Source organism: Symmachiella dynata (genome assembly GCF_007747995.1).
GTDB classification, from domain to species: domain Bacteria; phylum Planctomycetota; class Planctomycetia; order Planctomycetales; family Planctomycetaceae; genus Symmachiella; species Symmachiella dynata.
The window spans coordinates 613,015-728,357 of record NZ_CP036276.1; the positions used below are offsets into that span (position 1 = coordinate 613,015).

Genomic DNA, 115,343 nt, shown 5'->3' on the forward strand with positions numbered 1-115,343 from the left:
CAAACAGGCATATCCATGTTCCGCCAAGATGCGCGGCAGCGTGGGAACGTTTTGGATTAGATAGTCCGTCGTCGCCCGCGCTTGGTGGTACTCATCCGCCGTCATGGTGTTCTGCATCGTCCTCAATCCCGGTGGTGGGTGATTGAAATGGATGCCGTTTTGATGCGGATAGAGCCCGGTTAAAATTGTCGCCAACGACGGTCGGCAAACGCTCATGGGGACATAGCCATTGGGATATCGCGCCGAAGCGGCTGCCAATTGATCGATCTGCGGCGTATGCACCAACGGATTGCCGGTGAAACCAAAATCGCGATACGATTGGTCGTCGGCCAGAATCACAACAATATTCGGACGTTCCGCTGCGAGACTAGGGGACGGCGTTTTCGCGAATACCGTGAACGCAATCACCGCCACCCAGAGGAAAAACGGCGAGAGCGTCAGTCGTCTGTTCATCATTTATCCTCCGGCCCAGCTTCGACTAATTTTGGGTGGGCGATTCCGCAATGCCGAACAGCGAACCGTCGGTGCGGATAAAAATGCGGCCGTCGGCGATGGCGGGTGTCGCATTGGTGGAATCGTCCAATTCGTTGACGGCGACCTCAATATACTTCTCTTCACTCGGCTTGAAGACCAACGTCGTTCCTTTTTTGTTCGTCAGATACAGCAAGCCGCCCGCGCCGGCGATCGATCCCCAACTGGGGCCTTTGCCGCGATGACTCCAAAGGATCTTGCCCGTTTTGGGGTCGAGACATTGAATGGCAGCGCCATCGGCGTTGGGGCGATAGAGATAGCCGTCGATGGCAACACCGGTGCCAATGCTCTGCGGGCTGTTTTCCTTGCGATATAGTCGGTGGGTTTGCGTCACGTCCCCCGTGCCGCCCAAGCGGATGGCCATTGTTGGTCCGCGATATCCTCCCGTGATGAAACACAGAGGCCCCACGATGACCGGTGATGAATACGCCAAACTCCCGCGATCATGGGCCATGCCGTCACAGGTCCAGATGATTTCGCCCGACTGCGGATCGTAAGCGTTCACCCGTGTGGGCATCGCGCAGATGATTTGCGATTTGCCACCGACCTCGGCGATCACCGGCGTGCACCACGATCCCATCGGATTGCCATCATCGCGACGGTTGCCGTCCGCCTCGACCGGTTCGGGTGTCTTCCAGATCTCTTTGCCGTTCGTTGGATCGATAGCGGTGAGAAAGACATTCTTTCCCGGTCCGGCATTGAGCAAGATTTTTCCGTCGTGGAATATCGGCGAAGCGCCATAGCCCCACATGTGGCGAAATTTCCCCAGATTGCGGGACCACAATTCATTCCCGTCCAAGTCATAGCAATACAAACCGGCCGAGCCGTGAAAGACCACTACCCGTTCACCGTCGGAGGCAGGGGTCGAACCGCAGTAAGGATTGGTTTTGTGGGTTGGCATTTTCTCGTCGATGGTGACGGTCCGCACCCACTGTTGTTTGCCGGTTTTTTGGTCGAAGCAATACAGGCTCCGCTGCTTCCCCTCTTCGTCCTCGGCGCTCGTCACAAACACACGGCCATCCACTGCAATGGGACTGCCATTTCCCGGTTGGGGAAGTTTGACTTTCCAAGCGATATTGTCCGTAGCGCTCCATTGGGTTGGACCTTGTTCCCCGCCCGATAATCCATCGCCTGCTGGACCGCGAAATGTCGGCCAATCAGCGGCCCAGATCGGATGCGTCGCACCAAACACCACTAAGAATAATGCCGAAACTAAGCAGCGGGACATCGATAAAACTCCTTGACTCGATGAAAGCAGGGATCGCGGATTCAGGCACGTGCTGCCGCACAACCTCGGGGCGGAGCACGGCAACGATCATATCATACCGGTGGGCATCCCGCATGTGTTGTTCAGGCAGCGTGGGGCAATAACGCCGGCGGAGCCGTTTCATCGTTGGTGGCGAGCGGGTCGGCGGCTGCCATCGATTTGCGGCGTTCCTGATATAAAAACCAGCCGAGCAGCGAAAGCATCAGCATGTATCCAAAGAATGGCGTCCCGATGGCGCGCACGGGGCGGTACCAAACCCACGGCGGCACGAAGTTCAACAATCCCAAGCACGCGAAGAGTCCGCCCAAAGTGAAGCGCATTTGGTTGCGGGAATGGGTGCCGTCCCGCAGAGACCACATCATGACGGTCAGCGGATACATCAACCACACGCCGTAGTAAAACCAAGAGATGGGTGAAAACACAATCATCATCACCAGGAGCATGGCATACTCAATCGCATCAGTCCGCTGCGTGCGGAATTTGGCCCCCGGCATCACAGCCACGAACCCCAGGCAGATCGCCAGTGCCGCGCCGAGAATCACGAAGTTCACAACACGAAAGTCCAGATTGGCCACGTTGACATAAATCAAACGGTACCCGGCGTTCGGGTGGCCGGGAATGTAGGGGCGTGGATGGACGGTTAATTTGCGGTCAGCAGGAATCGGCCGCAACAAACGATTCGCAGTGGCAATCAGCGACGCATTTTTCCAGCGATAACTTTGCCCGGGACGTTGCGCAATCGTGCCGCGGTCATAACTGAGCACCATCGCGTTGGTCCATGTTCCCAGTTCAGCCACATTGCGCTGGAACCCGCGAAACGGGGCCGGCAGACAGATCAGCAAAAAGGCCATCACCACTAAAAACCCGGTCAGGGCTCGGTATTGCCGTCGCCATAATAAATAGACAGCCAGCATCACCGGAAAAGCTTTTACGGCTGTCGCTAAGGCAATCAATGTCCCTGCCCCGAACTGACGACCGGCGCGTAGACAAATAAATGCCGCAAGCAGCAGCGCCAACAACATCAAGTTGGGTTGGCCCAGTTGAAACGTGTCATACACGTAGGCAGTCGTCGCCAGCGTCGGTACGAGATAGATGATCACCGGCCGTCCCCAGGCTTTGCCCGTGGCTAAGTAGACGCCCGCGTAGACACAAAAAATCCAACACACCGCATTGGCCGCTTCCAAGATCAAAATAAAAGGCAGCTTGCCGGCAATGGTGAGCGGCGCAATCAGACAGGCCGAGACAGGCGGGTACATAAAATTGAACCGCGGTGATTCGGCCAGCGGATAGATTTCTTCGCCCGCCAACACCTGTTGTCCGACCGTGTACCAGGTGTCGTAGTCCTTATTGCGATCCGAGGCGCCACCATAGCGAAGGTGTACGCTCACCGGGACCACAGCAAAGCCGATGATGACGCCAATCCAAATGGCCCACAACCAACGGTCAGTGCGCCCTTTGTGTGTTAAGGACTGATGTTGTTCACTCACGCCGCGTTGGCCTTCCGGGGAAGCAAATGCTATTGAAGGTCGAGTTTTTCATGTGGGGCGCGATTGAAATCATCCGACTGCATCAACGTTCTTCGAAACGAGTTCTACCGACAGTCACTCAAGGGTGTTTCACTGTCGAGCAGGAGTATATCGCTCGCGATGGATTCCGCAAATGCCAATTGGGGAAAGCGGTTACGGCAATTATCCAATCAAGAAATACCGATGGAACGACCTGCTCGGTTGCACGGAAACCCCCATTCCGCCAGCGGCACGCGTGCCGATTCGCAGCGGTACCGCTTGGCGTTTCATTCCAGTGCACGGCGGGGATAATCGGTATACAGTCGTTCAACGCCCAACTCCCGCAGCTGTGCCATTCGCTGGGGGTCGTTCACCGTCCACGCACCCGCTTCGAGACTGGCCGCTTTGATTTTTTGGACCTTCTCCGCAGTTACACCCGCCTGGTTGATCACCAAAGCGGCAAAGCCATGCGTCTTGGCGGTACGAATATCGGCCTCGATATCCGTGTTTGCTCCGCGGTCCCAAAAAATCGTCACCGCCGGAGCCAGGCGTTTGGCCTGGGTCATGTATTGCAGGTTGCCATCGTTGAATCCGACCCACGCTTCCATCTGCAGTCGTTTTACCAGCGCAACTGCCTCGGCGACGCAATCCATCTTAGGTTGAATGGAAACCCGCGTCCGCCGCTGCTTTTTGACCAGTTTCAGCACATCTTCCAGCAGCGGAATCCGTTGCGGCGGACAGTCGGCGAGACTCTTGCCGGTGCGGCGTCGAAAATCGGTGGCGACGTCGACTGTGGCGAGTTCTTTGTAGGTTGATTCCGCCACAACAAGTTTTCGGTCGCCCACGCGCGCCGTCGTTTTGTCATGGATCACCACCAACTGGCCGTCCTGGGTGCGGAGAATATCCAATTCAAGCCAGTCCGCACCCGCAGCGATGCCGCCTTGAAATGCCGCCAGCGTGTTCTCAGGGAAATTCCCTGAATCCCCACGGTGAGCGGTGACGCCATTGTTGAGGAACGCAGGTGCTTCACTTTCAACAGCCAGGATCGACTCGCGTTTTTCCTGAAACAATCTGAGCCAATCCAGCGTCAGTCCCTCGGGAATTGTCGCTGGGGGTTGATACTCCTCGGGGGTTTTGCCCCAATAAAATCCAATCCAACCCGCTGCATACGGTTTGGATGCGTCGATGAAGCGCCCCAATTGTTGCGCGTCGCACTTCAGCGGAAAAATCTCCTCGATAACGACCGGTTTGCCGACTTCCGCAAATCCTTGGAGCGTCTTGAGGGCTTGGGGATTCTTGCCGGTTTCAGGGTAGAGGTGCACCGCCAGGAAATCGAGATCGTCGGTCACTTGGTCCGGTATGAACCCCGACGTCAGCCCTGGACGATCCAAGCTATTGGGGACCAATCCTACGGTAATCAAATGCCGCCGGTCCTGTTTGCGTATGGCGGCGACCATTTTGCCAATCCAATCTCGAGCAATCGCTTGCCGTGGTCGGCCGGTTGTTTCCAACGTGATGAATTGCACAAAATGCTTGCCGGCAAAGGCGGGGCCCAGCCAGTCGTCCCGTTTCTTTTTGCCCCCGGGAACATAAGGCTCGTTCATCAGGTCGTAGCAAAACAGGGCGGGGCTCTTCGCGCAGCGTGCGGCAACGGCTTCCCAAAACCGGGCTTGTGCCTGCCAGCGTTGTTGTTCGTCTAATGCGTCGTACCAAGCGGGAACGTTTTGTTTGTGGTAGCAGCCCAGTCCAGTCACATCGAGATACAACCCGGTGCGTTCCGCCAACCGCAACAGTTTTTCCAATTGCCGCAGTGCGTCCTGGTTCGGTGCATCGGCAGCCGTCATGAACTTACCGAACTGCAGATGCACACGGACGACATTCGCGCCCAGTTGTTTCATTTCCTGAAAGTCGTCAGCAACGGATTCCCATTCGTCTTCCCAGTAATCCTCAATCAGCCGCCCTTCACGGTCGTGATCGTAGTTGAATCCCCAGGGAACGAACGTGCGGCCTGATTCCGCCAACACAAAGCCGCGTTGGTCGTTGGCCGTGCGGACCCATTCCAGTTCGGTGGCAAGAGCGTGGTTGGTCAAAACCAGCCCTGCGATCAACGGCAGAAAGACGAGTTTGCGATGCATGGAATCACCAACTTATTCTCGACAAGTCGTTTCAAAACCCTCTGACGCAACTCGCTGACACTAAAATGTAAGTTTCCGGAACAAGCGCAACCGGGTTTTGAAACAGGTTCTAGCAGGAACTCGGCGCCGCGCGAAAACGCGACGATTGCAATGTAAAGGGAATATCAACCGGATTCAATTACCGGGCGGGCCTGAAAATCGGCGGCTCCCGCGGTATGATTGAAATTCTCAGCAGGTGTTCAACTTGTTGGCCAGCTTTTAAATTCTTCTGAGATATCCGTATTCCAGATTCAATCGTTGAGGACAAGAGATGAGATCGCTACGTCCGTGCGTCCTGTTTTTGATGGTCATGCTGTCCGTCGGATTGCTGACGGCCGCTGAGAAAGTGAACACCTCGGGATTGACCTTCACCGAGTATGACATCGAAGAGGATCTCGTCTATGGACATAAAGACGGCTTAGCGCTGACCATGGATGTGCTGACGCCCAAGCAGAATGCCAAGGGGATCGGCGTGATCTTGGTTTCCAGCGGCTCCTGGAAATCAAAAAAGTCCGACATCGAGGCAGAGAACGTTCGCAAACGCAACGAGGACCATTGGGCGCAGGGATTGCTTGCCGGCGGCTATACGCTGTTTGTCGTGCGACACGGTAGCTCGCCGCGATACTATGTGCCGGAGATGGTGGAAGATATGAATCGCAGCGTACGGTACGTGCGGTCGATCGCTAAAGATCACGGCGTTGATCCCAATCAGTTGGGAATCACCAGCGGATCGTCCGGCGGGCATTTGGCACTGATGGCAGCAATGACCGGTGATGAGGGAAATGCCGATGCCAAAGATCCCATCGAGCGCGTGAGCAGTCGTGTGCAGTGCGTCGTCGCTTGGTTCCCCCCGACCGACATGGTGAATTGGGGCGCCGAGAAGGGATACAACGTGATCAAGCTGGTTCGCCCGCAAATGTTTCAGCGGATGTTTGGAGAGATCACCGATCTAGAAAAACAACTCCGCGAAATCTCGCCGATTTACTTTGCCACCAAACAATCTCCGCCCTTATTATTGATTCACGGCGATAGCGACCGAACCGTTCCGCTACAGCAATCCCAAGTGATGCAGGCGAAATATCAGGAACTCGGCTTACCGGTCGAATTGATCGTCGAACCGGGCGGCGGGCATTCGTATTGGCCGGGAATTGCGGCGGAATACCAAGAAGTCTGGAAGTGGTTCGACACCTATTTGAAAAAGTAAGCACAATGTCCACAGCCATGCCTCTCACCAGCTTGGGCGAAACGTTGGATCTATCCGCCGAACAATTCGGCTGGTTTGAATCCAGTGCGCCGTTGATTGACGATCCTGCTGCATTACGAACGCGGTTGGAGGAAGAAGGTTACTTGTATCTACCCGGTTATCTCGATACCGACCTCGTGACCGCTGCGCGGGAACGGCTGCTTGGCCAATTGGATGAACTGGGAATGGTCGATCGCACGCATCCGGTTTCTGCAGGAATTGCCCAACAACCCTGGCAGGGACGCAGTTGCCACGATCTGGTTCAGCAGAACGCGCCGCTGCGGGAATTGCTGTACGCCGGGCGGATGATGGAATTTTATCGACGGCTGTTTGACACACCGGTACGGCATTTCGATTTCACCTGGCTGCGAGCGATCGGTCCGGGGCACGGTACGGCGCCGCACGTCGATTCGGTTTATATGAATCGTGGGTCGCAACGGCTATTAACCAGCTGGACGCCATTGATGGAGATCACACCCGAAATCGGCGGACTGACGATCATGCCCGGTTCGCATCGCTTGGACCGCTTGAAAAAACATTACACAGGCGATGTTGACACGTTTTGCACGAATCAACCCGATCGCCCGCCCCAGGATGTCCATGAATGGATCGGCCCGTTGGGGGATGGGAAACTGAGCGGGCATCCGGCGCGGTTACAATCCAAACTGGGCCTCCCTTGGCGGACCGCCGAACGGTATCGTCCGGGAGATGTCGTGATATTCAAAATTTTTACCGTCCACGGCAGTCTCGACAACCACAGTGACCGCATCCGACTCTCGACCGACTCGCGTTACCAGCCGGCCGATGAACCGGCGGACGAACGTTGGATTGGCGAAAACCCGATCGGCCATAATCGTTCCGTCCGCAAGGGGTTGATTTGCTAGCAAGCGACCAACGACGAAAACACCATAGAAAGTTCCCACTCATGAATCACATACAACGAATTGGCCTCCTTGCATTTCTGGGGCTTCTGATATTTTCCGGAAGTGGCGCGCCCTTGGCGGCGGCGGAATGGATTGACCTTACGGATGCGGTTGTTGTCGTCCGCGATGGCGATCTTCCCCAAGCGGAACAAACCGCAGCGACGGTGTTGATTGAAGAGATCGAAAAACGGACTGGTATCAAGTTGCCCCAAACCGACCAATGGCTGGCGGATAAAACGGTGATTGCACTCACGTCGCAAAATAAAGTTCCGGGATGGAACACAGCCATCCCCATGCGGAAGGGCGAGAACCTTCCCGAAGCTCAACCCGAGGGATACCGCCTTTCCGTTCAACAAAACGATGATGCGGCACCGATTGTTTGGATCCAAGGGGCCGATCCCCGTGGCGTGTTGTATGGAGCGGGGGCTTTGTTGCGGAATCTGCAGTGGGGCCAAGAGACTGCCAAGCTGCCGGCGGATTTAGATATGGCCACCGCACCGGTCTCGCCGATTCGGGGTCACCAGTTGGGTTATCGTGCGACGGCCAACTCTTGGGATGCTTGGACGGAAGAGCAATTCGATCAATACATCCGCGAATTGGCACTGTTCGGCACAAACGCCATCGAGAATATTCCGTTTCAGGATGGGCGGAAAAACTCGATGATGAAATATTCCCGACAGGACATGAATCGCAAATTGAGCGAAATCTGTAACCGTTACGGACTCGACTATTGGGTCTGGACGCCGGCCGACTTTGATCTCAACAACAAAAAACTGCGCAGTGAAATGCTCGACAAACACGAAACGTTGTACCGCGATTGCCAACGACTTGACGGGGTCTTCTTCCCCGCCGGCGATCCAGGAGACAATCCGCCGGAATTGGTGCTGCCTTTTTTAGAAGAATTGTCCGAGCGACTCATCGCAATTCACCCGAAGACGCGGATCTGGTTGTCGCTACAACGCCTGAGTCGCCGCGACGTCGAGTATATCTTCGATTATATCAAAACAAAGAATCCAAAATGGTTGGGTGGGTTGGTCGCTGGGCCTTCCAGTCCGCCGGCACCGCTGATTCGTAATTCACTTCCGGCGCAATTCCAGTTTCGCCTATACCCCGACATCACGCACAACAAACTCTGCCAATACGTCGTCCCTTGGTGGGACCCCGCCTATGCGCTGACGTTGGGCCGCGAAGCGATCAATCCTCGACCGCGCGAATATGCGGAGATCCACAATCGGCTCGCCCCGTATACCGATGGGTTCATCAGCTATTCCGACGGCGTGCACGATGATGTCAACAAGATTGTCTGGAGCATGTTGGGCTGGGATCCTAATCGCGATGTGCGGGAGATTCTGATCGAGTATTGCCGCGTTTTCTTCGATCCAGCGATTGCACCCGCAGCGGCTGATGGGATTTTGGCTCTCGAAAAAAACTGGCAAGGCGCGTTGGCCGACAACGGTGCGGTCGAAGGGACGTTGTTGTATTGGAATGAACTGGAAAAACAGGCTCCGCACTTGAGCGGCAATTGGCGCTGGCAAATGAATTTACTGCGGGCAAATTACGACGCCTACACCCGCCGCCGTTTGATATATGAAACCAAACTGGAAAACCAAGCAAACGAGATTCTCGCCCAAGCACCCCAAATCGGCAGCAAAGCGGCAATGAAACAGGCCTTGGACGTTCTCAATCGCGCGCAGACAGATCCGATTAGCCCAAAATTGCATTCGCGAATCGAGGAACTGTGTCAGGACCTTTTTGAATCGATCTCGCTGCAAACCAGCGTCGAAAAATATAATGCCAGTGGGGCCGAACGTGGGGCGTTCTTGGATTTCGTTGATCATCCGCTGAACAACCGGTGGTGGCTCGAAGACCGTTTCACCGAGATCGCCAAACTGCCCGGTGAAGCGGAGCGGCTCAAGGAATTGGAGATCATTCGCACCTGGGAGAACCCCGGCGCCGGCAGCTTTTATGACGATTTAGGAAACATCGCCAAGTCACCACGGTTGATCCGCTGGAATCCGGCCGGCACCAATCCCGCGCACGTCATCCGCTCACCCAGCACGACCTATTGGTGGTTGGACAACGGCAAGACTCGAGCGCGGCCATCGTGGTTGACGACCATGGAAGCCGGAACCAAGGTCGTCTACGAGGGCCTGGATCCCAACGCGAATTACGTGATTCGCGTCGCGGGCTATGGGCAGTCGCTGCTCCGCGCCGACGACCAGCGGTTGCAGACATCCCTTGATGAACGTGGTCTGGGAGAATTCAAGGAATTCCCCGTCCCCAAAGACTTGCTCAAGGATCGCAAGTTGACGATTACCTGGGATGCCCCCACCGGCGAAGAGCATCTCAACTGGCGGCAGCAGTCGCGAAACGCCGAAATCTGGTTGTTGAAACAACCGTAAAGCGGGAACCGCCCCCGCCCAGCGAAGGTTGTTTGCTCACTCCCTCTCAAGTGTGAGCAGCGATGCAGTCTCGTCTCGTCAGCTCTACGAATGATTGTCGACGTCCAGCGTCTCGACGATGATCGCTGCTTCGGTTGATTCGTGTTCATGCAGCAGATCTAAGAATTGCTCGATGTCCACAAGCACGTCCCGCCAACATTGATAAGATTCTCCGCAAGCCTGCAATCGAGAACTGTAGTCGTCCAGGGTGTCGAGAATCTGTAGGTGTTGCTGTTTCAATTGTTCCGCTTGCTCAGCCAACTGCGGCGCGCGTTCGATTGCACCGGCTAGATAGCCTCCCTGTTCTTCGAGTTCGAAATGTTCTGCGAGATGATCGCGCAATTCTCGAATGCGGGCTCCCATCTCTTCGTACTTCGGTCCATCGCCCAGTTCGTTGACTTCACTCCAGAATTGCCTCAAGTCAGTGACCCGTTTCGAAATTTCGACATGTTCGGTCGACAACATCCGCAGGAAATCATCGGTTTGCGAAGCAGCCATCGTACCCATCCTTCCAGTGCTCTGAATCGTGCACCTGTAAGCGGCCGAGTTTGTATTGATCACAAACTCCTAGTACAGCTGGTCAACAGAAACTCGCGAGGAAACCCCTCACAGACTTTGGTCCAGGCATAAAAAAAACCTCCATCGTGCGAACCTTGCACGTAGAGGCTGTCATGACCGGAATCGGACCACCAAGTCATCAGCGGTCCCGTTCTGGCCGTCATTATTCGTGGCGAACGCAAAAATGTCAAGACGTGTAATCCCTCCCCGTGGGGGGCATTGGGCGTCAATCGATGACCAGGACTTTAGCCCCCTGAATCGGGCCATGTTTCAGTTCCAGCAAAGCACGATTTGCGTCTTCGAAGCGGTAAGGTTCGACCGTGGGGCGAATCGGAATCTCGGCGGCGATTTTCAGGAATTCGGCAATATCAAAATGGGTGACGTTGGCGACAGTTTTGATTTCGCGCTCCATCCACAAATGGTCGTGGTAACTCAGGTCCAACAGCGACTGCTTGTCGGTGTCCTCTTTACGAATCGCATTAATCACCAACCGTCCTGCTGGAGCGAGGTTTCTTAAGGCCTCGACCACCGGTTTCCAGACCGGCGTGGTGTCGATAATCGCGTCCAGGTTTTCCGGCGACCGATCCGTGGTGTCTCCCACCCAGGTGGCTCCCAATTCCAAGGCGAATCGTCGCGCGCTTTCATCACGTGCGAAGACCGACACTCGACTATCAGGATACAGGTGCCGCGCCAGTTGAATCACGATGTGAGCTGAGCCGCCAAAACCGGTTAAGCCCAGCGATTGGCCATTCTGGAGTTGGGTCAGTTTTAATGAGCGATAACCGACCGCCCCGGCACAGAGCAGGGGGGCAGCTTCAGCGTCGGTGAAAACATCAGGAATGCGATAGGCGTACTGCTCCCCGACCGTTAGGTACTCCGCATAGCCGCCGTTCACGTCTCGGCCCGTGGCCCGGAAATCGACGCTGAGGTTCTCATCATCCGCGCCCGTCGATGAATGGATCCAACCCACGCCGACGCGGTCGCCGACTTGCAGTTGGCTCACTTCGGCCCCCAGGCGTTCCACACGACCAATCACTTCATGACCAGGGACCACTGGGAACTGCGGCGGCGCGGTGCGACCTTCGATCTCGTCCAATTCCGTATGACAGACTCCGCAAGCAGCGACCCGTATTAAAACCTCACCGGGCCCTGGAGTGGGGATGGGAACATCGGCCAGGACGAGCGGTTCATTCGTGTCGTGTAGCGAGACGATTTTGTGAAGCAGCATGGCTTTCATCGCGACGGCTCCTTGAGGTCTCAGCGGACTATGGGCGACAGGCGATTGCGCAATTCCATTCTTACGGCAATCTTCAGCGAATCAAGAGGTGCATCTCGGTAGCATGGAATGTCGCTGGAATCGAACGACCGCAAAACGGCTACGTCCAATCAATGGCTCATCCAAAACACAACCGAAAGGGCGGCCACCACCAGGACGACCAACAGTGCCGCATCCGGTTCGACAATCCAGAGTCGTTTTTCGGCGCGATACAACATTCCTTGAATGGCGACAGCCGTGACGAAAATCACCATCGCAGCCGTGACGGCATGTGTCGGAGCTGCTGCGGCGAACAAAGAGCCGTCGTAGAAAAAATCGACTCCGACGAAGATCAGCATGTTGAAGGCATTGCTACCGAAAATGTTGCCGATCGCCAAATCGGTGGCCCCCATGCGTAGGGCGGTCAGTGTCGTGACGGCTTCGGGCAACGAGGTAATAAAGGCCACAAACAATGTGCCGACGATCGTTCGCCCCAATCCGCTGATGTCCGCCAATTCGCTCGCCACACTTGCCAGTTTCGGGGCAGCGACAAAAATCACTGCGGCGGAGAGCAGGTATCCTGTCAAACTTTTGGCACGCGACATGGTCGGTGTTTCGGCCGCCTGCGGGGCTTGGCTCAACGCATATTGCTGATCGAAAAAAATCAAACGCAGGCAAAACAGATACGTGATTAACAAAAACCACGACCCCGGCCCGAGGCGGAGGAACGTTCCGGGAAACTTGACCAGCAGAAAAAACAACACGACCGCTGTGAGGAGAATTCCAGAAACTGCCGAAAGCGCATGGGCCGACGCCGCTTTTGAAAGGGCTGCGCCATGCGTTTTTGTGCACAAATCAAGCACGGCCAGGATTAACAAATTAAACAGCGAGCTTCCCAGCAGGTCTCCCAGGGTTAAATCCACAGCGGGAATCATGGCAGCCTTGCAGCCGACAAGCAGTTCCGGCAAACTCGTCGCTAACGCGAGCAACACAACGCCAGCCATGGAACGCCCCATGCCCGTAATCAGGCCGACTTGGTCAGCGAAACGGGCGAGCAGTGTTCCCGCGACAACGACGACCAAAGCAATCAAAATGAATTGTGCGATCAGTCCGGCCATACGCTTCTTTCCGGCAATGTCTGGAAATGGTAGCGAATCTTCCAGGCATACATCCTAACAGCGATTGTTTCTAGAACAATCTCACCGGTCTCCACTCTCGATCATGCAAAAACAAATTCAAGCCGACACAGCTCCGAAGACCCCCTGGCACGCCCTGCCAAGTGCGGAGGTGATTTCGCAGCTTGGCAGCGATTTGAAATCCGGTCTGTCGGCAGCCGAATCGCAAGCACGTTTGAAATCCTACGGCCCGAATGAGCTGCTCTCCACGGAAGAAACGCGTTGGTATACGGTCTTGCTACGTCAGTTTTGGGACGTCATCATCGGCATTTTGATGATCGCGGCTTTGATGTCGGCGGTGACCGGTGAATTGATCGACGCGGCTGCGATTTTAATTATCGTCGTGCTCAATGGAGTGTTAGGATTCATCCAGGAGTGGAAGGCGGAACAAGCGCTGAAAGCTTTGCAGCAAATGCTTGCGCCGCAGTGTACCGTCGTTCGGGATGGACGCGAACTTCAAATCGAGGCCGCACAGATCGTGCCGGGCGATTTGGTACATCTGCGCGTCGGAAATCGCGTACCTGCCGATTTGCGGCTGACAGCGGCCGTTAACTTGAAGGTCGATGAATCGGCACTCACCGGTGAATCCGACTCGGTCTCTAAAGGGATGGAACCGGTTGACGAATCGACACCCTTGGCCGAGAAATCCTCAATGGTCTGGATGGGGACGGCGGTCACCAACGGCCATGCGTCCGGCATCGTCGTAGGGACTGGAGAAGCGACCGAGTTCGGACGCGTCGCTCAACTGACACAAGCCATCGGACCGGAAACGACGCCCCTGCAACGCCGCACAGCTGTTTTGGGTAAGCAGTTGGGACTGATTGCGATTGTGGTTTCGGCACTGATCGCCGTTGGTGGTTGGTTCGCCGGCAAACCGACGCTGGATATGTTTCTGACCGGCGTCTCGTTGGCCGTTGCAGTCGTTCCCGAAGGACTCCCAGCGGTCATCACCATTACATTAGCGCTCGGCGTGCGGGCGATGGCAAAGAAACAGGCGCTGCTGCGTCGATTGACCGCCGCCGAGGCCTTGGGAGCGGCATCGGTCGTCTGCACGGACAAAACCGGCACCTTGACTAAAAACGAAATGACCGTTCAGCAAATCTGGTTGCCGGCCGGCCATATCGATGTGACCGGCACCGGCTACGATCCCGCTGGTCATTTTGAAGTGGATGGGGAACGGCTCGATTATCAATCGCGGCCCGATTTGTTGGCATTTTTAGAAACTGGTTTGCGGTGTAATCACTCCACGCTGCAACAGACCGACGAGGGTTGGCAGCAGTCGGGCGAACCCACCGAAGCCGCACTGGTTGTGGCTGCCTATAAAGCCTGGATGCCGTCGGTCGAAACCGGCGAAGACTCCACGGAATTCTCGTTCAATTCGACGCGCAAACGGATGACCGTCGTTGAGCGGAAATCCGAAGGTTCGCTGGCGCATGTCAAAGGCGCCCCGGAGGTGATTCTCGGCCGCTGTCAACGCATCTTAAAGGACAACGACGAACAACCACTGACTGAGGAGGACCGTCAGCGCATCCAGCAGGCCTATGCAGAAATGGCCAATCAAGGCTTGCGCGTCTTGGCAATCGCTCGCCGCAAACTGCCGCTCGATTTTAAGTTGGATGAGGACGCCGTCGAACAGGACCTGACATTGTTGGGATTGGCCGGCATCATCGATCCACCCCGTCCGGAAGTTTCAGCGGCCATTCAGACCGCCGCTCTGGCGGGTATCCATGTCATCATGATTACCGGCGACGCTGCGCCCACGGCATTGGCCATCGCCAAGCGAATAGGTCTGAGCGCCGAACAGGCACTCACCGGTAACGAGCTAGAGCAGCTGGATGATGCGGCATTGCTTGAACGCTTAATGCAAAAAATCGTAATCGCTCGTGCGACCCCCGAACAGAAACTGCGGATCGTGACCTTGCTGCAAGGCGACGGGCATGTCGTGGCCATGACGGGCGATGGCGTGAACGATGCGCCTGCGTTGAAGAAAGCCGAGATCGGCATCGCCATGGGGTTGCGGGGCACGGATGTCGCCAAGGGGGCCGCCGACATGGTGCTGACGGACGACAACTTCAGTTCCATCATCAATGCCGTCGAAGAGGGTCGCCGCCAATATGACAACATCCAGAAATTCGTCCTGTATTTGCTCTCCTCGAATACGGGCGAAGTCTTAGCGATCTTTTGTAATATCCTATTGGGCGGACCGTTGATTCTGTTACCCGTGCAGATTTTGTGGATGAATCTAGTCACCGATGGCGTGACCGCTGTCGCGCTGGGGTTAGAACCGATCGAAGCTGGAAACATGCACCGCCCTCCGCGCGATTCCAACCAGCCGCTGCTTGACCGTCGTGGGATGGTCATGATCGGCCTGCTTGGTTCCTACCTGGCGGCTGTGGCGCTGTGGTTAATGTACGACTCTTGGGGCAGCGATGATCCGCATGATAAGGCGATTGCGCAGACGATGGCCTTTTGTGGACTCATCATTGCGGAGAAAATCAACGTCTTCAATTTCCGTACACTGCGGACGTCGCTGTTTCGGCTCAATTTCTTTTCCAATCCTTGGATCCTAATCGCCTGTCTCGGCATGATCGGGCTGCAAGTCGCCGCGGTTTACGTCCCGTTTTTACAAACGGCGCTGCATACTGTTCCGCTGGGCCTACAGGATTGGGGCCTGATCGTCGCCTTGACGCTGCCGGTGCTGGTCTTAGGCGAGGCGTATAAGTGGTTCTTGCGGCGCGGTGACTCTGAGGTTGCCCACGATTGATGCCCAGAATTCGCCGGCAGCTTCAACCTGATTTTCCGCGGCAGTAAATCACCCAATACACCATCCCCACCATTCCGGCGCCGCCCACGAGATTCCCCAAGGTGACGGGCAGTAGGTTGTGGATGGCAAAGGCGCTCCAGCTTAGCTCCGCAGGTCCATTTCCTTCGGCCAGGATCAAGCCGAGTGGGACGAAGTACATGTTGGCGACGCAGTGCTCAAATCCGGCGGCGACAAATGCGGTGATGGGGAAGATCACCGCTACAATTCGATCAGTGACACTCTTGCCGGCCATCGCCAACCACACTGCCAAGCAGACCAGCACGTTGCATAAGACGCCTCTGAAGAAAGCTTCGCCGAATCCCAATGAGCACTTACCGGTTGCAATGGCAATGGCTGTCGCCCCGACCGCGCCGCCATTCATCGTAGCTTGACCCGACAAAGCCACCAAGAGGGCGAGGCCGGCTGCGCCGAAGAAATTGGTGATGTACACCAGCCCCAGGTTTCGCACGATCAGTTTGGTGGAAATTTGCCGATCGACCCAGGCCATGACCATCAGGTTATTGCCCGTGAATAACTCAGCACCGGCCACAACGACGAGAATCAAACCGAGCGAAAATACCGTGCCGCCCAACACGCGTTGAACGGCGAAGCTCAGAGAACTGTCGCTGACCACGAGCGTGTAGAACAGTGCGCCCAGTCCGATGAAACCGCCCGCAAGCACTCCCAATGCCGCCAGAGGAATCAACGGCAGATTGGCTTTCGTGACACCGACCGTCTCAATGCGAGCGGCGACTTCCTTGGGGGTGTAGGCTTCCGCACCAAATATTTCGGACATATTCTTTCCGGGAAACGGTGGCAGGAATAAAGTGGCATCGTACCGATTGGACTATGGCAACACAATTCCGCAGCAATGAGACTAGGACCGACGCTCAATCCAAATTGGTCGTTCGCAGTCGCAATGCGTTGGCGATCACCGACACGGAACTGAAACTCATGGCAGCGGCGGCGATCATCGGATTGAGTAACAGCCCCATGACCGGATAGAGGACACCGGCGGCAATCGGCACGCCGAGCGCGTTGTAGATGAATGCGAAAAACAGGTTCTGCCGAATGTTGCGCATCGTGTGGCGACTGAGATTAACCGCTTTGATGATTCCTCGCAGATCTCCTTTGACGAGAGTAACCCCCGCCGATTCGATCGCCACATCGGTTCCCGTTCCCATAGCGATGCCGACATCGGCCAGCGCCAGCGCCGGTGCATCATTGATGCCGTCGCCCGCCATCGCCACCTTGCGGCCTTCGCTTTTGAGTGCTTGGATCCGCGCCTGTTTATCCTCAGGCCGCACGCCCGCTTCGAACTCATCGATTCCCAATTGCTCGGCGACCGTCTGCGCTGTTTTCTCGTTGTCGCCGGTTAACATAATGATCCGCAGCCCCAATTGGTGCAGTGCAGTAACGGCTTCGGCGGTGGAGGCTTTGATCGGATCGGAGACAGCGATGATTCCGGCGAAACGTTGGTCCACAGCAACATACATCACCGTCCGTCCCTGCCGTTGCAGTTCATCGACCTTCTCGTCCAAGACCGCGAACTCCTGCACCTGCCGTTCTTCCAACAACGACCGTTTGCCAATCAGCACAGCCTTGCCGTCAACGGTTCCATGCACCCCTCCGCCTGTGACCGAGTCGAAATCAGCGGTGCTCGATAAACTAAGCTCCCGATCTTTGGCTCCTTGAACGATGGCATGCGCCAACGGATGCTCGCTGTTTTGTTCGACGCTCGCCGCCAAGCGTAACAGGTCCTCTTCGGGATAGTCCTGAGCCGCAATGCACTCCGTCAGTTTGGGGCGGCCTTCGGTCAACGTGCCGGTTTTGTCGACGACGAGTGTGTCAATTTTTTCCAAGGTCTCCAAAACTTCGGCATCCTTAATCAGCACGCCAGCCTTCGCTCCGCGCCCAACCCCCACCATGATTGACATCGGCGTGGCCAGTCCCAATGCACAGGGGCAGGCGATGATCAAGACGGCGACCGCATTGACGAGCGCCCAAGCCAAGGCGGGTTGCTTTGGCTGGAGGACTGCCCAAGCAATAAACGTCAGCACCGCGCACAGCACCACCGCTGGCACGAAATAACCGGCGACGACGTCGGCAACTTTTTGAATCGGCGCGCGACTCCGCTGGGCGTCCGAGACCATATTGACAATCTGCGCCAACACCGTGTCTCCGCCCACTTTTTCTGCTTCCATCAAAAACGCACCGGTCTGGTTGACCGTTCCACCGATCACTTCGTCGCCGGTTTGTTTTTGCACCGCCGCCGGTTCGCCGGTGATCATCGACTCGTCGACGGAACTTTTCCCCTCCGTCAATTTGCCGTCGACAGGGATTTTCTCACCCGGACGAACACGCAGCACATCCCCTTGCTGGACGTCATCCAACGGCACCTCTTGCTCTTGGCCGTCACGAACGATACGAGCGGTCGGGGGCGCCAACGACATCAATTCCCGAATCGCATGCCCGGTCCGCCGTCGCGCACGAAGTTCCAGCACCTGTCCAAGCAGCACCAACGTAATGATCACCGCCGCTGCTTCGAAATAGACCTCCACATGCCCGTCGGTTTTCAGGTCGTCGGGAACCAGTCCCGGAAACAGCACGACCAACAGACTGAACAAATACGCCGTCCCGGTGCCGATGGCGATCAGGGTGAACATGTTGAGGTTCCAAGTCAGAATCGACCGCCACCCCCGCACAAAAAAGGGCCAGCCCGCCCACAACACGACCGGCGTGCTCAACACGACTTGCAACCACGTATGCAGCGTATGCCCCAACCACTGGTCGACCGGCACCCCCACCATCGGCAGCATGGCTAAGAGGAACACAGGAATGCTCAGCGACAAAGCCACCCAAAATCGCAGCAGCATACTCCGCAGTTCCGTATCATCTTCCGGTGCGTCCGCCTCGACGTATTTCGGCTCCAAATCCATTCCGCACTTGGGACAGCTCCCCGGATGGTCCTGTTCGATCTCCGGATGCATGGGGCAGGTGTAGATCGTTTTTTTGCTTGAGGTGACCTGTGCTGACTCCAGCGCCATTCCACATTTCGGACAGTCCCCCGGTTGATCCGATTCGACACCCTCGCACATCGGGCAGAAATAGTTCTTGGTTGTCTTGCGCGGAGTTGTGTCGGTCGGTTGTTCTTGATGACAACACCCGCCTAATTGCACCATGTCCGGCGGCGATTCTGCGTCTGGCTTTAAGAACTTTTGCCGGCAATGTTCGCTGCAAAAGTAAAACGTCTCGCCATCGCGGGTCGTCTTGAGATCCGTAGATTCATCCACTTGCATGTGACAGATCGGGTCGATGGCCATGTTTGTCCTCTGGTGAATGCCGACAGTATCGAACGTCGCAACCGTCAGGTTATCCCACAGCACTGGGATTGCCAACTATGAGCACTCGAAGTTGACCAAAGCGAATGTCTGCTCGTTGGGCTTGAGTCATGAACCTATTCGGGCGGCGACATTCACGATAAACTCAAAGTTCGCCGACCAGACCCACCACAACTAGAATCAGTTTCAAAACCCGGTTGCGGTTGTTCCCGTAACGTTCAAATCAGTGTCAGTGGGACGCGTCAGAGGGTTTTGAAATTATTTGTAGGAGAGACATCGATGACACCGCGCGGGACGTTTTTTTTGACTTGGATTGTATTGTGCTCAATGGGCAACTTCGGATTCTGTGACGAACCTGTCGCCGGCCAACGCGCGGGCCGGTTGGATATGCAAGTCCAGGTGCAAATGAACTACCTGTTGTATTTGCCGCAGGATTACGATTCGCAACCCAGTTGGCCGCTGATGCTGTTCCTGCATGGTGCTGGGGAGCGTGGAGAGGATCTGGAACTGGTGAAGATGCACGGTCCCCCCAAGCTGATCGCCGCCGGCCAGCAGTTTCCTTTCATCGTGGTTTCGCCGCAATGCCCCAAAGACAAGGAATGGGAACCGATTGAACTGCTGGCGCTGCTCGACGATGTGAGTCGTCAATACAACGTGGATCCCGATCGCATTTATGTGACCGGACTGAGCATGGGAGGCTTTGGAAGTTGGCGATTGGCCGCTTATGCGCCGGATCGATTAGCGGCCATTGCCCCGATTTGCGGCGGCGGGGAAAAACATTGGGCCAAGCGATATCCGCATCTGCCTGTTTGGGCCTTCCATGGCGGAAAAGATCCCGGCGTGCCGGTGGAACGTACGCAGACGATGGTCGATGCTCTGATCGAGAAGGGCGGCAATCCGCAGCTGACGATTTACCCCGAAGCAGGACACAATTCGTGGACCGCTACGTACGCCAACCCCGAGTTTTACAAATGGTTGTTGCGGCAAAAAAGAACTGACAAGGAATAAAACGTTGAAACGCAAATTCTTGCGCGGCGTACTCTACTTCGTGCTTGCCATCGTGGTTTTAGGGATCGGATTGCTCATGACGCTCAGTTTCTTCGGCAAGCGACCCCATGACTTGGGGGTCACCGACGGGCAGCTTAAACCTTGTCCGGACACGCCGAATTGTGTGAATTCCCAATCCACTGATTCAGAACATGCAATCCCGCCGATTCCCTTCCAGGGACGGGCGGCTGAAGCAGGTGAGAAAATTCGCAGCGCACTGTTGCAGCAACCCCGGACACAGATCGTGAGTGATGACGGCGATTACATTCACGCGGAATCACGATCCGCACTGTTTCGCTTTGTGGATGACGTCGAAATCTACATCGATGCCGAGCAGCACCTCATCCACATCCGTTCCGCCTCACGCGTGGGCCGCTCGGACTTGGGCGTGAATCGCCAACGCGTAGAGTCAATCCGCCAAGCCTTCACCAACGCGCCGCCTGAACCGTAGGGTGCGTCACGACGCACCTTTCTATGTAGTACGGCTGATTTTCCTCGCGAAACAAGACGTTCCACACGTTTCGGAATAAGAATTGACCGCAGAGCAGCGAGAAAAAAACGGCCGTGGCGAATCCAGGCATCACTTACCTACCGTGACGCCTTCAATCAACGTTGCGGCGGTTGCATCGCCAAACGCATGTTGAAGTTCGTTCAATAATTCGTCACGAGTCTGCGGATCGGCGACGTGGCCGGTTAAAGTAATTTGGCCTGCGGATATTGGTTCAATCGCCACGTCTGGAAATCTCTCGTCCTGCAAGATCGGTGACAGTACTTGCCCCCGCTCATAGCCAGCTTGGAGGTTATGGATGTGTTCGTTGATGTTCGAACCTAGGATAAATGCGGCAACAAGCGATGCCACAAACGTTACAGCTAGAATCAATCCGAACATCGACCGAAACACCCGTCGGATTTTACCACGGGGAACGGGTTTCTCGTCGGTGTCTGTTTCAATCAGCGAGTTATCGTTCCACAACATGAATGCGACGACAAGGACCCCCACGAGGAGGCCCGCAAACAGACCCTGCGTCAGACCCAACCCAATGCCCGTTTGTAGAGGAGCGAAATCGGAGGAACTGTCGATGGAGAACATGGTGCGGTAATAACCCGGCGCCCATTGCCCCAAAGCCGCACCAATTCCCATGCCCAGCAGTGCACATGTGAAAGCGGTCAGCATGACGATGCCGAATGCCTTTTTGAGCGCCATAACAAACCTCGGATCAAACGGAATTCACAACTCAGCCCGTAGGGTGCGTCGCGACGCACCTTTCGATGGAGTACAGCTGAATATCCTAATGAATTTAAACGTCCCACACGATTCGGCAAAAAGAATTGACCGCGGATGAAAACGGCCGATCAACCAAACACCGGTCCCTAAACCAAGCGGACGCCCGCAAAAAACTCTCTGCGCCTCGGCGTCTCTGCGCGAGATTTTTCGTCACATGACAATTACGCAAACAACTCGCCAATCAATTCCCCGCCTTCGACCAACTTAATCGGCCGTTCGTTGGTCGCCATGTATTCGTCGTGCGGATCGAGGCCCAGGATGTGGCAGAAGGTGACGAACAAATCTTGCACTGCCACGGGACGCTCGGTGACATCCTTGCCGTCTTTGTCGGTGGCGCCGATGACCTGGCCGCCTTGCACTCCGCCGCCCGAGAAGGCCGTCAACCAGCCTTTGGAGTAATGGTCACGACCGCCGTCAGGTTTGATCTTGGGTGTCCGTCCGAACTCTCCCATCCAGACCACGAGCGTATTATCCAACATACCTCGGCGTTCCAGGTCGTGGAGCAGGGCGGGGTAGGCTTGGTCGGTTTCGCGGCACAACAGTGGGTTGTCGCGGAAGCCGTTGTTGTGCGTGTCCCAGCCGGCATCGTTGCGGCCGCCGGTGCTGATGACTTCGATAAAGCTAACCCCCTGTTCCACCAACCGACGAGCGAGCAGGCAGCCTTGACCGAATTCGGTATGCCCATATTCGTCGCGGATTTTCGTCGGCTCGTTTTCTAAATCGAACACGCCGAGTCGCGGGCTGAGCACGAATTTTTCGGTGCGGGCATAGATGTCGCGTTTTTCCTGGATCAGCATGTCGGTTGCCGAGGAATGGTACTCGGTATCGAATTGCGCTGCCAAACTCAGTCGCCGCCTGAGCGTCGCTTCATCGACCACCGGTTCGACATTGGCCGGCAATGCGCCGGGCGAGGGGACATTGAACGAGGCATATTTCGCGCCCAGTACGCCGGCGTCAACGTCACGCGTGGCGATCCGTGGTTTGCCGATCCGCACAAAACTGGGCAAATCCAAATCCGGATCGAAACGATCCCGCGCCACCACCGAACCGAATGTCGGATAGCGGACCGATACCGACGGGGGATAGCCGGTCCGGACCAGTGCAATTGCGCGGTCATGCACGGCGATGTTGCTGTGCATCGAGCGAATCAGTGCGATTTTATCTAATGACTGAGCTGTGCGAGGCCAGAATTCGGCGAATTCGATGCCGGGCAGGGTGGTCGAGATCGCCGTTGCCGGTCCTTGGAACTTTGAGCCGACTTTGGGATTGAATGATTCAAATTGGCTCGGCCCGCCATCCATCCACAACAGAATCATCGACTTGCCGCGTTTACGCAGTTCGTCAGCCTGGAGCGAAACAAGATCCCGCCAACCCAGCGTTAAAGCCCCCGCCGCCCCGGCGCCAACGGCAAGCTGCTTCATAAACCCACGGCGACTCACCACACCGTCCCGCGACATCCCGACGTCGATCATTGGTGCGTGCATGGCGATGGTGGCTCCGAGTGGTTTGGGGTGCAGGATTGTTTTTCGGCAGAGGGGAAAAAGGCTTTAGGCTATAGTCCGTAGGCTTTAGAAAAAGGCAACAATGCTCACTGGCATTCAACAACCAACCCTAAAGCCTCAAGTCTACAGCCTCAAGCCTCACTTTCTATCGTGTCGTAAACTCCACCGTATTCACCAATCCCCACAGCAAGTCTTCGAAAGCGGCGTTGCGGTTGCCGACTTTCTGGATGTGCTTTGTGGCGATGGTGGTTTCTCGTTCTGTGGGTTGGCGAGCTAAGACTTGCAGAAACAGTTGTTCAATGGCGGCCTGGTTCTTGGGATAGGTGATCAAAAGCCGGCTCAATTGTGTGCCGCTCTCCGGGGCGGCGTTGATTTGTGCCTGCAGTTGTGTGTTGTTCATCAAAAACATCGCTTGCCCCATGGTGCGGGGTTGTTCTTCTTCGGGCAGCGAGGGGTCGGCGGCAAAGGCTTCGACGACTAATTCCCGTGTGCTTTTCGGCGGTGGCGGAAAACGAAAGGCCTTGGTCGCGGGGGCCTGTTCGCCTTTTACGTTGGGCAGTCCCGTCGCCATGAACAACGCATCATAAATCACATCGCCTCGCAATCGTTCCGCTGTGGTGCCGGCAGCCAGCAGATTGTCATCGCTTTGCGCATTCGGCAAACGGCGCTGATAGGCATCGGTTACCAGGATAATGCGGAACAGATCCTTGATGTCGTAACCGGTTGCCAAGAAATGCGAGGTGAGCGCCTCATGCACTTCGGGCAGCAAATGATCCTTATACGGCCCCATGTCGTCGACCGGTTCGTAGAATCCGCGACCCATCAGTTTGGCCCAGATACGATTCACATACGCCCGCGCAAACCACGGGTTATCGGGCAGCGTGATCAAATTCGCTAAGCGTTGCCGGCGGGCCATGTCTGGTTTTCCCAGCGGCAAACCTTCGCCCGTCATCAGCGTCGGCCGCATCGCCGATCCTGGTTTTTTGACATCAAGGGCATTGGGCATACGATATTCCCCTTTGCCGCGATCCGAAACGATCGTCCCGGTCCCATCCTGCACCTTGCCGAGCTTGCCTGCAGCCCGCGCGAAGAAAGCGGCCATTTGGTGAAACTCTTCGCGCTGCCAATCGTCGAAGGGATGATCGTGGCATTCGGCGCACTGCAGTTGCAGTCCCAAAAAGACGCGAGCGGTCTCCGCCCCTAATTTGACGGCGTTGCCTTGATGGTATCCGACAAACGTGGCGGCGGGGTTTTGTTTGATCGGTCCGGTGCCGGTCAAAATCGCACGTGTAATTTCCGCCCAGGAATGATTGGCGTTCAGTTCCGCTGCGAGCCATTGCTGAAACAAATCGTAATTCAAAAACGTCAATTCGGGAGGCGGCACGCGGGCACTGATCGTGTCGCGCCAGTAATGCGCCCAGTGCGTTCCGAATTCTTCGCTGTCCAGCAATTGGTCAATGGCCGCCGCGCGTCGGTCGGGGTTCTCATCGGCCGCGAAACGGGTCGACTCCGCTGGGGTCGGTTGGCGGCCGATCAGGTCTAGGCTCAGGCGCCGCAAGAACTGCTCATCGCCGACAACCGCTTGTGCGTCCGTGTCGGATAACGAATTGACAATCAGTTGGTCGACTTGTCCGGGCGAAATCCGCGCGGCTGGTTCGGCGGCATTGGCAGTCGCAGCCAACAGCACGATGGTATTGACAACTAGGAGGTGTGCAATAACCCGCATGGAGTCGCCCTGACTGTTGTCTCGGTTCAAGAATTTGTCGTCTCGCTGCAACCGGCGGTCGCGACCAAGGCCTCTTTGTCGCCGTTGAGATTGTGACGAATCTTCCCGCACAATTCCTTGAAGAGTGCCAGCTCTTCTTCAGTCAGTCCCACAGCTGCCTGTTCGCGGGTTTCGCGGGCACATTGCACGCCCCGTTCCCAAAGCTGTTCTGCCTTGTCGGTCGCGCGGATCCGTTTGCAGCGACGATCCTCGGAACACGGGACTCGTTCCAGAATGCCATCGCGCTCCATGCGATCCAAGATTCCGGCCAAGGTTGGCGCTTCGATTCCCATGCGGTCGCCCAACTGTCGTTGTGTTTGTTCCCCATGCATGGAAATCATGGCCAGGACTTCCCATTGCCGAAATGTAATTCCGTCCTGCACGAGCTTGGCATCGAGCGATTTGCGGATCGCATGCGATGTCGAACAAACCCAATATCCCAAACTCTGCTCAAAATCATAGGTCAACATAGAGATGGCTTTCGAAGCAAGTTCGGCGAAAATTGACGCAAATCTATTTTAGTCTTCGTCAATTGTGGGTCGAAGAATCCGAGAAAATATGCAGAGCGCATCGGAAACAAGGCAGGAAGGGACGATCGTCACCAGCCTCGTCTTCTTAATAATACGGTGTCCAGGTGACTCGAATCAAGCGGCTAACGTCTCCACCGGCTGGTATTTAGGTAATGTACTAAGTCACAAACCGGGAATGACCGGTTTTACGGTCCTTTTTCGCCGTTTCAAATGACACGCCTAAACTTCGGGGTGACCGCCGGGAAGGGAGGGCGAAGCTCCTGCTGAGCCGAAATTGCCGGTTAACGCGATCCGATAAACTCGACATTCTGCGAGCCACACCTTCCGGAGTGCGGTGAAACCGGAGTCGTATCAGTCCAGGCAGCAGGGGATATTGGGGCTGAAGTAGAACTGGCGTTGAGCGAGCGGAATCCGCGGCTGATCGGCGCGGCGATAGACCAGACGACCGTCGACGATGACGTGCGTCACCTGCGTCTTGTGTTCAAACGGGTCGCCGTCGTACAGCACGATGTCGGCCACCTTGCCCGGTTCTAAGCTGCCGTAGCGGTCGTCGATATTGAGGATTTTTGCCGCATCGAGTGTGACAGCCGCCAGCGCCCGCGCGCGACCCAGACCGTACACCATGGCCATGGCCGCTTCGTGGCGAATCACTCGTGTCTTGGGAACATACGTCTCCACGCCACTGCCGATTGCAATCGGAATTTTATGATCGGCCAGTGCCGCTGCATTCCCCAAGAACGAACGATAGGTTTCCATGCCCCCCACACGCTGCATTGTCGGGTGCACGATGACCGGTACGTTGGCGGTCTTAATTTGGTCTGCCACCAAATAGCCGTCGGCGGCCAATGCAATCATTGCCTCGAGTTTGAATTCCTTGGTCAAACGGAGTGCGGTCATAATATCGTCGCCCCGCTGGGCGCAGAACAGGGCGGGTACTTTTTTCTCCAGGACGCTGGTGAGTGCTTCCTGTTTCAGGTCACGATTGGGAACGTCGTCGGCATCTTGGTCCGGTTTCTTTTTGCGTGAGAAATTCGACGCACCCGTCAACGCCTCACGAATCAACGAAGCCGTTCCCATCCGCGTGCGCGGTTTGCGACCATCGTAGGTTTCTTTGGGCCATTCCCCCAGGTTGAACAACATCGCTTGTGGGAATCGAATCGTCATGCTCTCCGGCGTCCGTCCATATGTGTGAAACACCCCCGACAGACCGGCAATCACGTTTGCCCGTCCCGGACAGGCATGCACTGTGGTGATCCCTTGTTGCAGCAAAAATTGCAACAACGGTTCAGACGGATTGAAACCATCCAACACGCGGACGTCAGCCTGATTGGGGTCGCTCTCCTCGTTCGAGTCCTGATCCGCGCGGATGTTGTACTCCCCTTCCAGCGGCACCACACTGTGCGCGTCGATCAGTCCGGGAGAAACTTCCGTTGCGGCGACGACCGGAATGCCGGCGGCTATCTCCAATTCTGCTCGCGGCCCGGCGAATACAATTTTCCCGTCGCGCACATGCACGGCACCATCGTCGATGCTTTCACCGGCAACCGTGTGCAAACGGCCGGCGAGGATCACGAATTCTGTGCTCTGCAAATCAGCCTCCGTTGCGCCGGTAGGTGGAGTGGGGGCCTCCACGACTTGCAGCGGCGCGACAAGCGGTTTTGCGGGTGGGATTTGCGATTTATCACGCACGGCAAATCCGCCGGTTTGAAACAGCCGCTCCGACTCGTCCGCCAGATCAAACACGCGTTGGCCGTCAATGTAGGTTTCGAGCACCCGCGCATAAATGCTAAACGGCGGTCCGCTCAAGACCACGAAATCAGCATCCTTACCCGCTTCGAGAGAACCGAGACGATCGTCGAGATGCATCACCTCGGCTCCGTGTAGCGTGACTGCCTTGAGGGCGATGTCCTCGGGTAATCCGCCGCGCACGGCAATCGCCGCCGTCCGCAACATAAAACGGCTTTCGGTCACCGGGTCGTCCGTATTGACCAAAACTTTGACTCCCGCAGCCGCCAATTCCGCACCGCACTCTTCGAGAAACTGTACGACTTCAGCTTTGCCGCCCGGGCTGTCGAGGATGGTCATCGATACCGGTACGCCATGTCGGGCGATCTCGTCGATAATTTTGTACGACTCGGTGCCGTGTTGAATCACGAGGTCAAAGTCGAATTCATCTTTCAAACGCATCGTTGTCAACAAGTCGTCGGCGCGGTGCGAATGAAAGTGCACGGTCCGTTTTTTTTGCAGCACTTCGACGAGTGCTTCTAGGCCAAGGTCCACATCCGGCGGCGAGACCTCTTCACCGGCGGCAAGTTTCTTGCGGTACCCATCCCATTCACGGCGGTAGTCAATCGCTTTGAGAAATTCAGCCCGCTGCAGTGCGGCAATTTTCATGCGCGTGCCGGGCGCTTTTCCCTTGCTGCCGTAACTCCGCTTGGGGTTTTCGCCGTTGGCCATTTTTAAGCCCCCCAACATGTCAGGCGAAGCGATCCACATTTGTTCCGGCGTATGTCCCCGCAGTTTGACGTAGATAGTCTGCCCGCCGATCACATTGCCGCTACCCGGCATGATATTGGCCGTTGTCACGCCCCCGGCATTGGCCATGCGGATGCCCGGGTCAAACGGATTGAGCGAATCGAGCGCGCGGACCACGCTTTGCACCGGACCGGTCATTTCGTTGCCGTCGCTATTCGACGAAATGGCCGGCCGGGAATAGACACCCAGATGCGAATGCGTATCGACCAACCCTGGGATGATCACCTTCCCTGCAGCATCATGTACCTCGGCGCCGTCGGGAATCGCGACATCGTCCATCATACCCACAGCGACGATCTTGCCGCCCTCGACGAGCAGCGTTCCTGGATCAAACACTTTGCCGGCAGCCGTCAAAATCCGCGCGCCGCGATAGGCGATTGGCTTGGGTTCCGCTGCAGAGCAAAAACCGCTCATCGCGATGAACAAACAAGGGACAATCAGCAGACAGCGCAAAATAATTGGCATCAGAGGTGGTCCGTTTCATGGCCCCCCGGCAAAGCCGGGGGCTGGAAGGGCGTCGCCGGATTAAAAGCCGAATGATCCATCAGCCCCCGGCTTTGCCGGGGGTAATCGAGCACACAGTATCCCCCGGCCATTGAATTACGGTATAAAATCTATTGGTTCCATCCTAGCTTCCCTAGGCACCCTTGCCCAGCATATTCAGGAGACACCGAAATGAACCGCTGGTTCAGCCTATCTATCGCCACTCTGCTCGTCATTGCATTGGGCCACGACACCGCACAAGCAGCCGAGCAACCAAATATATTGTGGATCAGTTGTGAGGATATCAGTCCCGATTTGCGGTGTTACGGCGATGACTATGCGATTAGTCCCCACATCGACCAGTTGGCGGCCGAGGGAGTGCTGTACTCGCGGGCCTTTTCTCACTCTGGTGTGTGTGCGCCGACCCGGTCGGGGATTATTACCGGCATGTACCCCACTAGTATCGGTACCCCTCACATGCGCTGCCGTGGCGTACCGCCGGCCGAAGTGCGGTGTTTCAGCCAGTACCTGCGCGCTGCTGGATATTACTGCACCAACAACAAAAAAACCGACTACCAATTCGAATCACCGCTCACCGCTTGGGATGAGAGTAGCAACCAGGCGCATTGGCGAAATCGCAGCGAAGGACAACCTTTCTTCGCGATCATTAATCTGACGATTTCCCACGAAAGTCAAATTCGCAATCCTCGTCCCGAGACCAAAAAACTGGTTTCCCAACTCAGCTCCGCCGAGCGGCACGATCCGGCGCAAGCGCCGCTGCCGAGTTACTATCCCGACACGCCCTTGGTCCGCCGCGACTGGGCGAATTATCATGACAACATCACAGCGATGGACAAACAGGTGGCCGAGATCCTGCAGCAACTCGACGAGGATGGACTCGCTGAAGACACGATCGTTTGGTTCTGGGGCGATCACGGCCGCGGCTTGCCGCGGGGGAAACGCTGGATTTATGACTCCGGCCTGCAATTCCCGCTGATCATTCGCGTTCCCGAGAAATGGAAGCAGCGCGCGCTGCCCGAACATCCCGAGCAATTAGCCGCCGGAACTGTGAACGACGAATTGGTCGCCTTCATCGACTTTGCGCCCACGATGCTCTCGCTGGCCGGAATCGATATCCCGGAGCACATTCAAGGCCAAGCTTTTCTCGGCCCACAAAAAGCTACGCCGCGCAAATATATCTTCGCCGCCCGCGACCGCATGGATGAACGTTACGACCTGATCCGCGCTGCGCGCGACAAGCAGTTCAAATATATCCGCAACGACATGCCGTTCATCCCCTACTCGCAAAACATCTCCTATATGAACGAGATGCCGACGATGCAAGAGATGCGGCGTCTTGATGCCGCTGGCGAATTGGTTGGGCCGCAAAAATTGTACTTCCGCCAAGTCAAACCGGCGGAGGAACTTTACGACACCGAGGCCGATCCCGAAGAACTAAACAATCTGGCCGACGATCCAAAGTACGCCGACAAGTTGGCCGAACTTCGCTCGCAATCTCGGCAATGGCGCAAAGGCATCGGCGACATGGGGCTGATTCCCGAACCGATCTTCGACGAGATGAAACGCCCCGGCGGCAAATATGCCGTGACCGCCGACCCCATTTTTACGATCACCGATGTCAACGACGCGCAACGGTCGTACCAAGTGGCAATCGCTTCGCCAACCGCCGGGAGTTCAATTGCCTACCGCTTCGGCAAGGGACCTTATCAACTCTACACCGAGCCGGTTACGGTCAAACCGGGGCAAAAGCTCTCGGCCGTTGCCTGCCGCATTGGTTTTCGTGACAGCCAAGCCATCACGTTCCGACCCGGCGCTGCCGCTGCTCCACCGGCCCAAAGCAAGACGCAGGATTATGTGCATTGGCGTGATGCCCTCGACAAGTCCGATCTGCTGGAGCAATTGGCCGAATTGAAAACGATAGATAGCTCGCAACCGGAGTCTGTCGCCAAGTACTGTGCAGCACTCGCCAGCGAACAGGCTGCCATGCGTTATTGGGCGATTACGGAACTCTATTATGCCGACGCGATCGACGAAGACATCGCGAACAAAATTCGGCCCTATTTGGATGACCCGTCGCCAGTGGTTTGTATTGCCGCAGCACAGGCCATCGCCGATACAGATCCCGATGCCGCATTAGCGGTCTTGACCAAAATGCTTGAGCATCCCCAAGACACGACACGTTTGAGTGCCGCGCTCGCCCTGGATGAACTCGGCGAAACCGCACGACCGGCGATTCCCGCTATGCAGAATGCGCGGCAAGACAAGTTTAAATATGTCGTCCGCGTCTGCGACGGCGCGCTCGCCCGGTTGGGTGTCCCGGTAGATTGATGCTGGATCGTACCGGAGCGCAACATTAAGTTTTATGTCGTCCCGATTTGAGGTGCCACTGGCGGCTCGTCCGCCAGAACGAACGTGGAGCGACGTCCCTAGACAAGGAAAACTCGGCCTGACACAGCACTGGCGGGCTAGCCGCCGGTGGCACCCGCGCGTTGTTGGTTTTTAATGCGACTGACGGTTCAATTTGCTACCGCTGCATCCTGGTCCATCAGTTCGGCGGTAATGCGTGCCGCGTGGATCTTTGCATAGCGATTGATCTGTTGCGGCAACAGCGCCAACACGATTTCCGCGACGGCCACCTCCCGATCCAACAACGGAAAAGGAGCCAACTCATCGTCGATGGCGATGACCATTTCCAACGACAGCGGGTGAAATGTTTTCATGCGTGGGGCCTTTCAACGGCAACGCGACCGGATGGTGGTGATTTCATTCGCTCGACAAAGCGGTCCTGCAGCTGATCACGCGACAAGTCGGCGCAAAATCGGTAATCGGCTTTCATTTATTTTAGGGCAGCAGCAATTGATAGGGCCGCCACGCGAGAAAGCGGCCCGTTTGCAGCGGTCCCTGATCGCGTCGACGTTCACAAGGCCGTGAAAACGTTGTAAAGTGAATGCATCGCCAAGTTGTGGGCGGTGGTTGGCAGAGGACCGAAGCGGAGAGAGGGAAACCAGGATGATGCAGAGACTTGCTGGGCTGATCAGTTGGGTCGTGTTGTGCTGCGGCAGTGCAACGCAGGCTGCGGAAATCGATTTTGGCCGTGACGTGCAACCGATTCTGTCGGATAAATGTTACGCCTGCCACGGTCCCGATGCGGAAGAACGCCAAGGGGGCGATCCCGAAGCGGGGGGACTCCGTTTTGATACAAAAAAGGGAGCTTTTGTCGATTTGGGAGGCTATGTTGCCATCGATCCCGGTCAACCGGAATCGAGCGAGTTGGTCACCCGGATCACCACCAAGGATGAAGGTCTGGTGATGCCGCCGGTCGATCATCCCAAGCAACTCACCGACGGGGAAAAGAAAACCTTAACCGAGTGGATTCGCCAAGGTGCCCACTGGAAAAATCATTGGGCCTATACCCCGCCCGTTTCGCATCCAGTCCCCGAAGTGACCGACGCTGCCCCACAAAATTTCATCGACAACTTCATTCTCGCCCGATTGCAAACCGCATCGGTCAAACCCGCGCCGGCGGCCGACAAACGGACGCTGCTGCGGCGGCTCAGTTTTGATCTGACCGGATTGCCCCCCACGGTTGAAGAGATGCAGGCGTTTTTGGCGGACGACTCTGCTGAGGCTTACGAAAAATGTGTCGATCGCCTCTTAGCCTCGCCGCATTACGGCGAACGAATGGCGATGTACTGGTTGGATCTGGTTCGCTATGCCGATTCCGTTGGCTACCACGGTGATCAACCGGTGAGCGTCTCCCCCTATCGCGACTATGTGATCGAGGCCTTCAATGCCAACATGCCCTTCGACCGCTTCACGCGCGAACAATTGGCCGGTGACCTGTTGCCCCATCCCACGCAGGAGCAATTGATCGCCTCGGGATACAACCGGCTCGGCATGATGTCGGCCGAAGGGGGCGTGCAGCCCAAGGAATACCTGGCTAAATATGCCGCCGATCGCGTGCGAACCGCCGCATCGGTCTGGTTGGGCTCGACGCTGGGTTGCGCCGAATGCCACGACCACAAATACGACCCGTTCACCTCCAAAGACTTCTACCGCTTCGCTTCGTTTTTCGCCGACATCAAAGAAAAAGGTCTGTACTCCGGCGGGGCCAAAACGGAGCGCTGGGGACCGCAGGTCGACGTGCCCAATGACCGCTTGCCGGGTTTGCTGAAACCGATTGATCGGCAACTCGCAGAGCTGCAACGCATCATCGAGACACCCACTGAAGAACTGGCAGCAGCGCAAATCGCCTGGGAACAACAACACGCCACTGCTCCGGCTTGGCAGATCGTCATCCCCGCATCCGCTGCAGCGCTGCACGAAACCAAACTCGCCGTGCTTGAGGATCACTCGCTACTGGCCTCGGGGCCGGATTCGGCTCACAACAGCTATACGATTACCGCCAAGGTCCCGCTGAAAAACATCACCGGATTTCGCGTGGAGGTTCTGCCTGACAAATCGCTCCCCAAAAATGGTCCGGGACGCGCGGGGAATGGCAACTTTGTCCTGACCGAATTTCGCGTCTCCCGCGCCATTGAGAACGAGGCAGCGGCGTTACCGATCGAATTGAAAAATGCCTCCGCCACGTTCGAACAGACGATCGGGGCGGGCAAACTGCTGGATAAGAAATGGTCGGCCGCCCATGCCGTCGATGCCGACGCACAAGGCCCCGGTTGGGGGTGGGCGATCTTGCCGGAAGTCGGCCAGGAAAACCACATGGTCGCCGAAACGGCCGAGGTGATTGCCAATGAGGGCGATGCGACCTTCACCTTCGTTCTGGATCAAAACTATGCCTCCGGGGGACATACGCTGGGCCGATTCCGCATCGCCGCCACCACCGCTCCGCAACCGCTCAAAGCGGGCGAACTCGATCCGCTCACCCAAGAGATCCGCGCCATCTTAGCGGTCGCTGCTGAACAGCGCACCGAGGAACAAGCCCGACAACTCGCCGCCTACTACCGCTCGATCGCGCCCGCCTTGGCGGAGACCCGCGAGAAAATTGCCGCCCTCCAAAAACAACGCGAGGAAACCGTTGCCGCCAACACGCGTACCACTTTGGTGACAGTCTCGGTCACGCCGCGAGAAATGCGCGTGCTGTCCCGCGGAAATTGGATGGATGATTCCGGAGAAGTCGTCCAACCGGGCGTCCCGAATTTCCTTCCGCAAATCGATTCTAAGCAGCGCGCGACACGCATCGATTTAGCGAATTGGCTCACTGCTCGTGAAAACCCACTCACAGCGCGGGTCTTCGTCAATCGCTTATGGCAGCGCTATTTTGGCACGGGGATTTCCAAAATCTCGGACGATCTCGGCGCACAGGGCGAACCCCCGGTGCATCCCGAATTGCTGGACAATCTGGCCCTTGAGTTTGTTGAAAGTGGCTGGGATATCAAACACATCATCAAGTTGATCGTGATGTCTCACACTTACCGTCAATCATCGTTGATGCACGACGATTTAGCGGAGGTCGATCCCTACAACCGTTTGTTGGCGCGGCAATCCCGTTTTCGGCTCGATGCAGAAATCATCCGCGACAACGCCTTGGCCGTCAGTGGTCTGTTGGTCGACAAACTGGGCGGCCGCAGCGTGATGCCGTATCAGCCCGAAGGATTGTACCGGCACCTGAATTTCCCCGCGCGGACCTATAAAGTGGACAGCGGCGAAAACCAATATCGACGCGGCGTCTATACGCATTGGCAGCGGCAATTTTTGCATCCGGCGATGAAGGCCTTTGATGCTCCGGCGCGCGAAGAGTGCACCGCACAGCGACCCCGCTCCAACACCCCGCTGGGCGCACTGGTGCTGCTCAACGATCCCTCCTACGTCGAAGCCGCCCGCGCATTCGCCGCTCAAGTGATCAGGCAGGGCGGAACGAAAACAACCGACCGGCTCCACTGGATGATGCAACACGCCCTGTCACGCAACGCCGACGAACAAGAGATCACCGTGCTAACCGATTTGTTACAGGCACAGCGCGCCGCATACACCGCAAACCCGGCCGCCGCTGAAAAACTAATCCACACCGGCCAGTCCCAACCCCCCAAAGACATCCCCGCCCCAGACCTCGCCGCCTGGACCGCCGTCACACGCACGGTGTTCAACCTACACGAGTTTATTACGCGGAATTGATAACGTGGATGGTAACATCACCGGAGCGCCGCGAATTATGCCTAAGGTGGAGTAGACAAATGAGCTTTGCGAAATGAATTTTTTTTTCACCTTTGCGTTTGTAGCATACGGTGGTTGGTTGTTGTACATGTCTGTCAGATTACTTCTGGCTCAGATGCCAACAAGCGGCCTTTTGTTCCTGGCGAGTTCGCTGCTTGCATTTACTGCGAGCTTTTGCCTCATAAAACGGAAGTGGCGAATTTTTTTTGTGGTTTTTTTACTATTTTACACCGTCTTAGATTTGTCGGCGGTTTTATTTCATCGCGAAGCAATGAGGGGCGGATTCCAGTTTTAAGCACAACACCGCTCGTAAATGTTCACACGAAACGTGGCAGCGATAGCTCTGCTGTCGGGGCGGACAAAGCCCGCAAGAAGCCGCAGTCTCCGCGCTGGTTGGTAAGAGAGGCTACCGTGGTACGGACTGCCGAAATTGTGGCGTCTTGTGCCATCGGCACACGGATGGTACTGGTGGATGAATCATGGCACGAGAGATAAATCTCTCCGGTAAGAGTTAGGATTTGTGATTACCCAGTCGAGGACCCCAACTATCCAGCGGAAATATGGTGTGCAACATGCAAAAAATGTTGAAAATGATAATAGGAAGCAGCAGTTTTGCTTTCTGCATTGCAGTGATCCACGGTGCTAATGTTGGAAAACCAAATCAAGTGGAGAAGCCCAAGCCGATCGTCACAAATGTTTTATTTTCAGACGTGAAGAGTGGGAAGACAAAAATTGTCGGTAGGCTCGGCATACCCATCGGAGATGTTGCAGTCATCTCAGGAAAGTGGAAGATCGACTCAACTGTAAGAGCTAAAATATCTACAGGAGCGGACTTCGTAGTTGATACTGTTAATGGTCAAAAACTGTCGGCCGATATAATTTTTCGGCATGTTGATATTTCCAAATTTACAATTGCTAAAGAGGTGCATGAGAAAAATGGGCTAATCCAAACACTACTTGTGTACGAATCTATTACGTTTGAAGGAATTCCAGATGCTGTGTTTGATCGGCATGGAGTGCCAAAAATGCAGGCAGATCGAGCGACTGGGTACTATTGCACATTAAACATCGTTCGCGTCGAGAAGAATTGATGTTCATGCGAATCAGGTCGCTATAGGGACGAGGAAAGAGGGCATTCTTGATTTCGGGTAGCAATCGGGGCGGGCAAGGCCCGCAAGAATCCACAGTTGACGCGCTGGTTAGTTAGTGAAGCCAAACTGGCATGGACTGCCGAAATGGTGGCTTCTTGTGCCTGCGGCACACGGATTGCCGACGGCAATCCGTGCCACCCATTTGGATGAGGCTAACCGTTCCGCCGCTTGCAACTCCCGCAGCAATCGTAGGGTGCGTCGCGACGCACCTTTCTCGCACAGGGCGTTTGAGGTCCCAGCTCAACAAAAACTCACGTGAGTCGCATGTGTCAGCGTGCTGGATTGATCGCTACAGGAGAAAACGTTTGCATTGCGAATTGCGTTGGGCGAATCGCTGGTCCTACGTGGAAAGGTGCGTCATGACGCACCCTACGGTCTAAGGGTCGCCCTACATCGCTCAACGCTCCGCCGCTTGCAACACCCGCAGTTCCTTCGGCAATTGGAACTGCACGTTTTCTTCACGGATCGTCATCACTTCGACCGTTGCATCATAATCCGCCACCAAGCGGTCGATGCATTGTTCGACGACGACTTCCGGAGCACTGGCGCCGGCGGTGATTAGTACTGTCTCGCTGCCGGTGAACCAGGAGGGGGCGATTTCGTCGGCGCCGTCGATCAAATGCGACGGCTTGCCCATTCCGGCGGCGATCTCTGCCAGTCGTTTGCTGTTGGAACTGTTTTGACTTCCCAGCACCAACACGACATCGGTTTGCGGAGCCAGTGTGGCGACCGCCTCCTGCCGGTTGGTTGTCGCGTAACAGATGTCCTCTTTGGGGGGCGACTCGATGTGCGGAAAGCGTTCCCGCAGGCGCTCGATCACCGTATTCGCCTCCGACACACTGAGGGTCGTTTGTGTGAGGTAGGCGATTTTGCTTCCGGGTGGGAATTCCAGTTGGTCGACATCTTCAGCGGTTTCTACCAGTGTAATCGATTCGGGAGCTTCTCCCATTGTGCCGATCACTTCGTCGTGCCCTTCGTGGCCGATCAGCACAATGTTGTAATGTTGCTTGGCAAAACGGACCGCTTCGAGGTGTACTTTGGTCACCAGCGGGCAGGTGGCGTCGATTGTCCGCAGATTGCGACTGGATGCGTGTTCCCGCAACTCCGGCGAGACGCCGTGCGCGCTATACAACAAAAACGCCCCGTGCGGGACTTCGTCCAGGTCGTTGACGAAGGTCACGCCCTGTGCGGTGAAATTTTCGACGACGTATTTGTTGTGCACAATTTCGTGATAGACATAAATTTCGGGCCCGCAGATGCGGATCGCCTCGTCCAGACACTCAATCGCCATATTGACGCCCGCACAAAATCCGCGCGGGTTGGCCAGCAAGATTTTCATCGATTCTCCGCCCACAATCTCTACGTATTTATAATGTCCATGCCTCAGCCCCAGTACTGCGGGATGGTGAGAACCGCAGCACATCGCATGTCATAACATGCCAATGCCTATGATAACTCAGCGATGCGCGATTGGGGAAGTGGCGAAATGGATTGGGGCAAGAAACCCGTATTACTCCACCGTCACGCTCTTGGCCAGATTCCGTGGGCGGTCAACATTGCAGCCTCGCAGGATTGCGATGTGATAGGCCAGTAATTGGAGCGGAATCGAGGTGACAATCGGTTGCAGATACTCTTCGACATCCGGCACGAAGATCACGTCGTCCGCTGCTGCGGAGATTTCCTTGTCCCCTTCGCACGCAATGGCAATCACCGGTCCCTTGCGGGCTTTGACCTCTTCGAGGTTGCTCATCACCTTGGGGTACATCGTCCCGTGTGGAACCACAAACACGCTCGGAGTGACTTCGTCAACCAATGCGATCGGCCCATGCTTCATTTCGGCCGCTGGATAGCCTTCGGCATGGATGTAGCTGATTTCCTTCAGTTTCAGTGCGCCTTCCAAGGCCACCGGGAAATTGTATAGCCGGCCCAGGTACAAGAAATTGTTACGGTCGAAATACTTCGTGGCGATTTTCGCGACAGCCTCGTTGCAGGCGAGTGTTTTTTCGACCAGTTGCGGCAATTGTCGCATCTGTTTGATCAAACGTTGCCCGGCGGGAAACGACAGATGCCGCATGCGTCCCAGATAGAGGGCCAACAACATCATTGATGTGACTTGTGAAGTGAACGCCTTGGTCGAGGCGACACCGATTTCCGGACCCGCATGCAGATAGATTCCACCGTCCGCTTCGCGGGCGATCGTTGAGCCGACGACGTTGCAAATCGCCATCGTCGCATGCCCTTTGCGGCGGCTTTCTCGCAGCGCCGCCAACGTATCGGCCGTCTCGCCGCTTTGTGTGATGGCGAACGTCATCGTGCGGTCGGTCATGGGAGGGTTGCGATAACGAAACTCGCTGGCATATTCGACCTCCACCGGGATCCGGGCGAATTCTTCAATCAGGTATTCTCCGACCAACGCCGCATGCCAACTCGTTCCACAGGCGGTTAAGACAATCCGATCGACGTGCCGCAAATCCTGTACGTCGACGTTCAGTCCCCCGAACTTCGCGCTGGCAGCATCATCGTCGATCCGTCCCCGCAAGCAGTTCTCCAGTGATTGCGGTTGCTCAAAGATCTCCTTGAGCATGTAGGTATCGAAATCCCCCAAATCGATATTCCCGGCGACATGATCCAAGGTTTGAATCGAGGGTGCCCGTTGCCCGGAGTCACGATGAATAATTTCCATGCCCTCGGGGCTGAGGAACGCCCATTCGTGATCGTCGAGATAGACGACTTCGTCGGTATGTCCGACCAGCGGACTGGAATCGCTGGCCAGGAAGTATTCGTTGTGTCCAATGCCGATCACCAGCGGACTACCGGCTCGGATCGCCACCAGCAATTCCGGATGATCGCGAAAAATGATCGCCAGTCCGTAGGTCCCTTTGAGTTGTTTCAATGACATTTCGAGCGTGCGTTGAATCGTCGCGCGATCCTGGGGATCGTCCCCCATGCGAATGCATTCATCCAGATGATGCGCGATGAGATGGGCGACCACTTCGCTGTCGGTCGTGGTTTTGAACACATATCCGCGAACTTGCAACGATTCCCGTAGCGACGCATAGTTCTCGATCACGCCGTTGTGCACCAACACCACCTCGCCATTGCCGCCGACATGCGGATGCGAATTGGTGTCGGTTGTTTCGCCGTGTGTTGCCCAGCGGGTATGGCCGATCCCCAGGCTGCCCTGAATCGGTTCCTCGTCGAGCAATTTGACCAGTTCGCCCACGCGTCCGGCGCGTTTGCGGATGTTGATACCTTCGCCATTGCGAACGGCGATTCCCGCGCTGTCATAACCGCGGTATTCGAGCCGATGCAGCCCTTCGACCAGTAACGCGGAAGCCGGTTTTCCACCCACATACCCCACGATTCCACACATACTTCGCGCTCCGTTCGTAGCCGGACGGTACGATGCCTTGTCTGCGTTGAGCATCGGCCGTCTTGGGATTGGTCGCCCGTCTGAAAAAAACTCCGCCGCACAAGCTGCGGCGCGGCGGAAACTACCAGAAAACCGCACTTTTGGTCAATTGCGGTCCGCCGCGATTGCCGAACTTGCCGGCGCCGTCTATTTTAACGCTGTTGGTCCAGCTCTTTGCCATTGGTATTTTCCCATGAACCCGGTTTTTGCCCCGCCACAAGCGATTTATATCCACGTGCCGTTTTGCGCGCATCGCTGTGGATATTGCGACTTCACGCTCGTCGCCGGCAAGGATCACCTGATCGACAACTATCTCCGCGCGCTGGAAATGGAGTTGTCCCGGGTTGAAGATTCTCCCGAGATCAGCACGCTGTTTTTCGGCGGCGGCACCCCGACGCACCTGCCCCCGGCAGATCTCAAGCGGCTAATGGAGATCGTGCTGAGCAAATATCGCTTGGCCGCTGGCTGCGAATTCAGCGTCGAAGCCAATCCGGCCGGTCTGAGCGAGGAAAAAATCGCCATCTTGGCCGACGCGGGTGTGAATCGCGTCAGTCTGGGAATTCAATCGTTTGATGCGGAGATCCTTTCGCTGCTGGAACGGGATCATCGACAGGAGGAAATCGACCAAGCGCTGCAGTGGCTTCGCCGTCGGATCGATAACATTGCCCTGGATTTGATCTTCGCAGTCCCCGGGCAATCGCTCGCACTTTGGGAGTCGACCCTCGAAACGGCTGTCGCCCATCACCCGCAGCATCTTTCGACGTATGGACTGACGTTTGAAAAAGGGACCGCCTTTTGGACCCGCCGTGAAAAATCGCAACTCACGCCGGCCAGCTCGGAACTGGAACGGGAGATGTACGCCCTGGCCCTCGATAAACTCCCCGCCGCTGGTTACGAGCACTATGAAATCTCCAATTTCGCTCAGCCCGGTTTTCGCTGCCGGCACAACGAAGTCTATTGGACTGGACAGTCCTACGACGCCTTCGGACCGGGAGCAGCCCGCTATCTCGACGGCCGTCGCTCGATCAATCACCGCAGCGTCACCACCTGGTTAAAGCGGACGTTGGCCGGCGAATCCCCGATCGGAGAGACGGAAATGCTCACTCCCGAAGACCGGGCCCGGGAGTCCATCGCCCTCGGCCTACGCCGCCGCGCGGGGATCGATTTGGCTGAATTCCACGTGCAGACCGGCTACAACCTACTCGATTTGGCCGGTGACGCCGTTGACAGTCTCACGGCCCAAGGTTGGCTGGAGCGTGATGAGCGGACGATTCGGCTGACGCACGAAGGCTTGTTTTTCGCCGATCAGGTGGCGGGGGAGTTTTTGTGAAGCGTTGGACCTGAGAATTCAGCATCCTGAACCAACAACTTGCCACATCGGCAGCCCAGCCTTAGAATGCAACGCGGAATTCCCCTATCAGACGATCACTTCAGTCGTAATCCGAGGCCCGCATGCTGCAGCGACGCGAATATTTTCCCAATGTCATCGAAATGAACTACCAGGCCCGCCAGCGGTTGGGGTGCTGTGTTTATTTGATTTTTGATCAGTCTGAGTGGATGTTGATCGATATCGGTTACGAAGACACCGTCCCCGAAATTGTCGAATTGATTCGCCAGATGGATTTTCCGTTGGCCAATTGCAAATATCTGGTGCTGACCCACCCCGATGTCGACCATGCTCAGGGCGCCCGCAAATTCTGCGAACTGGTCGGCGACACTCAAATTGTCGCGCATCCAGGGGCTGTGAAACCGTTGGCCGATGCGGACCGGATTCGCACGTTTGCCGAAATCTCCGCTCAGGGGATCTCACTCGATATCCAGCCGATCCAAGTTGATCGACAAGTCGATGAGGGGGATATCCTGGAAGTGGGAGACATCAAAATTGAGGTCTGGCACACGCCGGGACATACCGACAGCCAGTTGGCGTTCCGTTGGAACGACCTGCTGTTTTCCGGCGACAACATCTTTCGCGATGGGGGTGTCGGTGCCATCGACGCTCATCACGGTTCCGATATTCCGGCGTTTATCAAATCGCTACAGCGCATCAAGGACTCGGACGCGAAGTGGTTGCTCCCCAGTCACGGGCCGGCGTTTCGCAAGGATGACGCTACATTGCAACAGGCGATCGACCGCTTGGATGCCTATCAACACCTGTCCGATTTCGGCACGTGCGCCATCGATTGGCCGCTGCTGGACGAATGGGAAGAAGAGTTGATCGCCGGGGACAAACCACAGCGGTAGCCGACTGTTGAATTCGACCGGGTGAATTCGACTAGGCGAACGGGCGCCGACCGGTCTATTGCGGCGTTGATTTGTCCGCCTCGAACAATGCTTCCATCACATGATAACCCGGCATTCTCATGCCCAGTTTGTGATAGGTCTGTTGCGCCCGGTCATTCTCTCGCTCAACATAGAGCCGCAGGCCCACGACATCTTTGTTCGCGGCCGCTAAGTTGTAAACATGCTCATACAGCGCGCGGAATACACCGCAGCCTCGGTGCGCAGGGACAACATAAACGCTTTGTAGCCACCAGATTTCTCCGTTGCGCCAATCACTCCACTCCCGTGTGTGCATCACTTGCCCTACGACGCGGTCATCAATCACGGCGACAAAGTATTGCGCTTTGTGCTCATCCAACAACGCCGCCCGAACGCCCGGTTCCAGCGCTTCTGGCGATAACTGTTTCCCCTCTGTCTCGGCTGCTAGGGCGGAATTGGCGGCGGCAATGACGGGCCAATCCTCGAGTACCCCTTTTCGGATATGTATCGAAGTCATCGTGCGTGTCCGGTTTGATTCGCGTTTGGCTGTCTCGATCATGAGGCATCAGTAGAACGCAATCCGGGGCCCAAATCGAGGCTGAGGGAGGATTTCGGCTCCACAATCACCAGCAGTGGGCTGCCACGCATCGAAGATCGTCTATGCGACTTGAGCAGGAAGGGGATTTTACCGGTATTGCGGCACACTCCGCCTTGTGGGGTGGTGGCGGATTCAATTTTGAGAAATCAGGGGGACTTGGCGGGATTCCATGTCAGAACATATCTCACAAATGGCGATACTAGGGCATATGGGAATTACAAGAAGAATTTACCGCTCACCTAGTTCTTTCCGTTTGACAAGCTCGAATTCATGATTTCCCTCGTCGTAGGAGGGGAATCGCCTAATGACGGCCGGATGGCTGCTGCGAAATCGCTGGATCGGTGTTATCTCCAGATCCAGTCATGGGGACCGGCAACAGACTCCCAAACCGAGCTCAACGACTTTTGTTGAGCCAGGCGACTGTGGAGCGGACCGGTTGCGATAGCCAACGGTGGCTAAGGCGAGCACAAATTCAACTTGAATCCACAATCCAGACATAAATCCGTATCTGAGGGAGCGAACCTTGGACAACTCTGATATCAGGAATCTTGACGTGAAAAATCATTCCGAATCTTCAATGTTTGAACTTAGCAAGCCGTATTGGGTTATGATGTTTGCCGGGCTCGCCGTGGCAATGATCGGATTGCATTATCTGGTTTCGAAGCCGCTCGAGCGCCAACTCGCGATGATGCAAGGAGAAATCGACCAAGTGCATCGCCAGATGGAAGACTTGGTCGATATGCGTAGCAGTGTCAAAAATACCAACACGTTGCTCAGCGGACTGCAGGCGCAACGGCAGCAACTTGCCGATGCACAAAGCGCGTTGGTGAAAGTTCGCCAATTGCGGGCCGAAGTCGCCGCCGAAGCCCGTCAAGCGAATATCTCCTTGACTCAGTTGCGGGAGATCAACGACCTGCAAGCGATGTTGTTGGACAATCAGGAAATGACCGAGTCGGCGCGTCGTGCTCTGACCGGCATGGCCGAAATTCAAAACCAACTCGTCGAAGAATATATCTCGACTCCGACCGCGCAAGAAACGCTGCAAGAATTGATCACGCTGAGCCAAACGGCACAGGATCAAGCAGTCAATATGCAGGAAGCCGAGAAGTCGATGGACGCCATGGTCAACGTCAAAACGCAGCTTGTCGCCCAAGCCGACGACCTGCCTAAGGCGCACAGCAACTTGACGCAACTGATCAACCTCAAGGATCGGATTCGTGAAGATGCCTCGGACTTGGCCCAAGCCCAAGCCGCCGCCGATGGCGTGATCGAACTCAAGGGGAAAATCGAGTCGCAGGCCGGTGATACCGCCAATGCCACAACCATCGTCGACGAACTGTTTGCCTTGCGGGATTATCTGTCCGCCGGTGAACGCGACGTGGTCGCTGCCCGGACCAACCTCGACACACTGTTGACGATGAAAGATTCGCTCAACAGCCAGAATGAAACGTTGGCCGACGCCGTGCAGACTCTGGAAATTCTGGTCGACTTCCAAGAAGAATTCGAAGGACGCGTCGCCAGCTTGGGAGCCATGCGGCAGGGACTGACCGAAATGATGATGATGGAAACCAGCATCGGCCGCCTGACACGGGCACTGCAACCGCTGGCTGAACTGGGCAACCTCCGCCGATTGGGCAATGCGGAACTTCGCGACGCGGCTCGCGTGGTCTTGGAGAAACGCAATGCCCGAATCGGAATGAAATCGGACACGGTGACCAGCGAATCGACTTCGACCGAAGCTGTCGAGGCGGACTCCACGGAGTTGGCGCCGGTTCCGTTTCCGCTGAGTGAAGAAGAAGAAATCGACTTCAAGAAAGTCCTCGACATCGAATGATTTTTGTGGTCAAAATCAGTGATGTCCAATAGTAACGGCGGGAAGCATCTGCAGAAGTGCTTCCCGCCGTTTTTTATTCTTTGTGCGACGGAGAAGACGTTAGTCGACGACGCCGTGCGCGATTTCGTCGCCGGCGTAGTGTTCGTAGAACAATTGGCCGATCTCTTCGCTCAATCGGGACAAGTACAGGGCTTTGAACCGGTCGCGTTTGATTTCATGTGCGGGTTTAGGAGCACGGATGGGATAGACGGAGACGATTTCCTTGGTGAAGATCTCCTCGCCGTCGCCATCATTCATGTCAAACACTTTGACCATTGCTGTCGTGCGTCCGCGATACAGTTCCATCGAGCCTTCTTCCCACAGGCTGTATTCCTGCATGTCGATGTAGACGACCCAATCCGCCTCGAGAGCATGGCCGACTTCCGCCGGGGAATCCCAGTCGTCGTTTTGGTCCAACCAATTCTGCACGGCGGCCGGGGCGATGACCTTCATGCCGTGGCTGTTCAGCCGCATGGCAACATGCTGGGCTAACTCGTCGTCAACGTCCTCGGTATCGAATTTGAGTTCCTTGGGAGCATAGCAGACGACGGCGATGCGTTTGTCGTCTTCTTTGAGCGACGTCTTGGTTTGAATGTCAAACGGCGGTTCAATGGAAGGGGGACCGCCGATGAGATAGCCCAGAAGGACGACCGCCTTACAGCCGGTGCAAGTGGATGCCAAAAGCATCGCACAGAGCAACAGCTTCAGCATCTGTCGGCGGGGCTGATCCTGCATTGTGTGGTGGTTATCAATTCTCATATCCGCGATCCCTCGCCGGTAGTTTTTTAAGACGATACGAACGGCCGGTGCTTTTTCCAATCGCACCTTGAGTCTCCCAATCATGCAATCGGAGAGACCTGACGACTCAATGCTTTGTGTTAACTGCCGAGACAAACTTTAAAAATCTACGTTCAATAATCTTCCTTGGCGGTGAAGGAAGTCGCTGCAATGGTCTGTTCCCCAAATATGCCGAATGCATAGTCACGGCTGGATTCGGGGATTGTGTGTCACGAGCTTTGTCGGTGCAAGACCAACTTTTCAGGCTGCTGGAAAGCACGGGGTGAGCCGTTGCGCCTGTTTTTTTGTTGCCTTCGGTTGGTTTAGTCAAACGTCTCTTCTGGACGGTGTTCGTAAAACAGCCGCGCGATTTGCGTGCTCAGCTGATCGACGTATCGTTTGCGAAATGCATGTTTGCTGATTCGATCGGCCATTTCGGGGTACTGTCGCGGATAGACGGAATCGATGGTGTTGCTGAAAATCCGTGAATCAAATTCGTTGTTTTCGTAGACCGAAACCTCGATCTGCGAACGTCCGCGATACAAGCCCGGACTGTCTTTTTCCAGATAGCTAAATTCGTGAACATCTACGAGGACTAAAAAATCCGCATCGGTGAATTTTTCAAACAGTTCCTCGGGGCTGCCCCAGTCGCCGCCGTTATCGTCGATCCACGTTGCAACTTTATGGCTGTCGATGACTTGGATGTCGTGTTGCTTAAATCGTCGGCTGACTTCTGCCTGCAATTCTTGGTCGAGCGCTGCGGCTTCGCTGTCACTTCCCATGGGGGCTTCGCAAATCACAACTGCTTTGACGCCTTTTTCTCCCAGCGATTTTTTCGAGAATTCCTCGAATGCGGCGGGGATTTTCGGTCGTCCCATGAGCATCACACCCGTTTCGACCATCAGCGAACAACCGACCATTGTCGAGACGCTGCCGCAGAGTAGAAGCAAGGTGAGCCAACCCAACGGATGGGGGCGTCGCTTGAGTGAGAGATTTGTAATCGACATTTCGCGCTCCATCGCAGCTGCCGTTCTATTCTTTGTTCACCGCCGACGGACAATGGCCGGGTTGCCGAATTACGTATCGCGAATCTTTAGGGATTCGTCGACAGCATTGATTGATCGGTCAATCCGTTGACCAATGGTGGTGAATTGAGAATTCTAAAAAATTTGCCGACACCAATTGACGACGGCGACTAAGGAAATGCCGCCGACCACAATCAGTGTGAAATTTGTGGGTTGGTGAACCCGCCACAGTCGCCCTTTGAGAGCGCTGATCCAGCACCAGGGGATTTGTATCAAACAGGTGATTGCCAGTAACAATCCAGCGATATTCGCCCGAGCCGACGCGGCAATTTGCCCGCGTATAAAATGGGAGAAACTCGTGGTCATTCCGCAACTAGGACAAGGGATGTCGAACAAGACTTGAAACGTACAAGGTGGAAAACCGAGGCTTTGATGCGTGCCGAAACCTCGCGGATCGGGACGCATGCTGGCAGCCAAGGCAAATCCCGCACACAGAAACAGACTCCACAGAACCAGCAAAACGCGTATGCCGGTGCCGATAGGATGTCCGCTGGAGAGGGGTGTTTTGATAAGTGATTGAGAGGAGCGGGTTAAATACTCGTTTCCGGTCGTCGCTGCAAGAGCGCTTTGCGAGCTCTCCGCAGGATCGGCCGTATTCCGGTGATCATCCGGCAACTGCTGACTGCTCGAGCTCTCTTGAAATTCGTTCACCGCGGTGTATCTCAATAGTCTTGCGAATCAGGACCGGGGCCTGTCCGTTGCTACGCATGTTTCACGATCGCGGCCAAAAGGCGAGATAACAAATTGCAGCGGTCAAAGCGGGGATTACGAGATAACCCACGATGGAAAGGCCATCGAGATAGGTAGACGAATCGATGACGAATCCGTCAAGCAGATTGGCAATCACGAAGCTGAAGCAAAAGGCAATGATGCACAATTGTTTTTGTTCGCGCGCCTGATCGCCTCGCGTTGGTTCTTTTTGCTTTGCCGCCTTCTTTTTCGCAGCTTTTTTTGCCTTCCCTTTTTTCCCGCCCTCTCCCGCCTTGGGGGATTCCACGACTTCTTCGGCTTCCTCGCGGACGCCGGGGGCATAGTATTTGGCGATGGCTTGATTGATGGCCAGGGGCGCCGCGATCACGTCGCGGACCGGTAGGCTGAACCGCAGTCGCAAATCATCCTCGACGTCGGCTGTGATTGGATTCACACCGGCAACGAGCAACACATCGTCATCTTCATCGATGAACAATGGCAGGATCGAATGTTTCTTGACCATCGAGCGGGGGACGCGATCCAGAACGCCGTCGTCGGGAATCATGTCGGCGAGATCCACGAAGGGGCGCCCCAGTGAAGTAGCGAGCGCGCGGGCGGCCGCATCGGCTTTGACCGCTTTGAGTTGGACCAACGCATCCCGCATTTCGATGCCCAAGTTGTCGCACATCTGACGCGCTTCTTCGATCTGGGCAGAGCTGATGACGTCCTGATCCAACAGAATTTTCTCGATGGGGGGCAAGGCGCCTGGTTCATCGTCATCATCGAATTCACGGCCGAGTTGCTCGTCGTAATCGCGTTTCCGTTCCGCATCGGTCAGGCAGAGCATGGCCTTGGCCAACTCGTTGAGCAACGCCTGCGATTCGTCCATGTATTGCCCGGTCGCATATTTGCGGACATGGGCGTTGAGTTTGCGGTAGTTGGCTTGCACCTTTTCCGCATTGTCTTCGAATTGTACAAGACGCAGCAATTGATAATGGTCGGGCGGACGCTGATCTTCCGGGATCCCCAACCATTCCTTATAGACATCGATCGCCACTCTGGTTCACTCCTCAGATCTATTGACGAGGTGCTCTGTTGCGCCCGTCGACGTCGGGCAGGCAAGTTCGTCAAGGTTCTGGATCAAATTGGATTTGTGTCGCCGGTTGTACCGTCGACGAGAATTGTGAAACGCCGGTTTTGGTGAGACGAAGATTGCCGTTTCCAACACGGGAAATAGGAAACGAGCCTCTTCGTCGGTGAAGAGGCCCGCCTGAATTTCCTATTGCATGTAGCGGATTTATTCGACTTTATATTCGCTGGCCAGTGTTTCAAAGCTGTTCAAACCGGCGGAGTCCAATCCCGAAGCCCGCACAATTTCCGCCGAGGCTTCTTTATTTCCCGTCAGATCGCGGGCGGTGGCATGGATCCGTCCGTTGGCGTCGTAACTATAGGTCACTTCGACCGGAGATCCAGCCGGCAGGTTCGGGGGTAAGCCGACGACGCGAAAATCGCCAATTTGCGAACAGGCATCGACATCTTTCACTTCCCCTTCCAACAAGTAGACGTGGACCGATTGCTGGTTGTCGGAGTTGGTCGTAAATCGTTCGGTTCGCGAGAAGGGAATGGTGGTGTTGCGGGGAATCATGATGTGATTGATCTTCCGCGTCCGCTCGCTCGGGTCGGTGATTTTGATTCCCAGTGAGTGCGAGTTGACGTCCTCGGACGACACCGACTGGAGACGGTTCATCACGGCTTTCGCCATGCGGCTATCGCCGCCAGTGACCTTCGCTTCTAAGATGGCGGCATGAATTGCGGCTCCCTGCGCGACCGCCACTTCGGCGTTGAGTTCCCGAGACGGTGCACGCTTGCAGACCTCTTGCAGCATCGATTCGACCGAGGGCATGTGTGTCGAACCACCAACCAAAATCATTTCGTCCAAGGTTCCTGGATCGACGTTCGCTTGTTGCATCACCAATTCCGTCGTGTCGCGTGTCCGTTGCAACAGGTCGGCGGTCATCCGCTCGAAGTCGCCTCGCGTGAGCGCAACGGTGAGTGTCTTGCCTTTATAGTAGACATTGACCGGCACTTGGGCTTTGGAGCTGAGCGCCAATTTGGCCGCTTCGCATTCTTGCGACATTTGCAGCGCGGTTTCAGGATCTTCGCGGGGATCCATGCCGAACTTTTGCTTGAACTGTTCCGACACGTGATCGACGATGCGCGCACTCCAGTCGAGTCCACCCAAGTAGACGTCGCCATCGGTCGCCAACACGCGGAAGTGAGTCGGTGTATAACGCACGACAGTGACGTCGAACGTTCCGCCCCCCAGGTCGTAGACGAGAATCGTGCGTTCGATATCTCCCAAGTCGGTCCGGCCCAGTTCGCCCTTCATCCAGGCATAGGCCAGTGTGGCAGCGGTCGGTTCATTGATAATGTCAATGATATTCAGACCGGCAATTTGCCCGGCATCTTGCGTCGCTTTGCGACGAACATCGTTGAAGTAATAGGGGACGGTGACAACCGCATTGGCGATGGGGCCGATTTGTTGTTCGGCGTCCTGCTTGAGTTTTTTGACGATCAGAGCCGACAGAAACTCCGGCGTCAGTTTTTTTCCTTCGTAGACCTTAAAGTAATTCTTGTTGCCCATTTGGCGCTTGACTGCTTCGACAATATGAGCCGGATCAGAAACGGAGATCCGTTCAAACGACGGGCCGACGAGAATATGCCCTTGGTCTCCGAGCAAAATCACCGACGGTGTGATCGTTTTTCCGTCAGAGTTTTTCAAAGAAACCGGGTTGCCGTCTGCGTCCAATTGGGACATTGTCGAGAATGTCGTTCCCAGATCGATGCCTACTGTTTGACCGTCGAGTAACTTCATGATCCTGCCTTAAGAGAGTTTTTGTATTTGCAAAACGTGTTTCTGATATGCGAAGGCCCTGACAATGCGGAGTGGCGACGTAAAAACGTGAATGCAAATGCCGCATTCAACCGTAGCCATGCATTTTGACAGCAGACTGTGAGAGAATCAAGCGCCTATTCGTTCTCAGGGGTTTGATTGCAAATCCATTCTCCTCCTTGTTTTCAACGGATTTTGTGGATCACAATTCACATGGCATTGAACGTTGGCAGCACCAAAACACAAATTTGATCGCGGAGCGTCCAAAATGTCCGGAAATACGCACGAATTACTCATTCGCGCCGGGCGAGTTTATTGTGCGCAGAACCGTTTCGACGCAGCCGCAGCGGTCGCCGTTTCTAATGGGCGCATCACCGCCGTTGGTCCGCATCTCGCCGAAATTGTCGCTGACAGGGAGCTGAATTTTCCCGACGCGGTGCTGCTGCCGGGTTTGGTGGATTTGCACGCGCACCCCGCGATCACCGGGTCGAAGTACGGCATCCCTCCCGATACCGAACTACTCAACCGGGGCGTGACGACCGTTCTCTCGCAAGGGGACGCCGGTGGCAACAACTGGGAAGAGTATCGCCGCACCACGCTGCTCCCCGCACGCACGCGGATTCGCATGGCACTCAATCTGTCTGCTCTGGGCGAATCGATGCCCGGCGGTTGCTTCGAGGATTTGGCCTGGGCCGATGTGGACCAATGCGTTGCGACGATTGAATCCAGCGGCGATGAAATCTGGGGAATCGCCGTGAACGTCAGCCGAATCGCTTGCGGCAAGACTGATCCCCGCGCGGTCATGGATCGGGCTTTGCAGGTCGCTGCACAAACCGAGCGGCCGATTTTGTACGGCATGCGCGATCCGCGCGATTGGCCACTGGAAGACCAACTCTCACAGCTCCGCTCAGGGGACGTTGTGACCTATTGTTTCCGTGCGGAACCCAACGGGATCGTGCAAAACGGAGCGATTCCGGGTTGTCTCCGTGCCGCTCGTGAGCGGGGCGTCTTGTTCGATGTGGGGCATGGGATGGCGTCGTTTGATTTTTCGGTTGCTGAAACGGCCCTAGCTGCCGGATTTCCGCCGGATACGATATCGTCGGACCAATACGCGCGGCACATTGGTTCAAAGCCGCCGCACGATTTGCTGCGGACGATGTCGAAACTGATCGCAGCTGGGATGCCCGAACCCGAGGCCTTTGCAGCTGTTACGTCGCGCCCCGCGGACATTTTGCGTCTCGGCGACGAAATCGGTCAGTTGACGCCCGGTGCTTGCGCGGATCTGAGCGTTATCCAATTCAACGCCAATGCTGCTCCTTTGACCGATACACAAAGTGTCCCCCGTCCTGGCGGCTGCTGGGAGCCGCTGTTGACGATTCGAGCGGGGCAACAAATCCTGCCGGCATAATCGCCACAAGCCTGCTGTATTTAGGGGCTGCCGTCCACATTGGCAGAATGTTACGAGCAAAAACCACCATTTCCCGCAGGCCGCTGTTTGCGTCTGCAGCGTTTTCAATTGGCTGCCAATTGTCTACCATGGGGGCGAGTCGCATGAAGATTGTCGACGGATGAGATCCGTCGTTTGCCCTCACCCCGGTTCTCTCCACAAGGGAGAGGGCGAACCTGTTTCGCGTTCGCTTCCGGGGACCATGCCGTCATTGGCCTGTAGCCGATTGGGTGCACAGATGCCGATCCCACCTTTGCCGAATATCCAGGAGCAACTGCTGAGATGACTGAAGCCGAAGCCCGTGAACAACTTGACGCGCATGTTTGCGAAATCATCGAGTGGCACTTCAATCCCGAAACGGGCAGCCCGTTTTGGCTCGAAAAGGCCCAATCGTTCAACTTCGATCCCCGTAAAGACGTCAAGTGCTTCGACGACCTGAAGAAGTTTGAACACTTCGAGGACGAATGGCTCCGTGGCGGTCCGATTCGTCGCTGGGTTCCCAAGGCGTATGAAAACGAAAAGGTCTACGTTTTCGAAACCGGCGGAACGACCGGAATCCCCAAATCGCGGGCTGTCGTCAACGACCATTGGATCGATTACGAAAACTTCAGCGACACGCTCCCGGACGAACATTTTCCCAAAGGGGGCAACTGGTTGATGCTCGGCCCCTCCGGTCCGCGCCGACTGCGGCTGGCCGTGGAACACCTTTGCCAACATCGTGGCGGCATCTGCTTCTGTGTCGACCTCGACCCGCGGTGGGTGGTCAAACTGATCAAGCGTGGCAACATGGCCGAGATGGAAGCGTATCGCGATCACGTGATCGATCAAGCAGTAACGGTCCTCTCTGCCGGGCACGACATCAAATGCATGTTCACCACGCCCAAATTGCTCGAAGCATTGGCCATGCGATTGATGGAAGATGGCACCAGCATCAAAGAGCAGGGGATCACCGGAATCTTCTCCGGCGGCACCGAATTCACGCCGCAATGGTATCGCTTTGCCATGGAAGAATTGATCGAAGGGGTCTACATGACCCCCACCTACGGCAACACGCTGATGGGCCTAGCTTGCAGCAAGCCGTTTGACCCGGCCGATGAATACAAAATCAGCTACCACGCCCCGCAACCGCGAGCGGTGATCGAAGTCGTCGATTTCGATGACTACAACAAACTCGTCGGCTACGGCGAAACGGGCCGTGTGAAATTGACGACGCTCACCAAGGAGCTATTCGTCCCGGGATTCATGGAACGGGATGAGGGCGAACGCGAAAAGCCGTGCGAACCCTACCCCTGGGACGGCGTAAGCGGCGTCCGCCCCTACCACGAATTCGCCACCACAACGACGGTCGGCGTGTATTAGACCCTGGACGTCGGTTGCGTTTTGCGTGACGTCATTGCCCGCTGCTCATTCATGTCATGCACAGCATGACCTACAAAATACAGACATCCCACGAAGGAACTACTGATGGTTGAAATTCCCGTTTTGCGCTGGGGCAAGCCTTACGAAAGCCTCGAAAAGGACGAAGTTGTGCACTTTGAGACGGGCGAAACGCTCGCGCAGGTGCATCAGGCCAACGGGGGGATGATTCAGATGGATATGCGTAAAGCCCAACGGGCGCGCGATATCCTTCGTGAATTCTCGATCGACGATTTGATTGACAAAGTCGGTAAAGCGGCCGATTTGTATGCCGAAGGCACCTTGCCTATCGGCGACGGCCAACAGACGCCGGCCGACTTTTGCAAAATGCAATCAGCGACCACCGGCCTGCCGGAGCACATGTGCGCCGGCAACATGAAGAAAAACCAGTTCGTCCTCAAGAACATGCGGGAAATCCTCGACGCCCTCACGCGTGGCTTGCCGCTCGACATCCTGGCCAAAGGCTATGGCATGGAGGATCGCGGCGTGATGGTCAGCTATCAGGCCAACGCTCCGGTGCTCGGTCTGGTATTGCCGTCCAACTCGCCCGGTGTGCATACGTTGTGGATGCCCGTCATTCCGCTGCAAATGGGATTGGTCCTCAAACCGGGACCGCAAGAACCGTGGACACCTTATCGCATGGCGGAGGCATTTTTCGCCGCCGGTATTCCTCGCGAAGTGATCTCCATCTATCCCGGCGGCGCCGATTGTGGGGCGGCTGTGTTGGCCAGTTGTGAGCGGGCGATGATCTTCGGCGGACTGCCGACGGTCGAACGCTATCACGGCGACCCCCGCGTGCAACCGCACGGTCCCGGCTTTAGTAAAATTATCCTGGGCGACGACAAAGTCGACGACTGGGAAAAGTACCTCGACTTGATGGTCGACAGCGTGCTGGTGAACAGTGGACGTAGCTGCATTAGTTGTTCGGGCATTTGGGTGTCGCGACACGGCAAGGAAATCGCCGATGCCCTCGCACAGCGTCTCGGCCCGGTTGCCCCGCTGCCTGCGACACACCCGGAATCCCCGCTGGCTGCCTTTACCGTCCCCGGCATGGCCGAAGCGATCTCGAATCAGATCGACCAAGGGATCAAAGATCCCAGTGTGACCGAGGTCACTGCCAAGTACCGCGATGGCGAACGGTTGGTGAAGAACGAACGTTGCGACTTCCTACGACCGACTGTGCTGCACTGCACGAATTCGGAGACCGAGATTTCCAAAGCGGAATATATGTTCCCGTTTGTGACGGTCGTCGATTGTCCCGAAGACCAAATGCTCAAACGGATGGGCCAGACGCTGGTCTGCTCGGCGATCACCGAAAACGAAAAACTGCAACAGCAACTGCTGGATGCCACGTTCATCGACCGGTTGAACATTGGCGAAGTGAAGACGATCGCCCTGAACTGGCTGCAACCGCACGAAGGGAACATCATCGATTTCCTCTTCCGTGCCCGAGCCTTCCAAAACAGCCCGCCGCCGGCGCATTAGTGACGGGTTGATCACCACGGAGTCACGGAGGACACGGAGTTCCTGCAAACTCGTTCCCAAGCTCCGGCTTGGGAACGTCCGTTTGCGAGGATCTGCTTCGCGCGGGCCGATGGAGACTCTAATATCCCAATTGAAAAACTCGAAGCAGAGCTTCGAGAAATTGGGTTCCCAAATAGAAATTGGGAACCCGGGGAGTTGGGCGAAGACGATGGTAAAAAAGAAACCGAAATCGTTGGCCATTTGGTTTCTGGGGATATTGCTTGCGTTGTCGTTCTCGTATGTGCTGTCCTTCGGTCCCGCAGCTTGGCTGGCACATGCGGGTTATGTATCTGACGAAACCATGCTTCGGGGATACGGGCCAATTCTACGCACGGCAGCAAATCGCCGCGGCTCAATAGAATCGGTCACATTGTGGTACGCGGGCCTGACCGCTCTGGAACGTGAAAAACCACGATTAACGATCCGCTCCTTCGAGATAGAGTCTGGGAAAGCAGTCGACGTCTATTTGCGTTGGGATGGCGGACCGAGTCTCGAGAATCGGTGGTAATTGTGGACCTTCGGTCTTATCTCCAACCAGCTGTTGCACACCGGGATCAGACCGCCTGTGGACTGCTCGCTGACGTTTTCCGTCCAGGAGATTCTCTAAGCCATTCGCGCTCGTCAGGGATCCCGAGTTTGGGCGGCTATGAACGCCGGACCGTCATGGACCGTCGGCGGGTCGATGCGAATTGTCGTCGTAACGCCCGTCTTTTTTGCTTCCAACTCGTCAATCCGCTGAGACACATCGCCCAGCAGGCTGCCGTAGCAGGTCCCACAGAATGACATAGGCTGAAACGTGTCTTCGGCGTGTTTGGCGAAGAAAATTGCAGAATCGTACGCTCCACATTTTTCGCTAACCAACGATGCGGTGAGGCAGGTCGCATGCGAATGGTCTGGATTTGCGAACCAGAGTGCGGCCACACAGAGGAGTAACGCCGTTTTTTGCCGGCGCTTGGCCAGCACCCGCGCGCGTCTGAAAATTTGGTGCAGCTTCCGGTGCGGGTCATTGGTGACCACCAGTATCAGACCGAGCGTCGTTAACATCAGCCCCAGGCAATGCTCCTCGGGATGCGCGAATGCGACGTCTAGTATTGATGGTCCCCACCGCCGCAATTCGAACAAGGCCCAGATTGCCAAAATGGCCGAACCGGTCAGACGGCCTAGGGTTCTCAGCGGATCGGTGCGAAATACAAAAAATAGCACCACCGCCGCAATGAGGAACCACGATTGCCAAAAAACAATTCGCGACAGTTCGTACAGTGCGGCGATGATCCCATTCGCGAAACCGGCAAGAACCAGCAACCAGCCGATGGTGCGGAGAATGCGCGGACCGAATGATTCATTTTCTGAGACCAGCAGGTGCGAGGGAGCACTCATGGATTCAGTCCGCCGGTGACTGCGCTTTTAGTCTTGTTTGACGTAACACCCAGGGATGGCGGATTGAAATTCTAAAGCTGCTGTTTCTGTCACTTGCGTGCCGGTAACAACCACTTGTTTGAGTGTTTTGATATCCTTCAGGGTGTCCAGCCCCTCATTGGTAATTTGTGTCCCGGAAAGGTCGAGTCCTTTGAGTCGGCGCAGGTCGACAAGTTTTTTAAGCCCTTCATTTGTGATTTTTGTGCCGGAAAGGTCGAGAAAAGATAATCGAGGGAAAACGCCGATTCCTTCCAAGCCCGCATCGGAAACCTGTGTTTTGGCAAGTAGGAGATGACGTAGGGACGTGATCTCCTTTAACTGATCCAAACCAATGTCTGTGACTGCTGTATTGGAGAGGTCCAGTTTCGCGAGAGCCTGCAGTCCGACGAGGTGCTTCAATCCGGTGTCTGTGACTTGAGTGCCATTGAGCAGAAGGCGTTCCAATTCGGGAAGCGACTTCAAGTCTTCCAGATCGGTATCCGTAATTTCCAGGTCCTCTAAACGAAGCTGCCTATGGTGACCGTTGTAATGTCCTCCGGCCTCTTTGAATTTAGCGACAGCTTCACTTTTCAAGGTTTGGGCCTGCAGTGCGGCTGGGTCCGGTGGTGGTGGCGTATCTTTCGATTCGTCTCCCCCACCACAGCCAATCAGTAATAACACGGTCAGCAGCCAGCAACATCGACCATTCATCTATGCGTTACTCCCTAGAGTCAGATTTTCAAGGTTTTATGAATTATGACACGGATCTAAGTGATGAACAATGGTATCTGCCCAGCCGTCTCTGCAGGGAGGGTTCGCTACAAAGGCTCCGCAGGACGATAGTCGCCCCCCCGCTGGACCGCATGCTTCCCAAGCACCTGTTCGAGGCTCGTTTCTATCATACGTGCGTTTCGCAGCAGTGTTTGATAAATTTAGTCTCCCACGAGTGACGCGCCCCGCCTCAAATTTCGTCCTAGGAGCCTCCCCATGCGAATCGCTCACACAGTGTCGCTTTGTCTCGTTGTTGTTGTGGTCACCGCGACTCCGCTGTCTGCACAACTCGTGCAGCGGAAGCAGGATTTTTCCCGCGATCCGGGGTGGGATCATTTCCAGAATCGGATTGTCGGCACCGAAATGCCCCTCGTCGTCCAGGACTTTGGCTGGCGGGAGACAAATTTTACTGAGAGCGGTCCGGGAGAGATTGGAGGGCGGGTTGAGAATTCGCGGCGACAGGCCTATTACGCGATTCCGCTCGGCAAGCCGCTCAGCTTTGATGATCACCTTTCTGCTTCAGGCAAATTGACGATCAAGCACATCGGCCTGCGCGGTGTGGGGTATATCGGATTTTTCAATTCGCAGCGACACACCTGGCGGGTTTGGTCGTCGATGGCGTTTCGCATTTGGGAAGAGGACAACCTGGGTCAAATCATGTTTGACTGGATGTCCAGCGATTGGCAGGCGCGGGGGGCGGAAACAGCCATTTTGCTTGCTGCCGATGGCAAAGTGCATACTTGGAGTTTTGAATACGATCCGGACGCCAAAGACGATCCGGTTTGGCGCGACGAAGCTTTGAAAAAACTCATCACGTCCGAAACAGGCAACGGACGTCCCTATGAATTGCAAGGTGAGGAGCATCTGCTCACGCGGCTCAAAGCCTTGGAGCCCGACGTGACCGCCAAACAACTGCGGGAACGGCTGTTGAAACTTCGCGATCAAGGGCTGGTGGAATATTTTCATCGCCACAATCAACACCGTTGGTGGAAGCGGCCCGAAGCGGGGCAGGGGCATGGCCGCATCACATTGACGTTTGATGACGAGACCCCGTATGTCATCTGGTTTGACGAGACGATCCGCCAAGCACCGGTCAGCTTTGATCGTTTTGGCTTGTTCAACATTGCCCGATTTGGCCAGCACATGGAATTGTATCTCGGCGATCTGACAATCAACGGAGAGAAAATCGAACTGTCGCAAGACCCGCATTGGGAAGGGCACAACAACGAGTCAAAATATGTGGAACCGAATTTTCACGGCATGCATAGCTATGGCTGGAGTCAAACCCATTGGGCGGGCCAAAAACCGGGCGAGATCGGCGGGCTGTTTTGGCGGACGGAACCACACGATCCACTGTTTTCGTATTACGCAGACGATGTCGGAGAATTGACGTTGGATGATCCGATTTCATTTTCAGGCACGATCTGTTTCGCCGACGGCATGACGGATGCAGCCGCGTATTTCGGCTACTTCAATCGCGACGACCACATGACGGAATTCGAGCGTGATGACACTGAAGCCGACAAGCTGCGAACCAACCGGCTCGGTTTTTATATCGCTGACCGCACCGCGGTGGGGTATAACCTCAAACCGACCGTTTCGACCACCGATGGACAAAGGGCCGAAGCGGATTGCGGTGTGTTTACCCCGGATCGGAAGCAGCACCGGTTCACGTTCGACTATGACCCCCACGCCAATGAGGGCATCGGCCGCATGACCGTCAGTTTGGACGGCGTTCAGCAGACATTCGATTTGACGCCGCGGATGCGAAAATCCGGTGCTAAGCTGAATCGTTTTGGACTGGCCAACATTCGTTCCGGAGGACATTCGGTCGAGTTCTATCTCGACGACCTGACCTACACCGCACGCCGCTCGCGCGCTGTCAAGTTCATTCCTCAGACACGGGTCAAGGTTCCCTATCCCCACGAACAAGCGGGCCGACGGTATTAGGGAATTCTGCGGACAAGGCGAACGCTTCTTTGGAGCCCCGCCGGACCTGTTCTGAATCTGGTTTGGGTGAACAGGGGAAATCCGTTGACAAGTTTTAAAAAAAACTTGCTGCAAAAACCTGGTGTTAGTCACCAAATGGTCACTGGGAAATGTTGTCTAAATGCAACAATTCGCTAAGACTAATTTTGGAAACACTGAATAACTGAGCAAACTAGGTTTCGTGGGGTATTTCCAATTGACGTTGGTCTGGTAGCGCGCATATTGTCATAGAGAGAGAGATTCATTTTCAACGTCGAGACAATAAACAGTTTTAACGATCTGTTGAAAAAAGGACTCATAAAGCGAAGCGGTGTCGGCAGGTGATTGCGGCCAATTCAATCACCAAGCTTGCGTTCCTACTCCATGATGTACTTACTTAGAGAATTTTCCGATGAAACACTTTTTACTAGCAGGTTTAATAGGTCTCGGTATGCTGTCTAGCGCCGAGGCGGGATACGTCGATGTCTCCATTGGCGATCATTTGAAACTTTATAACGGCACGGGCAACGGTACCGGCGGTGAGTATGATGCCGTGCTCCAGGAATTTGATGGAACGAATTACGTTCCCACAGCGACGACGTGGTCCACGTTTTGTCTCGAGGTTGACGAACACTTTTATTACAACCAATTGTTGAAAGTGAACAACATTTCGGACACGGCGATGTCGGGTGGCACGAACACCAACAATGGGGACCCGATTTCGTTTGCGACCGCTTGGTTGTACACGCAGTTCTCCAACGGTTCACTCGTCGGCTTGAACTCTAGCGGGACGGCCGAAAACGGGAACTACAACGACAACCACGCCGCCAACGCAACGCATCTGCAAAAGGCGATTTGGTACCTGGAAGAAGAGTCACTCGGCGTACACAACAAATATGTCGACTTGGCTTTGGCAGCCGGCTGGACCTCGATCGGCGATGTCCGCGTCCTGAACTTGATGCGGTACTCGAACGGTCAGTTGATCAATGCTCAGGACCAATTGGTCCTGTTGGATCCCGGTCCGGAAGTCGCCCCACCCCTGGTCCCCGAGCCTTCAACGTTTGCCTTGTTGGGCATCGGCGGCTTGGCCCTGGTTGGCTACGGCTGGCGACGGAAACGTCAAGTTGCGTAAGCTGCTATATTTGAATTCTATAAAACCGTCGGCACGGGAGTGTCGGCGGTTTTTTTTCGCTCTTGGGTAGCTGCCAAAAACTGTGGTTGTTCGTTTCGAAAATTCGCTGCATACTGAAACCAGCGATTTTGTGGGAGGGCTATGTTGAATTGCCTCCACAGCGCACCGCCTTGCGTTCCGGGGAGGGAAGAATGCGTCGAAGTATCTGGCTATTCAACATTATGGCGATAATTTTCGGCGGCATTGTGACGTGGTGTCTCTTGATGTCGTTTTCCCCTAACGTGGGCAACGGGCCCATCGCACCGCGCTCTGTTTGCCGTCACCGTTTGCAAGACATCTCGCTGGCCCTGGAAAACTACCACGACAAGTACGGCTCTTTTCCACCCGCTTGGGTTGCTGACGAAAACGGTAAGCGACTGTACAGCTGGCGTGTGCTGATATTGCCGTTTCTCGACCATCGACCGATTTATGATCTTATCCACCTCGATGAACCTTGGGACAGCCCGCACAACATGCAATATTTGCAGGCTGACCTAACAATATTCAAGTGCCCCGACAACGAACACGGCCCGGCAACAACGAACTACGTCGCCGTGCTGAGCGAGCACGGTCCCTGGCGCGGGGCGGAGGCGGTGTCGAAAGACGAGCTTGGCGAGTTGCCGGACGGTGCTATATGGGTCGTTGAACAGCATGGCGAGAAGATCCATTGGGCCGAACCGCGCGACTTGGATCTCGCCACGCTGCCGCTGCACATGAACGATGATTCCGGCCACGGAATCGGCAGCCCGCACGATGGCGGCGCGAATGTGTCGCTGTTGAAAAACGGCAGGGTCGAGTTTCTGGAGGATTCGATGTCGCCCGGCGAGTTGTGGAAGCGATTGGAGTTGTCGCCTGAACGTTGATTTACAAGCTCTACACTCGAAGCGGAGCTTCGGGGAAGTGGGTTCCCAAACAGAGTCTGGGGACCAGGATGGGGGTGGAGTTTGGGGAACAAGGATCGGGGCGGAGTTTCGTTTTCAGGAGAAAGCCACGATCTCAACCCGGTGCTGTGCGGTCCATGGGGGCCGGTTCTTGGATCAGTTGCCATTTGAGCATGAACAGGCTGCCTTGGCCGGGGTGGGATTCGACGAAGATGTCGCCGCCATGTTCGCGGATAATCTGGCGACTGACGGCCAGACCCAAGCCGGTTCCGCGGGCGCCTTTGGTCGATTCGAAGACCTGGAAGATCTTGCCCAACAGTTCTTGCGGAATGCCCGGTCCGTTGTCCGAGACCAGCACGTTGAGCGCGCGGGCGAGGGAGTCGTATTCGGTGCTGATGATCACGCGGCCCCCCTCTTGACCTTCGACGGCGTCGATCGCATTGGTGACGATGTTCAGCACTGCGCGGTGGATTCCGTCGGGATCGAATTGGCTGGCGGGGAGATCGTCGGCCAACCGCCGCTCGAATTTGACACCCAATTCCGCCGCCCGCGCTTGCATCAATTCGCAGACGTCGGCCACCGTTTCGTTTAAGTCCGCCTCAACCATGGCCGGCTGGCGTTCCTTGCTGACGGTCAGCATGTCCATCACCAAGTTGTAGATTTTGGTTTGGTTTTTATCGACAATGTTCCAACCCTTGCGGACGATCTCCTCGTTGAAATCCTTGAGGCCCATCTCGATCAAGTAACTGCCGCCGCGGACGCCTTGCAGAATGTTCTTGATGTGATGACTGAGCGTGGCGATGGTTTGCCCGATCGCGGCAAGTCGTTCCGCCTGGACGAGCGCCTGTTGATAGCGATTGTCTTCCAGGGCCAGTGCCGATTGCCGGCCGATGGCCACCATCAGCCGCAGTAGGTCGTCATTGAACTTTGCCGCATGCCCACCATCGAGCAGGACACGTTGCGGCGAGGTGGTGATGTCGACGTAGAGCACGCCCATCAACTCATAGCGACCTTGCATGGGGACACAGATCGCTTCGCGGATGCCTGCTTGGAAGATGCTTTGCCCGGCGGTAAAGCGGCTATCGGATTGTGCGTCGGAGGTGAGCACCCCTTGTCGATTGGCGACCACACTGTTGACGATCGTATGCGAAATCGGCATGGGAGCGGACTGGTCGACGCCTCGGCGGTAACGGATGGCTTGTGGTGTGACTTGCCCCGTATCAACGTCCCTTAACAGCACGCATCCCCGGTCCGCGCCGACGACGTCGATCGTCAAGTCGAGAATCCGCTCCAAGACCTGTTCAATCGAGGTGGAGTTCCGCACCGCTTCTTCGGAAATGCGATACAGCACCTGCAAATTGGCCAACGATTGGGCGACAGAATCCGGTTTTAAGTCATGGACGTGGGAAACCAGATCGTGTCCCGCTTCGTGCCCAATACTACTGACGATGCTGGAGAGGTCTTCGGCATCCCGTTCGGGGACGAAAGCGATTTTCTGCGCAGCGTTGGATTCGGACGCGCGGTCCAGTGTTTGCGAAAAGAGTAGAACGGTCCGGCCGACCTGAATTTGATCGCCGTTTTTCAATTCCCGGCTGCGAATCGATTCGCCGTTGACGTAGGTGCCGTTGGAACTGTTTAGATCCGTGAGGACGTATTTGCCTTGTTCGGATTTGACCTGGGCGTGACAGCGGGAGATTTCCGTATCGTGCAGACTGATGGTATTAACGACGTCGCGGCCGAGGCCGATCGGCTCATCGCCGATGTCATAACGAGTACCTTGGTCAATGCCTTGGATGACCAGCAACTTTGCATTTTCCACGATTCCGCTTCCGCAGTTCTGGGGGGATGACGATTCAGCCACCTTGAACGGCGGCCTTCGACGGCCACCACAAAATCCGTGGCCACATCATACCAAGGCGAAGCGGTGCCTGGGGAGTCGGTCGCAAAAAATGCAGCGTCCTGCCTGAAATTTTCAATCCGGGCGGGTGGCTGAGAGTAGCTGTTCGACCGCTTGAATCAACTCAGGAAACTGGAACGGTTTTGAGAGATGCCGTTGCGTCGCTGCGGGCCGTGGATCCGCCGAGATTGTTGCCGACCCAATAATGACCTGCGGGATGCCTTGCCAACGGACGGAAGCGGCCTGTTGTGAGGGGAGTGAATCGGCATCGATGACCACGACGTCAGGAGTTTCCTCAATGCGATTGAACGGGACCGGGGCAGTACGTTGGAAATGGTCGACGGTGAGGCCTCGTGGCGACAGAATCGCCTGCAGGACTTCCTGTGTCTCCGTAAGTTCGTCCACGACGAGGACATGTTGCCCGTCATTCACGGTAATATTCCTTGGGGGGGTGAGAGAAATAGGCGGCAGGAGGAGGGAGGATTGCCAGGTGGAGGGGGTGAAAATCAATGTGGGGCGGGAGGATAGCGAGAAGCCGAAAACGTGTCAAAATCAGTTTGAGCATTTCCGAGTAACAAGATAAGACGGTACAGTCCCGACCGGCAGCGGCCGGTCAATAGGCCCGGCTTGACCGATTCGATATACTTCAAGTAGCTTCAAAACCCTCGGACGCGTCCCACGGACACTGATCTGCACGTTTTGAGAAGAAGCGCAACTGGGCTTTGAAACGAGTTCTGGCGACACTTATCTTATTGTGAGCGATTTGTACCATTTCGGAGAACGGCAACGATGCGACGTCAATGTGCTCTAACGTGTGGACTGATCTGGATGGCACTGCTTGTCATCGCCATCGTAGTGCCGCTGCAAGCCGATGAACCGGCCACGGCTTTAGAGAGTCGCCTCTTAGACGGGGTCAAATATCTGGCTTCGGATGATCTTGAGGGGCGCGGCGTTGGGACAGACGGGTTAGACAAGGCGGCGGAGTTCATTCGAGAGCAATTCGAACAAGCGGGCCTCGACGTGCATACCGTCGATGGGGGCGCGTATCAAACATTTGAGATGACGATCGGCTCGAAACTGAGTTCGCCAAACACGCTGGTGTTTAACGGCCCGTATGATGCGACGCTGACGTTAGAAATCCCCAAAGACTTTACGCCGCTGTCATTCGGCGGGAGCGGTAAGTTCTCCGGCGAATTGGCGTTTGTCGGCTATGGAATTGAAGCTGACGACAAGGGATACAACGAATTCGCCGACATCGATGTGCAAGGCAAAGTTGTGATCATCATGCGTCGCAACCCACAGCAGGGGAACCCGCACGGGAAATTTTCCGATGGGCCTCACGGCGGTGTTTCGCGGCATGCGGCGCTGCGGACCAAAGCGGCGAACGCCTATGGCGCCGGCGCAACGGCTGTGCTGTTCGTTAACGATCCCTACAGCGGCCAAGTCGATTTGGACAGTGCCAAAAAACGCGTCGCCAAAGCCAAAGAGAAACTCATCAAAGCGGCCATTGCGTTTGAAGAGGTCGATCTCCAGCAGGCCGAAGCCTTGGCGACGGCTCGGCAGAATCTTTCCACCGCTGTAAAAACACTGGCGGAGCGAAAAGCAGATGTCGTTGCCGGGATGCCTGACGACTTGATGAAATATGGTTACGGCGGAAACACCGAACAGCATGCGATTCCCTTGATGCAAATCACGCGCGACGTGTGCGATCAGATCTTAAAGACCAGCGGAACCGATTTGGCCGCTTTGGAAAAAGAAATCGACAAAGACCTCAAGCCTCGCAGCCAAGTCTTGGACGGATGGCGGGCTTCCGGCGAAGTGTCGATCGAGCGCGTGAAAGCGGAAGTGAAAAACATCATTGGCGTGCTGGAGGGAGAAGGGCCGTTGGCCAATGAAACCGTGGTCATCGGGGCACACTATGACCACGTAGGACGCGGCGGCGAAGGTTCGCTTTCCCCGGGATCGAACGAGATTCACAACGGAGCCGATGACAATGCCTCCGGCACAGTGGCGTTGATCGAACTTGCGCGGCGATTTGCTGCTCGTGACGAGAAACCACCGCGGCGGCTGGTCTTTATCGCCTTTACAGCCGAGGAGTTGGGGCTGTTGGGATCGGCGCACTACGTCAAAGAACCCATCTTTCCGCTCGACAATACGGTCGCCATGATCAACATGGATATGGTAGGGCGACTGAAAGATGACAAGCTGACCATTTTCGGCACCGGCACGGCACCGCGCTGGAATGGACTCCTGGACGAGTTGGGTAAAGAATACGGATTCACCGTCACTAAAAAACCGGACGGGTTTGGACCGAGCGATCAATCCTCGTTTTATGGCAAGAAAATTCCCGTGCTGCACTTCTTCACCGGCACACACAGCGACTACCACCGTCCGGGCGATGATTGGGAAAAGATCAATTCCGTCGGCATGCGCCGCGTGGTGGATATGATGGAACGCACGGTGATGGACACAGCCAAGACGGCAGATCGTCCCAAATACGTGGCGGTCAAATCCTCAACGACTGGCAATCGCGGCGGCAATCGACCCTATTTCGGCAGCATTCCCGATTTCGGACAAGAGACACCCGGCTACCCGTTGATGGGGGTCAGCCCCGATAGTCCGGCGGACAAGGCGGGGTTGAAATCAGGGGATGTGATTGTCGCCATCGACAAGAAAAAGATCGGCAACCTCAGCGACTTTGACTTGGCGCTGCGGAAATACAAAGCGGGTGATACGATCGCCGTCACGGTGCTTCGTGGAAAAGATAAAAAGACCTTAGAAGTGACGTTAGACAAGCCGCGTTGATGGCATAGAACGACAGCGCTATATAAAAAAATATTCGGTCATCCCGATTTGGGGGGCCGTAATTTTATCGTTCGTATCCAGGAGGGAGCCTGCGAATGTCTGTCGGAGTGCCGAATCGCCCCGCCCCGGATGGGAATCAACGGGCTGCTGAGATCGAGGCGCGGATTGCTGAGTCGCGTCGCGAATTGGCCGACTTGTATGCACTCCGCGGCCAGGAAGTGTCTACAGCTGATCGCCCGGCAATCGCGGACTTCAGCACTGATGCCCCGAGCGAATCGGTACAACCGCCGTCCACGCATTCCCGCGCAAAGCGATTGATCCGCACGGGACGCGATGTGCTGCGGCACGTTTGGCGATCGCCAACGGCGCTGTTTGCTGATGTGGAACGCTACTTCGCGCGAAGCAAACATCAACCGCAGCAGTGGTCAAACTCGACAACCGGACGCGTGGCCGTCGAGGAGCGTTTGCAGGATGTTTGGCCGCTCAACGTCGAGATACGCACCGGTCTGGCTCCCACGCTGAACGTCCTGCTGCCCAGCCTTCGCAAACAGGACCTCACCGGCGGCCCGAATACGGCGTTGAACCTGACGTACCGTCTGGCGGCCCGTGGCGTGCCGGTGCGCTACATTGCCACCGATCAAGAACTGGATAGCGACACATCATTCCTCCACGCACATCTGCGCGCGGTCAGTGGAATCGACGAGACGGTCGACGATGTCCAATTTATCAGCGGGCGCAATCGCGGCCGCGCACTGGTGCTGGGCGCCGACGACGTCCTGTGCGGGACCGCTTGGTGGACGGCGCAGATGATCAAGGAGATCCAACCCCGGTTGCGGTCGCAGCGGTTTTTGTACTTGATCCAAGACTTTGAACCGGCGATGTATGCTTGGTCGACCAAGCAGGCGCTGGCCCTGGAGACCTACGGCCTCGACTTCCAGGGAATCATTTGCGGTCGGTTATTGGCCGACTTTCTGGCCAGTGAACGGGTGGGACGATTCTGTGAACCGGGATTTCTCGACAGCTGCGCCACGTTTGAACCAGCCGTGGATCCCCAGCGATTCGCACCACGTTTTGATGCGATGGCCCGCCGAAAAAAACAATTGCTATTTTATGCGCGGCCCCAAGCGCCGCGGAATTTGTTCGAGCTGGGTTTGGTTGCGCTCAAGCAAGCGGCGGCGCGTGGCGCGTTTCCTGCTGCGGAGTGGGAATTGGGATTCATCGGCGGCGACGAGATGCCCACGGCCGATTTGGGAGGGGGCGTGCTGATCAAGTCACATCCTTGGCGCGACTACGAATCGTATGCCCGTTTGTTGCAATCGGCCGACGTGGGGTTGTCGCTCATGCTCTCCCCGCACACCAGCTATCCGCCGTTGGAGATGGCTGCTTGTGGGGCCACGGTGGTGACGAATACGTTTGCTGTGAAAACGGCGGCGCGGTTGCGTGCTATCTCTACCAACCTGCTTCCGGTCGAGCCACGCGTTGAAGATATCGTGGCCGGACTCCTCGCAGCTGTCGAACGGGCCGATCAATTGCCCGAACGTTTCGCCGGCGCGATGCTCGACGTGCCGCCGGACTGGGATGCGGCGCTGGATCCCGTGTTGCCACGGATTCTTGACATGTGGAATGCCTGCCGCGGTCGCGGATAGTTGTGGATGCGACGTGGGTGATCAATTCACCGAAAACATTTCCAGGCTATTCCAGTTGCCCCCCGGTTCGTCTTTGCCCTTTTGGGGAACCTTTGCCGTTGTTGTCGGCAATGGCGCCGGCTCCAAGAGCACACCGTACGGCCGGAACTTTTCGGTTTCGCCAGTCGAATCGTGGTAGAGCAATGCACGATTCGGTCCCAAACGACCGGCGGCGGGCGTGTCGATGATTTGACTGGAGTCGTTGGCGTTCATGCGGAAACAGACGCGGATTTCGATTTCCTTGAGCAGTTTGTTTCCCAGCCAACGACTGACGTTGTTGTAGGAATCACACCACATCAAGACGTGTACGCCGACCGTCGGCCCATCGGTGAGGATCTTGGCAAATTGCTTGCTGGCTGACGGCGGCTTATCGTCACTGCCACCCCACGAGCCGAAATCGTCGTCGTCCTTGCGCAATTCACGGAAGCCGGAGAGATTGACCGCGAAGAAATAAATCGGCGGCGCCGGTTCGTGCGGCGATTCCAGGCGGCGATCGACCACGGCCACCAGTTCATCGACCATCCGCTCCACCGCATCCGGTCCCCCGACGTCGACATTGTGACGGGTGGGGCCGACCGCCTGCTTCCACATGTCCAGTGAACCATGTTCGCTAGCGAGCGCATCGAGAACGTGGAATTGCACAGCGGACTGGTCCGCTTCGTCGGGCGGCGGGTATTGATAGCCCAGGCTGCTCAGACACGAGGTCATGATACCCAGTGCGGAATCGATGCTCTGTCCGGTAATCAGCAAATTGCTTCCCGCTTGTTGGGGAAACTCGACCGCTGAGGCGGCTTTGAGTTCCACCGGTTCGCCCAACCACACGCGGCCGCGCGTTGGTGGGGTTGATGGCGGAAAGGCGCTGATGAGTTCGTTGATTTCAGAGTTATTCTGCGGATCCGAGGGGATATTGCCTTCAAACACCACAGGCGGTTGCTGTGTCAGGCCGCCGCGTAGGGTCGCATTGTACATCCGCCGCAGTTTTTCGGAGCGTTGTTCGTCGTTTAGCCAAGCGATCTGGAAGGGATGATTGCCGTCCAGCAATCCATTGGCGTCGTTATAGATCGCTTCGCCCGGTCGCGTGAGCAACCGCGCGGCCGTGTTGTCTTCACTGAGAATCAAATGCGCATCCGCTTCGCTACATTGCAGCGCGATCCGCACCGCGACTTGGCCCAGGGTGCTGCGTGCCAAGGAATACGCGCCTCCCAATGACTGGGAGCCGAGCAAAACGTGAATCCCAAACGCCCGCCCTTGCCGCACTAGTCGGTCCAGCAACAACGACGCGTTTTGCGACAGCTTGTCGTCTTCGGTGAAGAACTCTTGGAATTCGTCGACCAGTAGCATAATGCGAGGCATACGTTCGTCGGGCAGGGCATTGCGGAACATCTCCACATCCTGCACCCCGTGGGCGCGGAACAATTCACCACGTTCGGTGAGTACGGCATCAAGGCGTTGCAAGACGCTGACACCAAATTCACGATCACTTTCGATCGCAATCACGCGGGCGTGCGGCAGATGGCCGGAAGCGTACGCTTTGAATTCGACACCCTTTTTGAAATCGACCAAGTAGAATTCGACCTCATCCGGGCCGTAGTGCAGCGCTGTATTGGTGATCAGTGCGTGGAGGAAGGTCGATTTTCCCGAACCGGTTTTTCCTGCGACCAATACGTGTTGCGACGTGCCACGCCCGAGCCGCAGATGTTGCAGGCTCGTTGCCCCCGCGCGTCCCAATGGAACGTCGATCCCGGTGCGGCTATCGTGTTGCCACATGTCGGTCTCGGCCGGAGCGATCCTGTCAAAGGGGACTTCGACGCGACGTGCGTTTTTGGAGAGGTCTCCTGCCCAGCGAACGATCTGTGTGAACTGGGCCGATTCGGGGGGAGCGTCGAGTTTTAAGGCGTTGCCGGCCAGTTCTTCCCCCACAAATTCAAAGTGATCATCGTGCCAAACCAGATGGGTTGCGCTGCCGACAAAATCTTCGAGTTCAGTTCCGTGTGGCAACGGCCGTGAGGAGTCGTAACTCATTAAGGTATTCACGCCGCAGCGAGCGCCGCTATTGACGATGCTGATGAGCCGTCGCGCGGCGACATCGCCGATGTTGGCTGGAAAGTCGGCGACGACCAGAAAGTGGTACGGCTCGGCGACTTCACCGGCGAACTCGTTGTATTCCTCGATCGATTTGTATTCATTCCGCAGGTAGGTTTGGAAAACGTTTTCCATATGTTCAGTCAAATCGGCCAGCCGTTGCTCGATGTGCGAACCTTCGGTCCAAATCCGGCTATTGATTAGCAATTCGTCGTAATCGGCCAGATGCATGAACGATGAAAACTGCTCGCCCAATCCCACCGGATCGATGATGGTAAACCGCACCTTGCCGGCCGGAAGTGATGTTAAAATCCGCAGCATCACAGCCCGCAGCGTGTCGTTGGTTGCGCGGCGTCCGGCGCCGTCGGCCTGTAAAAACAATGACGGTCCGCTGGCGAAGGGAAGCAGAACCGGGAACTCCAAGGGAGCAGCCGGGGCCACCCGTTCATCCTCCACCACCGCCGCATCGGCACTGATATCGACATCAAAGTTCCCAAACCGAATTCCCTCCGGAACGTGCTCCGGCAGTTGCCAGGAATCGCTTTGTAGGGCATCTTCAGACAAAGCGCAGGCGGCCGCACGCTGGACAAGGTCTTGCTGTGTGGAAACGCAATCGGTCCAAAACTGGTTCCAGCTGGCGACGATGTCAGCCGTCTCGGTTGTGTACGTCTGTTCGGCCTGTTGTCGAGACGTTTCGTACACTGACCGAATCGTCTCAGGATCCTGTTGTGTGCGACGGGCTAAGCTCGCCAGTGCGGCTTGCCGGCGGGAGTTGATCCGTTCCATTTGGGAAATGCGTTGTTGTTCCATCCCCTCAATTTGTGCGGCAAATTCGCCATCGAGTCGTTCCTGGTCCGCTTGTCGTTGCCGTGCGGCATGGGCCACGTTGGCTTCATGTTTTTCAGTGGCCTGTGCGACGGTGCGGTCGCGCTGTTCGATCCGCGAGTCATGCCATTGTTGAAACCGCCGTTGTTTCTTGCGCAGTTCCTGGTCCGACCACGACCGCCAGTTGTGCAGCGACAATTCCGCCGTGGCAAAGGCGTCTTCCATTTCCTGGATCGCTGATTCGCAGCGACTGGCGGCAACGGCATACAAAATCACCATTGCGACGACGGTCAACCCTGCGGCGCTGCCTGCAGTTGTGGCGATCCATGCGAGACTGGATTGTTGAACCCCCGCGCCGATTAATGTTGGTGGTAAAAGTAGGAATGCCAATAGAAAGCACGCCGCGCTGGACACAACGAACAAAACAGCCGGGCGCCATCCGGTTAATAATTGTGAGGGCACATCCCGCCGCAATTTTAATAATTGCGCTCGGCCCCGTTTGGTCGCCTTCTCACAGCATTCGTAGGCCGCGTCCGGTTCGGTGGGGACGGGGTCCACTTCGGGAAGCAGACTCTCATGCCGTTGCCGTCGTTGTTGCAAAATATCTTTGGCTGTCTCAATGTCGTCGGCGAGAGCTTCGACGTTTTCGATCAAGTGTTCGCGGCTGTTTTGCAGCGTGTGCGTCAACTCTTCCAGCTTGCGTTTGGGGCTATCGCCGGAATCGTCATCCAGCACCGACGAGACCATCCAAGCCGTGTCATCGTACGTCTTTTTTGAGACGGCGACGGCTCGGTCATATGTCCGGTTGATTTCGGCCGTTCGCGCGGTGTGGTGTTGGCGGGCTGCGCCTGCTTCGGTGTTGTATTGCGCCTCCACGTCCGCGGCTGCAACGGTATGTTCATTTTCAATCACACCCTGTGCGGAGGACAACTCTTCGTTCAGCGCAGTGAGGCCATCGGCATAGAGTTCTTCGGCGGCTTGTAGCGCGCTGCTGTGTTGTTCTGCCGCGCTTCGCCAACGGCGATTCCTCGAATTGAGTTGGTCATGCAATTCAGTAACCAACCGCCGCTCAACAGTTGTCGGATCCTCGTTCGACATAAAAGACTTCCTTTTTCCAGGCGAGCAACGCAAACGTATTATGTGACCGAAAAGTCATGGCGGAGCGATGATCGCGCTCCGAGGGTGACACTCACAGAATCAATCATGGGCCTCGGCATTGCAGGCATTTTGAGCTTTCCGCACCACCGATCCGTATAACTGCGTCGACTCAATCGTTAATTTCACAGCGTGCATCAGCGGCATTAATTCGGTTTGTTCAAAGGCAAGGCTGTTCGCGTCGTTCCAATGTTCGCGCGTCTCCAGCCACGCGGCTTCCAACCGTTCGGCCGCTTTGGCCAACTGTGCCGCTCCGCTACTGACGTCTCCTGCACGCATGATGTTCTCTCCCCGTCATTCTGTTGTTGCCGGCCCGGGCGCTGCCGGTTTTGTTTCTTTGTCAGGCTCCGTTGCGGAACTCTCCGTCGCGTCTTGTCGCGGTAGACGTTCGGCATAGCGATCGAGTGATTCAACCATCCTCTGCAACTTGCCGATCGCCATTGGCAATTCTCGTTTGAGGATGCCTTCCAGATGGCCGTTCCGTCCGCGAAAATCATCCGATTCGCGTTGCAGTTTGATTGTCCAATGTCGCACGACTTGAATTTGATCCTGTGCGAATTGCAAGCGCGCCTTGGCGTTGGCCAGCCGTTTTCGTTCTTCGATACAAGCGGGGCCTTGGCCTTCATACGTGCGCATCTGGGCAATTTCCAATTGCGTACGGGCTTGGGCCACACCGTCGAAGTTTCGCTTGACCTGCTGTTTCCAATACCCCGGTCGGTCATGTTCAATCCATTCCATCGTCCGCAAGACCTCTTGCCGTAACGAATCGACCGCTGAGGTCGCCTCGTCCGCAAAACGAATCAGCGCTCCGCGGAAAGCGTGCAGGGCTTCAATCGATGTCACATGGGCAGGTGTTGTCATAACGGCAAATAAAATTTCGGTGGATAGGGGCAATGGATCGTGGCAGCGCTGTCATTTAAAGCCGGTTGGAAAACCAAAAACATACGAGGGTCGGGTGCCACTGGCGGCTTGTCCGCCAGGGCAAGCTGAGTGACCAAAAAGCACTGCTGGACAAGCCAGCAGTGGCACCCTTTTCCAATAGGTCGTCAACGTTGTTGCAAGTATTCCTCAATCCGTTCCGCTTTGCGCATCAGATAGGGGATGTGTTGTTCGTTGGCTTCGACAAAGCGGAGCAAAAATGTGAGGTGCTGTTTGAACTCTTCGGTGAATTTGATGTTTTCCTGGTCCCGCCAACTGGCACCGAGGGCGTCGAGTTGCCCGGAAATCCCGGAGGCGCGATCGACCAGTTCCACATTGAATTTCTTCAAGGTCTGTGCAAATTGTCTCAGTTCACCCGGATCAACAACGGCCTGCGGCATAACGATACTCCACTGCGGTTTCGACACATTGTAACGGTTGTGTTGGAATGGACTCGTGCGGCGCGATGAAACCCATACTCTTTCTACGAGAAACGGGGGCGACTATTCACAACAAATCGTCAGCCCGTAACACCGCGGCACCGGAGTATTCTACCGCGAATAGCCGGCCGGAGTAGGTAGAATCGCCTTTCGCCTGCTTAAGATAGCTACGGCGCAACGTTTTTTGCACAATCCCCACTTCAGGGACCTGCCGCATCGAGCATGACTCTCCCAAAACCAAGCGGAATTGGGGACGCGTTGAGCGTTTTGCTTGCGTCGTCAGCGGAGCTGATGTGCAGTCGGTATTGAGAGGCCTGCGCTGTCTGAAATGACGGCGAACGCCCTAACCGAATCGACCGTTGATATAATCGGCGGTCTTTTGCGTTTTGGGGGCTGTGAACATATCGGCCGTGACGCCGGTCTCCAGCAATTCGCCGTTGAAGAAAAAGGCCGTCAGATCCGAGACGCGAGCCGCTTGTTGCATGTTGTGCGTCACGATCACGATCGTGAAGTGCTCTTTCAACTCGAAGATCAAGTCCTCAATCCGCGCCGTCGAGGCGGGATCGAGCGCCGAGGCGGGTTCGTCCATCAGCAGCACGTCGGGATTGGTGGCCAGCGCGCGGGCAATACACAGCCTCTGTTGTTGGCCGCCGGAAAGTTTCAACGCCGACTCGTCCAGACGATCCTTGACTTCATCCCACAACGCCGCCTGGGCCAGCGAGCGTTCGACAATTTCATTCAGGGCCGGGCGGTGACGCGTCCCGGCTACGCGCGGCCCATAAGCCACATTGTCAAAAATGGACTTCGGAAACGGATTGGATTTTTGAAAAACCATGCCGACTTGTTTGCGCAACTCCACCACATCGGTGCCGGGGGCATAGATGTCTTGTTGATCGACAAGAATCGTACCTTCCAAACGCGTGTCATCGATCAAGTCATTCATGCGGTTGATCGACCTTAAAAAAGTCGACTTACCGCAGCCACTGGGACCAATGAGGGCCGTCACGCGACGCGGGGGAATTTGGATCGAAACATTCGACAAAGCTCGAACGGCGCCGTAATGAAAATCAAGATCCCGCACTTCAATTTTTGCCGCCACATCGTTCACCGTGGTTTGGGAGGCATTGGCACACGCGTCCTGACCCAAGGGGTCGGAGCCGACTGCCGACTGCGAGCGCGCAGTCGGTTCGTGATCGACCGTAGAATGAATATTGGATGTCATGATGGCCTGACTTTCGCTGATCCAGATGTTGGGTCTATCGGAAATTCTTTTTGCCTTGCCGGTAACGTACAGCCACAGCCAACGCGTTCATGCACAACAGGACCGTTAACAACACAATAATCCCGGCTGCAGCCACATTCTGAAACTCCGCGCGCGGCAACGATGTCCAGTTGAAAACTTGAATCGGCATAACTGTGAATTCGTCCATGGGGCTGGTCGGCGAAAAGGGAATGAACGTCATCGCCCCCACTGCCAACAGCGGAGCCGCCTCGCCCAAGGCGCGTGATAAAGCCAGGATGACTCCGGTCATGATTCCCGGCAGCGCTGCTGGCAGCACTTGATGACGCACCGTTTGCCACCGTGTTGCCCCCAATGCCAGGGAGGCATGTCGAATCGAACCGGGAACGGCCCTCAGCGACTCTTGGGCAGCGATAATCACCACCGGCAACACCAACAGCGACATGGTCAATGCCCCGGCAATCACGCTTCTGCCCAATTCCATTGTGCGGACGAATAGCCCCAAACCCAGGATGCCGTACACGATTGACGGCACGCCTGCCAGATTTGAAACATTGGTTTGCACGATTTTTCGCCAGATGCCGTCGCGGGCGTATTCTTCGAGATAAATCGCCGCCCCGACTCCCAACGGAACGGAAATCAAACCGGTTAAGGTGATCAGCCACAAACTGCCGAACAGCGCGGTTCGAATTCCGGCTTGTTCTGGAAATCGCGAAGGGCCGTCCACGAGAAAGTCAAAACTGACCCACGAAGCTCCCCGCCATAGAATCGCTGTTAACAGGGCGATCAACGTGGCTGCGCAGACCAATGTCGCCGCCAAACAGGCACATTTGAAGAGCTGGTCAATGCGGCGTTTGTTGCGCTGCCGCCGGTTGGGCGACCCTACGTAACTCATTCGTACTTCTCTCGCATTTTACTGAGCATCCATTGCGAGACGATGTTCATCAACAACGTCATCGCAAACAACAACAAGCCCACAGCAAATACCGTGTAGTATTCCGTCGAACCGTGCGGCGTATCTCCCATGCTGACCTGCGCGATGTATCCCGTCATCGTCTGAATGCTTTCCAGCGGATTGAGTGTCAACTTGGGGGTAGCGCCCGCGGCGAGCGTGACCGCCATGGTCTCCCCAATCGCGCGAGAAATTGCCAACAAAAACGAGGCGACAATCCCTGAGAGCGCGGCCGGAACAACCACCCGCGTGATCGTATCGAACTTCGTGGCTCCCAACGCAAACGCCGCCTCACGTAGCGAACCGGGTACGCTGCGCAACACATCTTCGCTGAGTGAAATAATGATCGGCAAAATCATGATGCCCACCACGATGCTGGCCGATGCCGCGTTGAATACGTCGGCATCCGGGAAGATGGTGCGGATCAGCGGAGAGATGAAAATTACGGCGATATAACCGTAGACCACTGAGGGAATCCCCGCCAGGATCTCCAACATCGGTTTGACGATCTCCCGAAACCGCGGTGACGCATATTCGCTGAGGTAAATCGCCGTAGACAATCCGACAGGCAGTGCGACCAGCGCCGAGCCACATGCAACTAACAGCGTACCGCACACCAAGGGCAGTACGCCGAAGTGCTGCGGCTTCAGTAGCGGCGTCCAACGCGTTGATGTCAAAAATTCTTTGAGTGAGACTTCCGCGAAAAAACCACTCGACTCAAAGACCAATACAAAGACGATCCCCAACGTCGTCGCCACGCTGACTGCTGCGCAGAAGGAGAGTGCCGCATGCACCAATTGTTCGGAGAAACGGCGCATCCAATCCGATTTTCCGGGCGTGCCGACGAAGGATCTCTCGCGTTTTTCAGGGCTGGAAACCTTGGCCGTTGCAGACAATGTCTCTCCGATCATCTCAATCGTCCGTCGTCGATCCCGGTGTGGGTTCCGTGGTCGTGCCCGCGATGACCTGTTCGACCAGTTCGACATTTTTTTGATGTTGCTCTTCTGAAACCGGCACGTAACCGACCTCTTCAACAAGTTGAGCAGCGTGTTTTAAGTAGAATTGTATAAAAGCCGCCGTAGGCGGTTGCTTGAGCGATGCTGTTTTGATGTACAACAGCAACGGCCGGGACAACGGTTCGTAGCTGCCGTTTCGCACGGTTTCGGTCGAAGGTTGAACGCAACCCTTACCGCTATCCACACCAATCAGCTTTAAGGAATCGCGGTTTTCCGCGTAATAGGCGTAGCCGAAATACCCCAAGGCATACTTGTCGGCTGTCACCCCCCGTACCAAAACGTTGTCGTCTTCGCTCGCGGTATAATCAGCCCGGCTGGCTTTTTCTTGGCCGACGATCACTTCTGTGAAATAGTCGAATGTCCCAGAGTCGGTACCCGGTCCGTACAGTTTGATTTCTTCAGCCGGCCAAGCGGGATTGATGTCGCTCCATTTTTTGACGGAGCTTTCCGGCTTCCAGATGTCTTTCAATTGTTCCAAGGTCAAGCAATCAAACCAATCGGCTTCAGGATGCGCGACGATTGCTAGACCGTCGTAGGCGACTTCCAACGTCACAAATTCGATTCCCGCTTTTTCGCAGATCGCGCGTTCCGTCTCCTTAATGACTCGCGATGCATCGCAGATATCAATCTCGCCCGAGCCGAACTTCTTAAACCCGGCTCCGGTGCCGGAGGTCCCCACACTGACCTGCACGTCAGGATTGTCTTTGAGAAACTCTTCGGCAACGGCGATCGTAATCGGAGCCACCGTGCTCGAACCGTTGATGCTCACGGCACTCGCACGGCTACTGTCACGATTTCCACATCCCGAAATCGCGACGATTCCTGCGACAAAGGTTATCGCGACCATCAGTCGCATGAAGACGTGATTCATGGTGTCCTCGGTATCCGCTGGGAGAGCCTTGCGCTGCGGAGAGTAGCATAAAGTTGTGAAGAAATTGCAAAGATGCCCTGCGCCGCGGGGAACGCAAATCCGTGGTCGTTCGGGGGGCGTCGAGTGCTAGCGTATGTTGACCTGGGCTCAGTCGACGACGGGCCGCGCGGTGCGGCAGGGTACGGATCGACAGCGCAGCGGCGGGTGTATCCTTGGGCGGATGGAATGCCAGCGCGTAGGCTACTTTTCGCCGGAAAGGGCTTCGGCGACATTCAACGCGTGGTCCCGCACGCGGACGTACGAATTCAGCGTCGACGTAAAGGCGACACTGACAAACGGTGGGACTTTTTCGTGCGACAGCCATTCGACGTGTTGCTTCCGCAACTTTTTAGCGAGACGTTTGATTTCCGACGCTCGCCGTTGCGCTTCGGGCATCACATCGCCTTGCCGAGACTTGAACGATTCAACGATGAACTTGAGAAACGCCTCGGCTTCCTCGTGCAATCGATCGAGATCGGCACGATGCTTCGCATCAAAGCGGTGTCCTTGCTGTCGCAACTTGAGATCGAATTTCAGGATACTGCGAATGTAGTCACTGATCGATTCCAATTCGTCCGCCATCCTTAACTGCTGACGGCCTTCCTCGATGATCTCGTGCGGAACGTTGGCCGACAGCAAGTTGGTCATGAAAACCACGACCTCGTCCTGAATCGAGTCGAGAACCTCTTCACGGTGAAACAGCTTGTGTTTGAGTTGCTCGTCCGGTGTGTCCTGATGGGTGAGCTCCTTGAGCCAAGCCATCATTTTTTCGCAGCCTTCACCCATATGAATGATTTCGCCACGTGATTGCTCGATCCCAATGACGGGGGTTTCCAGCATGCGGATGTCCAGGTTCGTCAGATGCGGCGTCTCTTTCACACCCGTGTCGGGGACGAGCCATTTCATGGTTTTGGCAAACCGTCCCCCAAAGGGAAGAAAGACCAACGTATTGGCGAGATTGAACACCGTATGCGTGGCGGCAATGGCCAGCGCCACATTCGGAATCGCTTTTTCCGGGGGAACGAATTGACTGCCCGTTAAAAACGCACTGGTGCGCGGTAGGAAATCAAAAGTGAGCCAGGGGATAAAACGCACATATTGAAAAAAGATGATCGAGATCCACAAGACGCCCACCATGTTAAACAGCACGTGAAAATAAGCAGCACGACGGGCGTTCGTCGTCGCCCCGATCGAGGCGAGCAGCGCCGTGATGGTTGTGCCGATGTTTTCGCCCAAAACGAGCGCTGCTGCCGTTTCGTAATTGATCAATCCCTGCGTCGCCGCGGCAATCGTGATCCCCAAAGTGGCTGACGAGGATTGTACGAGGACGGTCAAAATGCAACCAACCAACAGGCATTGGGCAACCCCCATGGCGCTGTCTGCAGTGAAGCGATGAATAGCCGCTTCGAAAGCGGGCAAATCCTTGATCAACGCACAGGAGTCTTTCATCAACTCCAGTCCGAAAAAGACCATGCCGACGCCCATGAACGTCATGGCGAGATAACGCAAGCGATCGTTTTTGCTGAATAGATAAACGAAGGCGGCCAGCCCTAGCATGGGCAGACCATATTTGCCGATTTTCAAGACCAGAATCCATCCAGTGATTGTCGTGCCGATGTTGGCCCCCATGATCACGCCGATGGCCTGGCTGAGTGTCATCAAACTGCCGTTGACGAAACCGACGACCATTACGGTTGTCACCGAGCTGGATTGCACAAAACAAGTGACGACAACGCCGACAATGGTGGCCAAATAGCGGTTGTCGGTCACGGCGCTGATCATGCGCCGCAAGCCGCTCCCAGCAACTGCCTGCATGCCCTCGGACATGTTTTTCATGCCCAGTAAAAACAGCCCCAAGCCACCCACTGCTCCAAAAATCAGCTGAGTCAAGGTCGCGAGATCAATGGAAGTCAGCTCGGTTTCGGCAGTTCCGCCGGTAGCAGCAAAGAGAATGTCGAGGGGCATGTCTCACGTAATCCGTCGTTGCGGGTTATTCCCGGATTCAAATCGGGGAGCGAATTTGGTGGCAATTTAGTTGTCAATTGCGGCCAGAGTATGAAGAATTCGTTAAGATTGTATGAACATCACAAGCCGCATCGCCACCATGGACGTCCCGCTCCAAGGAATTATTTCATGAGTCGGTCCCATTGTAGTCCCTGGAACCGTATTGTTGTCTCTAGCGCGAGTCCTCCCTACAATAAACCGCGAGATTATCGTTAAAATGCGAGAAATCGCCGTGTTTTCCGGACAAATGTGAGTCGCATGTTCGCCCCGCATCTACTGATCTATGAAAAGACTCCTCGTTGGGGGCCGGAACTCAAGCGGCATTTTCTCGGTAGCGGGGTGGTCTCTCGCGCCGTACGCTCTATTGCGGAGATCGGCCGATTGTTGACAACGGACCGGGAATGCTTGTTGGTGATGGATTTGCAGGCTGGAGCGGGCGATTGCCTGCGGTTTGTTGCCCAGGCACAACAAGCCAAGTTGTCTGTACGTACTTTGCTCATCAGCTCGACGCAAACCCGCGAACTAGAATGGGTGGCCCGAGAACTGGGAGCCGATCATTTTGTCGAGGAGAAGATTGGCGGCAGCGGATTGGCCCACCTGTGCCAACTCTATCTTGAGCAGTGCCGCACCGCCGCTTCCTCCAGCGACGGTCGATCGGTGTCGGCAATATGACTCTAGACTTCATGGCTGGTGAGAAGGCACAATCGATACCCTCCTTCGTCAGCGCTGCATGATTTAACGTTTTTCAAGATTCAACTCCGCCGACGGGCGAGGCTCACTAAAATTGTGGGCGAGGCCCGATCGACAGACCGCTATTTCACTCGCAATACATTTCATAAAGGAACACTTTCGCTGAGCGGACGGCAGCCACCGGCGAAAAACAAAGTTATGGCAGATACACCGATTACAGAAGCAGCAATCATCGATTGTGCTGGTCGTTTGACCGATCCCGAACTGGGACGTTCCTTCGCGGATGCCCACATGCTCACCGGCGCAACAGTCGAATCCGCCGGCGACATTCACGTCCAGGTTGAATTGCCGACTCCCGCCTATCCAGGACGGGAACGCATCACCGACGCGATTGCCGCCGCCATCAAGGAAAAATTCCCTGCAGCGGGACCAGTCACTGTCGACTACTCCTGGAAAGTCAGCGGCAAAGACTCGGGTGGCTCGATTGGATTGCGCTGCAAAAACGTGATTGCCGTCGGCAGCGGCAAGGGGGGCGTGGGCAAGAGCACCGTGGCGGCATCGCTGGCGTACGGCTTGCACACACTCGGCGCCCGCGTGGGCTTGATGGATGCCGATGTCTACGGTCCTAGTATTCCGCACATGCTGGGCGCCAGCGGCCAACCGGCGATGGTCGAAAAACAAGGCGAAGATGGACAAACCGTGCGCCGCATCGAACCGGTAGTCGTCGACGGGCTCAAAACGATGTCGATGGGCTATCTCGTGCCCCCCGAAGAAGCCGTGATCTGGCGGGGACCGATGCTGCATGGTGCGATTACGCAGTTTCTCAAAGACACTGATTGGGGAGAACTGGATTACCTGTTCATCGACCTGCCGCCGGGAACCGGGGACGTCACTTTGACGTTGTCGCAGTTGTTGGGCTTAGCCGGCGCGGTCGTCGTCTGCACGCCGCAACAAGTCGCGTTGCTCGATGCGATTAAAGCACTGAAAATGTTTGAGAAGGTCAAGATTCCCGTACTGGGCATCGTCGAAAATATGTCGGGCGACATCTTCGGCCGTGGAGGAGCGCAACAGGCTTCGCAAAAACACAACGTTCCGTTTTTGGGGGAATTGCCGATCGATTCCCGCATCCGCATCGATGCCGACGCGGGCCACCTGCAAAAACTCTTCGACGACGACAGCACGGCCAAGCCGCATCTCTTGAAAATCTGTGAACGGGTTGCGATTGAAATCGCCAAGAATGCACAGGTCAGCTCGCAGATGCCGTCGTTGGAAATTCTCTGAAAGGGAGTGGCGAACGAGTTGATACCTGTCTGTGCAGGAGTTACCGAAATCCAGCCAAACACGCACCAATAACAGGCCGCAATGTACCAAAGCTTCAGCAAACTTTTTGAACGTGGTGAACTGGACGATTCCGGCGCGCGAGAATTTTTGGCGACCGTTGGTTTCACCGATCCGGCAGCGGCGTACGAACGACTGACTCAAATCGCCGAAGCGGGGCCGCATCGTTCCGAGTTTTGCCGCTGCTTGCCGACCTTGCTGATTACGATGGCCGACATCGCCGACCCCGACGGCGTGTTGATTAAGTTCGACCATTTTTTGCAGAACGTGCCGGACAAGCTGGAAATGTTCCGCTTCATGGGGGACTCGCCCCGTGCGGTGGAGATGCTCGTCGGACTTTATATGAGCAGCGAGTTTCTCTCCGAGATCCTTCGCAAAAACCCCGCTTACCTTGCACCGTTGGCCCAGCACCAGCATCTGGCGGAATTAAAAAGCCGTCAGGATTTTTTTGCCGCGGCTCAAGAATCAATGGCCGGCATGGCCAACGATGCCGCCCAACTCGACGCGCTGCGCCGCTATCAGCGGTGGGAATTGCTGCGCATCGGGGCCTGTGACCTGTTCGGTTTGGCCGACTTAAAATCCGTCACGGTGCAATTGTCGTTGTTGGCCGATGCGCTGGTGCAGTCCTGTCTGATCATTGCTGCACGGCAAGCGAATGTAGAGCCGGACAATTTTGCCGTGATCGCCATGGGGAAACTGGGCGGTGAAGAGCTGAATTACAGCAGCGACATCGATCTGATTTTTCTGACCAACGGCGATGCGGGGAGTTTCCGGCGGTTGGGGCAAAACCTGATTCGGGGAATCAATCAATCGACCCAAGAAGGGTTTTTGTATCGCGTGGATATGCGGTTGCGTCCGTGGGGCCGGTCGGGTGAACTGGTGACGAAAGTTTCCGGGTATCTGGATTACCTCAAAACCAACGCCATGCTGTGGGAGAAACAAGCGTTACTCAAGGGGCGGATTATTGCCGGCGAAATGGAACTGGGCAATGCGTTTTTGGCCGAAGCCCGTCGGGATATCTATGTGACGACCCCCGACGAGGTCCGTACGGGCGTGCATCGCATGAAGCAGCAGATCGAAGCCGATTTGAAGCAAAAGGGGCGCAAGTTCGGTGAGGTGAAACTGGGAGCCGGGTCGATCCGCGATGTCGAATTCGTGGCCCAATATCTGCAATTGGCCTACGGCGGCAAACACGAACAGATCCGCACCTTCAACACGCTCGACGCACTGGTCCGCTTGGCGGATTTTGGACTGCTCAACGCGCAAGAATACCGCATTCTCACCGATGGCTATGTCTTCCTCAGAAAGGTCGAACACTCCCTGCAGCTAATGCATTACAAGCAAGCGCATACGTTGCCCAAGAGTGAAGAGGAACTCAATTACTTGGCCCGGCGGTTGGACTTTCAGGACTCGGCTCATTTCCTCACGCATTATCGCAAACACTCTGAGCAAATCCGCAACGTCTATCAACAACATTTTGAATCGGACCGAGACCCGCTCGATACTCTGGTCGTCGAAGTCCCCAAATCCGCGGCTTCTCCGGCGCGGCCGCAAGATGCCGCTGAGGCGGATCTGTTCTCACCGGAAGAAACTGCGCAGCACGAACAGATGGCGGCACGTTTGTCGAACGACCATCTGGTCGAAGTGGCTGCCACCGTTGATGAGGATGGACGCTGGCAGGTGACCATCGTCTGCGTGGATCATACGGGGCAGTTGTCGTTGATCTGCGGTTTGTTATTTGTGCATGGCTTTCACATCGACGCCGGCAACGTCGTCAGCCGTTCTTACACGGACAGTTCAGCCGGGCATGGCAACCTGCAGAGAATGGTTGCCGTATTAACGGTCCGGCCCGACACGGGGGTGATTAGCGAGGAGTTGTGGACCCGTTACGCCGAGGAGTTGTTGGAACTGACCGCCAAAGTGCACTCCGGCGATCCGTTCGAAGCGCAAGGCGGATTGGCGCGGCGGGTGGGATTGGCATTGGGACAACTGTCCGGCGTTTCGACGACGCTGTATCCAATGAATATCAAAATCGATAACGACGCCTCCGCCGATTTTACGGTGTTGTACATCGACGCGGCCGATACGATTGGCTTTTTATATGAACTGACCAATTCGCTCGCGCTGAACAACATTTACCTGGCCCGGGTAGTGGTCCAATTATCCGAAGATCGTGTGTACGACACGCTGTATATCACCGACGATCAAGGTCACAAAATCACCGACCCTGCGCAACAACGAGAACTCCGCGCAGCGACGGTCCTCACAAAATGGTTTACACAGTTATTGCCAAATGCTCCCAACCCGGAATCGGCGCTGCTGCATTTCCGGGAATTCGTCGAACAGATGTTCAGCCGCGATGATTGGCTTGATGAAATCGCGACGCTCTCCAATTCCAAAGTCTTAGAAGCACTGGCCCGCTTGTTGGGCGTGAGCGATTTTCTATGGGCCGACTTTTTGCGAATGCAGCACGAGAACCTCTTCCCCGTGGTGAGCGATGTCGATGGTTTGGAATCGGCCAAGACCAAAGATCAGCTGCGGGAGGAATTGCTGGAGTTGCTGGAATCGGCAGAGGATCGTGAGGAAAAAGTTGAGCGGCTAAACAAATTCAAGGATCGTGAAATGTTCCGCGCGGATATGCGGCACATTTTAGGGCATGTCACGGAATTCGGTCAGTTTGCCTCGGAGTTGACCGACATTGCCGAAGTCGTCGTCGATGCGGCCTATCAACTAGTCATGACGCGTTTGCTGCATCGTTATGGCGATCCCAAGTTAAAAGATGGTTCTCCCTGCCCGATGGCTGTCTGTGCCCTGGGGAAGTGCGGCGGTCGCGAAATGGGCTACGCTTCGGACGTCGAGTTGATGTTCGTCTACGCCGGTGCGGGACGGACGACCGGCCCGGAGCAAATCACGAATACCGAGTTTTATCGCAAGCTCGTCGAGCGGATTCCCCGCACGATTTCAGCCCGCCGCAAGGGGATTTTTGAAATCGATCTGCGGCTGCGGCCTTATGGCAAGGCGGGCGCGCTGGCCGTCTCTTGGGAGGCATTTGAACAGTATTTCATGCCGGGCAGCCCGGCGTGGCCCTATGAGCGGCAGGCGCTGGTCAAATTACGACCGATCGGTGGCGATGAGGAATTCGGCAAGCAGGTCGTCAGCTTGCGGGATCGCTGTATTTACACCGGCGAACCGTTTGACGTGACCGCCATGCGGGGCATGCGCGAACGCCAGCTGCGGGAATTGGTCAAACCAGGAACGTTTAACGCCAAGCTTTCTCCCGGCGGGCTGGTTGATGTGGAGTACCTGGTTCAGGGGATGCAGATCACCAACGGCCACACCGATCCGGAATTGCGGGCCACGAATACCCGGGCAGCTTTGAAAGCATTGCGCAATGCCGGTATCCTGACGGAACTAACACGCAAGGAATTGCGTAAGGCGTATGTCTTTTTCCGGCGGCTGATTGACGCTTTGCGGATGGTCCGCGGCGATGCCCGCGATCTCACCGTTCCTCCGACCGACAGTGAGGAATTCGAGACCTTGGCCCGCCGCCTCAACTATGAGGATGTCGCCGATCTGCATGACGATTTGATGCGACATTCTCAAAAAGTGCAAGAGTTGTCGCATTTGATTGATTAAGACACGCACAATACACAGGCAACCACGAGACGATCGGCGCAGCCAGACCCTTTGGCCCGCCTCGCAAGGATAAGACTTTGACCACACCGATTAGCAAGACTTTTGCCCAACTCAAAGCCGACGGACGGATGGCGTTCATGCCGTTTATTACTGCCGGCGATCCCGATATCGAAACCACTGCCGCCTTGATTCGCGAGTTAGCGGCGCAGGGTGTCGATTTGATTGAAATCGGATTTCCCTACAGCGATCCCATCGCCGACGGCCCGGTGATTCAGGCTTCCTACACGCGGGCGCTCGAACGAAAACTGCACGTCGACGATATTTTTGCCTGCGTCCAATCGGTCACCGAGTCCGCTACGGGGAAATTCCCCAATTTGGTCGCGATGGTTGCCTATGCCATCGTGCTCCGCGTCGGCCCAGAGACCTTCGTCGCCAAGGCCAAAGCGGCCGGGTTCGTGGGATTCATCATTCCCGACTTGCCCGCCGATGAAGCAGAAGAGATGACGCAGATTGTCCGCGGAGCCGGGTTGGATTTGATTCAATTGATTGCGCCGACAACCACCCGCGAACGGACGGCTAAAATTCTAGAACTCGCCTCGGGCTTTCTGTACTGCATCAGCATTGCCGGCACGACAGGTGTCCGCGACGACCTGCCGCCGGAGTTGTACGAACAACTCGAATGGCTCAAAACGCAAACCGATGTCCCGCTGGCAGTCGGCTTCGGCGTCAGCCGCCCAGAACAGGTCGAACCGCTCCGCAAACTGGCCGACGGCGTGATCGTCGGCTCAGCCATCGTCCGCGCCGCTGAGAAAAGCCCCGCAGCGATGGGCGAATTGGCCGCCGCAATGACCGCCGCCGCACATGGTGGCTAGCAGCCTGTCCGAATAAGGGTGCCACTGGCGGCTTGTCCGCCAGTGCAATGGGTGTGACCAGAGAAACACTGCTGGACCAGCCAGCAGTAACACTCGGTGACGGAATGGTTTTTTCGCAGCAAGTCAGTCCCGGCTGCGACCGCCCATGAGGATCATGACGTAGTACAGGACTGTCATCAGCGTTTGCAACGTGGCGGCGACGTATGTCCATCCGGCGGCGTTGAGTACGTCTTTGACGGCAAGCGCGCCGTCGCGGTCGACGATATTCAGGTCCGCCAGCACCGCCTTGGCGCGGTTGCTGGCGTCGAATTCGACGGGCAGATTCACGAGCTGGAACAACAACACGCCGCCGTAGCAAATCACACCCAACCACATCAGCCCCGGCATACTGAATATCAATCCTCCAATGAACAACACCATAAACGCCCTCGGTCCGTACATGGCGGCTGGGACGGCGAAGTTGCGGATCACCAGCGGCGCGTAGCGCTGCGCATCCTGCATGGCATGCCCGGCTTCGTGGGCGGCGATGCCCACCGCCGCCATCGAACGGCTTTGATACACCTCGTGGCTGAGCCGCAGGACCTTTGCCCGTGGATCGTAGTGATCAGACAGTTGCCCGCCGACTTCTTCGATCGCGACACTTTGGCAACCCGCTTGATCGAGAATATGCCGCGCCGCAGCAGCGCCGCTCAAGGGAGCGGGAATCTGCATCGCCCGGTGATACGCACTTTTCACGCGTGCTTGTGCCCACATCATCAAAAGAAACGCAGGGGCCGCAAACAGCAAATACCTGGGATCGAAAAAACCAATCATCGTTCACTACTCCTCGCGCCGGTCGGTGGGGCGCGTGATTTTTTATCTATGTTTTCTTCGCAGTTTTCTTAGCAAATGAGCCTGCCGCCGAATATCAACGTACCGCGACACGATTCGGCTCACCAGAATTCTATTCCAGCCAGAAATTCTGGCAAGAGCGGGGCGCTGGTAACCAGCAGCGCCGCCGGTGCGCTCCGCCCCCTGGGGGGCTCCCTAATAATACGTCCTGAGGGGTATTCGTATTTGGTGAGAAAATATTTTTCCCGCCCGCGTCAATTGAGAATCCGTCGTCAGATTGCCACACTGGGACCTACAAATCGAGAAACAGATACTAAACAGTCGGAACCTTTGCCGAAAATTGTGACGAGGAGCCCCCATGCGACTTTGCCGATACGAACTGAATGGACAAATTGCGGTTGGTTTTTATACGGAAACCTCCGTGATTCCTCTCGTGGCCGCCGCTCAGGCCGCGCGTGTCGCACTGCCGGGGAGCAACAGCCTGCTCCCGTATTTGACCTGCGGCGAATCGCGAGAAGCCGTTGCCGCCTTGCAGTCTCGGATTGAAAACCTCGACGATGCGGGGCGGGCGGAACTCTCCGTGCCGACCGATTCGGTGAAACTGCTGGTCCCCATTCCGGCTCCAACGAAACTATTGCTGCTGGCCGGAAACTACACCGCCCACATCGAAGAAGGGGGCGGCCGGGCGGAGGAACGGGCCGATACGTTTCCCTATGTCTTCATGAAGCCGCCGCTGACAACGCTCACACATCCCGGCGATCCGATCCGCGTGCCGGCTGTCTCGCCCGATCATGTCGATTGGGAATTGGAGCTGGGCGTGATCATTGGCCGGCAGTGCAAAGGAGTCAGCGAAGCGGAGGCATTGGACTATGTCGCCGGCTATACGGTCGTCAACGACATTTCCGATCGCCAATTCAAACCGAACCCCGGCCGCAAGCAGCGTGACAAAGATGGCTTCTTCGATTGGTTGCACGGCAAATGGCACGACACATTTTGCCCGATGGGTCCGTGCGTACTCGCCGCCGACGAACAACCCGACCCGCAAACCATGAAACTGACCCTCCGCGTCAACGGCGACGTGAAGCAAGATTCCTCGACATCCGAAATGGTCTTCCCGGTCGCCGCGATTGTGGAGTTCATCTCCAGTTATGTCACGTTGGAACCAGGCGACATCATCTCCACCGGCACCCCCGCCGGCGTCGGCAAAACCACCGGCACCTTCCTCCACGCAGGCGATGTGGTCGACGCCGAGATCGGCGGCATTGGAGTATTGCACAACCCGGTGGAGTAGCTGTGTAACCGCCGTGCGCCACAAATTTGCATTGCAGGCACAACATTACGAGCCAATGAATTTTACACCTACCGACCAAGGTCCTTCGAATTAGACGCCTGGAGAGATTGATGCGGTATCCCATTGTGAACCTCCGTCGCAAATCCCATCACCTCTTGACGGTCTCGGTCGGTGTATTGGCTCGTTGCGGAGTCCACTCTCGTTCTCACGCAATATGTCTCATGATGGGGGTTTTCTTCACTACCGGGTGCCAAAACCAGCCCAGTGACGCGACGCCTAATGAAAGTCCGAAAAAACAAGCTCCTGTTTCGGACCGCCAACCAAAAGAACAAGACTCCCCGAAGATAAATACAGACAGCCCACCCGATGTCTCCGAAACAATCTCGCGCGACCTGAAATTCGTCCCCGATTACGCGCTGGCTGTCGCCGTCATGCGGCCCACTCAGATGTTGGAAATACCTGACGTGGCCACTTTTCCCGGTGTTGACCTTCAGGGCGGCAACCCAATCAAGCCAAGCAATGTCGAACGATGCGCGCTAGTGCTCTTACCCGATAGCGGAAAATATTTTGACGGTCGTTCGGGGGGGAACGGGTTGACTCTCGGCTTTGTCGTCGAAATGAACGTTGACGCACCGCAACAGAAACTTGTCAATCAACTGAGTCCTGGAGCGGAACGTGCGAAAGGCAAGGAAGACATTTATTGGCCGCGAGAGGTCAGTTATGAGCAACTTTCCATCGCCTTCCCCGATAAGAAAACCATGGTTGCGGCGTTTGGAACAGTTGCAATGCTTGAAATGCTCAATCTGGAGAAACGGCCGCAACAAGACAGCCGCCTATTTAAGGCCTATCGCCAGAACGACCCACAAGCTCAATTTGCAGCAGCGATCGATGTCGATCGGCTGAGGCATTTTTACGATCTCGCCAACACGCAACTTAGCGACAAATCTGATTTCGCCTCCAACATTTTATTGAGTCTTTCGCATCGCACGAAGACGGCAAGTCTATCGTGGGATATCTCCCGCCCAGATGGTTTTTCGCTCCAACTGGATACCGATGGTGATGCAACAGTCGCGAAAGAACAGGCGTTGCAACTCCTCGCGGCGACACAGACTGCGGTCGAGAACACTCAACAGTATCTGATTGATGAATTAGGGACCGGCCAACAAACAGAGATTACCGAAGTGACACGTTCCCTATCCAACATGGTGGAACCCTTGGAGCCGGAAATGAACGAGGCCACTGCTATCGTCAACAGCCACAAATTCCCGGTGGCGAACGAGACCTTGCAGCGGATTGCTAAACTCGCAGCCTACCAGGTCGCTGTACTCCGCAAACGGGCAATGCGATTTCAGACATCCTATGCGTTCGCTATCCTCGGATTGCAGATGCACAATTACAATGATGTCTATGCAAAACTTCCACAAAACATTGTCTCAGACGATGGCAAATTGTTGTTAAGTTGGCGCGTTAACCTCCTGCCATATCTAGGAGAATTTGGCGGGTCTGAAGAAGTCAAGCTTTACAAGAAGTTTCACCTGGACGAACCATGGGACAGCCCGCACAACAAGCCATTGAGCGAGCAAATGCCCAAGATTTTTCGCACCCGCGATTCTACTCCAGACGCGAACGTCACCCATCTCCAGGCCGTGACGGGGCCGGGGACAGTGTTTGGGGAAGGTATTGAAAAGTTCGAGCAAATCACCGATGGACTGCCCAATACCTTGGCGTTCATTGAAACACAGGAACCCGTCATTTGGACCAAGCCGGAAGATTTCGAATTTGATCACGATCAGCCCCACAATGGTCTGAGACCGGGCGAAGCATTGGGAGTCCTGTTCAATGGGCAACGCGTGGAATTAAAACCGGAAACCGATGATGAAATGATTCGTCACATAGCTTTGTTTGATGATGGCGGACAATTCGATGTGGAAAGCATTTGGTGGAAACGCTCTGGATCACACACCGTCGAACCCAAACAACGCAAAGCTGGAGATCCCGATCTTTTATTGGAGGTCGTACAAGACGGCATGCGAGACGAAAAACGTGCTGCTTTGAACCGCCTGACAGACTATGATCTTAAATTAAAGCGAAGCGATGCAAAAAAAGTCGTCGACGGACTCTTGCCGCTCGTCAAAACAAACGACCCAAACCTCAGGGGGTGGGTTTTAGAAGTGTTGGCCAAGTGGGCTAAACGCGGCAAACTGGATTGGAAGCAGGTTGAACCGCTATTCGACGACCCCTACGAGCAAAATCGTTGGCAGGTCTTTAAAATTTTAGGGGCATCCGGCGATCCACAAGTGGTGCCAATTCTACTGAAGGGACGCCCTGAAGACACCAGAATTCGCTGGAATGTCATTTATGAACGGTTAGGCAAGGTTGCTGTTGAAGGCGCCTTGCCTTTGCTAAAGAGTGCTGACGAGGAGTTGCGTTTCAAGGCCTGCATCGTGATTGCTAATGAGGGCGATAAGTCGCAAGTTCCTCAATTGCGACCATTACTTGAGGATGATGCAGAACGCGTTCGCAATATGGCCAAAAAGGCAATCGAACGGTTAGAGAACCCGGAAGAATGAATTTCTGACACTCCAACACCTCGCCACAGCTCACCCTTTCACACACTCAATAAATACCACCGGCTGCACCGTCAAAAACGTGTCCCAATAACCCGCCTCGTAGGCGGCTGTTCCCTCCGCAGAGACTCGCAAGGGGCGCCAATTGATTTCGCTAAATCCGGCGCCGCGCAGCGCCTCTTCGTGCGCTGATTGCGAGAGGTAATAATTTTCGATGTCGAACGTTTCGTTTTCTAGATAAAACTTCCACGTGATCGGCGCGCCGGGACGCATTTCGTTGCCGAACAATGCCTCGAAACCGTACTTTCGATAGGACGGGATTGTCAGCCAATCGATCAGCGGGCTGGAATTGATCGTGACAAACCGTCCGCCCGGTTTGAGGCAACCGGAGACGGCTTGGCACATCGCCTCGAGTTGCTCAGTCGTCGACGCGTAATTCAGCAGCCAAGCGGCCACGGCCAGATCAAATTCGCCGGCATGTCCCATTTCACGAACATCGCTCAACTGGTATTCGATCCCGGCCTGCTGCTCGACTTCCTGCTTACGGGCCAGGTCGATCATGCCTTGCGACGAATCGACTCCCAGCACCCGCTGCGCGCCGCCATGTTTCAACAACCGCGAATAAAACCCCTCCCCGCAAGCCAAGTCAACAACCGCCTTGCCCGCTAAGTCGCCCGCCAAGTCGAGCAAGCCGTACGACTCGATATACCTCCGCCAAGGTTGCTGTTTGGAGAGTTGGTATTGCTCGGCAATCGGATCATAATCGGTGGTCATGCGCTGGGTTCCTTGAAGAGACTAGCGAGGCGTTCGGCGGAAAAAATAACACAACCCGTCCGCCGCTGGTAGACCATCCTGCGCCGTGAGTTCAAATACAATTGTGCTGATTGCTGCCTGTTGACACGCGCGGAGATGCCGCGTAGTCTGAATTGCGGGGGGCGGCACTTCAGTTTGGCGAATGCGGAACTGCGGTTCCGGCCGTTCGTCTCTTCGGGGTCACCCCGGGGATTTTTAGCAAACGTTGGCATTTCGTCGCGCGAGCTTGAGTACGCTCATCACGTACATCCGCTCGCGCCGCACGAGACTCGGTGAGGTGTCGCTCCCCTTCTCATGACTGATGTTCGTGCGGTAGCCCGTGGATTGGCGACGGTGTTTCTCTCGGGCGAATGGACGCGGGCCGGCATCACGCAGCGCGTGCAGACCGCTCTCGAACAACGCGTCAAATCGCGGGCGGTCGATCTGCTGGTCGGCCGCATTCTTCGCGCCTGTGGCGAGCAACCGCCGCCGCCGACACTGCACAAGCTCACCAAACTGATCCTCAGCGACCCCGTTTTTCACAAATACATCGCCGAAGAGGACGGCTATCCCAGACGGCTGAACCTGGCCCACTTGCCACCGCCGGTAATGGCACCCGCGCCGGCGATTCCCAGCGACTGGCAACTGCCGACGATTCTCACGCCGGGAGCATTGGCCGATTGGTTGGGGCTTTCGTCGCCGGAACTTGAATGGTTTGCCGATTGCCATGGCCGGGAACGGCAGCGAGCGCGCGAGGCCTTGCGGCATTACCGTTATCGTTGGATTCCCAAGCGGACCGGCGGGCGACGATTGTTGGAGATTCCCAAGCAACGACTCAAAGACCTGCAACGCACGATTCTGCAGTGGATTCTGGGCCGCATCGAGCCGCACGCCGCCGCACACGCATTCCGCCGGGGGCGTTCGATTGCCTCATTTGCCCAGCCGCACAGTGCAAAGCGAGTCGTATTGCGGATCGACCTACGACACTTCTTTCCGTCGGTACAACCATCGCGGATTAAGAGTCTGTTTCGGACCGTGGGTTATCCCGAAGCGGTCGCCCGGCTGTTGTGCGGGCTGTGTACGAATTCGGTGCCGGACGACATCCTGGGCGTGGCTGAACAACAATTCGCCACCAATGAGCGCCAACCTGTCGAGCGACTTTACGCGGCGGCGCATCTTCCACAAGGCGCGCCGACGTCGCCCGCATTGGCCAATCTAGCAGCTAGGCGGTTGGATGGCCGTTTGTCCGGTCTGGCGACCGCCGTCGGTGGCGACTACACACGCTATGCCGACGACCTTGTCTTTTCCGGGGGACGCGCGTTGGAACGCTGCCTCCCACGATTCCGCACATTGCTGTTGGCGATCGTACTCGACGAAGGCTTTAGCATCCGCCACCGCAAAACCGCAGTCATGCCCGCCGGCGGACGCCAACAGGTCGCCGGGATTGTGGTCAATGAACACCCCAATCTCAACCGCAAAGAATTCGACCGCCTCAAAGCGATACTATACAACTGCGCCCACCACGGCCCCCGCTCCCAACTCACCGGGTGCCTCCCACAACCCAACGAACCCCCGACAGAAGCGACGCTCGAACAATTACGAAGTCACCTAACGGGCAAGGTCGCGTTTGTGCGGATGATCAACCCGGCCAAGGGGGAGCGGTTGTCTAAGTTATTGCGGGAGATTGATTGGGTAGGGTAGGGGACCGGTGGTGTGATTGGCAGTCGCTACCTTGCTCGGGTGAATCTATAGGAGCCATCTACGTCATTAGTGTTGACGCATACATAAGAGAGTGTATTTATCTTCCAGGCAATAACTCTTGTATGGTCTCATATAGTTCCTCTCGCAACTTCCATTGCAATTGGTGGAATTCAATATCTGTCATTCGGTCACATTTTGGCGTTAAGTAGATATCTCCCAATAAACCCTTGGCACTAACAGTTACTTGCAACTCTTTTAGAATTGCGACGAAAGCGTCAGATCCTCGTTTTGCTCGGCTTAAAGCAGCACTTTTATTTTTATACCATGATGACCAATGTGCCGCGCCCTCCCAGTCGCTTTCATCCAAGAGATCAATGATTTGTCCCAATGTTTTGTAAATTGATTTTCTCAACTAAGTGGTACCTCATCAATCATGCGCAAAACATTGTCAGCGTTAAGATCAGCTGGGAACAGCACCTGCTAGTTCAGAAGTCCGGCTGTGCCGGACGAAACCGCGGTCAGTTGAAATCCAATTCGCAACGCCCGGTACAACCGGCCCTGCCTTGCTGCGTTGTCAAAAACGACCGAAGGGACGGGCAGCGACAAGGCTTATTATTGCTCACTGAGTGTATGCAAGAATGCAATGTCGACGTCAGTTGTCTTTCGGATGTACTGTGCCCCATTGGAGCCATTGTAAACGATTGTTGAGGGCAAGCAATTCAGGGACGTTCCATTTGTTCTTATTAAAATGGATGGGGCATACGTGTTGTAAGATGCCTGCCACCAGTGTACTTTTCCATTGTAATCTATCCATCTCCGAACAGTTTCGCACTGATTATCTTTTGGTGTGCTATCGCATAAATTAAAAACGTTTTGTGTTCCATCATTCTTGCAGACGACGATCTCAACCGGTTTCTGTGTAGAAACCTTGAGTCGCCGAGGAAGTGGACATTGGAATAAGGCAATGATCACAACCAGGAATGCTAAGATGCCAAGGGTTTTCTTGAAACGACTACTCATGTGAAATTGTCCAATGGCCATCAGTTCGCTGTTGAAGTTTTGCCAAGCAATCCGCTCCGAAACTCCAGTCCAGTACGTCCGGCTGTGCCGGACGAAACCGCGGTCAGTTGAAATCCAATTCGCAACGGCCGGTACAACCGGGCCTAATCTTGCTACATCCAATCCATGAACTTGGATCGTGGTTTGGGATTGTCCATCCAAGAGGTATCCGGTTCGGGTAGACTCATCGCGGATTCAACATTCATCCATCCAGAAGCGAATCGCATATCACGTACACTTCCCTTTCGGGTTACCCATCGAAATACGCGTTTTTTTTCGCACGCTCGAGCAAGTTCCAAGGTCGTTCGTACATCCTGTGACACGTAGTCGAAAACCTCATTGAATTTTCTATCAGCCCAAAACTGTGGAGACAGGTTTTGAGGAACGGATGACGATTTTCCAGACAAGCCCATACCTCGCGCAGCGGGATCGAGACCAATGGGGTACCCAAGTTGGCAGAAGGCATGATACATCATATCCACGTGCCCAATTGCGAGCTGTTTGCATTCATCGAACATTCCCGATTCTTCGGCGAGAATGTCAAAATCAAAATTCAGACCGTTCCATGTCAGGACAGTCAGTCCATTTTTCGTTGATTCTGTGAGAAAACGAACCAAGTCACCAGCGTCCTCTCGGCTCATCCGATCGGCGGGAGTATCTTCATCTGACTTGCTGTGCCAGAGCCGGGGTTGGTCATCCAAGCTGGATAACGTCGCTGCGCACGCAATTCCCAACGGCCGATGAGCCTTCAGATCATGAACATCCTTGGGGAGAATCTTGGCCGTTTCAATATCGAATGCGAGATAATTACGTTTCATTGTTGCTCAATCCTTCCCATTAATAGTGAACGCCAAACCGTTATTTCATGGAGTTTATCCTCACCCACCGCGCCGCGTCATCAAACACGACCAGCCCAACGGGCCGCGTAGGTCGGGGGCGTCTTCGAAGTAAAATGCTCGCAGTTGATCGATTTTGAATAGCTCCTCCAGGTCGCTGCAGAGGTCGGCGGCGCGGAGGCGGGGCATGTTGTCGGTGCTGAGTTCGTCGCTGTTGCCGGTCAGTGTTAAGTACCGCGTGCCGGGGTGGGTGACGCGCTTGAGGAGGACCAGCAGGCCCTGCAAATAGACCTTGCGGATGCAGTGGAACGCGCCGCGGTCGAAAATGAAATCGAACGGCTCGGCGGGAGATTCGTAACCGCCGATGTGCGTGACCACAATATTCACCTCGACACCGGCCTCCGTAGCACGCGCGCGAGCCGTTTCGATGGCGGTGGGTGAGATGTCGATCGCTGTGACGGTGAAGCCTTGGCCGGCTAAATAAATGGCGCTGCTGCCGGTGCCGCAACCGATTTCCAACACGCGGCAGGGGGCGATGTTTTGTTCGGCCAGCACGCGGCGCAATTCGGCCGAGGGGAGGCCGCTGTCCCAGGGCGTGTCGTCGTTGCGATACCGCTGGTCCCAATCTTTTTGCTTGTCTTGCTGCTCTGGATGTTGCTCTGTGTGTTCTTCTGTACTCATGACATCACGATCCCGCCGTCTACGTTATAGGATTGTCCGGTAACCATTTTTGCATCGTCGCTGGCCAAGTAAACCGCAAGCGGCGAAATGTCTTCGGGGACCAGCCGTCCGCCGATCGGCGTCAGCCCTGCTTCGTATTCGTCGTGGTCGACACCTTTGCGCTGAGCGTCATATTGAACACGGGCGTTGTTCATCACCGTCTTGACCGGGCCGGGGCAAATGCAATTCGAGGTGATGCCCGCGCGGGCATATTCGACGGCCACCGTACGGGCCAGGCCCATCACGCCATGTTTGCTGGCGTTGTAGGCGGCGGCATGAACACTGGGGATGCGGCTATTGATCGACGCGACGGTAATAATGCGTCCCCAGCCAGCGGCGACCATATCGGGCAACACCGCTTTGCAGAGCAGAAACGGCGCGGTGAGGTTCAACTGCAGCGTGCTATCCCAAAAGTCGTCGTCAAATTCAGCGACCGGGGCGGGCTTGGCGCTGCTACCGATGCCGGCATTGTTCACCAGGATTTCCACTGCCCCCATTTTAGCCTTCACCTCCGCGACCAATTCCGCAGCGGCGGAGCGGTTGAATAGATCTGCGGAGAAGGCTGTCGCAGTTCCCCCGGCAGCGGTGATTTCTTTGACGAGGCTGTCGAGCTGGTCTTGTGAACGGGCGGCGGCGGCGACGTGGGCGCCTTGAGCAGCAAAATCGAGTGCGATGGCGCGTCCGATTCCCCGTCCTGCTCCGGTGATGAGTGCGATGCGTCCGTCGAGTTTGCCGGTCATGCTTTGTTCCTTTTTTGCGCTGGGTGGTGAGTGGGTGTTTATTTGTTGTGCGAAAACCCTCACCCCGGCCCTCTCCCAGGGGGAGAGGGAGAAATGGTGCGACCTCTCGCAGCGGGAAAGGTGTGGGGAATTGTTTTGAGTTCAATGCGCGGCAGCTTAATGGATGCGGCTGGGAGGGGACAACCGTGGGGAGGTTGTATCTTGAAATCGGGCGTGTCGCGATCTTTTCCCTGACCGGCAAAATCTGCCGGTTCTTTGGTCGGGACTCGCCTTGTTGGGAATGGGGCGCGTCGCTATTCTCCCGCCACTTCTACATACTCTCTCAACTCTTCTCTCCTCTCAAAAGAGGCCACGGTTTGTGGGGACTGATTGGCAGTCCCTGCGAAAATGCTGTGGTCGATGCGCATGATCCGATTGGGAATCGTCGATTTCGATTCGTCCCACGCGGTTGAGTTCACGAAACGATTCAACCACGTGGGCGTGGACAGCGACCAATGCGTCGACGGTGCGCGCGTGGTGAGCGGCTGTCCCGGCACGTCGACGATGTCCCCGGAACGAATCTCGCCGCACTCCCAACAACTACAGGATTACGGCGTGACGCTCGTCGACGAGCCGACCGACATGATCGGCGAAATCGATGGCGTGCTGGTGCTCTCCTTGTGCGGCGACGTTCACTTAGAGCGGGTCCGTCCGTTCTTAACGGCGGGCGTTCCGGCTTATGTCGACAAACCCTTTTCGTGTTCGTTGTCAGCAGCTCGGGAAATCGTGCGTCTAGCGGACGAAAACAGCGTCTCGGTATTCAGCGCCTCTGCAATGCGGTTTGCGGAAGAGGTGTTGGAATTCCAGCGCCGCACCGCGGACTATGGTCCGGTTGTGGGGGCGGTGAGTTATGGCCCCGCCTACCGGATGACGGGCAATCCGGGGCTGTTTCATTACGGCATTCATCCTACGGAATTGTTGTTCGCCGTCATGGGGCCGGGTTGCGACGAAGTCACGAGTTTGCGTACGAAGACGGCCGAAGTGGTGACGGGGCATTGGCGCGATGATCGTGTGGGCACCCTGCGAGGAATGCTGCAAGGGGCGACACGGTATGGTGCGATTGCTTTTTGTGAACGGGCGGTGGTGCCGATTCATGTTTCCGCGCGCTATGCCTATCGAAATTTGTGCCGCGAAATCGTCCGCACTTTTGAAACCGGGGCTGCCGGACTGACCACGGATGTGATGTTGGAAACGGTGGCCTTCATCGAAGCCACATTAAGCAGCGAGACCGCCGACGGCCGTGCGGTTTCCTTGAATTAGACGATCAATCGAAGGACAAGCTGATGGCGTTGAAAATTGCATGCCTCGTTTGCATCAACCTATTATTAATCTTTGGTGGTTCGTCGGTTCGCGCGCAAGACTTCACGGTGATTACTGAGACCGAACACGTCAATTCTGGCAAGATTGTCGGACGCAGTCGGACGATTTTCCACGCGGGCGAGGCGTATGATCAAGTCACCGGGTTGGGAGAAATTACGATCTATCAACCGGGGCGGCAACAATTCACCATCTTTAGCGCGGCGCGAAATTTGGCGACGACGATTTCGTTTAATGATATCGTTGCCAACCAACGCGAATTCGATCGTCAAATCCTCAGCCATGTCGAACAGTTGGAACGCCGCGGGTCGCGCGAAACACTGCAAAAGGCGGCGGAGTTGAAATTTCAATTGCTGCCCGAGTTTCAAGAAAACTTCGATGCGAAGAAAAACGAGCTGTCGATGACGAGTGAATATTATTCCTACGTTGTCAAAACCGAACCGAACCTGCAGCCGCAGATTGTCGGGTCTTATTTGCGATATGCGGATTGGACGAAACAGTACAATGCACTGTTGGATCCGGCGTCGATTTTCCCCGCTCCGCGGTTGCTCGTGAATCAAGTGCTGCGCAAACGCGGCGCGATGCCATTGACTGTTTCGCTTAAGCACCCCGGCAAGAACAGCCTGCATTTGCAATCGCGGCATCAGATTCGATGGAAGCTCACCGACCAGGACAGAGCCGCCATCGTCTTCTGGCAACGGTTCTTGGCTAAACCCGACTTGAAGTGGGTCACATTCCAGGAATTCCAAGCAGCAGTCCGTCCCGCTGGGGATGAATGACCGGGCCGGAATAATCGGGCCTTTTAGACGTCGTCGTCATCCACTTCGTGGGCGGCGATTTCTTCCAGGAACCGAACTTGTGACCGCATGGTTGGCGTCCCTTTGCCGGGTTTGACGCGGCGGTACGACCCGTCGGGCTGCATCTCACGGGCTTTGACGTTGTCAGCTTGCAGCGTGGGGACGATGGACTCGATGATTCGTTTTTTGAGCGTCGGTTCGAGAATCGGGAACATGGCTTCCACGCGGCGGCGGAAGTTACGCGGCATCCAATCGGCACTGGAGAGGTACACATCGGCATTTGAATCCGCGCCAAAGATGTAAATCCGGCTGTGCTCTAAGAAGCGGTCAATGATGCTCCGCACGCGAATATTGTCCGACAGCCCGGGAACTCCGGGGACCAAACAACAACTGCCGCGACAAATCAGATCGATCTCCACGCCGGCTTGAGACGCCTCGTACAGCGCTTCAATGACGTCGCCATCGACCAGCGAATTGAGCTTGCCGAAGATCCGCGCCGGTTGCCCTTCGGACGCTCGCTTTGTTTCTCGGTGAATCAGCTCCAAGGTTTTGACTTGCAGGTCGTGCGGGGCGATAACTAGTCGCTTCCACGGGTGTCCCAATGAATACCCGGTGAGCATGTTGAACAGGGCGCTCACATCTTCGCCGAATTTTTGCCGGCACGTAAACAGGCCCAAGTCGGTATAGATCTTTGCTGTCGTGGCGTTGTAGTTGCCCGTTCCCAAGTGCACGTACCGCCGCAATCGGTTTCCTTCGCGACGGACGACGAGAGTCGTTTTGCAGTGCGTTTTCAGATCCAGAAATCCAAACACGACGTGCACACCGGCACGCTCCATTTGCCGCGCCCAGCTCACATTGGCCCGCTCGTCGAAACGCGCCTTAAGCTCCACAACGGCTGTGACGTTCTTACCGGTCTCAGCCGCGCTCATCAACGCCCGCACGATCGGGCTTTCACTCCCTGACCGGTACAATGTCTGTTTGATGGCCAATACGTTGGGATCTTCGGCCGCCTGTTCGAGAAAATCAACGACGCAGCCGAAGGACTGATAGGGATGGTGCATGAGAATATCCCGTTTCCGAATGGCAGCAAAGACATCCGCATCCTCCGGGAATTCCGCCGGTCGTCGCGGCGTGAATGCGGCATCGCGCAAATGATCGTATCCCGGCAAACTTTGCCAAGACATGAGCGCCGTCAAATCCAATGGGCCATCCACATGATAGATCTCTTCCGGGCCCAACTGCATTTGCTCCGCGACCGTGGCTACCAGTTTTTCATCAACTCCCGCAGTGACTTCCAAGCGGACGGGATCGCGATGTTTCAACGCCCGCAGACCTTCTTCAATCGCCTGCGACAAATCGTGCATCACCTCGTCGCCATCGATGTCGAGATCCGCGTCGCGCGTCACACGAATGGTGGTCCAAGAGTTAATGGTCGAGCCACCGAACAGCCGGTCCAGGCGAGATGCGACCAATTGCTCCAACAGAATAAAATCGCTTCCCACTCCCGGCAGTTCGACCATCCGCGGCAATACGGTGGGAATTTGCACCACGGACAAGAGACGTTTGGGCCCTCCGCGACGTCGCTGCACCGGTTGGACCATCGCTGCCAAATACAGCCCGCGATTTTGCAGGTGCGGCGTGGGATGGCTGGGGTCAATCGCCATCGGCGTGAGCACGGGGAACACCGTTTGCTCGAAATAGTCTTCGACGTATTGTTGTTGCGTCTTGGAAAGCTGCTCCGGTCCCAACAGGCGAATGCCATGCTCGGCGATCGCCGGCAACACCGCTTGTTGCAGACAGGCATATTGCCGACCGACCAACTCATGATTCCGCTCGTGGATGCGTTTGAACAAATACTGCGGCGACGATCCATCCAGCGTCTCGTCGACCGGTTGCTCAGCACCGCTCAATTGCGAGCGAATCCCCGAGACGCGAACCATCATGAATTCGTCCAGGTTACTGCTGACAATACTCAGGAATTTCACCCGTTCCAACAACGGATTGGTCTCATCCTCAGCTTCTTCGAGCACGCGGCCGTTAAATTCCAACCAACTGACGTCACGATTGACGTAGCGAGGGAGGGATTCGGCGGTGGTTAGTGCTTGTTCATCAACAACAGCCATAAGATAACCGACTCACTGGCAGGGGAATCCGGGTGTCAACATCCATCAAAGGACGTACCGCACTCCGTTTTAGTCGGTACGACGAAAACCAGAACGTTTCCCCCCTCTGTGAAACGGGAGAAAATACGAAGCTGGAGTCCGCTATGGTTATCTTAGCATGGAAAAGGGTACCGGTGACAGCGGTTATGACGGCAGTGGTGACTGAGGCATCTCTGTCCGTGGGGCGAGCACAGCTTTTTGGCCGAAGATTGTCGAACGACAGCTTTTCGGCGACAGCCCGCCTACCAAAGTTTCGTCCGCAACACCTTCAACACCGGGCTTTGCTCGAAGTCGAGAAACGAGGGGATTTCCACGTCGTGCACCGCTTTGGCAATCTTCAAAGGAGAGCCGTTCAGGCAGATAGGGCACGTTTGTCATGGGAAAAATGAATTCGGGATCATTTATCACGAAAGCCAGAGTTCTCCACTCTTTGAGCAACTGTAATTTGTCAGCACCCCAGCCGCAAAGTTGAGTTCGTGGAAGTTACGCTAGTAACTGAAAACTACGTTCGGCAGAGATTTCCGAACTTCGATCATTTCTGTAACTGTGGTATTGGTCCCGACGAGGTTGAGGTAGGTCAAATTTTTCAATTCCTTGAGTTCTTTCAAGCCTCCATCCGTGATGAGTGTGGATTCGAGTTTCAAGATCTTTAAATGTTTGAGTTCGCTGATTTCGGCTAAACCCATGTCCGTGATCTTGGTATCTGAAAGGTCGAGATTTGTCAGGCTTTTCAATTCGCCGAGTTCCTTCATGCCCATATCCGTGAGTCTTGAACGACTGAGGTCGAGTGTCGTCAGGTTCGCAAGATTGTTGAGTTCGTTCAAACCAATACCCGATAAGTGGGTGGCTCCCAAATCGAGCGTGATCAGATTCTTAAGTCCCTTCAGTTCCGGTACGCCTGCATCGCTAATCAACGAGCCGCTAAGCAAAAGCGTCGTGAGATTTTCATGTTGCTTGATGCTTTTTAAGCCGTCATCTCCGATCCCGCTGCCCACGAAGCTAAGAGTCTTGAGGTTCTTGAGACCATGAAGTTCACTTAATCTCGCACCCATTTTCTGAAACTTGATTCCACTAAGGTTCAGCGTCGTCAAGTTGGTGTGCTTATTGATATCCGGCAAACAGTCATCGGTAATCTTTGTGGACGACAGGTTTAGCTCCGTCAAATCCTTCAGCCCAGCCAATTCTTTGACGCCGACATCGGTGATTTCAGTACTCCAGAGACAGAGCGATGACAGACTTGTAAGTTTCTTGAGTTCCTTCAAACCGACATCTGTGATCTGAGTGCGGTAGAGGTCCAGGTGCTTGAGATTTTTAAGGTGCCCGAGTTTCTTCAGCCCCACGTCCGTAATCTGCGTGTCTCTCAGGCTGAGCGACTGCAAGCTCGTGAAATCCTTTAGCAGTATCAAAAATCTGTCGTTGATCCGTTTGTTCTCGTCAAAATCGATTCCAATTACAGGACGACCCGGCAATTTATCATCTCTCGTGACTTTGCCGCCCAGCAGTTTGATCTTCGCAATTGTCTTGTCCACCTCCGAACCGTCATCCGCAACGGCAACCGACGAAGCGAGGCAGATAAAGGTCAGAAGTAGCAATAATAGTGGAACGCGCATTGTTACTGCTTTCAAATGAGGTCCTAGGGGCGAGGATCGGAAGACCCGTGATTGACCAAATTGACATTGTGGCATTGCAGTGCGGAGGTTCGGCCCGCCTACCAAAGTTTCGTCCGCAACACCTTCAACACCGGGCTTTGCTCGAAGTCGAGAAACGAGGGGATTTCCTCCGGGGTATTACCGGTGGTGGCTTGTTGAGCTGTGCCACTTTGCGCCTGGGAAGCTCGTTCGAGCAACGAACGGATGTGCGACACGGGATAGATGATTGAGATTTCATCCATCGTGATCGCTGTCAGCGGGATGGCTTTGCCGAAATCGTCGTTATCGATCGCCAAGGGATCTTGTTCACCGTCGGCCGTGACGCGGGCGACCACTTCTTCCAAGAAATCATTGAAGTCCTGGATCGAGCCGCGTCCTCCGCCGGAACGTGCTTCTTTGAATTCGATGATCCGCGCATTGACCAGCACGCAAGTCTCAGCCAAACCGGTGTTCATTGTCGCATTGTAGTGCCCCACAAACCCGTTGCCATTACGCAGCGAACCAGCGACTGGTAAGTATTCTGCGTCATTGGAGACCGCGCCGATCAATTTCAAGAAGTCATTTCGATGCATCGTGTACCTCGTGAATGGGGCCGTTATCGATCGTGAAGTGCAGCGGCGCTTCTCGACCCGACGATACGACAGCGACAAGATGGGAGAAAATGAAAAAATGAATGGCTGCCCGCGCGAAACGGACTTCATCAGTATCCGAACTCATCCCCGGGAACGCAAGTTGCGATCGATAGAATCAGGCTGGCGTGTCTAAGGTCATCGTCGCAGATGCCGGTCAAAAAACTCGTAGGCCACCTGCCGTGCTGCGGGCGGGAAGTCGTGCGCACTGTCGGGATAGTTCGCCTGCAGATTGTCTGCCGCTCCAAGCAATTTGTAAATCGGTCGGGCAGCGGCGATGCTCTCCTTGACGCCGGAGACTTCGAAATTGCTGTCACGTACCGGGGCACTGGCCAAAAACGGCCGCGGGGCAAACAGGGCTATGATTTCCGGGAAGTCAAACGGCACTTTGTCGGGGTCGTTTTTGTAGTCATCATTGATTGCCGGCATATAACGCGGGCTTGTCCATCCGACTAGTTTGCCGTCGTAATACTTGTGAAATCGGGTGAAGCCGCAATTGGAGACCAAGCACTTGATCCGCTCATCGAACGCGGCGGTGAACATCGTGTTGTGTCCCCCCAGCGAATGCCCGATGCAACCGATCCGCTCCCCATCAACTTCATCCAAAGCTTGCAGCAAATCGATCGCGCGCATGTTATCCCAGATCGCCTTCATCGTTCCGCTACGAAAGCCGGTTTTTTCGCGATCAAAGTCATATTCGTATTCACCGAACGAAGGATAATCGGGCGACAACGTCACGTAGCCCCGCTGGGCAAGATGTAGCGCATAATGCAGGTTGGGTTTGCCTTCGAGGCCCGCCGGTTCGCGTTTGCCGGGACGGGTTGTCTGATGCAAGCACAACACCGCCGACGATTTTGCTTGCTCGGTTTTCGGCAAAAACAGGTAAGCCCGTACGCGCGTCGTTTTCTCCGTATCATAAGCGATCTTGCGTCGCACAAGACCATCGTCGAGGACTGTTTCTTCCAGCACCTCAACATTGAGCGGAACACGTTTGTCATCCCCCGGAACCGGCCCCATCACGGTTTGCATGGCTGCCAAAATCTGCCGACGACGGATCGCCCAATCGTCCGGCGTGCGAATGGGATGTCGTTTCCTTTCCGCATCGAGGTAGTAGGAGAGGTCCTGATGTTCGGGATAATTCGGCAGCGGACCGGCGGCGACGGACACCGTTGTGAGCAGGCTGCCGCAGATGACGATGGCGACAATGGGAATCAATGGTCTCATGAATTCAGCCACTCGGTTTTTGTGGGAATGGAAATGTTGGCGTTTCAAACAGGCGGGCGGCATGGGCAGTCTGTCGGTGACGTTTCCAGCATTAGGTTCATTATCCGGTCGGCGGGCCCTCACCCCCGGCCCCTCTCCCAGAGGGAGAGGGGAGAAAAATGCAATGGTGACATTGCGAATCAGTAACTCCCTCTGAAACATACTGCATTTCGCCGTAAGGAAACTCTCATCGGGTGGCAGCGATTGCCAACGGCAATCGGTGTGCCGTAGGCACAAGACGCAGCAGTTTCAGTTGTCCGTGCCGAAGAAGTTCTGCTTGCTTAAGAACGTGGAAATTGCGGCTTCTTGCTTGCCGGTGAGGTTGCCAGCATTGGGTTCATTATCCGGTTGGCGGGCCCTCACCCCCGGCCCCTCTCCCAGGGGGAGAGGGGAGAAAAATGCGATAGTGACATTGCGAATCAGTAACTCCCTCTCCCTCTGGGAGAGGGTCGGGGTGAGGGGCGCACCACGTTTGGCGCTCACTTGCTCATCCTACGCCGCCCAAACCGCCCGATGCAAGAATCGCGGGGAGTTCCCGTAGGTCAAGATTGCCTCCCGAGAGTATGCCGACGACCGTTTGTTGTGCGAGTTGTTCGCGGAGTTTCCAAGCGGCGGCCAATGTGGCGGCGCCGGCGCCTTCGGCGAGGTTGTGTGTCTGCCGCAGGATCTCCAAAGCGGCTTGACGCAACTCCTCTTCGCTGACCAACACCACATCATCCATCAGTTGCCGCATGATCTCGAAGGTCATCGTGGCGGGGACGCGCGTCGCCATTCCCTCGGCCCAGGTCTCGGCTGAGGGGGCGGGTTGAATTGCGCCTGCCTGCCAGGAGTTTGCAACCGCCGCCGCCCGCTCGGATTGGACGCCGATGACTTTCGTCGCTGGCCGCAGATGTTTGGCGACGATGGCCGTTCCGCATACGCCGCTGCCCAGTCCGATTGGCACAAAAATAACATCCGGTGCAGGCAGCGTTTCAAAAATCTCGTGCGCCATCGTCCCCACACCCGCTATCAACAGCGGTTCATTCGCCGAATGCACGTAGCGATAGCCTTCGACTTTTGCCAACCGTTCCGTCTCCTCGCGAGCCTCGTCAAAATCACGGCCATGTTCGATCACGGTCGCGCCCCGTTGCCGCATCGAGCGCACCTTGTCGGCATTGTTACGGGCTGGAGCGACAATCGTGCAAGGAATGTCATGCCGACGCGCGGCGAACGCCAACGACTGACCGTGATTGCCGGTCGAACTGCCGATAATGCCCGCTTGTCGTTCCGCAGCGGACAATTGACTGACGAGGTTGACCCCGCCGCGAACCTTAAAAGCGCCGACCGGCTGATGGTTTTCATGTTTCAGAAAAAATCGTAGCCCCAGCAATTGCGATAACCCCGGCCATTCCAAGAGCGGCGTGGGGGAAAGGTCCTTCCGGACGCGGGGAACGGCGGCGAGCACGTCTTCATAGGTGACCGGTAGCATGGCAGGGCGATCTTGAGGTCGAGTGGAGGGGAGTGTGGCTGTTGATGACAACGCACACTCTACCAGATCCCCGGCACCGTCGTCAAAATCGCGCGGCGTCAATCAGCGAACCGACACCAATTACAAGCTGCTCGGTTTATTGCGTAGGTTTTCGTGGGCAAACTGGATGCGGCGTTCGTGATTCCAGCCTTGGCGAATGCCGTAGACCACACTGCCCAGGACAATGGAGGCGACTGTGGCGACTTTTCGTGGGAGTTGATAATAGGAAAGATCGGCGTGTAATTGGTGTTGGCCGATGAATTCTCCGAATTTATCGCCGTCGAACATCAATTCAATTCCGTGTAGATCCTTGCTCCATTGGTAGTCAAAGGGGCCGTATTCTTTACCGCGATGCAATACCCAAAACGCGGTCTCTTCAAAGCGCAACACAATGCACCTCGCGGCGTCGCACGGCTTGTTTTGGCTCGTATAGCGGACATTTCATAATAGCGGCCCGTCGTTTTTAGACAGATGAATGTTTGATGAAGGAGATATGTGATACCAAATTCCCCCCCCGTGCGCGAACACCAAACGTTTGCCATCGACAGCCGGGTTGTGGGTATCTTAAAACGACCGGTTGGACGAGACGGGCGAATTTTTGTAACCTGATAGTCCAATGACCGGCCCGGATTAGGAAAGCGCGAACAGGTTCCAGCGTTGCTCGTTGTCTGTGTTGGCGCATCGTCCAAATGTCCCTTCAAGAAAAATGATGGACGCGGCAGAATGGCAAAAAAACGCGCAGCAAGTTCTTCCGGTATCGCAGTCGGGACGCCCGTACGCGTTAAGGAGGGCGTCACGTCTCCCGACATGCCCGACTTCCCCTTGGCGGGCTGGACCGGCGCAATCGCCGAGGTCGCCAAGAAAAAACCGCCCCGCAAATATATGGTCGAATGGGACCAAAAAACCCTCGACGGAATGCCGGCCGAATATCTGCAATTCTGCGAACAGAAACAGTTGTACCACCTGATGATTTGCTTGGCTGAGGACGAGATCGAACCGGCTGAAGCGGGGTGAGAATCGGACTGCTTGCCGATCATACAGAATATGACCACAGTTTGGTCTGAGTCTGGCGTTCGAGGGAATGCCGGAGAGGGGAATCGCGCATGTCATTAACCGTGGAAGAGTTCTGGGGCTTCTGCCGTGATTTGACAGGTGACCCGTCGGACGATGATGCACTACATTATCTACTTTACGATATTGCGTTGTCACCCGTCACCAAGGAAAGCCGTGATGGATATCATTTCTATTGGTGCTGTCCACTCAATGCGATTCCGTTTGCAAATACGTCAATGGATGGAGCCCACTTCAGTTTGTTGGACACGGAGACTGATGTGCAACCGGTTATCCTGGTCGCACCTGATGCTTTTGAGAATCCCTACGTGGTCGTCGGTGAATCGTTCTATGAGTTCTTGTGTTTAGGCTGTGTGCACGGTTTTGCTTGTGTCGCCGCGATGGCTCATAGGCCGTCTGAGATGGTGAAGTACTTGGAAGGAGACCCCGATCGGGATTCTGCGAACGAAACTGCCCGAGAACGGGTGAAACAAGCACAGTGGCTTTTAGAAAAACTCCGGGAACGCTTTCAGTTGCATCCCTGGCAAAACGTCGGCCAGCGACTATTTGAATTGCAGGAAGAGTTTCTCGATGCCATCGAGATTCCACCGGAGGACGAGGACCAGGACGAGGAACTATGATGTCGCAAGAGATCATTTGCGCACCCTATTTCACGAGTCCCGATTACGGGGCTTCCCCCGCTGAAAGCGGGTATTAGGCCCGTCGTTTGCGGTGGGTCTGCTTGTCCAAAATTCACACGGAATCCCACCCCGTTACCGGCGGTTCTCAATGCTACGGCCCCCACCTCGGTGCGCTGGTCTCCCGCACCCCTCCGTTCGCGATTACCATGCCAAATGCGTATCATGGGCAGACCCACTGCTAACACCAAACAAACAACGCTTAACCGCACGAAACCTCAGGGATACCCAAACATGCTCCGCCGACAACTCCTGTTTCTCGCCACTTTGATCTGCCTGCTCTCCACTACAACACTCCACGCCGCTAAACCCGATGTCGTCGTTATCGGCGGCACGCCGGGGGGGATCACAGCGGCGATTGCTGCCGGGAGGGCAGGGCGCAATGTGACGCTTGTTGAATACCACGACCACGTCGGCGGCATGATGACCGGAGGGCTGGGCAAGAGCGACATCGAACACCGTGAGATGGTCGGCGGAATCTTCACCGAATACATTGCGCGCGTTCGCGAACACTACATCCGCACCTACGGCCGCGATCATGAAAACGTGAAAAAATGCCGCGACGGTTATTACTACGAACCTTCGGTCGCGGAAGCCGTGCTCGAAAAGATGTTGCGCGAAGTTCCCACGATCACTGTACTCAAAGGCTGGAGGCTTAAGTCGGCGACCGTCACCAACAACCGCCTGGTCGCTGTCGAAATCGTGAATCGCAAATCGGATGAATTGCGGACATTAGAGGCAAAGGTCTTCATCGATTCGACCTATGAAGGCGACCTGTATGCTGCTGCCGGGGCAAAGTTCCGCATCGGCCGCGAATCGCGCGAGGAATTCAATGAGCCGCATGCGGGGGTGATTTATTTCGACTACCAGAACAAAACCATCCTGCCCGGCACGACCGGCGCGGCGGACGACCGGTTGCCCGCCTACACCTACCGCCTCTGCTTAACGACCGATCCTGAAAACGCCCATCCGCTCACCGAGCCGCCGGCCGACTATGATCGCGCGAATTATCTGGGATATTTCGACGACCTCAAAGCGGGACGGTTGGACGCACCGAAATCGTATAAACCGGGCCGCGGTTACAACCCGGCGCACTTTGGCACGCTGGTGCGAGCGCTATCGGTCACGGAGATTCCCAACAATAAATCCGACGTAAACATCAATCCCCGCCCGTTGGGATTTCCTTTTCCCGAGGAAAATGCGGGCTATGTAGAAGGCGACGACGAAACCCGACAGCGGATCCGTGCGCGGCACCGCAATTTGGCATTGGGGCTATTGTGGTTTTTACAAAACGACGACGAAGTCCCGGCCGCACATCGCAAGCTGGCCAACCAACTGCATCTGGCCAAGGATGAATTCGCGGACAACGGGCATTTCCCGTTTCAGCTTTACGTCCGTGAAGCTCGGCGGTTGATCGGTGAGTACACGCTGACCGAACACGACATCACCGGCGACGGCCAAGACAACACGCCGCGTCATCACGACGACAGCATCGCCGTCGGCGAGTTTCCCATCGATAGTTTCCCCTGCCGTAAACGACAACCGGGAGACACGATCGTGCTCGAAGGTTATCTCGGCATGCTGGATCACATCACGCGACCGTATGAAATTCCGTATCGCATTATGATTCCCCAAACGATCGACGGTTTGATCGTGCCGGTCGCCGCTTCGACGACGCACGTCGGGTTTTCGTCGATTCGCATGGAACCAACCTGGATGGCGCTCGGCCAAGCCGCCGGCGCCGCTGCTGACCTTGCCGTCGAGAAAAACGTCGCACCCCGCGCTGTTCCCGTTGAACAACTGCAAGATCGTTTGGCACAGCAAGGCCAAGTCTTGCGGCACACCACTGCCACGGCGCCGCACCCCAAAGATAATCCCCTCTCGCCGGTGATGCTCAAAGCCGATTGGGTCCCGGACGATCCGCACACGATCGATTTCGCCAAACTACCCCGCATCAAAAGCCAGCATACCGTGGTCAATGACGTGCGCAAATCGAAAGGCGTCAATCAACACAACTACCTGGTGCATCACGGTGGCAAGTATTGGGCAATGTGGAGTGACGGACCGGGTGTCGAAGACCGTGTTGGGCAGCGGGTGAAATTCGCCACTAGTCCCGACGGATTGACATGGAGCGAGCCGAAGTTCCTCACGCCGATTCCGCCCAACTCCGGTCCCGATTCGGAGCATTACAACACGCGGACCACTAAGGGGTGGCGATGGATTTCGCGCGGGTTCTGGCAGCGCGACGGCGAATTATTGGCGCTGGCCTCGCTGGATGAAGCCGCGGGGTTCTTCGGACCCGGACTGGAACTACACGCCTTTCGCCTCAATCCCGACGACGAAACCTGGGAGGACCAAGGCGTCATGTATGACAATGCAATCAACAACTTTCCCCCCCAGAAAATCCCAACTGGTCAATGGATGATGTCGCGCCGCCCGTACAATTACAAAAAAGCAGGCGTGCAGTTTCTCGTCGGCGGCGTGAAAGGCATCGACCAGTGGGAATCGTTTCCGGTGCTCGGTTCGAGTAGCGAACTCTCGGCGGAGGAACCCTTCTGGTGGCAATTGCCCGACGGCAATTTGATGGCGCTGTTCCGCGACAATCGCCGTAGCGGATTTTTGTACCGTTCGTTTTCAGTCGACAACGGCCGGACCTGGAGCAGGCCGACCAAGACCGATTTCCCCGACGCCACCTCCAAGATCAACGGTCTGCGCCTTAAAGATGGCCGCTACGTCCTGGTCTCCAACGCCAACCCCAAAAAACGCGACCCGCTGGTCCTCTCGATCAGCGACGACGGCCTGGTCTTCAACCGCATGGGCTACCTCATCGGCGGCCGCCGCATCGACTACCCCCACGTCATCGAACAAGACGGCCATCTGCTGGTCGCATTTTCAGGCGGGAAGCAAAGTGTGGAGGTGTTGAAGATACGGTTGGCGGATTTGGATGGGTTTGTGAATGAGGGCGAAGAATAGTAGGAAGTCGTGGAATTCAAAAATGCAGTTACAAGCTGATCAAAATGAGCACAAACAAATAGAGCGTCCAATATGCAAGCGTAAGAAAAATGGTGCATAGGGGGGCTAAGAAATCTATCGGCTCATATTCTCTTATCAAGGCTTCCAAGAAGCATAGGAAACTCCACGCCCAAAGCCATGCGACGAAGTAAACCGCTCCAGCTTCGTCAAAAAACATCTCGCCGCCGATTATCGTTGCGAGCAACAGAGAGAAGAGATATACGGCAAACGAAGGGAGTCGAACCGGGCGTCTGCTGAGTTGAACCACTGTATAGACGAGGGTGCCAAAGCTCAGGCATACGAAAAATGCAGCGATGCCCCCCAGTGCGTTCAACGAGACGAAATTGAGTGGCAATTCAAATAACTGATGCATCCATGATTCTCCGTCGGACCGTCGAGCCCACAACGGTGTGGCCTGATTTGAGTGCTATGCGGTGAAATGGAGACGATTTCCCACGACAATAACGTTGACGAAATCGCAACGCGGATATATCGCGACTCAATAGAAAAAATTGATAACGCCGTGGTGAACATGATCAACCCTGTGACGATTTGCTGACAAAACTCAGCGCAGAGGCCGAAGAGAAAATGCAGAGAGTACCGTAGGTCAGGCTCCCGCCTGACGGGCAGTGCGTTTGACGTTGCCAGACAGGGTTTGCAAATTCAAATTGACTTCACAAGCGCCCGCAGGTTGAATGGCGGGAGGCGTCGGGCGGCTGTCTGGCCGACGATTCCGTGACTCGATTATCGTGGATATTATCTCCCATCAGAAGGAATGCTGACCATGAATAATTTAAAGCTCGCGATTTTCATCTTGGCACCGCTCACTCTTGCCGTGGGGTGTTCTTTCAAGATGGCGGTGAATGACAAGAGCGAGACGGATATGGGGTCTCACCATGTTGTGGTGAAGCCTGGCAGCACCTTCACGAGTAGTTCTTCATCGTCCGTAGGGAATACTGAAACGCACCAATATACCTGCGGCGATTTTACAATCACGATCGACAATGATGAACTCATTGTGAACAATGCGTATTATGGCAAGCTCAACCCAGGTGATTCTGTCTTGATCGACAACGGTAAAGTGTTGGTTGAGAATCAGGAACGCAGTAGTACTCCCATGTCCAATGATGAGATTCTGGCCGCCGCACCAGTTCAGGAGTCTACTGAGAAGCTGGCAGGTTATGACGTGACCGTGCGACCTGGCTCGTCCATCACCTCGACGACTCAGATATTGGGGGTGGATACTTTTACAGTTGGCCAAACAGAGGTGTCCATCAAGAAGGATGAACTGACCGTCGACGGGCAGTCTTATGGACGACTAAATCAAGGCGACAGCATATTGATAGAGAACTCAGAAGTACGCGTTTCCGGCGATCTGAGAGCCCCAACTGAATAAGAACATATTAACAAACTGGCTGACCTACGTTTTTGATAATTACATAGCCAGGTCCAAGGGCATAGAATTATAAAAACCCTTGTTGCGTTATTGCCTCTCATCAGCCTAGTTCTTGCCGTTGTTGCCACGGTGCGTTGTGTGCGTGCGGGACAGCGTGATGTAGCGCTCATTCTTTGGCTGCTCTTTATTTGGCTCGTGCCGATCATCGGTTCGTGCGTGGCGTTGTATGCGATTCCGCGTACGCCCTCGATGACATAGGCGGTAATTGGTGGTTGCGGTGGACTCCATTTCCTGGCTTACGTTACTTTCTCTGTGACCTCGGTGTGCTCTGTGGCTAATTCCTTTTGTTCACACGTATGCGGCGTATTGGTGTGTTGGGGCAATCTATCGACCTACCTAGAAAGGTGCGTCGCGACGCACCCTACGCTCTGCTTAAAGTCCTGTAGGGCAGGCTCCTGCCTGCCATCGTGATGCACGTCTGGTGCGGAGCATGGCAGGCGGGGGTCTGCCCGACAACTGCAACTCGCAAACGGTTGCAGTAAACCATCACGCGGCCGAGGCACTCTGCCCCAACCGCGTGCGTGGTGAATTCTGGGGCTTCACTTCAGCGTGATTGTCACCTTGTCAATCTTGCCCGTGAACTTGCTGCCGGAGCGGTCGTACTCTTCCGACACAGGCGTTTCCATGTCGATGCCCACCCCAGCTGATTCGTCCGCTGAAAAGACAGAGAACTCCGTTTTGGGGATTTTGGTCGACGCGACTGACTTACCGTTTACGTAGAGGGTGGCTGTGCCGCCAGCTCCTGGTTTCTTTCCGCCCTCATAGGCAAAGTCCATTTTTACGGTGGATTTACCGTTGGGTAGTTTGGTCTTGCCAGCGGCGACAGAATGCTCCAGGCCCAGATAGTTGTAGGTGTATCTTGGAATGCCGTCTTTGACATGCAGTGACCAACCGCCGAAGCGACCACCTTGAGCGACAATGACTCCGTTGACCGGTTTGTCTCCACTGTCAATCTCGGCAACGATTTCAAACGACGTGTTCTTGACGTTGATGAAATCATTTTCGAGTAATCCGTCCATCCCTTCGTACAACGTTAGTTCTTTGCGACCAAACATCAGGTCTGGGCGTCCGGCCAGTTTGGGGTTGAATAGTTCCTGTCGGCGGTCGTCCAGTGGCAGCACTTTGTACTTGACCGCCTCGCCGAGAAATACTTGCTGCAGCTTGGCGAGGATGTCGGGATGCTGCTTGGCAAGATCCGTCGACATGCTGAAGTCTTCGGCGACGTGGTAGAGTTCCCATGTATCTTCCGGGAACCGGTTTTCAGGATTTGCCCAAGGCTTGACGTGAACCGTGCCGGCAAACCAGCCGTCGAAGTAGATGCCACGGTTACCGAACATCTCGAAGTACTGGATCGTATGTTGACTTGGCGCATTTGGATAGTCCCAAGTGTAGGCCATACTAGTCCCTTCGATCGGCCGCTGCGGCACGCCGTTCACGATACGCGGTTGCGGCAGTCCGATGGCTTCAAGAATGGTCGGCGCAACGTCGATCACATGGTGCCACTGCGAGCGGATCTCGCCTTTCGCTTGAATGCGTTCCGGCCAATGCACCACCATCGCGTTGCGCGTGCCGCCATAATTGGACGCGATCTGCTTCGTCCACGTAAACGGCGAATCGAATGCGACCGCCCAACCGGCCGCCATATGCGGATAGGTGGATGGATCGCCCCAGTTGTCATAGTGCTTCAGCATCACGTCAATGTCCGAACCTTGCGGTTCAGCATTGAAGTACGTCATCTCATTGTACAGCCCAGACATCCCGCCTTCGGCGCTGGTGCCGTTGTCGCCGGCGATATAAAAGATCAACGTGTTATCAAGTTCGCCCATGTCTTCAATCGCTTGAATGACACGACCCGTTTCATGGTCGGTCATGTCCAGGAACGCGGAGAAGACTTCGGCCTGACGGGCGTAGAGTTTTTTCTCTTTGTCTGAGAGCTCGGACCAGTCCTTGATATCATCGGGCTTTTTGGCAAGCTTCGTATCGGCTGGGATGACCCCCAGTTTTTTCTGTTGCTCAAAGATCCGTTCACGGATCACGTCCCAACCTTCATCGAAGCGTCCCTTCTGTTTTTCGATATACGATTTTGGCACGTGATGCGGTGCATGCACGGCCCCTGGAGCGAAGTAAACAAAGAACGGTTTGTCGGGTGTGAGTGCCTGTTGGAAACGCATCCATTCAATGGACTTCGTTGCCATGTCGTTCATGAAGTGGTAGTCAGGATCGTCCGGCGTCTCCACGCGATTCAGATTGTGATAGACCGCCGGCGACCATTGATTGGTTTCACCGCCCATGAATCCATAGAACTCATCGAATCCGACAAAGTTGGGCCAGCGCGTAAATGGTCCAGACGGACTGATTTCCCAAACGGCTGTTTCATGGTGCTTGCCATATGCCGCTGTGCTGTAACCGTTGAGCCTGAGCGTCTCGGCGATTGTGGCGATGTCGTTCGGCAACATACCTGTCGCGCCCGGAAAGGAAGTCGCGACTTCCGTGATCTTGGCTTGGTTGCAGGAGTGGTGGTTGCGACCGGTGATCAATGCTTGCCGCGTCGGCGAGCAAAGCGCCGTGGTGTGGAACTGGTTATACAACAGCCCGTTCCTGGCGAGCTTGTCGAAGTGCGGTGTTGGCAAGACGCTTCCCGTCGCGCCCGTGCCGCCGAAGCCAAGGTCATCAAGCAGGATGATCACAACATTCGGAGCATCCTTGGGCGCTTTGACTTCGAAAACTGGCGGCGCCTTAGCATCCCGTGCATCAAGTGTTGTGATGGGGGGATACCACGGTCCCTTGAGAGGAAGTTCGGTACGGTCGACCTGAGCTTTTTGGGCCATGGCGACCGTGGCACTCAGGGCGGAGAGCACCAGCAAGGCAAACATCCCCAGGAACATATCTCGTCGTTTCATTGTCATCTCCAAGCGTTTTTTAAATGCACACAGGTCGATTCAGCAGCAGTCGAGTTGGAATCATGAATTCCACTGCTATGAAATTGCCAGACAAAAGCGCTTACAGAATCAATGAGAAAGGTCAGCCAGTCGTGCTTTGAAGTTTTCTGGAAATGGATCCAGGTCTTTTCGCATCAAAGTCTTCCGAAACTTCGAACGCCACATTAGACGAGCGTCCATGCACGCAGAGTGAGAGAGATGTGACAGGAGCTTCATGCTAACCAGGACACTGCTGGCCCGCAATAAAAAAATCCCGTATTCAGAGAACAAGCACCCTGAGGGCGTATTTGGGAAAATATATTTTGTGGGGAACCTCATTCGCCCGCCTAGAAAGGTGCGTCGCGACGCACCCTCCGCTCGGCTTAGAGTTTGTCTTTGGCTTCGTCCCAGAAGGCGAGGGCGCCTGCGGAGAAGTCGCTTAAGAACTCCGGCCCGTAGTCTTTGCCCGGAATCACCTCCACGCCGACACGTTCTTCCCAAAACGGCTTCACTTGCCGCCGCACTTGTTCGACGTCGGCGGGATACAATTTCGCTTCCTCGGTGCTATGCAATCGATCTTTGTGGCCAAGCACCCAGGCTGTGAAATCGCGGAATAGCTTTTTGATTTTGCGTCGATCGGAAAATCGCGTCTTCAAGTCTTCCCACGTCCCGTCGAGCAACGGACCGGCACAGAACTCTTCCAGTCGTTGTAGTTCCACAGGATGCGCATCGGCCATCGCCCAATGCTGGCCCAGCACATAAGCGCGGCCGGTGGTTCCGGCGTGTCGGGCCTCAGGTTCATTCTGCAGGCGCCGCAACCGTTCGATCGCGTCGTCTTTGTCGGGAAGTTCGGGCATCGGTTGCTCCTTGTTGGCATGTTCTGAGAGCCAAGCTTCAAATGCTTCGGACGCCACCGCTGACCAATTCACCCGCTCCCCGGCGGCTTTCATGCGCGCCTTGAGTTGGCGAGGAATGGTAATCGTGGTCCGGTCGTAAGCGGACGGCTCTGTCTGACGATCCGCGCGGCTCCGCGGCCGCGCCTGTCGAGATTTACGTGACATAATTTTCCTCCGGCGCAATAGTATGCATTGATGCATACAGGGTCAATACCCCAAAATGTGGCGGTCAGGCTTCCGCGGGTCACTGTTTGTTGTTCAAAAAACCGCTTCCCCACTAAAATGGCCCACGACACCCGCTTTCAACCGGGGCTGTAGCAACACGAAATCGGGACTCAGCGGAGAACGTTAGTAATGGCCTATGACGAACAACTTGCCGAGCGGGTGCGTCCGTTGATGCGGCGGCGCAAAGGGTTTTCGGAGAAGAAGATGTTCGGCGGCGTGGGGTTTTTGCTGTCCGGCAACATGTGCGTCGGCGTGTGGAAAGAGTGTTTGATTCTGCGGCTGGGGTTGGAGAACTACGAAACGGCGTTGAGCGATCCCGACACACGCGAATTCGACATCACCGGCCGGGCCATGCGGGGCTGGGTGATGGTCGAACCGGCCGGCGTTGAAGTGGAAGCGGATCTGCTCGATTGGGTTGACCAAGCGGTGAAGTTTGTGCGGACGTTGCCTGCGAAGTAATGGCCTCGCGCAGAGACGCAGAGACGCAAAGAGTTACAGTCTTGTATCGGGAATGCCACGAAGCCTCCGGCATCCAACATTCTCTCTGCGTCTTCGCGTCTCTGCGCGAAACTTTTTTCTAAACCAACCAACGATTTGATGAATACGCCGATGACTGCTTGGCTTCTATGACCGCTGCTCTCCTTTGTTGTCGCGGTTTGATCTACCGGCTAGGATTGCGACTGCATTACAATGATTCCATTTCGGCGACCACCTCATCGCCGTTTCTAATCCGCCCACGATCACGAGACCACCATAATGAATATCGAAACCCAATGCTTACATGCCGGAACCGAGCCCGATCCTTCGACGATGTCGCGCGGCGTGCCGGTGCATCGGACGAGTTCTTATGTGTTTCG

General features: G+C 55.7%; 87 protein-coding genes (2 of these 87 only partly in view). 36 read left to right on the top strand and 51 right to left on the bottom strand.

The window, feature by feature from the left end; all coding sequences use genetic code 11:
- The 4 genes from Mal52_RS02305 to Mal52_RS02320 all read right to left on the bottom strand — a co-directional run.
- Nucleotides 1–456: the beginning of a sulfatase family protein gene (locus tag Mal52_RS02305; RefSeq protein ID WP_145374032.1), read on the bottom strand. The gene continues 987 nt to the left of window position 1, outside the view; only the first 456 of its 1,443 coding nucleotides appear in the window; it begins with the start codon at nt 454–456; its stop codon lies off the left edge, out of view.
- A 22-nt stretch (nt 457–478) separates the two neighbouring features.
- Nucleotides 479–1,759, bottom strand: coding sequence for an outer membrane protein assembly factor BamB family protein (locus Mal52_RS02310; RefSeq protein ID WP_145374033.1), 1,281 nt, complete (start codon nt 1,757–1,759; stop codon nt 479–481).
- Nucleotides 1,760–1,881: 122 nt separating this feature from the next.
- Nucleotides 1,882–3,285, bottom strand: coding sequence for a glycosyltransferase family 87 protein (locus tag Mal52_RS02315; protein ID WP_145374034.1), 1,404 nt, complete (start codon nt 3,283–3,285; stop codon nt 1,882–1,884).
- 305 nt (nt 3,286–3,590) lie between these two features.
- The gene (locus Mal52_RS02320) at nt 3,591–5,438 is read right to left on the bottom strand and encodes a glycerophosphodiester phosphodiesterase family protein (RefSeq protein WP_145374035.1); all 1,848 of its coding nucleotides are present in this window, start codon (nt 5,436–5,438) and stop codon (nt 3,591–3,593) included.
- A 310-nt stretch (nt 5,439–5,748) separates the two neighbouring features.
- Between Mal52_RS02320 and Mal52_RS02325 the strand changes: the two genes are divergently transcribed.
- Genes Mal52_RS02325 through Mal52_RS02335 form a run of 3 tightly spaced genes read left to right on the top strand, consistent with a single transcriptional unit; the run spans nt 5,749 to nt 10,045 of the window.
- Nucleotides 5,749–6,681: a prolyl oligopeptidase family serine peptidase gene (locus tag Mal52_RS02325; RefSeq protein ID WP_145374037.1), complete on the top strand. Its 933-nt coding sequence runs from the start codon at nt 5,749–5,751 to the stop codon at nt 6,679–6,681.
- Nucleotides 6,682–6,686: 5 nt separating this feature from the next.
- Entirely contained in the window at nt 6,687–7,604 is a 918-nt protein-coding gene (locus Mal52_RS02330; RefSeq protein WP_145374038.1) for a phytanoyl-CoA dioxygenase family protein, read from the top strand.
- A gap of 41 nt (nt 7,605–7,645) precedes the next feature.
- Nucleotides 7,646–10,045, top strand: coding sequence for a glycoside hydrolase family 20 zincin-like fold domain-containing protein (locus Mal52_RS02335; protein ID WP_145374040.1), 2,400 nt, complete (start codon nt 7,646–7,648; stop codon nt 10,043–10,045).
- A gap of 84 nt (nt 10,046–10,129) precedes the next feature.
- Here the strand turns inward: Mal52_RS02335 and Mal52_RS02340 are convergent, their stop codons facing one another.
- From Mal52_RS02340 to Mal52_RS02350, 3 genes are all read right to left on the bottom strand, one after another.
- Entirely contained in the window at nt 10,130–10,582 is a 453-nt protein-coding gene (locus Mal52_RS02340) for a hemerythrin domain-containing protein (protein ID WP_197534612.1), read from the bottom strand.
- 286 nt (nt 10,583–10,868) lie between these two features.
- Nucleotides 10,869–11,879, bottom strand: coding sequence for a zinc-dependent alcohol dehydrogenase family protein (locus Mal52_RS02345; RefSeq protein WP_145374043.1), 1,011 nt, complete (start codon nt 11,877–11,879; stop codon nt 10,869–10,871).
- A 149-nt stretch (nt 11,880–12,028) separates the two neighbouring features.
- Complete coding sequence (locus tag Mal52_RS02350; RefSeq protein ID WP_145374045.1) at nt 12,029–13,015, bottom strand: sodium:calcium antiporter; 987 nt, start codon at nt 13,013–13,015, stop codon at nt 12,029–12,031.
- Between the two features lie 103 nt (nt 13,016–13,118).
- Here Mal52_RS02350 and Mal52_RS02355 point away from each other — a divergent pair, with 103 nt between their 5' ends.
- Nucleotides 13,119–15,836: a cation-translocating P-type ATPase gene (locus Mal52_RS02355; RefSeq protein ID WP_145374046.1), complete on the top strand. Its 2,718-nt coding sequence runs from the start codon at nt 13,119–13,121 to the stop codon at nt 15,834–15,836.
- Between the two features lie 22 nt (nt 15,837–15,858).
- Here Mal52_RS02355 and Mal52_RS02360 read toward each other — a convergent pair whose 3' ends face one another.
- Nucleotides 15,859–16,671: a formate/nitrite transporter family protein gene (locus Mal52_RS02360; protein WP_145374048.1), complete on the bottom strand. Its 813-nt coding sequence runs from the start codon at nt 16,669–16,671 to the stop codon at nt 15,859–15,861.
- Nucleotides 16,672–16,765: 94 nt separating this feature from the next.
- Nucleotides 16,766–19,198 (bottom strand): heavy metal translocating P-type ATPase, encoded by a 2,433-nt coding sequence (locus Mal52_RS02365; protein WP_145374049.1) that lies wholly within the window; start codon nt 19,196–19,198, stop codon nt 16,766–16,768.
- A gap of 297 nt (nt 19,199–19,495) precedes the next feature.
- Between Mal52_RS02365 and Mal52_RS02370 the strand changes: the two genes are divergently transcribed.
- Together Mal52_RS02370 and Mal52_RS02375 are read left to right on the top strand one after the other, a co-directional pair.
- Nucleotides 19,496–20,224, top strand: coding sequence for a carboxylesterase family protein (locus Mal52_RS02370; protein ID WP_197534613.1), 729 nt, complete (start codon nt 19,496–19,498; stop codon nt 20,222–20,224).
- 4 nt (nt 20,225–20,228) lie between these two features.
- Nucleotides 20,229–20,714, top strand: coding sequence for a DUF1499 domain-containing protein (locus Mal52_RS02375; RefSeq protein WP_197534614.1), 486 nt, complete (start codon nt 20,229–20,231; stop codon nt 20,712–20,714).
- A 129-nt stretch (nt 20,715–20,843) separates the two neighbouring features.
- Here the strand turns inward: Mal52_RS02375 and Mal52_RS02380 are convergent, their stop codons facing one another.
- From Mal52_RS02380 to Mal52_RS02400, 5 genes are all read right to left on the bottom strand, one after another.
- Nucleotides 20,844–21,467 (bottom strand): hypothetical protein, encoded by a 624-nt coding sequence (locus Mal52_RS02380; RefSeq protein WP_145374051.1) that lies wholly within the window; start codon nt 21,465–21,467, stop codon nt 20,844–20,846.
- Between the two features lie 242 nt (nt 21,468–21,709).
- Nucleotides 21,710–23,032 (bottom strand): DUF1501 domain-containing protein, encoded by a 1,323-nt coding sequence (locus tag Mal52_RS02385; RefSeq protein WP_145374052.1) that lies wholly within the window; start codon nt 23,030–23,032, stop codon nt 21,710–21,712.
- Nucleotides 23,033–23,195: 163 nt separating this feature from the next.
- Nucleotides 23,196–24,776, bottom strand: coding sequence for a DUF1549 domain-containing protein (locus Mal52_RS02390; protein WP_145374054.1), 1,581 nt, complete (start codon nt 24,774–24,776; stop codon nt 23,196–23,198).
- A 26-nt stretch (nt 24,777–24,802) separates the two neighbouring features.
- On the bottom strand, nt 24,803–25,285 hold the full coding sequence (locus Mal52_RS02395) for a MarR family winged helix-turn-helix transcriptional regulator (protein ID WP_145374056.1): 483 nt from the start codon (nt 25,283–25,285) through the stop codon (nt 24,803–24,805).
- A gap of 411 nt (nt 25,286–25,696) precedes the next feature.
- A complete protein-coding gene (locus Mal52_RS02400; RefSeq protein WP_145374057.1) occupies nt 25,697–28,345 on the bottom strand; it encodes an amidohydrolase family protein in 2,649 nt (882 codons plus the stop codon).
- Between the two features lie 210 nt (nt 28,346–28,555).
- On the opposite strand from Mal52_RS02400, the gene Mal52_RS02405 reads away from it, so the two are divergent.
- Nucleotides 28,556–30,712 (top strand): sulfatase-like hydrolase/transferase, encoded by a 2,157-nt coding sequence (locus Mal52_RS02405; RefSeq protein WP_145374059.1) that lies wholly within the window; start codon nt 28,556–28,558, stop codon nt 30,710–30,712.
- Between the two features lie 188 nt (nt 30,713–30,900).
- Here Mal52_RS02405 and Mal52_RS02410 read toward each other — a convergent pair whose 3' ends face one another.
- A complete protein-coding gene (locus tag Mal52_RS02410) occupies nt 30,901–31,104 on the bottom strand; it encodes a hypothetical protein (RefSeq protein ID WP_145374060.1) in 204 nt (67 codons plus the stop codon).
- 289 nt (nt 31,105–31,393) lie between these two features.
- Here Mal52_RS02410 and Mal52_RS02415 point away from each other — a divergent pair, with 289 nt between their 5' ends.
- The gene (locus tag Mal52_RS02415; RefSeq protein ID WP_145374061.1) at nt 31,394–34,516 is read left to right on the top strand and encodes a PSD1 and planctomycete cytochrome C domain-containing protein; all 3,123 of its coding nucleotides are present in this window, start codon (nt 31,394–31,396) and stop codon (nt 34,514–34,516) included.
- A 611-nt stretch (nt 34,517–35,127) separates the two neighbouring features.
- Complete coding sequence (locus Mal52_RS02420) at nt 35,128–35,646, top strand: hypothetical protein (protein ID WP_145374063.1); 519 nt, start codon at nt 35,128–35,130, stop codon at nt 35,644–35,646.
- A 457-nt stretch (nt 35,647–36,103) separates the two neighbouring features.
- On the opposite strand, the gene ispH is transcribed toward Mal52_RS02420, so the two are convergent.
- Nucleotides 36,104–37,045 carry a 4-hydroxy-3-methylbut-2-enyl diphosphate reductase gene (gene ispH / locus Mal52_RS02425; RefSeq protein WP_145374065.1) on the bottom strand — a complete coding sequence of 314 codons (942 nt, stop codon included), beginning with the start codon at nt 37,043–37,045 and terminating at the stop codon, nt 36,104–36,106.
- 171 nt (nt 37,046–37,216) lie between these two features.
- The gene (glmS, locus tag Mal52_RS02430; RefSeq protein WP_145374067.1) at nt 37,217–39,079 is read right to left on the bottom strand and encodes a glutamine--fructose-6-phosphate transaminase (isomerizing); all 1,863 of its coding nucleotides are present in this window, start codon (nt 39,077–39,079) and stop codon (nt 37,217–37,219) included.
- 37 nt (nt 39,080–39,116) lie between these two features.
- On the opposite strand from glmS, the gene hemW reads away from it, so the two are divergent.
- Together hemW and Mal52_RS02440 are read left to right on the top strand one after the other, a co-directional pair.
- Nucleotides 39,117–40,448, top strand: coding sequence for a radical SAM family heme chaperone HemW (gene hemW, locus Mal52_RS02435; RefSeq protein ID WP_231962501.1), 1,332 nt, complete (start codon nt 39,117–39,119; stop codon nt 40,446–40,448).
- A 122-nt stretch (nt 40,449–40,570) separates the two neighbouring features.
- Nucleotides 40,571–41,359, top strand: a complete 789-nt coding sequence (locus Mal52_RS02440; RefSeq protein WP_145374069.1) for an MBL fold metallo-hydrolase — start codon at nt 40,571–40,573, stop codon at nt 41,357–41,359.
- A gap of 55 nt (nt 41,360–41,414) precedes the next feature.
- Here the strand turns inward: Mal52_RS02440 and Mal52_RS02445 are convergent, their stop codons facing one another.
- Nucleotides 41,415–41,894, bottom strand: coding sequence for a GNAT family N-acetyltransferase (locus Mal52_RS02445; RefSeq protein ID WP_145374071.1), 480 nt, complete (start codon nt 41,892–41,894; stop codon nt 41,415–41,417).
- A gap of 634 nt (nt 41,895–42,528) precedes the next feature.
- On the opposite strand from Mal52_RS02445, the gene Mal52_RS02450 reads away from it, so the two are divergent.
- Nucleotides 42,529–43,809, top strand: coding sequence for a hypothetical protein (locus tag Mal52_RS02450; protein ID WP_145374073.1), 1,281 nt, complete (start codon nt 42,529–42,531; stop codon nt 43,807–43,809).
- A gap of 99 nt (nt 43,810–43,908) precedes the next feature.
- On the opposite strand, the gene Mal52_RS02455 is transcribed toward Mal52_RS02450, so the two are convergent.
- The 5 genes from Mal52_RS02455 to Mal52_RS02475 all read right to left on the bottom strand — a co-directional run bounded on the left by Mal52_RS02455 (nt 43,909) and on the right by Mal52_RS02475 (nt 49,275).
- Complete coding sequence (locus Mal52_RS02455) at nt 43,909–44,607, bottom strand: hypothetical protein (protein ID WP_231962502.1); 699 nt, start codon at nt 44,605–44,607, stop codon at nt 43,909–43,911.
- Nucleotides 44,608–44,948: 341 nt separating this feature from the next.
- Nucleotides 44,949–45,632: a hypothetical protein gene (locus Mal52_RS02460; protein ID WP_145374075.1), complete on the bottom strand. Its 684-nt coding sequence runs from the start codon at nt 45,630–45,632 to the stop codon at nt 44,949–44,951.
- Between the two features lie 153 nt (nt 45,633–45,785).
- Nucleotides 45,786–46,361 (bottom strand): DUF2752 domain-containing protein, encoded by a 576-nt coding sequence (locus Mal52_RS02465; RefSeq protein WP_145374077.1) that lies wholly within the window; start codon nt 46,359–46,361, stop codon nt 45,786–45,788.
- 61 nt (nt 46,362–46,422) lie between these two features.
- Nucleotides 46,423–47,457: a GspE/PulE/PilB domain-containing protein gene (locus Mal52_RS02470; protein ID WP_145374079.1), complete on the bottom strand. Its 1,035-nt coding sequence runs from the start codon at nt 47,455–47,457 to the stop codon at nt 46,423–46,425.
- A gap of 240 nt (nt 47,458–47,697) precedes the next feature.
- Complete coding sequence (locus Mal52_RS02475) at nt 47,698–49,275, bottom strand: Hsp70 family protein (protein ID WP_145374081.1); 1,578 nt, start codon at nt 49,273–49,275, stop codon at nt 47,698–47,700.
- Between the two features lie 286 nt (nt 49,276–49,561).
- Here Mal52_RS02475 and Mal52_RS02480 point away from each other — a divergent pair, with 286 nt between their 5' ends.
- The 4 genes from Mal52_RS02480 to Mal52_RS02495 all read left to right on the top strand — a co-directional run bounded on the left by Mal52_RS02480 (nt 49,562) and on the right by Mal52_RS02495 (nt 54,188).
- Nucleotides 49,562–50,701: an amidohydrolase family protein gene (locus Mal52_RS02480; protein ID WP_145374082.1), complete on the top strand. Its 1,140-nt coding sequence runs from the start codon at nt 49,562–49,564 to the stop codon at nt 50,699–50,701.
- A gap of 321 nt (nt 50,702–51,022) precedes the next feature.
- Complete coding sequence (locus tag Mal52_RS02485) at nt 51,023–52,099, top strand: hypothetical protein (protein ID WP_145374084.1); 1,077 nt, start codon at nt 51,023–51,025, stop codon at nt 52,097–52,099.
- A 105-nt stretch (nt 52,100–52,204) separates the two neighbouring features.
- A complete protein-coding gene (locus Mal52_RS02490; RefSeq protein WP_145374086.1) occupies nt 52,205–53,641 on the top strand; it encodes an aldehyde dehydrogenase family protein in 1,437 nt (478 codons plus the stop codon).
- Nucleotides 53,642–53,849: 208 nt separating this feature from the next.
- Nucleotides 53,850–54,188: a hypothetical protein gene (locus Mal52_RS02495; RefSeq protein WP_145374088.1), complete on the top strand. Its 339-nt coding sequence runs from the start codon at nt 53,850–53,852 to the stop codon at nt 54,186–54,188.
- Nucleotides 54,189–54,301: 113 nt separating this feature from the next.
- Here Mal52_RS02495 and Mal52_RS02500 read toward each other — a convergent pair whose 3' ends face one another.
- A complete protein-coding gene (locus tag Mal52_RS02500) occupies nt 54,302–55,057 on the bottom strand; it encodes a hypothetical protein (protein WP_145374090.1) in 756 nt (251 codons plus the stop codon).
- Between the two features lie 27 nt (nt 55,058–55,084).
- Nucleotides 55,085–55,786, bottom strand: coding sequence for a leucine-rich repeat domain-containing protein (locus Mal52_RS02505; protein WP_145374092.1), 702 nt, complete (start codon nt 55,784–55,786; stop codon nt 55,085–55,087).
- Nucleotides 55,787–56,062: 276 nt separating this feature from the next.
- Between Mal52_RS02505 and Mal52_RS02510 the strand changes: the two genes are divergently transcribed.
- The 3 genes from Mal52_RS02510 (at nt 56,063) to Mal52_RS02520 (ending at nt 59,848) form a co-directional block, all read left to right on the top strand.
- The gene (locus Mal52_RS02510; RefSeq protein ID WP_145374094.1) at nt 56,063–57,796 is read left to right on the top strand and encodes a hypothetical protein; all 1,734 of its coding nucleotides are present in this window, start codon (nt 56,063–56,065) and stop codon (nt 57,794–57,796) included.
- Nucleotides 57,797–58,226: 430 nt separating this feature from the next.
- Complete coding sequence (locus Mal52_RS02515) at nt 58,227–58,946, top strand: PEP-CTERM sorting domain-containing protein (RefSeq protein ID WP_145374095.1); 720 nt, start codon at nt 58,227–58,229, stop codon at nt 58,944–58,946.
- Between the two features lie 191 nt (nt 58,947–59,137).
- The gene (locus tag Mal52_RS02520) at nt 59,138–59,848 is read left to right on the top strand and encodes a DUF1559 family PulG-like putative transporter (protein ID WP_145374097.1); all 711 of its coding nucleotides are present in this window, start codon (nt 59,138–59,140) and stop codon (nt 59,846–59,848) included.
- Between the two features lie 133 nt (nt 59,849–59,981).
- Here the strand turns inward: Mal52_RS02520 and Mal52_RS02525 are convergent, their stop codons facing one another.
- Together Mal52_RS02525 and Mal52_RS02530 are read right to left on the bottom strand one after the other, a co-directional pair.
- On the bottom strand, nt 59,982–61,685 hold the full coding sequence (locus Mal52_RS02525; RefSeq protein WP_231962503.1) for an ATP-binding protein: 1,704 nt from the start codon (nt 61,683–61,685) through the stop codon (nt 59,982–59,984).
- A gap of 153 nt (nt 61,686–61,838) precedes the next feature.
- A complete protein-coding gene (locus Mal52_RS02530) occupies nt 61,839–62,195 on the bottom strand; it encodes a DNA-binding transcriptional response regulator (RefSeq protein WP_145374099.1) in 357 nt (118 codons plus the stop codon).
- Nucleotides 62,196–62,591: 396 nt separating this feature from the next.
- Here Mal52_RS02530 and Mal52_RS02535 point away from each other — a divergent pair, with 396 nt between their 5' ends.
- Both Mal52_RS02535 and Mal52_RS02540 read left to right on the top strand, forming a co-directional pair.
- Nucleotides 62,592–64,568 carry a M20/M25/M40 family metallo-hydrolase gene (locus Mal52_RS02535; protein ID WP_197534615.1) on the top strand — a complete coding sequence of 659 codons (1,977 nt, stop codon included), beginning with the start codon at nt 62,592–62,594 and terminating at the stop codon, nt 64,566–64,568.
- A 95-nt stretch (nt 64,569–64,663) separates the two neighbouring features.
- Nucleotides 64,664–66,214 (top strand): rhamnosyltransferase WsaF family glycosyltransferase, encoded by a 1,551-nt coding sequence (locus Mal52_RS02540; protein WP_145374103.1) that lies wholly within the window; start codon nt 64,664–64,666, stop codon nt 66,212–66,214.
- 21 nt (nt 66,215–66,235) lie between these two features.
- On the opposite strand, the gene Mal52_RS02545 is transcribed toward Mal52_RS02540, so the two are convergent.
- The 9 genes from Mal52_RS02545 to Mal52_RS02585 all read right to left on the bottom strand — a co-directional run bounded on the left by Mal52_RS02545 (nt 66,236) and on the right by Mal52_RS02585 (nt 77,756).
- Nucleotides 66,236–70,258, bottom strand: a complete 4,023-nt coding sequence (locus Mal52_RS02545; protein ID WP_145374105.1) for an FtsK/SpoIIIE domain-containing protein — start codon at nt 70,256–70,258, stop codon at nt 66,236–66,238.
- 99 nt (nt 70,259–70,357) lie between these two features.
- A complete protein-coding gene (locus tag Mal52_RS02550) occupies nt 70,358–70,594 on the bottom strand; it encodes a hypothetical protein (protein ID WP_145374107.1) in 237 nt (78 codons plus the stop codon).
- Between the two features lie 15 nt (nt 70,595–70,609).
- The gene (locus Mal52_RS02555; RefSeq protein ID WP_145374109.1) at nt 70,610–71,176 is read right to left on the bottom strand and encodes a hypothetical protein; all 567 of its coding nucleotides are present in this window, start codon (nt 71,174–71,176) and stop codon (nt 70,610–70,612) included.
- Between the two features lie 185 nt (nt 71,177–71,361).
- Nucleotides 71,362–71,634 (bottom strand): WXG100 family type VII secretion target, encoded by a 273-nt coding sequence (locus Mal52_RS02560; RefSeq protein WP_145374111.1) that lies wholly within the window; start codon nt 71,632–71,634, stop codon nt 71,362–71,364.
- Nucleotides 71,635–72,016: 382 nt separating this feature from the next.
- The gene (pstB, locus tag Mal52_RS02565) at nt 72,017–72,895 is read right to left on the bottom strand and encodes a phosphate ABC transporter ATP-binding protein PstB (RefSeq protein WP_145374112.1); all 879 of its coding nucleotides are present in this window, start codon (nt 72,893–72,895) and stop codon (nt 72,017–72,019) included.
- Between the two features lie 34 nt (nt 72,896–72,929).
- Nucleotides 72,930–73,808 carry a phosphate ABC transporter permease PstA gene (gene pstA, locus Mal52_RS02570; protein WP_145374114.1) on the bottom strand — a complete coding sequence of 293 codons (879 nt, stop codon included), beginning with the start codon at nt 73,806–73,808 and terminating at the stop codon, nt 72,930–72,932.
- Complete coding sequence (pstC, locus tag Mal52_RS02575; RefSeq protein WP_145374116.1) at nt 73,805–74,776, bottom strand: phosphate ABC transporter permease subunit PstC; 972 nt, start codon at nt 74,774–74,776, stop codon at nt 73,805–73,807. Before pstC ends, pstA begins: the two co-directional genes overlap by 4 nt.
- 1 nt (nt 74,777) lies before the next feature.
- A complete protein-coding gene (locus Mal52_RS02580; RefSeq protein ID WP_197533667.1) occupies nt 74,778–75,752 on the bottom strand; it encodes a PstS family phosphate ABC transporter substrate-binding protein in 975 nt (324 codons plus the stop codon).
- Nucleotides 75,753–75,992: 240 nt separating this feature from the next.
- Complete coding sequence (locus Mal52_RS02585) at nt 75,993–77,756, bottom strand: Na/Pi cotransporter family protein (protein WP_197534617.1); 1,764 nt, start codon at nt 77,754–77,756, stop codon at nt 75,993–75,995.
- A gap of 297 nt (nt 77,757–78,053) precedes the next feature.
- Here Mal52_RS02585 and Mal52_RS02590 point away from each other — a divergent pair, with 297 nt between their 5' ends.
- From Mal52_RS02590 to trpA, 4 genes are all read left to right on the top strand, one after another.
- Entirely contained in the window at nt 78,054–78,467 is a 414-nt protein-coding gene (locus tag Mal52_RS02590) for a hypothetical protein (protein WP_145374118.1), read from the top strand.
- A gap of 216 nt (nt 78,468–78,683) precedes the next feature.
- On the top strand, nt 78,684–79,766 hold the full coding sequence (locus Mal52_RS02595; RefSeq protein ID WP_145374120.1) for an Mrp/NBP35 family ATP-binding protein: 1,083 nt from the start codon (nt 78,684–78,686) through the stop codon (nt 79,764–79,766).
- An 81-nt stretch (nt 79,767–79,847) separates the two neighbouring features.
- Nucleotides 79,848–83,459 (top strand): [protein-PII] uridylyltransferase family protein, encoded by a 3,612-nt coding sequence (locus tag Mal52_RS02600; RefSeq protein WP_145374122.1) that lies wholly within the window; start codon nt 79,848–79,850, stop codon nt 83,457–83,459.
- 77 nt (nt 83,460–83,536) lie between these two features.
- On the top strand, nt 83,537–84,331 hold the full coding sequence (gene trpA / locus Mal52_RS02605) for a tryptophan synthase subunit alpha (protein WP_231962504.1): 795 nt from the start codon (nt 83,537–83,539) through the stop codon (nt 84,329–84,331).
- Between the two features lie 123 nt (nt 84,332–84,454).
- On the opposite strand, the gene Mal52_RS02610 is transcribed toward trpA, so the two are convergent.
- Entirely contained in the window at nt 84,455–85,144 is a 690-nt protein-coding gene (locus Mal52_RS02610) for a zinc metallopeptidase (RefSeq protein WP_145374124.1), read from the bottom strand.
- A 376-nt stretch (nt 85,145–85,520) separates the two neighbouring features.
- Between Mal52_RS02610 and Mal52_RS02615 the strand changes: the two genes are divergently transcribed.
- Together Mal52_RS02615 and Mal52_RS02620 are read left to right on the top strand one after the other, a co-directional pair.
- Nucleotides 85,521–86,453, top strand: coding sequence for a fumarylacetoacetate hydrolase family protein (locus Mal52_RS02615; protein WP_145374126.1), 933 nt, complete (start codon nt 85,521–85,523; stop codon nt 86,451–86,453).
- Between the two features lie 125 nt (nt 86,454–86,578).
- On the top strand, nt 86,579–89,023 hold the full coding sequence (locus tag Mal52_RS02620; protein WP_231962505.1) for a HEAT repeat domain-containing protein: 2,445 nt from the start codon (nt 86,579–86,581) through the stop codon (nt 89,021–89,023).
- Between the two features lie 30 nt (nt 89,024–89,053).
- Here Mal52_RS02620 and Mal52_RS02625 read toward each other — a convergent pair whose 3' ends face one another.
- Nucleotides 89,054–89,794 (bottom strand): class I SAM-dependent methyltransferase, encoded by a 741-nt coding sequence (locus Mal52_RS02625; RefSeq protein WP_145374129.1) that lies wholly within the window; start codon nt 89,792–89,794, stop codon nt 89,054–89,056.
- Between the two features lie 333 nt (nt 89,795–90,127).
- Between Mal52_RS02625 and Mal52_RS02630 the strand changes: the two genes are divergently transcribed.
- A complete protein-coding gene (locus Mal52_RS02630; protein WP_145374131.1) occupies nt 90,128–91,513 on the top strand; it encodes a reverse transcriptase family protein in 1,386 nt (461 codons plus the stop codon).
- A gap of 97 nt (nt 91,514–91,610) precedes the next feature.
- Here Mal52_RS02630 and Mal52_RS02635 read toward each other — a convergent pair whose 3' ends face one another.
- From Mal52_RS02635 to Mal52_RS02650, 4 genes are all read right to left on the bottom strand, one after another.
- Nucleotides 91,611–91,925, bottom strand: a complete 315-nt coding sequence (locus tag Mal52_RS02635) for a hypothetical protein (RefSeq protein ID WP_145374133.1) — start codon at nt 91,923–91,925, stop codon at nt 91,611–91,613.
- A gap of 760 nt (nt 91,926–92,685) precedes the next feature.
- Complete coding sequence (locus tag Mal52_RS02640) at nt 92,686–93,390, bottom strand: ribonuclease H-like domain-containing protein (RefSeq protein WP_145374135.1); 705 nt, start codon at nt 93,388–93,390, stop codon at nt 92,686–92,688.
- Between the two features lie 60 nt (nt 93,391–93,450).
- Complete coding sequence (locus Mal52_RS02645; protein ID WP_145374137.1) at nt 93,451–94,089, bottom strand: class I SAM-dependent methyltransferase; 639 nt, start codon at nt 94,087–94,089, stop codon at nt 93,451–93,453.
- A complete protein-coding gene (locus tag Mal52_RS02650) occupies nt 94,086–94,868 on the bottom strand; it encodes an SDR family NAD(P)-dependent oxidoreductase (protein WP_145374139.1) in 783 nt (260 codons plus the stop codon). The genes Mal52_RS02645 and Mal52_RS02650 overlap by 4 nt, the downstream gene beginning before the upstream one ends.
- A 399-nt stretch (nt 94,869–95,267) precedes the next feature.
- Here Mal52_RS02650 and Mal52_RS02655 point away from each other — a divergent pair, with 399 nt between their 5' ends.
- Together Mal52_RS02655 and Mal52_RS02660 are read left to right on the top strand one after the other, a co-directional pair.
- Nucleotides 95,268–96,167, top strand: coding sequence for a Gfo/Idh/MocA family oxidoreductase (locus Mal52_RS02655; RefSeq protein WP_231962506.1), 900 nt, complete (start codon nt 95,268–95,270; stop codon nt 96,165–96,167).
- Nucleotides 96,168–96,190: 23 nt separating this feature from the next.
- Nucleotides 96,191–97,003 carry a hypothetical protein gene (locus tag Mal52_RS02660; protein ID WP_145374144.1) on the top strand — a complete coding sequence of 271 codons (813 nt, stop codon included), beginning with the start codon at nt 96,191–96,193 and terminating at the stop codon, nt 97,001–97,003.
- Nucleotides 97,004–97,026: 23 nt separating this feature from the next.
- Here the strand turns inward: Mal52_RS02660 and ppk1 are convergent, their stop codons facing one another.
- From ppk1 to Mal52_RS02690, 6 genes are all read right to left on the bottom strand, one after another.
- Nucleotides 97,027–99,144, bottom strand: coding sequence for a polyphosphate kinase 1 (gene ppk1 / locus Mal52_RS02665; RefSeq protein WP_145374146.1), 2,118 nt, complete (start codon nt 99,142–99,144; stop codon nt 97,027–97,029).
- A gap of 527 nt (nt 99,145–99,671) precedes the next feature.
- Nucleotides 99,672–100,793: a leucine-rich repeat domain-containing protein gene (locus Mal52_RS02670; RefSeq protein WP_197534619.1), complete on the bottom strand. Its 1,122-nt coding sequence runs from the start codon at nt 100,791–100,793 to the stop codon at nt 99,672–99,674.
- Between the two features lie 98 nt (nt 100,794–100,891).
- Nucleotides 100,892–101,404, bottom strand: a complete 513-nt coding sequence (locus Mal52_RS02675; protein WP_145374150.1) for a hypothetical protein — start codon at nt 101,402–101,404, stop codon at nt 100,892–100,894.
- A 195-nt stretch (nt 101,405–101,599) separates the two neighbouring features.
- Nucleotides 101,600–102,685, bottom strand: a complete 1,086-nt coding sequence (locus tag Mal52_RS02680) for an alpha/beta hydrolase family protein (protein ID WP_145374152.1) — start codon at nt 102,683–102,685, stop codon at nt 101,600–101,602.
- Nucleotides 102,686–103,211: 526 nt separating this feature from the next.
- A complete protein-coding gene (locus Mal52_RS02685; protein WP_145374154.1) occupies nt 103,212–104,192 on the bottom strand; it encodes a threonine dehydratase in 981 nt (326 codons plus the stop codon).
- 120 nt (nt 104,193–104,312) lie between these two features.
- Nucleotides 104,313–104,621, bottom strand: coding sequence for a hypothetical protein (locus Mal52_RS02690; protein ID WP_145374156.1), 309 nt, complete (start codon nt 104,619–104,621; stop codon nt 104,313–104,315).
- A 333-nt stretch (nt 104,622–104,954) separates the two neighbouring features.
- Between Mal52_RS02690 and Mal52_RS02695 the strand changes: the two genes are divergently transcribed.
- From Mal52_RS02695 to Mal52_RS30115, 3 genes are all read left to right on the top strand, one after another.
- On the top strand, nt 104,955–105,245 hold the full coding sequence (locus Mal52_RS02695; protein ID WP_145374158.1) for a hypothetical protein: 291 nt from the start codon (nt 104,955–104,957) through the stop codon (nt 105,243–105,245).
- An 89-nt stretch (nt 105,246–105,334) separates the two neighbouring features.
- Nucleotides 105,335–105,922: an SMI1/KNR4 family protein gene (locus Mal52_RS02700; protein WP_145374160.1), complete on the top strand. Its 588-nt coding sequence runs from the start codon at nt 105,335–105,337 to the stop codon at nt 105,920–105,922.
- A 291-nt stretch (nt 105,923–106,213) separates the two neighbouring features.
- Nucleotides 106,214–108,952: an FAD-dependent oxidoreductase gene (locus Mal52_RS30115; protein WP_231962507.1), complete on the top strand. Its 2,739-nt coding sequence runs from the start codon at nt 106,214–106,216 to the stop codon at nt 108,950–108,952.
- Nucleotides 108,953–108,980: 28 nt separating this feature from the next.
- Here Mal52_RS30115 and Mal52_RS02715 read toward each other — a convergent pair whose 3' ends face one another.
- Nucleotides 108,981–109,364 (bottom strand): hypothetical protein, encoded by a 384-nt coding sequence (locus Mal52_RS02715; protein WP_145374162.1) that lies wholly within the window; start codon nt 109,362–109,364, stop codon nt 108,981–108,983.
- Nucleotides 109,365–109,775: 411 nt separating this feature from the next.
- On the opposite strand from Mal52_RS02715, the gene Mal52_RS02720 reads away from it, so the two are divergent.
- Entirely contained in the window at nt 109,776–110,387 is a 612-nt protein-coding gene (locus Mal52_RS02720) for a hypothetical protein (RefSeq protein WP_145374164.1), read from the top strand.
- A 599-nt stretch (nt 110,388–110,986) separates the two neighbouring features.
- Here Mal52_RS02720 and Mal52_RS02725 read toward each other — a convergent pair.
- Together Mal52_RS02725 and Mal52_RS02730 are read right to left on the bottom strand one after the other, a co-directional pair.
- Nucleotides 110,987–113,347, bottom strand: coding sequence for an arylsulfatase (locus Mal52_RS02725; protein WP_231962508.1), 2,361 nt, complete (start codon nt 113,345–113,347; stop codon nt 110,987–110,989).
- 401 nt (nt 113,348–113,748) lie between these two features.
- On the bottom strand, nt 113,749–114,426 hold the full coding sequence (locus Mal52_RS02730) for a hypothetical protein (RefSeq protein ID WP_145374168.1): 678 nt from the start codon (nt 114,424–114,426) through the stop codon (nt 113,749–113,751).
- Between the two features lie 189 nt (nt 114,427–114,615).
- Between Mal52_RS02730 and Mal52_RS02735 the strand changes: the two genes are divergently transcribed.
- A complete protein-coding gene (locus Mal52_RS02735; protein WP_145374169.1) occupies nt 114,616–114,945 on the top strand; it encodes a TfoX/Sxy family protein in 330 nt (109 codons plus the stop codon).
- A gap of 297 nt (nt 114,946–115,242) precedes the next feature.
- Nucleotides 115,243–115,343, top strand: partial view of an O-acetylhomoserine aminocarboxypropyltransferase/cysteine synthase family protein gene (locus Mal52_RS02740; protein ID WP_145374171.1) — the start only. The gene runs 1,180 nt beyond the window's last position; the window shows 101 of its 1,281 coding nt (coding positions 1–101); it begins with the start codon at nt 115,243–115,245; the stop codon falls past the right edge of the window.

Bases quoted from the DNA above. Each gene is read 5' to 3' on its own strand.
- Mal52_RS02650 (WP_145374139.1), bottom strand. From the start codon at position 94,868: ATGACCGGCAAACTCGACGGACGCATCGCACTCATCACCGGAGCAGGA.
- Mal52_RS02630 (WP_145374131.1), top strand. From the start codon at position 90,128: ATGACTGATGTTCGTGCGGTAGCCCGTGGATTGGCGACGGTGTTTCTC.
- Mal52_RS02390 (WP_145374054.1), bottom strand. From the start codon at position 24,776: ATGCGGGTTATTGCACACCTCCTAGTTGTCAATACCATCGTGCTGTTG.
- pstA (WP_145374114.1), bottom strand. From the start codon at position 73,808: ATGAGTTACGTAGGGTCGCCCAACCGGCGGCAGCGCAACAAACGCCGC.
- Mal52_RS02485 (WP_145374084.1), top strand. From the start codon at position 51,023: ATGACTGAAGCCGAAGCCCGTGAACAACTTGACGCGCATGTTTGCGAA.
- Mal52_RS02595 (WP_145374120.1), top strand. From the start codon at position 78,684: ATGGCAGATACACCGATTACAGAAGCAGCAATCATCGATTGTGCTGGT.
- Mal52_RS02510 (WP_145374094.1), top strand. From the start codon at position 56,063: ATGCGAATCGCTCACACAGTGTCGCTTTGTCTCGTTGTTGTTGTGGTC.
- Mal52_RS02610 (WP_145374124.1), bottom strand. From the start codon at position 85,144: ATGATTGGTTTTTTCGATCCCAGGTATTTGCTGTTTGCGGCCCCTGCG.
- Mal52_RS02625 (WP_145374129.1), bottom strand. From the start codon at position 89,794: ATGACCACCGATTATGATCCGATTGCCGAGCAATACCAACTCTCCAAA.
- Mal52_RS02535 (WP_197534615.1), top strand. From the start codon at position 62,592: ATGGCACTGCTTGTCATCGCCATCGTAGTGCCGCTGCAAGCCGATGAA.
- Mal52_RS02715 (WP_145374162.1), bottom strand. From the start codon at position 109,364: ATGCATCAGTTATTTGAATTGCCACTCAATTTCGTCTCGTTGAACGCA.
- Mal52_RS02560 (WP_145374111.1), bottom strand. From the start codon at position 71,634: ATGCCGCAGGCCGTTGTTGATCCGGGTGAACTGAGACAATTTGCACAG.
- Mal52_RS02735 (WP_145374169.1), top strand. From the start codon at position 114,616: ATGGCCTATGACGAACAACTTGCCGAGCGGGTGCGTCCGTTGATGCGG.
- Mal52_RS02695 (WP_145374158.1), top strand. From the start codon at position 104,955: ATGGCAAAAAAACGCGCAGCAAGTTCTTCCGGTATCGCAGTCGGGACG.
- Mal52_RS02320 (WP_145374035.1), bottom strand. From the start codon at position 5,438: ATGCATCGCAAACTCGTCTTTCTGCCGTTGATCGCAGGGCTGGTTTTG.
- Mal52_RS02335 (WP_145374040.1), top strand. From the start codon at position 7,646: ATGAATCACATACAACGAATTGGCCTCCTTGCATTTCTGGGGCTTCTG.
- Mal52_RS02445 (WP_145374071.1), bottom strand. From the start codon at position 41,894: ATGACTTCGATACATATCCGAAAAGGGGTACTCGAGGATTGGCCCGTC.
- Mal52_RS02615 (WP_145374126.1), top strand. From the start codon at position 85,521: ATGCGACTTTGCCGATACGAACTGAATGGACAAATTGCGGTTGGTTTT.
- Mal52_RS02340 (WP_197534612.1), bottom strand. From the start codon at position 10,582: ATGGCTGCTTCGCAAACCGATGATTTCCTGCGGATGTTGTCGACCGAA.
- Mal52_RS02400 (WP_145374057.1), bottom strand. From the start codon at position 28,345: ATGCCAATTATTTTGCGCTGTCTGCTGATTGTCCCTTGTTTGTTCATC.
- Mal52_RS02325 (WP_145374037.1), top strand. From the start codon at position 5,749: ATGAGATCGCTACGTCCGTGCGTCCTGTTTTTGATGGTCATGCTGTCC.
- ispH (WP_145374065.1), bottom strand. From the start codon at position 37,045: ATGAAAATCTTGCTGGCCAACCCGCGCGGATTTTGTGCGGGCGTCAAT.
- Mal52_RS02550 (WP_145374107.1), bottom strand. From the start codon at position 70,594: ATGCGTGCAGGAGACGTCAGTAGCGGAGCGGCACAGTTGGCCAAAGCG.
- Mal52_RS02555 (WP_145374109.1), bottom strand. From the start codon at position 71,176: ATGACAACACCTGCCCATGTGACATCGATTGAAGCCCTGCACGCTTTC.
- Mal52_RS02365 (WP_145374049.1), bottom strand. From the start codon at position 19,198: ATGGCCATCGACCCGATCTGTCACATGCAAGTGGATGAATCTACGGAT.
- Mal52_RS02585 (WP_197534617.1), bottom strand. From the start codon at position 77,756: ATGCCCCTCGACATTCTCTTTGCTGCTACCGGCGGAACTGCCGAAACC.
- Mal52_RS02355 (WP_145374046.1), top strand. From the start codon at position 13,119: ATGCAAAAACAAATTCAAGCCGACACAGCTCCGAAGACCCCCTGGCAC.
- Mal52_RS02515 (WP_145374095.1), top strand. From the start codon at position 58,227: ATGAAACACTTTTTACTAGCAGGTTTAATAGGTCTCGGTATGCTGTCT.
- Mal52_RS02670 (WP_197534619.1), bottom strand. From the start codon at position 100,793: ATGCGCGTTCCACTATTATTGCTACTTCTGACCTTTATCTGCCTCGCT.
- Mal52_RS30115 (WP_231962507.1), top strand. From the start codon at position 106,214: ATGCTCCGCCGACAACTCCTGTTTCTCGCCACTTTGATCTGCCTGCTC.
- ppk1 (WP_145374146.1), bottom strand. From the start codon at position 99,144: ATGGCTGTTGTTGATGAACAAGCACTAACCACCGCCGAATCCCTCCCT.
- Mal52_RS02540 (WP_145374103.1), top strand. From the start codon at position 64,664: ATGTCTGTCGGAGTGCCGAATCGCCCCGCCCCGGATGGGAATCAACGG.
- Mal52_RS02345 (WP_145374043.1), bottom strand. From the start codon at position 11,879: ATGAAAGCCATGCTGCTTCACAAAATCGTCTCGCTACACGACACGAAT.
- Mal52_RS02580 (WP_197533667.1), bottom strand. From the start codon at position 75,752: ATGAATCACGTCTTCATGCGACTGATGGTCGCGATAACCTTTGTCGCA.
- Mal52_RS02360 (WP_145374048.1), bottom strand. From the start codon at position 16,671: ATGTCCGAAATATTTGGTGCGGAAGCCTACACCCCCAAGGAAGTCGCC.
- Mal52_RS02600 (WP_145374122.1), top strand. From the start codon at position 79,848: ATGTACCAAAGCTTCAGCAAACTTTTTGAACGTGGTGAACTGGACGAT.
- Mal52_RS02660 (WP_145374144.1), top strand. From the start codon at position 96,191: ATGGCGTTGAAAATTGCATGCCTCGTTTGCATCAACCTATTATTAATC.
- Mal52_RS02475 (WP_145374081.1), bottom strand. From the start codon at position 49,275: ATGAAGTTACTCGACGGTCAAACAGTAGGCATCGATCTGGGAACGACA.
- Mal52_RS02685 (WP_145374154.1), bottom strand. From the start codon at position 104,192: ATGCTACCGGTCACCTATGAAGACGTGCTCGCCGCCGTTCCCCGCGTC.
- Mal52_RS02645 (WP_145374137.1), bottom strand. From the start codon at position 94,089: ATGAGTACAGAAGAACACACAGAGCAACATCCAGAGCAGCAAGACAAG.
- Mal52_RS02520 (WP_145374097.1), top strand. From the start codon at position 59,138: ATGCGTCGAAGTATCTGGCTATTCAACATTATGGCGATAATTTTCGGC.
- Mal52_RS02675 (WP_145374150.1), bottom strand. From the start codon at position 101,404: ATGCATCGAAATGACTTCTTGAAATTGATCGGCGCGGTCTCCAATGAC.
- Mal52_RS02680 (WP_145374152.1), bottom strand. From the start codon at position 102,685: ATGAGACCATTGATTCCCATTGTCGCCATCGTCATCTGCGGCAGCCTG.
- Mal52_RS02720 (WP_145374164.1), top strand. From the start codon at position 109,776: ATGAATAATTTAAAGCTCGCGATTTTCATCTTGGCACCGCTCACTCTT.
- Mal52_RS02730 (WP_145374168.1), bottom strand. From the start codon at position 114,426: ATGTCACGTAAATCTCGACAGGCGCGGCCGCGGAGCCGCGCGGATCGT.
- Mal52_RS02590 (WP_145374118.1), top strand. From the start codon at position 78,054: ATGTTCGCCCCGCATCTACTGATCTATGAAAAGACTCCTCGTTGGGGG.
- Mal52_RS02480 (WP_145374082.1), top strand. From the start codon at position 49,562: ATGTCCGGAAATACGCACGAATTACTCATTCGCGCCGGGCGAGTTTAT.
- pstB (WP_145374112.1), bottom strand. From the start codon at position 72,895: ATGACATCCAATATTCATTCTACGGTCGATCACGAACCGACTGCGCGC.
- glmS (WP_145374067.1), bottom strand. From the start codon at position 39,079: ATGTGTGGAATCGTGGGGTATGTGGGTGGAAAACCGGCTTCCGCGTTA.
- Mal52_RS02455 (WP_231962502.1), bottom strand. From the start codon at position 44,607: ATGAGAATTGATAACCACCACACAATGCAGGATCAGCCCCGCCGACAG.
- Mal52_RS02415 (WP_145374061.1), top strand. From the start codon at position 31,394: ATGATGCAGAGACTTGCTGGGCTGATCAGTTGGGTCGTGTTGTGCTGC.
- Mal52_RS02385 (WP_145374052.1), bottom strand. From the start codon at position 23,032: ATGCACGCACCAATGATCGACGTCGGGATGTCGCGGGACGGTGTGGTG.
- Mal52_RS02420 (WP_145374063.1), top strand. From the start codon at position 35,128: ATGCAAAAAATGTTGAAAATGATAATAGGAAGCAGCAGTTTTGCTTTC.
- pstC (WP_145374116.1), bottom strand. From the start codon at position 74,776: ATGATCGGAGAGACATTGTCTGCAACGGCCAAGGTTTCCAGCCCTGAA.
- Mal52_RS02655 (WP_231962506.1), top strand. From the start codon at position 95,268: ATGCGCATGATCCGATTGGGAATCGTCGATTTCGATTCGTCCCACGCG.
- Mal52_RS02380 (WP_145374051.1), bottom strand. From the start codon at position 21,467: ATGGCGCTCAAAAAGGCATTCGGCATCGTCATGCTGACCGCTTTCACA.
- Mal52_RS02440 (WP_145374069.1), top strand. From the start codon at position 40,571: ATGCTGCAGCGACGCGAATATTTTCCCAATGTCATCGAAATGAACTAC.
- Mal52_RS02310 (WP_145374033.1), bottom strand. From the start codon at position 1,759: ATGTCCCGCTGCTTAGTTTCGGCATTATTCTTAGTGGTGTTTGGTGCG.
- Mal52_RS02725 (WP_231962508.1), bottom strand. From the start codon at position 113,347: ATGAAACGACGAGATATGTTCCTGGGGATGTTTGCCTTGCTGGTGCTC.
- Mal52_RS02405 (WP_145374059.1), top strand. From the start codon at position 28,556: ATGAACCGCTGGTTCAGCCTATCTATCGCCACTCTGCTCGTCATTGCA.
- Mal52_RS02350 (WP_145374045.1), bottom strand. From the start codon at position 13,015: ATGGCCGGACTGATCGCACAATTCATTTTGATTGCTTTGGTCGTCGTT.
- Mal52_RS02495 (WP_145374088.1), top strand. From the start codon at position 53,850: ATGGTAAAAAAGAAACCGAAATCGTTGGCCATTTGGTTTCTGGGGATA.
- Mal52_RS02545 (WP_145374105.1), bottom strand. From the start codon at position 70,258: ATGTCGAACGAGGATCCGACAACTGTTGAGCGGCGGTTGGTTACTGAA.
- Mal52_RS02370 (WP_197534613.1), top strand. From the start codon at position 19,496: ATGACACCGCGCGGGACGTTTTTTTTGACTTGGATTGTATTGTGCTCA.
- Mal52_RS02640 (WP_145374135.1), bottom strand. From the start codon at position 93,390: ATGAAACGTAATTATCTCGCATTCGATATTGAAACGGCCAAGATTCTC.
- Mal52_RS02500 (WP_145374090.1), bottom strand. From the start codon at position 55,057: ATGAGTGCTCCCTCGCACCTGCTGGTCTCAGAAAATGAATCATTCGGT.
- Mal52_RS02490 (WP_145374086.1), top strand. From the start codon at position 52,205: ATGGTTGAAATTCCCGTTTTGCGCTGGGGCAAGCCTTACGAAAGCCTC.
- Mal52_RS02395 (WP_145374056.1), bottom strand. From the start codon at position 25,285: ATGTTGACCTATGATTTTGAGCAGAGTTTGGGATATTGGGTTTGTTCG.
- Mal52_RS02410 (WP_145374060.1), bottom strand. From the start codon at position 31,104: ATGAAAACATTTCACCCGCTGTCGTTGGAAATGGTCATCGCCATCGAC.
- Mal52_RS02505 (WP_145374092.1), bottom strand. From the start codon at position 55,786: ATGAATGGTCGATGTTGCTGGCTGCTGACCGTGTTATTACTGATTGGC.
- Mal52_RS02700 (WP_145374160.1), top strand. From the start codon at position 105,335: ATGTCATTAACCGTGGAAGAGTTCTGGGGCTTCTGCCGTGATTTGACA.
- Mal52_RS02330 (WP_145374038.1), top strand. From the start codon at position 6,687: ATGTCCACAGCCATGCCTCTCACCAGCTTGGGCGAAACGTTGGATCTA.
- Mal52_RS02460 (WP_145374075.1), bottom strand. From the start codon at position 45,632: ATGTCGATTACAAATCTCTCACTCAAGCGACGCCCCCATCCGTTGGGT.